The organism is Sinorhizobium sp. P24N7, from assembly GCF_042436655.1.
GTDB classification, from domain to species: domain Bacteria; phylum Pseudomonadota; class Alphaproteobacteria; order Rhizobiales; family Rhizobiaceae; genus Sinorhizobium; species Sinorhizobium meliloti_A.
The window spans coordinates 114,545-225,700 of sequence record NZ_JBHMIW010000013.1; the positions used below are offsets into that span (position 1 = coordinate 114,545).

Consider the following 111,156-nt stretch of genomic DNA (forward strand, 5'->3'; position numbering starts at 1 on the left):
CGCGACAGTAACATTCGGCGGAAAGTCCGCGGACCTGCCGGTGCGATCGGGATCAATCGGTCCGGATGTCGTGGACATCGGCTCGCTCTACAAGCAAACGACGATGTTCACCTACGATCCGGGCTTTACCTCCACGGCATCGTGTGAATCGAAGATCACCTATATCGATGGCGACGAGGGCGTCCTGCTTCACCGCGGATTTCCAATCGAGCAACTGGCAGAGCACGGCGACTTTCTCGAAGTCTGCTACCTGCTTCTCTACGGCGAACTGCCGACAAAGGCTCAGAAGGCCGATTTCGATTATCGCGTCACGCACCACACCATGGTCCATGAGCAGATGTCGCGGTTTTTCACCGGCTTCCGCCGCGATGCCCATCCGATGGCCGTCATGTGCGGCTGCGTCGGCGCCCTTTCCGCCTTCTACCACGACTCGACCGATATCACCGATCCGCATCAGCGGATGGTCGCGTCGCTGCGCATGATCGCCAAGATGCCGACGATCGCCGCGATGGCCTACAAGTACCATATCGGCCAGCCCTTCGTTTATCCGAAGAACGATCTCGACTACGCCTCGAACTTCCTGCGCATGTGTTTCGCCGTGCCTTGCGAGGAATATGTCGTGAACCCGGTTCTGGCGCGCGCCATGGACCGGATCTTCATCCTCCACGCCGACCATGAGCAGAACGCATCGACCTCGACCGTTCGCCTCGCCGGCTCGTCGGGTGCCAACCCGTTCGCCTGTATCGCTGCCGGTATCGCCTGCCTTTGGGGACCTGCCCATGGCGGCGCCAACGAGGCGGCGCTCAACATGCTCGCCGAAATCGGCACGGTCGACCGCATTCCGGAATATATCGCCAAGGCCAAGGACAAGAACGATCCGTTCCGTCTGATGGGCTTCGGCCACCGGGTCTACAAGAACTACGATCCGCGCGCGAAGATCATGCAGAAGACGACGCATGAGGTTCTCGCCGAGCTCGGCCACAAGGACGACCCGCTCCTGGAAGTCGCGATGGAGCTCGAACGCATCGCCCTGACGGACGAGTACTTCATCGAGAAGAAGCTCTACCCGAACATCGACTTCTACTCCGGCATCACGCTGAAGGCACTGGGCTTCCCCACCACGATGTTCACGGTGCTCTTCGCGCTCGCCCGCACCGTCGGCTGGATCGCTCAATGGAACGAGATGATCGAAGATCCGGAACAGCGCATCGGCCGTCCGCGCCAGCTCTATGTCGGCGCGCCGCTGCGCGACTACGTGCCGATCTCGAAGCGGTGAACGGCGGACGAACTCGGCAAAAAGCCCATTGCGCCAACCCTCATCCTCGGGCTTGTTCCCGAGGATGACAGGTGGCAGGGTTTGCAGAGACTGTGGCGAGGCTTCCGTCATCCTCGGGGCTTGGCCCGGCGACCCACATCGGTTGCAAGCACTCGCCTCCCCTCATCCCGCTCGAAGGCAAGCGAGAACGATATCCGCCGCCTTTTCACCGGGCGGACGGTTCGTTTCCATTCGCTGTTGAACGAGGGCGAAGCCGTCGAGCATCGCACGGCGTTGCGCCGTATCGCTCGAAAGCCGTTCGAACCAGCGCGTCAGAACGGCCGGGCGGATCGACTTGTTGAAATATTCGGGCACGACCGGAAAATCCGCGATGAGGTTCGGAAGCGCCGCGGTCCATATCCGAATGCGGGAATGCAGGAGGCTGACGATCCAGTCGGCAGAATAGGTAGAGACGACCGGAACTCCGGCGAGCGCCAGTTCGAGGATCACCGTACCCGAGGCGGCAATGGCCGCGTCGGCTTGGGCAAAAGCCTCCCATTTCCTGTCGGCGGTTACGCTTATCTCGGGCTGAACCCGCCAGGAGGCCGTCAACGCCCTCACACGGTCTTCCTGGCGCGGCACGGTCGGCAAGAGGAACCGAATGCCTTCGTGCCGCTCCGCGAGCTCTTCGGCCGCTTCGCGGAAGATCGGAAGCAGGCGGCTGACCTCGCTCCCGCGCGATCCGGGCAGCAGGAGGCAGGCCTTCGGCTCGCGCCGATCCTGCATCTGCCGTCTCAGTCGTTGGCGCTCCCGGACCGCGAGAACATTGCCGTCAGATGCGAGCCGATGCCCGACATAGGTCGTCGGCGGACCGCCGAGCTTCCCCATCGCTTCCGGCTCGAACGGTAAAACCGCGAGCACGTGATCCACATAAGCCCGCATGCGCGGCGCCCGCTCCGGCTTCCACGCCCAGACGCTCGGGCAGACATAGTCGATCACCGGCAAGTCGGGCAATGCGGCGCGGACGCGTTGCGCCACGCGGTGGGTGAAGTCCGGGCTGTCGATGATCAACAGAGCATCCGGACGCGCAGCGGCGATCGCGCGGGCGGTCTGCCCAATCCGCAACAGAAGCTTCGGCAGGTTCGCCAGAACCTGCGAGAAACCCATGATCGACAGTTCGGAATAGTCGAAAAGCGACCGGAGCCCTTCGGCTTCCAGCCCCTCGCCGCCAACGCCCACGAGTTCGAGCGGACCGTCTAGACGGTCACGCAATGCCCGCACCAGGTCGGCGCCGAGCAGGTCTCCGGAAACTTCTCCGGCGATAACCGCCAGCCTGTAGGGTCCGCCTGTCATCTCCGGTCCTTGCGGCAATCGCGCTCGATACCGAGAACGAACAGCCCGCTCCTGTCGGCTTCCTCCACGAGACGCGCGCGATCGAGAACCAGCGCGCGTCCTGCCTCCACGGCGATGCCCGCGAGGCCGGCAGCATGCGCTCCTGCGACCGTCGACGGACCGATCGAGGGCAGATCCGCCCGCTCGTCCTGTTGCGGCTTGCAGAGCTTGACGAGGACGCCGCGACGACGAATTGAAATCCGTCCGTCTTTCCTGAGACCGGCCACTCTCGCCAACATGGCGTCCGTCCCTTCCGCCCCCTCCAGCGCCACGACCCTGCCGCCGACCGCAACGGCGCCCTGGCCGACATCGAGCGCACCCAGCGCGTTGGCTGCGGCGATGCCGGCTTCGATGTCACGCCGATCTTCGTCCGTCGGGGCATGGGCGCCGAGCGGACCGGTATCGGCAAGAAGCCCCGGAACGACCTCGTGCGCGCCGATCACATGGGCGCCGCTCGCCTCGATCAATTCGATCACCATGCGCAGCACGGCGTCGTCCCCGCCGGATATCAAGGTGCGGAAAACCCGCGGCACCTTGGCCAGCGTCTTCAGCGTAGGACGGATATCGCGCCACTCCGGCCGCCGCCGCACCGCACCGGAAAGGACGACCCGGTCGATTCCCTCGGTCTCGAAAGTGCGGCTGATCGCGGCAAAGTCTCCGATTGCGCAAACGACATGGTCGAAGCCGGTCCAATCGGTATCCGCCTCACGCGAAAGCGCAATGATGAACGGGTCTTCGCCCTGGAAGCGCGCTGCCTCGGCCACGTGATGGGGAAGCGTTCCGGCGCCGGCGATGATGGCGAGCCTGCCTTTGGAATGCGGCAGGCGATGAATCGCCACCGCCATCAGCCCTTGGCGCCGCGATTCGGCGACGACAGCGCGCGGTCGCTCTCCGCGGCAATGAAATCCAGGATCTCGATAGCCGGCGCGCAATCGAGATATTCGTTGCGGATAGCGGCTGCGTTCGCGCGAATCGAGCCGTCTCCCTCGAATATCTGCTTGTAGCACCGCCGGACGCGATGAATCGCCGCACGCTCGATCCCCGCACGGGTCATCCCGACCACGTTAAGGCCGCTCAAAATGCCGGGGTTGCCGTTGAGCATTCCATAGGGAATGACGTCATAGCTCACCGCCGACAGGCCACCGATGAAGGCCTGACGCCCGATGCGGGTAAACTGGTGAACCGCCGAGCCACCCCCGAGTATGGCTCGATCCTCGACGGTGACGTGCCCCGCAAGCATGACATTGTTGGAAAGGATGATATTGTTGCCGAGGCGGCAGTCATGCGCCACGTGCGAATAGGCCAGGAACAGGTTGTTGTTGCCGATGATGGTCGCGCCGCCGTGCTCCACCGTACCCGTATTCATGGTCACGCCTTCGCGGATGGTACAGTTTTCGCCGATCACCAGTTTCGTATTCAAGGCGCTGTGGTGGACGCTCTGCGAGTCGCCGCCGATGACAGCACCCGGAAAGATCTTCGAGCCCTTGCCGACGCTCGTATGACCGATGACCGCGACGTGACTCAGAATTTCGACGTCATCTGCAAGAACGACATTCGGCCCGATATGGCAGAACGGGCCGATCTTCACGTTTTCGCCGATTACCGCACCGCTCTCGATGGCCGAGGACGGGTGGATCTTCGCACTTGATGCTATCATTCTCAGGCGTCTTCCTTGCTGACAATCATCGCGCCGATATCAGCTTCCGCGACGAGTTGCCCGTCAACTTTTGCATCACAGTGAAACTTCCAGATATTGCCGCGCTGCTTCTGCTTCACCACATGGAACTCCACCCGGTCGCCTGGCACGACGGGCTTGCGGAAGCGGGCATTGTCGATCGTCATGAAATACACGAGATTGCTGCCGATTCCCGTCTTGCGCGCACAGATCGCGCCGGCCGTCTGTGCCATGCCTTCGATCAGAAGAACGCCCGGCATGATCGGCTTCTCGGGAAAGTGCCCGGTGAAATGCGGCTCGTTGGCCGTCACGTTCTTGATCCCGATGGCCGAATTGTCGTCATCGATCTCGATAATGCGGTCCACGAGCAGGAAGGGATAACGATGGGGAAGAAGCCTCAGGATTTCCTGTATGTCCGCCGTGCCGAGGACCGTTGCAGCCTCATTCATCCTTGCCACCCTTCTTCTTCTGCCTCTCGCTCGACCGCAGGGCCATTTCGGCCACATCGCGCAGGAAATCCCGCATCGGTCGCGCCGGAATTCCGCCATAGCGCTCGCCGGCCGGCACATCGCTCGCCACGCCACTCATCGCAGCGATCTGCGCTCCGTCTCCAATGGTGATATGCCCGTTGACCCCGACGCCTCCGCCGATCATGACCCCGTCGCCGATCTGCGTGCTGCCGGCGATGCCGACCTGGCTGACGATGCCGCAGTAACGACCGATGCGGACGTTATGGCCGATCTGAACCAGATTGTCGATTTTCGTCCCCTCGCCGATCACGGTGTCATCCATCGTGCCGCGATCGATCGTCGTGTTCGCGCCGATCTCCACGTGATCCTGGATGATCACCCGCCCGACCTGGACGATCTTGATCATTCCGCCCTTCGGGCCCGGTGCATAGCCGAATCCGTCCTGACCGATGCGTGCGCCCGGATGAATGATGACGTTGTTGCCGACCAGCGCACAAAGGATGCTTGCACCGGCCGAAATGGTGCAATCGCGGCCGATCCGCACGCCCGGTCCGATCATTGCTCCCGCTGCGATGCGCGTTCCGCTTCCAATCTCGACGCCGGCTCCGATCACAGCCATCGGCTCGACCTCGACGCCCGCCTCGAGGCGCGCCGTCGGATCGATGAAGGCTCCCGCCGCTACGCCCCTCTCGCTCGTATTATAGGAAGGGCGCATGGCCCTTTCGTGAAGCAAGGTGCCGGCAAGGGCGAAGGCCGTGTGCGGTTTCGATGTCAGCAGCACGGGTATCGTATCGGGAACAAGCGACGAAATGGCCTTGTCGCAGATGATCGCGGCGGCACGGCAGCTCTGCAACTCTTCGCGATTCTTGCGCGACAGCATGTAACAGATGTCGCCCGGCTTGGCGCGATAGACCGGCGCGACCGAACGCACGGTGCGATCGGCGGCGGCAATATCCAGCAACTCCGCCCCAATCTGATTCGCGAGGTCGCCCAGACGAATCCCCTGATGGGGCGGAAAAAACCAATTCTGTTCCATGGACACTCCAGAACGATTCTCTGGCAGTTCTGGACTGCTCTCTATCAGAACGACGAGTTGATACCGAACTTGAAGTTCTGGACCTCGTCGAAGTCTTCCTTCGCAACCGGCACGGCATAATCCACACGCAGCGGACCGAAAGGCGAAGCCCAGATAAGGCTGACGCCGACCGACGCACGCAGCGAAGCGTCGTTGCCGCGCACCGATTCACCGGCTCCGGTCAGCTCCAACTCATTGTTGTAGAGCGTGCCCGCGTCGACGAACAATGCACCGCGGAAGCCGCTGTCACGCGGAAGGCCCGGCAGCGGGAACGTCGCTTCCGCAGACGCCGTGAAATAGGTCGTGCCGCCAAGGGCATCGCCGTTGTTTGCCCGCGGACCGATACCGTTGCGCTCGAAGCCGCGGATATCGTTGCTGGTCAGCTGGAACTGGTCGAAGACTTCAAGCGAACCGGACGTCTTGAACAGCTGGCCGGCGCTGCCGGAGATCGAGCCGATGATGTCGGCCTCGTCGTGCAGCGTATAGTACCATTTGGCCTTACCCGTCAGCTTGTAGAAGTCCGACGTACCGCCAAGACCTGCAAACTCCTGGGTGACCGAAGCGAGAATGCCCTCGTGCGGCAGTTGCGCATCGTCGAGCGTGTTGTAGGTGATCGACTGGGAGACGGAGGAACGCGTCCAGGGGCCGTCCTCGATTGCGCGAACATAAGGAGAGGAAAGCTCGTCCTCGTCGCCGAAATATTCGAGCTCCGTGTAGTTGTAGCGCAGCGTCGTCGACAGGTTTTCCGTGATCGGCGCAGTCACGCGCAGGCTGAATCCCTGATCGTTGTAGCTGTAGTTGTCGTCATCGAAGTCGTTTTCGTTCTTGAAGAGGTCGAAGCCCGCCGCGAGACGATAGCCGAGGAAATAGGGCTCGGTGAACGAAACATTGTAGGTCTGGCTGTCTTCGCCCTTACCGGCGGCAAGACGAATATACTGGCCGCGGCCAAGGAAGTTCTTTTCTTCGATCGAAGCTTCGACGAGGAAGCCGCCGCCGTCGCCGGCGGAATAGCCGGCGCCGATGCCGAACGAGCCGGTCGACTGATCCTGCACGTCGACGACGATGACCACACGGTCAGCCGCGCTGCCCGGCTGCGTCGAGATGTTGACCGACGAGAAATAGCCGAGCGCTTCCAGGCGGCGCTTGGCGCGCGCAACCATTTCCTGGTTGAAGGCATCGCCCTCGCCGACGTCGAACTCGCGACGAATTACGTAGTCACGCGTCCGGGTGTTGCCGCGAATCTCGATGCGCTCGACATAGGCCCGCTCGCCCTGGTCCACGAGATAGTCGACGGCGATCGTGTGATTGGCGAGATCGCGATTGCCGCGCGGCGTGACGCGCGCAAAGGGATAACCCTCCGACGCGACGCGCTTCGAAATCTCGCTCATCGTGTTCTGAATGTCCTTGGCCTTGTAGACCGTGCCTTCGCGGCTCTGAACGAGCCCTCTCAGTTCCTCGGCGTCGATGCCTTCGACGGTCGATTCGATGTTCACCGAACCGAAGTCGTATCGAGGACCTTCCTCAACCGTGATCGTTACCGTGTATTCGTTGGTCGCCTCATTGAGCGCCGCTTCGGACGAGACCACCTGAAAATCGGCATAGCCGCGGTTGTAGTAGAACTGCCGCAGCAATTCCTCGTCGGCCCGCAGCTTATCCGGATTGTAGACGTCCTTGCGCGTGAGGAACGAGAAGATGCCCGATTCCTTGGTCGCAATCACCGACTGCAGACGGCCGTCGCTATAGGCCTCGTTGCCTACGAAGTTGATCTGCGTGATCTTCGTGCGTTCGCCTTCATTGATGACGAAGGCCAGGTTGACACGCCCTTCGGCAATCGGAACGACCTGGGTCGTCACGGTCACGTCGCTGCGGCCGATGGCGGCATAGGCGTCCTTGATGGCCTGAATGTCGGTTTCGACGGTCGCCTCGCTATAGGGACCGAGCGGCTGGGTACGAACGACACCCTGGAGCTTGTCATCCTTGATCTTGCGGTTGCCGTTGAAGACGACTTGGTTGACGAGCTGATTCTCGCTGACGGAAACGACAAGCGATCCGCCGGAAACCGTGATGCTGACATCGGAGAAATAGCCGGTGGCATAGAGCCGCTTCACGGATGCGTCGATATCGGCATTGCTGAAGCTCTTGCCGGGAACGATCGTGATGTTGGCGCGAACGGTTTCCGCGCTGACGCGCGTTGCCCCACGCACCTCAACCCGATTGATGACCGCGGCTTGCGCGACTGAGGTACCAGCAACAAGTCCTACCCCGGTACCCGTGGCGACCATGCTTGCTGACAGAGCAAACGCCGACACCGCGTTCAAAAACCTTGAACCAGCTTTCATGTCAAAATCTTACCTTTTCCCAACGTCCCGCGGCAGTTTCGTGCCGACTCCGGTCACGGTTGCCGTTTTAACCGCTTTTCCCATACAAGCAAGTCAGCTCGTTAATTTCTGTTTACTTCAATTCCAACCGTGGCTTAACAGCCACTACGGCCTCTTATTATCGTAAACAAACCGTTATCGAGCAGCCGGCTAAACTCCCTCGCTCTCCGAATCCTTAACGATGTCCGCTCCCGCCCAAGGCTCCGCTCTATCCGAAGAGCCAGTTGATATCGTTCCAGGCCGCAAAAACCGTCAGCATGAGCACCATGGCAAAGCCGATACGGAATGCGAGATCCTGTGCGGCGGGACCGACCGGCCTGCCGCGCAGCGCTTCGACCGCATAGAACATCAGATGACCGCCATCAAGCACCGGCACGGGCATCAGGTTGAGCAATCCAATGGAAACCGAAAGGACGGCCGCGAAATTCAGCACCTCGGCAATACCGAGCTTCGCCATCTGACCGGACATCTGGGCGATGCGGATCGGTCCGCCGACCTGATCGGCGCTCATCCGGCCGACAAAGAGATTCGAAAGATAGTCGAGCGTGCCCGTTACGATCCGCCAGCTCTGCAGTGCCCCTTGCCCCACCGCTTCGAGAGGTCCGTAGGTCTCGACCCGGAAATTGCCGGCCTCCTGGTTCGTACCGATCCCGATCTTGCCCTCCTCCATCTTGTTGCCGAGCGGGTCGACGGATTCGGTGCGCTGGGGCACCATTGGCAGGTCGATCGCAGCGCCATCGCGCTCGATCCGGACGGTGATCGGAAGCTCGGGACGGACGCTGACATAGCGGCGCACGTCGTCGAAGGTGCTGATCGGCTTTCCGTCGATCGAAAGCAGCCGGTCTCCAGGCAGAACACCCGCCTTTTCCGCAGCGCTGTCCGGCGCCACGAAAGCGACGACGGGATCGGCGACGGCACGGCCGTAGATGGAGAAGAGGACGGCGAAGATCGCAATCGCCAGTAGAAAATTCGCGATGGGACCGGCCGCGACCGTCGCGGCGCGCTTCCATAGCTTTGCACCCAGGAATGTGCGGCCCCGTTCTTCGGGCGCGATCATCTCCAGCCGCCGGTAGTCGGGCGTGCTCGCCGCATCCTCGTCGCCGAAAAACTTCACGTAGCCGCCAAGCGGGATCGCGCAGAATTTCCAGCGGGTGCCGTGGCGATCGGTCCAGCCGAAGAGCTCGGGTCCGAAGCCGACGGAAAAGGCCAGGATGCGGATGCCCGACCAGCGCCCAACCAGGTAATGTCCCATCTCGTGAACGAAGACCAGCAACGTCAGGAGAAACAGGAAGGTGGGGATCGTGTACTGGAGATTGTCAAGCAGCAGGCTCATAGTCATTCCTAACGCGTCCGTTGCCACGTCCGCCAGTTCAAATTGCAAGGTCGGGGCCGTGACGCCATGGTCGGACCGCCGCAGGATAGTCCCGCTTCGAGCCCGATATAAGGACTACACCGGCAGTCTTCAAAGACCCAGCAGAATCGCGCCGAAAGAGACTTCCCGGCCGCCCGCCAGCAAGAACTGCCCAAGCACCAGAGCCAGTGCGGCAATGCAGGCGAATATCAGCCCGTCCACCCGGTCCATGACGCCGCCGTGACCCGGGATCAGCCTGCTCGAATCCTTGACGCCGAACCGGCGCTTGACGAAGGACTCGAACAGATCGCCTGTCTGGCTTGCGACGGACAGGACCAGCGCGATGACGGGAATGCGCAGGTCCTCGAGGGCAAAGTGAGCCATGAAAACGGCGACACCCGCAAGAACGCCGAAAATCGCCCCGCCGATCGCGCCCGACCAGGTCTTGCCCGGCGAGATTGCGGGCGCCAGCTTTGGCCCGCCGATCGCCCGCCCCGTGAAGTAGGCGAAAATATCCGTTGCCCATACGACGGCGAACACGAACAGCATCGCCATCAGACCGAGATAGTCCGCTCCGCGGATCGCCGCGAGCGAAATGCTCGTCAGACCCGCATAGACGATCCCGCCCGGTAGCCACCAGCTGGTTCCCTTTATCGCCACCCAAAGCGCTGCCGCGAGCACACAGAGGGCAAGCCCCGGGAGGCTGACATGCATATAACCGAGGAGGACCAGACCGGCGATCACCGCCTGCGCCAGCCAGCCGAGGGCATTGCCCTGAAAGTCCCGCTCGGGGAGCTTCGTGATGGTGGACCACTCGTAATAGACGAGCAGGCCGATCGCGACGGAGAGAAGCTGGAAGGCAAAGCCGCCGATCCAGGTTGCAGCAAGAACCACCGCAGCAAGAACCACCCCGGAGGCGATACGAAGTTTGAGTTCGGCCTGCATCAGGAGCCGACCGCCAAAGTCGGTTGGGTCAGTCCGCCGAATCGGCGCTCGCGGCAGGCATATTGTTCGATCGCCGCAAAGAATGTCTCGCGCGTGAAATCCGGCCAGAGGTCCGGAATGAACAGCAATTCGGAGTAGGCCCCCTGCCAAAGGAGAAAATTGGAGAGACGCTCCTCGCCGCTCGTCCGGATGATGAGATCGGGATCTGGAATGCCCGCCGTATCGATCGTCGAGGATATCCGTTCCGCGGTAATCTCTTCCGGCCGCAGACGACCGGCGGCCACGTCCCCCGCCAGGCGGCGCATGGCTCTCGCCAGCTCGTCTCTGGCGCCGTAATTGAACGCGATGACCACCGTGATGCCGGTGTTCGCGACCGTCGTCTCCTCCGCTTCGATGAGCAGAGGCAGGATATCGCCGCTCAGATTCGATCGGTCGCCGATGACCCGGATGCGGACGTTCTCACGGTGGAGATCGGCGAGATCCCGTCGGATGAAAGCCTTGAGCAGGCCCATGAGGTCGCTGACCTCGTTTTCCGGCCTGTTCCAGTTCTCCGACGAGAATGCGAACAGGGTCAGGTAACGGATACCGATCTCCGCCGCCGTCCTTACCGCCCCGCGGACCGCCTCAACGCCCTTGCGGTGGCCCATGGTACGGGGCAGTCCACGCGCATTCGCCCAACGACCGTTGCCGTCCATGATGATGGCGACGTGAGCCGGTACGTTTGCGGGATTGAATTCTTGCATGGGTTGTCCGGACAAAGAGACTCACCTATCCGCAGGTCAGACCTGCATGATTTCCTTTTCCTTCTCCGCGAGCAAGCGGTCGATTTCGGAAATTACGTCATCGGTCATTTTTTGGACCCGCTCGGACTGAGCACGGCTCTCGTCCTGGCCGATCTCGCCGTCCTTTTCGGCTTTTTTCAGGTCGTCCATACCGTCACGGCGAACGTGGCGGACGGCGACCTTGCTTTTTTCGGCATAGTCGTGGGCGACCTTGACCAGCGATTTGCGGCGCTCCTCGTTCAGTTCCGGGAGCGGAATGCGCAGGTTCTGCCCGTCGACGATCGGGTTGAGCCCCAGATTGGACTCCCGGATTGCCCGCTCCACGGCCCCGACCATGGACTTGTCCCACACCGAAACCGAGAGCATCCGCGACTCCGGAACCGTGATGTTTGCCACCTGGTTCAGCGGCATGCGAGAACCGTAGGCTTCGACGGTCACCGGATCGAGTACGTTCGCCGAAGCGCGACCGGTCCGCAGCGACGCGATGTCGTGCTTGAAAGCAGCGATCGCCCCGTCCATCCGACGCTTGAGTTCCTTCAGATCCACACCTTCACTCATGGTTCAAGACTCCCGTTCTTATCAGCAGCCCTTGCGGGCCCCAGCAGCTTGTCAATTATCGGTCACGATGGTGGCACGGCCGCCACCCGTCAATATCTCCGTGAAGCCGCCCTTCTCGTGGATGGAAAAGACGACGATCGGAATGGCATTCTCCCGCGCAAGCGCCACGGCGGCAACATCCATGACTGCGAGGCCTTTTTCGAGAACCTCGCTATGGGTCAGGCGGTCGAAGCGGGTGGCCGAGGGGTCCTTCTTCGGATCCGCGGAATAGATGCCGTCGACCTGTGTTCCCTTGAAGATCGCCTCGGCGCCCATCTCCGCCGCACGAAGCGCCGCAGCCGAATCCGTCGTGAAGAACGGATTGCCCGTGCCGCCGGCGAATATCACGACACGCCCGAGCGAAAGATGATAAAGCGTCGCGCGCTGCGAGAAGCTCTCGCAGATTTCCGGCATGGCGATGGCCGACAGGACGACGGTGTCGATATCGAGCTTGCGCAGCGACGTCGCCAGCGCAAGTGCGTTGATGACCGTCGCCAGCATTCCCATGTGGTCGCCGGTTACACGGTCGCCGCCCTTGGACGCGACAGCGACACCGCGGAAGATGTTGCCGCCGCCGACGACGACGCCGACTTCGACACCCATCGCTCTCGCTTCCGCGATATCGGAGGCAATCCGGTCGGCTACGGCAACATCGATGCCGAACCCCTGGCTTCCCATAAGCGCTTCACCGGAGGCTTTGAGAAGAACGCGCTTGTAGATTGGCTTGGCCGACATCGTCACTCCTGAAATAGATCGGCGCGCGTGTGCAGGCATCTGGCGCACACCGGCGTAAAGGCAAATTCCGCTGCGTGGTATCAACCGCTCCGGCGGGTCCTACGCATCGACTGGAGCCGGATACACGAAGGGCACCGCGTTGTCACGCGATGCCCCAACGTTTTCCCATTCGAGGTGAAGAAATCAACCCTTCGCGGCGGCTGCCACCTCTGCCGCGAAATCGCTCTCTTCCTTTTCGACGCCTTCGCCGAGCAGGAGACGGGCAATGCCGGCAACTTCGATCGGCGCGCCGACGGACTTTTCCGCTTCCTTGATCGCGGCTTCCACCGTCAGATCAGGGTTCATGACGAAGGCCTGCGACAGAAGGGCGACTTCCTCGAAGAACTTGCGCATGCGGCCATCGACCATCTTCTCGATGATGTTGTCCGGCTTGCCGGAAGCGCGCGATTGCTCGATGAAGACGTTGCGCTCGCGCTCGGCGACCGCCGGGTCGATTTCGCTCGAACGGACCGCGAGCGGGTTGGTCGCGGCGACGTGCATGGCAACCTGCCGGCCGATCGCGTTCAGAGCTTCCTTGTCGCCGGTCGACTTCAACGCGACGAGCACGCCGAGCTTGCCGATGCCGTCGCCTGCGGCATTGTGCACATAGGTCGCGACGACGCCATCCTCGACCTCGAGCAGTGCCGAGCGGCGCAGCGTCATGTTCTCGCCGATCGTGGCGATGGCGTCCTTGATCGTATCTTCAACGGACTTGCCCGTCGCCGGATAGGTCGCCTTGGAGACGGCTGCAACGCTGCCGTCGGTGCCGAGGGCGACATTGGCGACACCGCGAACCAGCTCCTGAAAGGCGTCGTTGCGGGCAACGAAGTCGGTCTCGGAGTTGATTTCGACGACGACGGCCTTGGTGCCGGAGCTGGCAATGCCGATGAGGCCTTCGGCAGCAGTGCGGCCGGACTTCTTGTCAGCCTTGGCGATGCCCTTGGCGCGCAGCCAGTCGATGGCGGCTTCCATGTCGCCATTGGTCTCGGCAAGCGCCTTCTTGCAGTCCATCATACCTGCGCCGGTCTTTTCGCGCAGCTCCTTCACCATTGCGGCGGTAACAGTCATCTTTGTGCCTCTTGTCTGTTTGCTGGCGCGCCGACCGGGATTGGCGCAGTGCCAGAAGGTTTGGCAGGAAATGGCCTTTCTGTGTGACATCGTGATGAAGCCACTTTAGCGATGTTCGCGGGCTCACCGCGCGCGATCGGCCGGGCCATTTCCGGCTGATAAAGAACAAGGCCGTTCAGATTCTACATCACAAACGGCCTCGTCCCGATATTTCATGCGTACGGCAGCGCTTGGTCTGCCGGTCGGGCCGATCAGGCTTCGGACGCTTCCTCGAGAGCCGGCTCGACCGGAACCTCTTCGGATGCGCCGAGATCGCGGCCAGAGGCGCCCTGCTGACGGGCGATACCGTCAATGGCGGCGCGGGCGATGAGATCGCAGTAAAGGGCGATAGCGCGCGATGCGTCGTCGTTGCCCGGGATCGCGTAGTCGATCTGGTCCGGATCGCAATTGGAGTCGATGACGGCAACGACCGGAATGCCAAGACGCTTGGCTTCGTCGATGGCGATCGATTCCTTGTTGGTGTCGATGATGAACATCAGATCCGGGGTACCGCCCATATCGCGGATACCGCCGAGTGCGCGGTTGAGCTTCTCGCGCTCGCGCTCGAGGTTCAGGCGCTCCTTCTTCGTGAAGCCGGAAGCTTCCGAAGCCAGGATTTCATCGAGCTTGCGCAGGCGCTGGATCGAGTTGGAGATCGTCTTCCAGTTCGTCATCATGCCGCCGAGCCAGCGGGCATTGACGTAGTACTGGGCGGAACGCTTCGCAGCGTCCGCGATGATCTCGGACGCCTGGCGCTTGGTGCCGACGAAAAGCACGCGGCCGCCGCTGGCGACGGTGTCGCTGACGACCTGCAGGGCGCGCGACAGCATCGGTACGGTCTGGGCGAGATCGATAATGTGAACGTTGTTACGGTCGCCGAAGATGTACGGCTTCATCTTCGGGTTCCAGCGGTGCGTCTGGTGACCGAAGTGGACGCCCGCCTCGAGAAGCTGGCGCATAGTGAAATCAGGCAATGCCATGCCTTTGTCTCCTTTTCCGGTTGAACCTCCGCAAGGCGTCGAGCGCACCGCAATGCGCCCACCGGCGGAACGATCCGGATTTCTCCCGGAAAATCCCATGCCTTACGTGTGGAATGGCCAGCCCCTTAGCGGTAACCGGCCCGGAAATCAAGCCTTGGGGACGCTTTTTGTATCGCGCCGGCTCAGGCCGCCTTCGTTCGGCACCGAGCCAGCACCTCGGCGGTGACATGTTCCGGAATGTCGCCGATTTCCGCCATGCGCGCATCGAGCTTGGCCAGCATTTCCTCGAACACAGCGGAGTAGGCCGGCTCGTTCGCCCGGTTGCGCAGCTCGAACGGGTCCTCCTCGCAATCGAACAGTTCCCATTCCGCAGCCTCGTCGCCGGAAAAGGCACCAGGCTGGCCGAGCGGATCGTTATACCAGTAGATGAGCTTGTAGCGGGCGTCGCGCACGCCGTAATGCGCGAAGGCATTGTGGAACTCGTCCTTGTGCATCCAGTACCGGTGATAGGCGAGGCCCTTATCGTCCTCGTCCGCCGTTTGCTCGATAATCGGGCGCATGCTCCTGCCCTGCATGTAATTGGGGATCGGCAGGCCCGCATAATCGAGAAAGGTCGGCGCGAAATCGACATTGGTCGCGATGTGGCCGGCTTGCGTGCCGGGCCGGATGCCCTCCGGATAGCGGATCAGGAAAGGCATCTGGAGCGATTCTTCGTACATGAAGCGCTTGTCGAACCAGCCGTGCTCGCCAAGGAAGAACCCCTGGTCGGACGTATAGATGACGATGGTGTCGTCGCGCAGGCCTTCCGCGTCGAGATAGTCGAGCAGACGGCCGACATTGTCGTCCACGGCGGCAATGGTCTGCAGGTAGCGCATCATGTAGCGCTGGTACTTGAAGAGGGCGAGTTTCCGCGGATCGGTAAAGAGATAATTCTCTCCGGTGGCTCCGTCGATCAACCGCAGTTCCTGACCTTCCTCGATGTCCGGGACCTTGCGCTGGGTCCAGCCCGGCAGAAGCAGTTCGCCGATCTCGTCGCCGCCTTCGGGCTGGACGAGGCCGAGGTCCCTGTATGTCATGTCGGAGCGAATGCGCATTTTCGCCGCTGCCGCCGCTGCTGCGCGGTTGGAATAATCGTCGGAGAAAGTTTCGGGGACCGGCAGTTTCCCGTCGGCATAGAGGTGCCTGTCGCGCGGGTGCGGCTCGAAGCTGCGATGCGGCGCCTTGTGGTGGCACATCAGGAAGAACGGCCGCTCCGGATCACGCCTGCCGAGGAAATCGATGCATTTGTCTGTGATGATGTCGGTGGCGTAGCCTCTCTCCGTCCGCGGTCCGTTGCGGTCGATCATCACCGGATCGAAATATTCGCCCTGGCCGGGCAGTACCGACCATTCGTCAAATCCCGTCGGCTCGTGCGCCTGGCCCTCGCCCAGGTGCCACTTGCCGAAGATCGCTGTCTGATAGCCGCCCGCGCGCAGATGTTTGGCCACATTGGGGAGCCGGTTGTCGATATGGGTATCGAGCGTGGTGACCATGTTCACATGGTTGTAGGTGCCCGTCAAAATGGCGGCACGGCTGGGCGTGCAAATCGAATTGGTGACGTAGCACCGATCGAACCGCATGCCTTCGTCGGCGATGCGGTCGATATTGGGCGTGCTGTTCAGGCCCGCGCCGTAGGCGGAAATCGCCCGCGCCGCATGGTCGTCCGACATGATGAACAGAATATTGGGCTGCTTTGTCATTCTAATCTCGATGGAGAGTGCCGGCGCGACGGAGCGCGCCGGCGGGTTGGCGTTCAGTCGCCTGCGTAGAGGTCGGCGAGATAGTAGTCCTTCGGGTCGAGCGGGTTCTGCATCTTGCCGAAAGCGACGAACTGGTCGTTGAGACCCTTCAGCCAGTTGGCCACCGTCCCATCCCTGCTGGCTGCAACGAGCTCGGCGGTGGTCAGGAACTTGCCGTTGCGGCTTTCGACTTCAAGCGGTTCGGCCGGCACTCCGAGGAACTTGGCGGTGATCGCGACCGAGCGCGGCACGTCGGCAACGCGATAGTCGTTGGCCTCCTTCATCGTGGCGATGAATTTCCTGACCACGTCCACGTCGCCGGCTATCACCTCATTGCGGGCGACGAAAGCCGAAGGGAATGAGTTCTCGGGATAGAAATCGTCGCTCTTGGCGACTTCGACCAGATCCGGGACGGTCTTCTTGATGATGCCCACCAGCGGATACCAGATGCCGGCGCCGTCGATCTGCTTCGATGCAAAAGCCGAAACGACCGTCGAAGGGTCCATCTTCACCACTTCTATGTCGGAGATCGTCATGCCAGCCTTGGCAAGGCCGAGACGCAACAGCATGTCGCCCGATGTGCCTTCCGGAACGCCGACCTTCTTGCCCTTGAGGTCCGCGACGGAGTTGATGCCCTTCTGCGCGATGACGCGGTCGGACAGTCCGAGCACATTGATCGCGACGAGTTTGGCCTTGCCAGTGGCCGGGAGCCAAAGGGCGCCCGGACCGACATACCCGAAATCGAGACTGCCCGCGCCCAACGCCTGGATCTGGATCGGGCCGTTGGTGAAGATCTTCAGGTCGGGTTCCAGGCCGTGTTTTGCCCACAGGTTCTGGTCGGTGGCGATCGCCGTCAGGCTCGTGCCGAAATAGTCGGCGATGTAACCGATCCGCACGGGCTTTGCCTCTGCGTAAGCGGCTCGCGTGGTGGCGCCCACTATGGGGGCCGCCAGCGCACCGGCAGCGGCAACGCGGATGAAACTGCGTCGGGTAAAAGTCACGGCATTCCTCCTCCTTGTGATGAACTCGAACTGACCTGGGGTTTCTGATGGTAAACGGCGTGCCAAACCCGATTGCGGGCCTGCGCGAATTCAGGCGATAGCCGGATCTCTTCGTTGCGCGGATAGGGCAGGTCCACGGGGATGATCTCGTGCAGGCGGCCTGGCCGCGCGGCCATCACGATGACGCGATTGGCGAGATAGACCGCCTCATCGACATCATGGGTGATGAAGATCACCGTCCGTCGCTCGCGGCTCCAGGTGTCGAGCAGCTGGTCCTGCATGTTGACGCGGGTCAATGCGTCGAGCGCGCCGAAGGGCTCGTCCATGAGGAGGATCGTCGGATTGACCGCATAGGCACGGGCGATTGCGCAGCGCTGCTTCATGCCGCCGGACAAGGTCTTGGGCAAGGCATCGGCGAAATCCTTCAGCCCGACGAGATCGATGAAGTGATCGGCGATGCGCCTGCGCTCGGCCGCCGGCATGTTTTTGATGCGCAGGCCGAATTCGACGTTCTGGCGAACCGTCAGCCACGGAAACAGCGCATATTGCTGGAAGATCACGCCGCGTTCGGGCCCCGGCCCGTCGACCGGCTTACCGTCGACCAGAACACGTCCGTCCGACACCTCCGTCAGGCCGGCCGCGATATTCATGGCCGTCGACTTGCCGCAGCCGGACGGCCCGACCACCGTGACGAATTCACCCTCGCCGATATCCAGGCTCAGCCTGTCGAGCGCGAGGACCGAGCTCTCGCCTTCGCCGAAACGGCGGGTGACGTTCTGAAATGAAATCTTCGGGTCGGAGGCGGGGTCTGGAACAGCTGTCATTGCGCGCGCTCCTGCCAGCGGGTCAGACGGCGTTCCGCCGCCTGGACGATGCGGTCCATGAGCAGGCCTAGAATGCCTATCGTGACGAGGCTGACGAAAATGGTGGGAAGATCGTAATAGAGTTGCGCCTGCTGCATTCGGAAGCCGAGGCCCGATTGCGCTGCGATGAGCTCGGCTGCGACGACCGTCGCCCAGGCCGAGCCGAGCCCGATCCGGACGCCGACCAGAATGAACGGAATGGAGGCAGGGACGATCACGCGGTAGAACAGCACGCCGTCGTTGGCCCCAAGCACGCGTGCAGCGCTGATCAACGTACGGTCGACGCCGATGACACCCTGATAGGCGGCGACGACGCAGGAAAGGAACGAGGCGAGGAAAATGACGAAGACCTTCGGCGCTTCGTCGATGCCCATGGTCACGATCGCGAGCGGTATGACCGCCAGCGGCGGAATCATGCGGAAAAACTGGATGTAGGGCTCGATCAGTGCGCGGGCGACGCGGTACCAGCCCATCAGGAAGCCGACGGGAATGGCTGCCGCCACGCCGAGCAGGAAGCCGGCCAGCACGCGGCGAAGACTGGAGACGACGTCCAGCGGCAACTGGCCGTTCGCGATCAGCTCCACTGCGCGCCGGAAAACCTCGGCCGGTCCCGGCAGGATCACCAGCCCCGCCGCCGTGACGCCCCACCATACCGTGACGGCGAACGCCAAGGCGATCAGGTTCAGGACGATGGGCGCCAGCTCCGCCGGCGAAAACCCGTTCCCTGTCGTTTCCTCGTCTTTGGACGTCAGAGTGCTCAATACCGGGCTCCCGAATAGAAAAAGTGGTCGAGCGCGACCGCCGCCCCGCCGATCGCGCCCGGTTGCGAGCCAAAACCGGTTCGTTCGAACCGAAGGATGTCGCGCATATGAGGCATGACCCGTGGCGGCAGATGTTTTCGCAGATGCGCGAACAGGCTCTCCGGCGCGTCAGCGAGGTGACCGCCGAAGACGATCAGATCGGGCGTAAGCAGACTGATTGCGATGGCGAGCGAGTCGGTCAGCCGAGCGAGTGTCGGACCCCAGACGTCCGTGTTCTCCACCTGCATCAGGAGATCGGCCGGAGCAGAGCCTTCCAGCCCCAATGCACGCATCAGGACGCGTTCGTTCACATAGCTTTCGAGACAGCCATGGTTGCCGCAACTGCACCGTGGCCCGTTCTGTGAGATCTGGATGTGACCGAGCTCGACTGCACCATGGCCGCCCGGCCGAAACGGCACGCCGTCGACCACCAGCCCTGCCCCGAGACCGGAGCGCAGATAGACGTAAAGCAATGCCGGGACCCCGCGGCCGAGACCGAAGCGCGCCTCCGCGACCGCCATTGCCGTAACGTTATGCTCCAGCACCACCGTCAGGCCCGTGCGTCGCTCCAGCATGCCCGCCAGCGGCAGGTTGCGCCAGCCGGTGTTGATCGAAGCCAGGATGGTGCGCTGGCCGGCATCGACGGGTCCCGGCACTCCTACTCCGACGCCGAGCAGATGGTCTGTGCGCGCGAGAAGCTTCAGCTTCTCTATTTCGTCGGCGATCCGCGCCGTCACGGCCTCCGGCGAGGTGTCTGGCAGCGCGAATTCGAACGAAGCGGCCGCTTTCGGCGAACCCAGGAGATCTGTGACCGTCAGTTGAACGAGGCCGGCACCGATATGCACGCCGGCAACGTGATGAGCGTTCGGCAGGAGCCGGATCGCCAGTCCCGGCCGCCCCACCCCGCTGCTTGCCGCCGGCTCCACCTCGGCGACGGAGCCGTCGGCGAGGAGCTGCGCCGTCACATGGGTAAGGGTCGTCGCGGACAGCCCGGTGCGGCGCGCAAGGATGGCGCGTGATTGGGGCCCTTCGTCGCGAAGGATGCGCAGGACCTGGCCGTGATGCACACCCACTCTTCGCCCCCCTTGGCCATTTATTTTCTCAACTTTAGAAAATAAATGGGGCCTGTCAATAGGAGCAGGTTGCGGTCACTTTCGAAAATCGCTTCTGCGGTTGTCTATTTGCACTCTTCGCTATTGAAGACCTCGAGCTTTGCGAGCTTTCCGCTCAGGACGAAGTCACCGTAGTCCATGGTGAGATCCCGCGTCACGCCGTTCTCGTAGAGCTTGAACGCCATGCGGTAGACGGGCAGCGCGTCGCCGTTGGCTTCGTCGTTGAAATAGGTGATCGTCACCGGCCAATAGTTCTCGCCCGCAAGCTTTCCGGCCTTGCCGACATCCGCATCGTCAGGAGCGGGCTTGCGCGGCTTGCCCACGAAGGTCGAGGTAATCAGCGTCTTGTCGCCCGAATCGGAACCATCGAAAATACGCGCCTCGAAAAAGGTCTCTCCTTTTTTCGCACGTTCGATCACTTCGAGCATGTGTTCTGTCGGAAACCGGCTGGCCGCAAGCGCCACCTGGCGCTTGTCGGGGGCGGTCAGCTCGACCTTGACGCCGGACTTATCGTCATGCGCGCTTCCGCGCACCTCCTTGTCCAGCTTCTCATCGGTAAAGGAGCGGGTGAGGAAACGGAAATTGCCGTTCTTCATGTCCTCATAGGTGGTGGTCTGCTGATCGGTTAGGCGAACCTCGTCACCCGTATCGACCTGGGTGACGAAGCGGAAGCTGACGGTATAGCCTTCGCAGGAGGAGCCGTTGAACTCATAGACCATGCGGCCATACATGCCGGAGATGCCGGACCGCTCGGAGGCGTCCTTCAATTCCAGATCGTAGACGGCGCGGTGGGGAACGAGAGCAGTCGCCTGTGCCGCGCCCGCCGTCATGACCACGACACAGACGCTTCCCACAGTGACGAGACCGAAGCCTTTACGAAACATCCGTTTCCTCCTGTTGGACTCGCCGCCAATGCGATAAACAAGCATTCGGCAGAAACAAGGCAGATCGGTTCTGGTCCACGCCTGTCAAGATCTGCTTTGCATGCCGGATTTTAGCACAAAAGACAACAACGGAGCCTTCCATGTCCGCAGAGATCGAAACCCGCCTCACCGAACTCGGCATCGTCCTTCCGCAGGCAGTTGCGCCGGTCGCGAACTACGTGCCTTACGTCGTCTCGGGGTCGATGCTCTACATTTCCGGACAGTTGCCGATGGAAAACGGCAAGGTCGCCGTAACCGGCCATGTCGGCAAGGATGTCGATGTCGCCGGCGCGCAAAGGGCTGCCGAACTCTGCGCGATCAACATCCTGGCCCAGGCCAAAGCGGCTCTCGGCGATCTCGGCCGTATCCGCCGCCTCGTCAAGATCAACGGCTTCGTCGCCTCCACGCCGGACTTCGTCGAACAGCACCTGGTGATCAACGGCGCCTCGAACCTGCTTGCCAATGCGCTCGGCGAAGCGGGCAAACACGCTCGTGCCGCTGTCGGCATGGCTTCCCTTCCCTTCAACGCGGCTGTCGAGATCGACGCCGTGATCGAAATCGCATGATCAGGGACTTCCAATGAAGGATCTTTCCTGGCTCAAGGCCCAGCCGATCGCCCATCGCGGCTTCCACGATATGAATCGGGAGGTTTGGGAAAACACGCTCTCCGCCTTCTCTCGCGCGGTCGAAGCCGGCTTCGCGATCGAGTGCGACCTTCAATTCGCGGCTGACAGCGTTCCCGTCGTTTTCCACGACCACGACCTGCAACGGCTCTGCGGGATCGCGGGCGACGTGCGCGCGAAGACGTCCGCCGAGCTGGGGCTTCTGTCCGTCGGCGGCACGGGCGACAAGGTGCCGACCCTGAAGCAGATGCTGCGCCTCGTTGCCGGCCGTGTCCCACTGATCATCGAGCTCAAGGGGCGACTGGGCGACGACGAAGGCTTTTGCGCGGCCGTGCTCGAGACGCTGGAAGGCTATGAGGGCCACGTGGCGCTGATGAGCTTCGACCATTGGCTGCTCAGGGACCTGAAGGAACTCGATGCGCCCTACCCCCTCGGCCTGACTGCCGAGGGTGTCAATCCGGAAACCTTCTTCGTGCACGAGGAGGCGATGCATCTCGGGCTGGATTTCATCTCCTACCATTACGGCCATCTTCCCAACGCCTTCACGGAAAAGGAGCGCGCGCTCGGCCGAACGCTCATCACCTGGACGGTACGCGACAGACAGGCTCAGGAGCACACATTCGCCAATGCCGACCAGATGACCTTCGAGGGTTTCGATCCCCGGGAGAGCATGATTTCGTAGGCGCATGACAGACGCGATCACCATCCGCATAGAACCTTCGTTCACGTCGATATCGCCGGCGAGCTGGGGCGGGCTTGCCGGCGCTTCCAAAGGGCATGCCGGCACGGCCTACAATCCCTTCGTCTCGCATGCCTATCTCTCGGCACTGGAGGAATCGGGCTCGGCGACGGCGGAGACTGGCTGGCTCGGACAGCATCTCCTGATGGAGGACGCGGACGGTTTCCTGCGGGGGGCTCTCGCCTGCTACGTCAAGAGCCACAGCCAGGGGGAATATGTTTTCGACCATGGCTGGGCGGATGCCTTCGAGCGGGCCGGCGGCCGCTATTATCCGAAACTGCAATGTTCCGTGCCGTTCACGCCGGCGACGGGGCCAAGGCTGCTGGTGGCCGGGGGAAGCGATCCACGAACCGTGCGCGACGCACTCGCTGCCGGCCTCAAGGAACTCACGCGCCGCCACCGCCTCTCCTCGGCCCATGTGACCTTCGTCCCGACGGACGAAATGCCGATCCTGGAGCAGGCGGGCTTCCTGCATCGGATGGATCAGCAGTTCCACTTCATGAATGAAGGCTATGGATCGCATGACGACTTTCTCGCTACGCTCACCTCGCGAAAGCGCAAGGCACTCAAGAAAGAACGCCGATCGGCGGTGGAAAACGGCATAACCATCGACTGGCTGACCGGCAGCGACCTGACGGAAGCTATCTGGGACCAGTTCTTTGCCTTCTACATGGATACCGGCGGACGCAAATGGGGGCGTCCCTATCTGACCCGCGCCTTCTACTCGCTGATCGGAGAGCGCATGGCCGACGACATCTTGCTGGTCATGGCCAAGCGCGGCGGGCGCTATATCGCCGGAGCGATCAATTTCATCGGCGGCGATGCGCTATATGGCCGACACTGGGGCTGCATCGAGGATCACCCCTTCCTGCATTTCGAAGTCTGTTACCATCAGGCGATCGACTACGCGATCGCGAAGGGATTGAAGCGCGTCGAAGCCGGCGCGCAAGGCGAGCACAAGCTTGCACGGGGTTATATGCCGGTGACGACTCATTCCGCACATTTCATCAGCCATCCGGGACTTGCGCGCGCCGTAGCCGATTATCTGGAACGGGAGCGCCGGGATGTGGAAGAAACCGGCGAGTTTCTTGCGGAACACGGCCCTTTCCGCAAAGGTGGACGCCAGGACGACTGAGACGCCGCGAATGCCTGCCAGGAAGAGGAAACGACATGAGTGCATACGACACCAACAATATCTTCGCCAAGATATTGCGCGGCGAGATCCCCTCGCATCGCGTCTATGAGGATGAGGCCACCGTCGCCTTCATGGACGTGATGCCTCAGGCCGAAGGCCATGTCCTGGTGTTGCCTAAGGCGCCGTCCCGCAACATTCTCGATGCGGATCCAGCCACCCTCGCCAGCCTGATCGCGACCGTTCAGAAGATTGCCCTGGCCGCGAAGGCCGCTTTCGCGGCGGACGGCGTCACCATCATGCAGTTCAACGAGGCGCCGGCCGGTCAATCCGTTTTCCATCTGCACTTCCACGTGATCCCCCGGCGGGAGGGCATTCCGCTGAAGCCGCATTCCGGCAAGATGGAAGACGGAGAGGTCCTGGCCGCAAACGCGGAGAAGATCCGCCGAGCGCTTTAGGCTACCAGGTAACCTTTGATTCAACTGCTTACGGAATTTTTCTATTATTACGCTTTAACTCATCAGAAGCCCAGCCACCAGAGGCCTGCGGCCAAAGCAGCGATCGCCGTTCCGATCCCGGCGACGGGTTTCTGGCGGGCGAGGAAAAACGCGATCGCGCCGAGGACGACGGAGCCGAGCCGAAGCCACAGAGGCGACTGGGCCAAAACGCCGGTCGGGTAAAGTACGAGTTTGGCAATGACGGCCGCCACCAGCGCCGTCGCCACCGCCCTCACCCAGTTCAGCGCCTCCGAATCGTCGCGTAGCCGATTTCCGGCGAGTACTCCGAGCCACCGCCAGATGTCGGTCGCAAGCCAGCCGGCGATCGCAATGAATGCGTAGGCCCACCATCCGTCCATCCAGCTCACGCGCTCGTTTCCTTTCGCGTGCGCCAGAAGCGCTCGCCAAGCCAGGCGAGCGTTCCTCCGCCGAGGCCGGCGAGCAGAATGTCGAACTCCGGGGCGATCCAGTAGCAGACCGGCCCCGCGGCGAGACCGATCGCGAGCGCGGCATAGACAACCGGATGACGGGCGGAATTCCAGATCGAGGCGAGGAAATAGACCGGCGTCAGAAAGAAGAGACATCCGGCGACGATCGGCGGGAAATCGGCGACGAGGCGATAAACGATCCCGACCAGCGCCATGTTCGTCGCGACCAGCGTGATGCCGAAGCCGGCAAAGAAAGTCGCGCGGTGCCGGCGCGGAACCGCATGCACGCGCTCCATCGCGAAGACCCAGGCGGTGATGGCGATGAAATGCGAAAGCAAGAGAAGCAGCCATGTCGGCGTCTTCGACGTACGGAGTTCGGGAACGAGTGCGGCGACCATCGGCATCAAGCGAACCGACGAAAGCGTGACCGCCAGGAACGCCGTCGCAAGACTGGCGCCGCTGAGGATCGAACTTACGAGAATGACCTTTGCCGGCAGGGCCCAGACGATGCCGGTCATGAACACGACTTGCGCCGGTGGGATCCCCGCCTGAACCGTCAGCGAGCAGAAGCCCACGAAGGAAAGCATGAGGATTATGGCCGGAAGGCTGAATATCCCACGCGCACCCGCCAGAAACCAGCCCAGAGGCGATCGCTCCTCTTCGATACGGTTAGTGGAATCCACCCGCTATGCTCCGCTCACAAGAAAGTGCCGGGTAACTCACCCGGCACTGTCACGTCCAGTCGCGATCGCGTTATTTCTTGCGCGGCACCTTCGGAACCGTCCGCCCCCTGAGGGGAGCCGCGCCGGAACCGCCGCTCTTGTTCGAGGACTTGGCCGCCGTCTTCTTCGACTTGGCTTTCGCGCCCTCTTCGGATGCGGCTACGCTTTCCTTTTCGGCAGCCTTCTTGGGTTTCGCGCCCTTGCCGGCGGGACGCGAGACCTCGGCCTTGGGCTTGATCGGAGCCGTTTCCGGCACGGCTTCGAGCATGAGCCCCTTCGTGCCGTCTTCCTTTGCACCGATCGTCACCTTGACGACACCGCCCTTCTTGAGCTTGCCGAAGAGGATCTCGTCCGCGAGCGGCTTCTTGATGTTTTCCTGGATGACGCGTGCCAGCGGCCGTGCACCCATCTTCTCGTCATAGCCCCTCTCCGCGAGCCAGGCGATCGCATCAGGCGCAAGGTCGAAGGTGACATTGCGCTCCGCGAGCTGCGTTTCGAGCTGCATGACGAACTTCTGCACGACCTTGTGGATGACCGGGGTCGGCAGCGAGTTGAACGGAATGACGGAGTCCAGACGGTTGCGGAACTCCGGCGTGAAGAGGCGATTCAGCGCCTCCACGTCCTCACCCGTCCGCTTGGAGGAACCGAAGCCGATCGCCGCCCGAGCCATGTCGGACGCGCCGGCATTGGTCGTCATGATCAGGATGACGTTCCGGAAATCGATCTTCTTGCCGTTATGGTCGGTCAGCGAACCGTGGTCCATGACCTGCAGGAGGATGTTGAAGAGATCCGGATGCGCCTTTTCGATTTCGTCGAGCAGCAGCACGCAATGCGGATGCTGGTCGACGCCGTCGGTCAGGAGTCCGCCCTGATCGAAGCCGACATAGCCGGGAGGCGCGCCGATCAGTCGCGAGACCGTGTGGCGTTCCATATATTCCGACATGTCGAAGCGCAGCAGCTCGACGCCGAGCGAGGTGGCGAGTTGCTTCGCCACTTCCGTCTTGCCGACGCCGGTCGGGCCGGAGAAGACGTAGCAGCCGATCGGCTTGTTGGGCTCGCGAAGGCCTGCGCGCGCCAGCTTGATCGACGAGGCGAGCGCCTCGATCGCCAGATCCTGGCCATAAACGACGGAACGCAGTTCCTGCTCGAGATTGGCGAGCACCGCCTCGTCGTCCTTGGACACGGTCTTGGGCGGGATGCGTGCCATCGTTGCGACGGTCGCTTCGATCTCCCTTTCGGTGATCAGCTTGCGGCGTTTGCTGACGGGCAAAAGCATCTGCGCGGCACCGGACTCGTCGATGACGTCGATCGCCTTGTCCGGCAGCTTCCGGTCGTTGATGTAGCGAGCCGAAAGCTCCACGGCCGCCTTGATGGCATCGTTGGTGTATTTCAGCTGGTGGTAGTCCTCGAAATACGGCTTGAGGCCCTTCATGATCTCGATCGTGTCCGCGATCGTCGGCTCGTTGACGTCGATCTTCTGGAAGCGGCGAACGAGAGCCCGGTCCTTCTCGAAGAACTGGCGATACTCCTTATAGGTGGTCGAGCCGATGCAGCGGATCGCGCCGGAAGAAAGCGCGGGCTTCAGGAGGTTCGACGCGTCCATGGCGCCGCCCGACGTGGCGCCGGCACCGATGACCGTGTGGATCTCGTCGATGAACAGCACCGCACCGGGGTAATCTTCGAGTTCCTTGACCACCTGCTTCAGGCGCTCCTCGAAGTCGCCGCGATAGCGCGTGCCGGCCAGCAGGGTTCCCATGTCGAGCGCGAAGATCGTGGCGTCCTGCAACGCCTCGGGCACCTTCTTCTCGACGATGCGCTTGGCAAGGCCCTCGGCGATCGCCGTCTTGCCCACGCCAGGATCGCCCACGTAAAGCGGGTTGTTCTTGGACCTGCGGCAAAGCACCTGAATGGTCCGGTTGACTTCGGCGTGACGCCCGATCAACGGATCGATCTTGCCGGACTTGGCCTTTTCGTTGAGGTTCACGCAATAGGCCGTGAGCGCATCCTGCTGCTTCTTCGGGCCCGCCTCCTCGCTCTCGCGCGAAGCCTTCTGTTCGGAGTCCTGGTCTTCCGCCCCGCGCACCGGCCGCGCCTCGGAGCTTCCCGGCCGCTTGCCTATACCGTGCGAAATGAAATTGACTGCGTCATACCGCGTCATCTCCTGCTCCTGCAGGAAATAGGCAGCATGGCTCTCGCGCTCGGCGAAGATCGCCACGAGCACGTTGGCGCCCGTCACCTCTTCGCGGCCCGAGGACTGCACATGGATGACGGCTCGCTGGATCACGCGCTGGAAGCCCGCCGTCGGCTTGGAGTCCTCGTCGTAACCGGTGACGAGGTTCGACAATTCGTTGTCGACGTAATCGGTCACCGTCTTGCGAAGCGTGTCGAGATTGACATTGCACGCGCCCATCACAGCCGCCGCATCGGCATCATCGATCAATGCCAGCAGCAGGTGCTCGAGCGTCGCATATTCGTGATGGCGCTCGTTGGCAAAAGTCAGTGCCTGATGCAGCGCCTTTTCGAGGCTGGGCGAAAATGTTGGCACGTTAGTTCCTCATTTCTTTTCCATGACGCATTGCAACGGATGTTGATGCTGCCTGGCGAAATCCATCACCTGCGTCACCTTGGTTTCGGCGACCTCGTAGGTGAAGACGCCGCATTCTCCAACGCCGTGGTTGTGGACATGTAGCATTATGACGGTCGCTTCTTCGCGGTTCTTCTGAAAGAAGCGCTCGAGGATGTGAATGACGAATTCCATCGGTGTGTAATCGTCATTCAAAAGCAGAACGCGGTACAAACTCGGCTTCTTGGTCTTCGGCTTGGTGCGGGTGATAACGGACGTGCCACGACTGGGGCCGCCTCCGTCTCCTTCGCTTCCCTGCTGCATCCGGACCGGCATGGCGATCATTCTTGTTCATTCCTTTACAGCCGCGGATCCATTTGCATTCGGCCACGACATGCTTGCCTTTATCTAATGGTTCGTTCTTGGATTTTAAGACCGAACCCACGCACTGCAAACATATTCGCACGGCGAAACACAAGATTGATCAAATTTCTTCGCCGGCACCTGCTGCCTTCAGGCCCGTCGGCGGTCTTGAAGACGCGCAGATTACGAACGGACGAAGGCCGGCCGCGGCATCCGCGACCGGCCTGGTCTGCAATAGCGATGAAGCTGATGGTCAGGCGGCGGCGGCCGTTTTGACCGCAGTGCCTGCCTTGGCAACCGGCGCCTCATAGGGCTTGTAGGCGTCCTTGGCGAGGTCGGCATACATCTCACCGATCTTCGTCGCCTCGGCGAAAAAGCCTTCGTAGCTTGCCTTCAGATAATTCGTCTGAAGCTCGAACGCTGCTTCGAGGCTTTTGGCACTGGTAAGCTTTTCGACATGAGCAACGCCATCCTCGAAGGATTTTTTCGAATAGTCGGCCGCTTCGGTCGCAATAGCCTGGAAACCTTTGGTCATGGCTGAGTAGCTCTTCACGGCCACGTCGAGCGCTTCCTTGCTCTTCCTGTTCGCATCGTCGAAGTTAAACATCGGGCGTCTCCTTGTAACGGCTCGGCTAGGAACGCGGCCAGTCTAGGTGCGCTGCACAAAAAGTCAAGTTCAGTGTGCATTGCAATAAAATACAGTTCTTGCAACGACTTGATGAAGACGGACGCCTCCAGTCAAATTTCTCCGAAAAGTATGATTTAACAACAGGAAACCCGGCCTGATTGCTCAGTACCGGGTCTTGCAACGCGCGATTACCACGGATCCAGGTGGATTCGTGTTGCTCTCAGAGGTCGATGTCGAGGATCGCCATCGAGAAATTATAGGAGAGCTCGCCGTCCTCTTCGTCACGGAAGACGACACCGAGAAATTCGTCACCGAGATAGACTTCAGCGGATTCGTCCTTCTTCGGGCGAGCCTTGACGACCATGGACTGGTTGAACGTGCGCTTAAGATAGGCCTCAAGCTTGCGGATTTCTTCGGGCTTCAAAACTATTCTCCGTAGCCGATTGATTTGCCGCGCTTGTTGCACGGGCCATTGCCAGGTGTAAACCCATCAGAGCGCCAAGCGTTCGCCGGGAGACGAAGAAATGCTCGCAACGCCTTGAATTGGTGCACTGATTTTTCGCAGCGTCGATGCCCGGCACAGCCGGGCTTCGGGCGCCTTGATCAGATATCGAACGACGCCAGGATCTGGTCCATCTGACGCGACGGCTCGGAACAGCCGGCCTCGCCGACGACCTTCGCCGGCACACCGGCAACCGTCGATTTGGGAGGGACCGCCTTCAGCACGACGGAACCGGCGGCCACGCGTGAGCAGTGGCCGATGTGGATATTGCCGAGAATCTTTGCGCCGGCGCCGATCAGCACGCCGTTGCCGATCTTCGGATGACGGTCGCTGCCTTCCTTGCCGGTGCCGCCAAGCGTCACGCCATGCAAGATAGATACGTTGTCGCCGATGACCGCGGTTTCGCCGACGACGAGCCCCGTTGCATGATCGAGGAAGATACCGCGCCCGATGCGGGCGGCCGGATTGATGTCGGTCTGGAAAACGCTGGAGGAGCGGCTCTGGAGATAGAGCGCAAAGTCTCTCCGGCCGCGGCTCCACAGCCAGTGAGCCAGACGGTGCGTCTGTATGGCATGGAAGCCCTTGAAATAAAGCACCGGCTCCATGAAGCGCGTGCAGGCGGGATCGCGATCGTAGACCGCCTGGATATCCACGCGCAGGACGGCGCCCCATTCGGGCCAGTCCTCGAGCATCTCGGCAAAGGTCTGGTGCAGGAGGCTCGCCTGGAGGTCGGGATGATCCAGCCTCTCGCAAATCCGGTAGATAACGCAATCTTCCAGGGAATGCTGATTGACCACCGTCGAATAGAGAAAGGCCGCCAGCATCGGGTCGCGCTCGGCCGCCAGCCGCGCCTCCTCACGCAGGCTATCCCAGATCGGATCGATCGCTTCGAGCGATTCCGTATGACGAAGTTCTGTCTTGGCGACCATGGTCGCTCTCCTTCCTGGGCGTTCCCTCGGCGGGGTCGTCTTTGGCCTGCCGTCTTAAGATGGGGTCGTGTTCGGGCATATATAGGCCAATTCCCCGCCGACATAAATGGCCTGGCCGGATTTCACCTCTCGTTGGTCGCACGGCCGAGAGCAGCTCGAGGAAAAGTGCGCAGGGTTTTCCGCCTGGATCGGCCTCACCCAACTCCGACAAGAAACTCCAGGACCGCCTTCTTGAACACACGGTCGCCGACCGCCAGCATGTGGTCGCGCCCGGGAATGTCGAGTGCCACGGCATGCTGCATCAGCGCGGCCAGCTCCTCAGCCGACCCGGCGATGTCATCCTTTGTCCCGACACCGATCAGCACCGGCACGTCTATGCGGCCTACCTCGTCGGCGGTAAGCAGGTCGCGCGATGTCGATATGCATGCGGCAAGCGCCTGACGATCGCTTTTCGTCTGGTCTGCGAAGGCGCGGAACGTCCGGCCCCGCTCGTGCGTAACGTCCTCCAAAGAAGGTGCAAGCAGCGCGTCGGCGATCGGATCCCACTCCCCCACCCCCGTGATCATGCCTATCCCGAGACCGCCGAATACCAGCGAACGGACGCGATCCGGGTGCTGCAAAGCCAGGAATGCCGAGATCCGCGCGCCCATCGAATAACCCATGACATGCGCCTCGCCGATGCCGAGATGCACCAGAAGTGCCGCCGCATCCCCCGCCATCTGCGGCGGGTGATAGAGCGAGGGATCATGGGGTTTGCTGCTTTGCCCGTGCCCGCGATTGTCGAGCGCGATGACGCGGTATCCGGCGTCGCCGAGCGTCTTCAGCCATCCGGGAAACACCCAGTTGACATTGGCGCTCGATGCAAAGCCGTGAATGAGCAGGATCGGGTCGCCCGAGGGGTCACCTTCGTCGAAATAGGCGATTTCCAGTCCGTCATGCGTGAAGCGGGAAAATGGCGGAGGGTTCAAGTCCATCTGGTTTTCCTGGTATTGTCCTGTCGGCGCGGACGTTAGTTGGTAAAGCAACCGCCGGAAACCCCAACCGCTTCAAAAACCATAAAGCGCGGCATGTTTGCCGCTACACATTTTCGCCAAAGCTCACTATGGTGCCGGCAAATTCGACACCCCAATCGACATCTAAGACTTGCATATATCGGAGTACGACATGGCCGGCCACAGCATCCCCCATTTTCAGAACGACGGCGGGCACCGGGTCATCGAGATCGGCGTCAAGGAATTCATGTGCACGGGTGCTTCCGTCCCGTTCGACCACCCTCACATCTTCGTCGACATGGGCGACGAGAACGAGAAGGTCTGTTCCTATTGCTCGACCCTCTACCGCTACAATCCTTCCCTGAAGGCGACGGAAACGATTCCTCCGGGCTGCCTTTTCACGACTAAAGCCGCCTGATCCTGCGCAGGCGACGGCGCGACATCCATGCAAAAGGCTGATCCGGTTGCGATCGTCGGTGCCGGCATCGCCGGGCTGACCGCCGCGCTCTGCCTTGCACGGCAGGGTTTCCGGACGGATATATTCGAGCAGGCCGAAGCATTGGAGGAGGCCGGTGCCGGGCTTCAGCTTTCGCCGAATGCATCGCGCATCCTCATCGACCTCGGCTTGCTGCCCGCTCTCGAACGCGTCTGGAATGAACCAGAAGCGATCTCGCTTACCGACGGCCGCTCGCTGCGGCCACTTGCCAGCGTGCCTGCCGGCGCACGCGCCCGCGAGCGCTGGGGCGCTCCCTATGGCGTCCTGCATCGTGCCAGCCTGCAAACGATCCTTCTGGATGCGGTCCGGGCGGAGCCGCTTTGCCGTCTTCACCTGGGAAATCGCGTCGGGGACGATCCGCGAGCAGTCATCACCGAAGCGAGCAAGCGATCACCGGCAGCGATCATCGGTGCGGACGGTATCTGGTCGCGGATACGCTTCTCTGTCCCCGGCGCCGGCACCGTCCGTTTTTCGGGCAATGTCGCCTGGCGCTTCACGCTGTCACGCACCCGGGCGCCCGCCTGCCTGTTGCCTGATCGCGTCACCGCCTTCCTCGCGCCGAAGGCCCATCTCGTCGCCTATCCGATCAGAAAGATCGACGGCTTCAACCTCGTCGCGATCGTTGCCGGAAAGGCGTCGGGCGAAACCTGGACGGGGCACGAAACCGGCGATCGCCGGCGCGAGTTCGAGGCGGCCTTCACGGATTGGCATCCCGACCTGCGCGCGCTTCTCGGTCACGCCGGCTCGGCGACCTACTGGCCGCTCTGCACGGTTGAAGACGGGGCCTGGCACAATGGGCGCGACACCATTCTCATCGGCGATTCTGCTCATGCCATGACGCCATTTGCAGCCCAGGGCGCGGCGATGGCCATCGAGGACGCCCGTGAACTCGCCCGCTGTATGGCCAATACTCCCGACCTTCCCTCCGCCTTCGCGCGCTATGAAGACGCACGCAGAACGCGGATCGGCCGCGTTCGCAAGCGCGCCGCATTCAACAGCTTCGCCTACCACGCAGCAGGTCCGGTGCGGATCGCGCGCGATTTCGTTCTCTCTTTCAGAAAACCCGAAGCGCTCGCAGCCGATTTCGACTGGCTTTACGGCTACGGCGCTTAGTTGGAACGCGATGAGGGAAGCCTATTCGCCTCCCTGTCGCTTCGTTCAGACCTCAGACGGCGTTTGCCGCGGCGAGGCCCGCCTCGATATCCCGGCGGATGTCCGGTACATCCTCGAGTCCGATCTGCAGCCGGATGACCGGCCCCTCGGACGGGGCCTTCGCGACCTTGCGGTCGGAGAGGTTCACGTGAACGGCGAGGCTTTCGAAGCCGCCCCAGGAGTAACCGAGCCCGAACAGCGAGAGCGCATCCAGGAAGGCATGCGCCTTTGCCTTGCCGTCTTCCGGTTCAGCCCTGAGCACGAAGGAGAATATCCCGCTCGCGCCGCCGAAGTCGCGCTTCCACAATTCGTGTCCGGGAAAGCTCGGCAGTGCCGGATGAAGCACGCGCGCCACCTCGTCACGGCCCTCGAGCCATTCAGCGATCGCCAGCGCGCTTGCCTGATGGCGCTCCAGGCGAACGCCCATCGTGCGCAGGCCGCGCAGGATTTGATAACTGTCGTCCGGCGAAACGCAGACGCCGAGCGTAACCATCGCCTCGCTGAGTGCCGGCCAATGGGCCGCATTGGCGGAAACGGTTCCGAGAAGAACGTCCGAGTGACCGGAGGGGTATTTGGTCGCCGCATGGATCGAAACGTCGACGCCGTGGTCGAGGGGCCGGAAGTAGACCGGCGTCGCCCAGGTGTTATCCATGGTCACGATACAGCCGTGCCGGTGCGCCGCGGCGGAGATTGCCGGAATATCCTGCATCTCGAACGTATTCGAGCCCGGAGCTTCCGTATGCACCAGCCGCGTGTTCGGCCTGATCAGGTTTTCGATCCCGGCGCCGATCGTCGGGTCATAATATTCGACAGTGACGCCGAGCCTGGAGAGCATCGTGTCGCAGAAATGGCGGGTGGGGAAGTAGACCGAATCGACGATGAGCACATGGTCGCCCGAAGACAGATAGGCCAGGAACGGCACCGTGACCGCGGCGAGCCCGGAAGGAACGAGGATCGTGCCCGCTGCGCCCTCCAGCTCGTTCACGGCCTCGCAAAGCGCGTCGGTCGTCGGTGTGCCGCGCGTACCGTAGGTATATTTCTGCGCCCGCGTCTCCATCGTCCTCGCATTCGGGAACAGCACGGTGGAAGCGTGAACCACCGGCGGATTGACGAAACCATGGAAGTCGGAGGGATTGTTGCCGGTATGCGCGAGGCGGGTATTGATGCCCTGCTCCGCTCGCCCGCTCGTGTTGTCTGCCATTGAAACATCCGCTGTTGATTTTCGCTGCCGACTCATCGAACGGGCTACGGGCCGGGTCAAGGAAAAATTCGAGCCGGCCGGCTGTGAATCACGAAGGAGGCGCAACTGGCGGTTTTTTATCCATGGCGGGCAAATCCGTCGCGGGACCTGCCTAAACTTCTGGCGAGCTTCACGTTTTTCACATGGAAGATCACAAAATCGGCCACGTCTCTTGACCCTTCCAGATTTTGAGCATGAGATAGTTTTTACTCAGGCCAGGAGGGTGGCTGAGGCTGCACGCGCCAAGAGCGCGCTACCGTGCAGACGCGAAAAACGACAACCGAAAAGGTTCGAAAAAATGGCAAGAAGAATTCTGACAGCTCTCGTTGGCGCTGCTGTCGTGGGGATTGGCACACATGCGGCATCCGCCGCGACGCTCGACGACGTAAAGGCCAAGGGCTTCGTCCAGTGCGGCGTGAATACCGGCCTCGCCGGTTTCGCAGCCCCTGACGCCTCGGGCAATTGGAGCGGTTTCGACGTCGACTACTGCAAGGCGATTGCGGCTGCGATCTTCGCCGACGGCAGCAAGGTCAAGTATACGCCGCTCTCCGCCAAGGAACGCTTTCCGGCGCTGCAGTCCGGCGAAGTCGACGTGCTTGCGCGCAACACGACCTGGTCGATCAACCGCGACACCGCGCTCGGCTTCAACTTCCGTCCCGTCAACTATTACGACGGCCAGGGCTTCATGGTTCGCAAGGAACTCGACGTGAAGTCCGCCCTCGAGCTTTCCGGCGCCGCCGTCTGCGTTCAGACGGGCACGACGACCGAGCTCAACCTTGCCGACTACTTCAAGGCGAACAATCTGCAGTACAATCCGGTCGTCTTCGAAAAACTCGAGGAAGTGAACGCTGCCTACGACGCCGGCCGTTGCGACGTCTATACGACCGACCAGTCCGGCCTCTATTCGCTGCGCCTCACCCTCTCGAAGCCCGATGACCACATCGTTCTGCCGGAGATCATCTCCAAAGAGCCGCTCGCACCGGCGGTCCGCCAGGGTGACGATCAGTGGTTCGACATCGTCAGCTGGGTTCATTACGCCCTGGTCCAGGCCGAAGAGTTCGGCATAACCCAGGCCAATGTCGAAGAAATGAAGAAGTCGACGAACCCCGACGTTCAACGCTTCCTGGGAGTCGAGGCCGACAGCAAGATCGGCACGGACCTCGGCCTCACCAACGAATGGGCGGTCAATATCGTCAAGGCAGTCGGAAACTACGGCGAAGTGTTCGACCGCAACATCGGCGCAGGCAGCCCGCTGAAGATCGAGCGCGGCCTCAACGCCCTCTGGAACAAGGGCGGTCTCCAGTACGCACCGCCGGTCCGCTGATCGGACGCGGATGGAGGGGGGACGGCGCGGCCGTTCCCCCGATCAACGATAAAAACCCGATAACGGGAACATCCGAAAGGATGGATTAGGGGAAAGAGGCATTGCATGGCCATCGGCGTCACCAACGCGCCTGAACGAAGCACGTCATCGGGATCGATCATCAACGATCCTCAGGTGCGCGGGATATTCTATCAGGCAATCACCATCATCATCCTCGCAGCGCTCATCTACTGGATCGTCGACAACACCGTCGAAAACCTGAGACGCGCGAACATCGCATCCGGCTACGACTTCGTTAGAAGCCGCGCCGGCTTCGATGTCGGACAGTCGCTGATTTCATTTACCAGCGATTCCACCTATGGCCGCGCCTTGCTGGTCGGCTTCGTCAACACTTTGCTCGTCGCAATTACCGGAATCATCACGGCGACGATCATCGGTTTTATCGTCGGCATCGGACGCCTTTCGCACAATTGGATCATCGCCAAGCTCTCGCTGGCCTATGTCGAGGTGTTCCGCAACATCCCGCCGCTGCTCGTCATATTCTTCTGGTACAGCGGGGTGCTGTCGATATTGCCGCAGGCACGAGATGCGCTTGCCCTGCCCTTCGATATCTTTCTGAGCAATCGCGGTGTCGCCTTTCCGAGGCCGATTGCCGAAGAGGGTGCAGGATACACGCTCCTCGCGTTTGTTATCGCCGTCGCCGCAAGTGTGTTCTTTGCCCGTTACGCGCGCCAACGGCAGTTGGCGACCGGCGAGCGCCTTCCCGTCCTGTGGACCGTGCTCGGACTGATCATCGGCCTGCCGCTGGTCACATTTCTCGTGACCGGTGCGCCGATCACCTTCGACATTCCCGTGGCGGGCAAGTTCAACCTCACGGGCGGTTCGGTCGTCGGACCGGAGTTCATGTCGCTGTTCCTCGCGCTTTCCTTCTACACGGCAGCCTTCATCGCTGAAATCGTCCGGGCCGGTATCCGCGGCGTTTCCAAGGGCCAGACGGAGGCGGCACATGCGCTCGGCATACGCCCGGCGCTGACGACGCGCCTCGTGGTCGTGCCGCAGGCGATGCGCATCATCATTCCGCCGCTGACCAGTCAATATCTCAACCTCACCAAGAACTCTTCGCTGGCGGTTGCCATCGGTTATGCCGACCTCGTCGCCGTCGGCGGCACCATCCTCAACCAGACCGGACAGTCAATCGAGATCGTAAGCATCTGGCTCATCGTCTATCTCAGCCTGAGCCTCGCGACGTCGCTGTTCATGAACTGGTACAACGCCCGAATGGCGCTGGTGGAGAGGTGAGATCATGAGCACGAATCAGGCCTCTTTCGTTCGCGCTTCGATGATCGAAGCTTCGCCTGCCCCGTCGCTGGAAAGCGGTGTCGTCTCCTGGCTGCGGAAAAATCTGTTCGCCACGCCCAAGGACACGGCCCTGACGATTATCAGCCTGCTTATCCTGGCATGGCTGGTGCCGCCCGCAATCCAGTGGCTCTTCATCGATGCCGCCTGGAGCGGCGGCGGCCGCGGCGTCTGTGCCACGCTCTCGCAAGGCGGCTCGCAGCCGGAAGGCTGGAGCGGCGCCTGCTGGGCTTTCGTCAATGCGAAATTCGCCCAGTTCCTTTTTGGCCGCTACCCGCTCGATGAGCGCTGGCGTCCGGCACTCGTCGGCATCCTTTTCGTGTTGCTGCTGGTGCCGATGCTGATACCGAGAATCCCATACAAGGGATTGAACGCACTTCTGCTGCTGGTCGCCCTGCCTATCCTTGCGGCGATCCTCCTGCCCGGCGGCTGGTTCGGCCTCACCTATGTCGAAACGCCGCTCTGGGGCGGCCTGATGGTCACCCTGGTCCTCTCCTTCGTCGGAATCGCAGTTTCGCTGCCGCTCGGCATCCTGCTGGCGCTTGGACGCCGGTCGAACATGCCGGTGATCAAGATGCTGTGCACCGTCTTCATCGAAGTCATCCGCGGCGTTCCATTGATCACGGTCCTGTTCATGGCCAGCGTCATGCTGCCGCTGTTCCTGCCGCAGGGCGTCACCTTCGACAAGTTCCTGCGCGCCCTGATCGGTGTGTCGCTCTTTGCCTCCGCCTACATGGCTGAAGTCGTTCGCGGCGGTCTGCAGGCAATTCCGAAGGGTCAGTATGAGGGCGCCGATTCGCTGGGGCTCAGCTTTTGGCAGAAAATGGGCTTCATCGTTTTGCCGCAGGCCCTGAAGCTGGTCATTCCCGGTATCGTCAACACATTCATAGGCCTGTTCAAGGACACATCGCTCGTGTCGATCATCGGCATGTTCGACCTGCTCGGCATCGTTCGCCTGAACTTCAGCGATACGAACTGGGCCAGCGCCGTCACGCCGCTGACCGGCCTTATCTTCGCGGGCTTCGTCTTTTGGCTTTTCTGCTTCGGCATGTCGCGCTATTCAGGCTTCATGGAACGCCTGCTCGACAGAAGCCAGCGGTAAAAAAAGGGGAAAAGAAAATGGCAAATACCGCCACTGCACCGAAATTGGCCGTCTCGACGACGGATGTCGCGATCGAAATCACCAACATGAACAAATGGTACGGTGATTTCCATGTGCTGCGCGACATCAATCTCAAGGTCATGCGCGGCGAGCGCATCGTCGTCGCCGGCCCGTCGGGCTCCGGCAAGTCGACGATGATTCGCTGCATCAATCGGCTCGAAGAACACCAGAAGGGCAAGATCGTCGTCGACGGCATCGAACTCACCAACGACCTGAAGAAGATCGACGAAGTGCGCCGGGAAGTCGGCATGGTCTTCCAGCACTTCAACCTCTTCCCGCATCTCACGATCCTGGAAAACTGCACGCTGGCGCCGATCTGGGTCCGCAAGATGCCGAAGAAGGAAGCCGAGCAGGTGGCGATGCACTTCCTGGAGCGCGTGAAGATTCCGGAGCAGGCGCTCAAATATCCAGGCCAGCTTTCGGGCGGTCAGCAACAGCGCGTCGCCATCGCCCGCTCGCTTTGCATGCGGCCGAAAATCCTTCTCTTCGACGAGCCTACCTCTGCACTCGACCCGGAAATGGTCAAGGAAGTGCTCGACACCATGGTGGGACTCGCCGAAGAGGGCATGACCATGATCTGCGTCACCCACGAAATGGGCTTCGCCCGACAGGTCGCCAACCGCGTGATCTTCATGGACCAGGGCCAGATCGTCGAACAGAACTCGCCGGCCGAGTTCTTCGACAATCCGCAGCACGAGCGGACCAAGCTGTTCCTCAGCCAGATCCTGCACTGATCGTCAACCGCTCGAAATGACTGCGGCCCGCTTTCACGGCGGGCCGTTACCTGGAAGTGCTCTGGTGGAGGTCGCGTTTTAAACCTGCAGCCACGGAGGCGAGTTCGTCCACTCCTCGGGTTTCCCCACGCCCGATCCCTTTCCCCGCGCGCGGGAAAGGCGATCCCCCACAAATGCTGGTGATTATTGGCAGCCGGAGCGCCCGCCACGAGTCCCTTCGCCCCGCTTGCGGGGAGAAGGTGCCGGCAGGCGGATGAGGGGCGAAATGTCTTTAGAGCACTTCAAGGAAGAGTGTGTGACGGTTTACCGTCCGGAAGTGCGTTGAATCAGATCGCTAGAGCATTTCAATGTTTCTATGAAACGTTGAAATGCTCCAGGAGGACGCTATGCCCTCGGCGGCAGGGATCAGCCGACGAACGCACGTTCGATGACGAACTCTGCCGGCTTGTTGTTGGCGCCTTCCGTCAGGCCGGCGGCTTCGAGGATTTCCTTGGTGTCCTTCAGCATGGCAGTGGAGCCGCAGATCATGCCGCGGTCGATCGCGGGATCAAGCGGCGGCAGGCCAAGGTCGGCGAAAAACTTGCCGTTGGTCATCAGGTCGGTGATCCGGCCCTTGAAAGGATATTCCTCACGCGTCACCGTCGCGTAGTGCCGGAGCTTGTCGCCGACGATCTCGTTCAGGAATTCGTGGCTGCGGATTTCCTCGACAAGGTCGAAGCCATATTTCAGCTCCGCCACGTCGCGGCACGTGTGGGTGAGGATGACCTCCTCGAACTTCTCGAAGGTTTCCGGGTCGCGGATGAGGCTCGCAAAAGGCGCGATACCCGTGCCCGTCGAAAACATATAGAGCCTGCGGCCAGGCACGAGCGCATCCAGCACCAGCGTGCCCGTGGGCTTCTTGCGCATCAGCACCTGGTCCCCGGGCTTGATCCCCTGCAGGTGCGACGTCAGCGGTCCGTCAGGCACCTTGATCGAGAAGAATTCCAGTTCCTCGTCCCAGGCCGGGCTCGCGATCGAATAGGCACGATAAACGGGCTTGTCGCCAACCATCAGGCCGATCATCGCAAATTCGCCCGAGCGGAAGCGGAACTCCTGCGGGCGCGTCATGCGGAAGCGGAAGAGCCGGTCGGTGTAGTGTTCGACGCTCGTCACCGTTTCAGCGAAGACGCCTGCCGGAGCCTGTACCGCGAAATCTTCTTTTTTTGCCGGAGCATTCATCGTGACCACAGTCCTATAAATGGTGACGCTGTTTATCAACTACAAGCGGATATTCCAACCCATGCCGAATTGAAAGGAAATCCCTTCCAAATATAGTCGCTTTCGAGGATTTCGGCTTGCTTCACACTGTCGCGGCCGCGCCGCTCACGAGACGCGGCGCCAGCTGTAGGAATTGGCGTTGACGGACGGCTTTGCCGTCGGCTGGTAGTGGTTGGAAATCCCCGGCAGGCGGCCTTCCGAAAGCCGCTTGATCGCCGTGGCGTTGGTTACGGCGAAGCTGTCGACGCCGCAACGCAGCATAAGCGGGATCGGGTCGATCAGCACGTCGCCGACGGCGCGAATTTCGCCCTGGTAGCCGAGCCGCGAACGCAGCAGCGAAGCATGGCTGAAGGACCGGCCGTCGCTGAAAGCCGGAAATGCCACCGCCACCAGCGCTATCCTTTCGAGATAGGGCTGAAGACGCATCACGTCGTCTGCGGGGTTGATCAGAACGCCAAGCTCCGAGGCATCGCTCTCCGCAACCGCAGCCAGGAAGGCGTCGATGTTCAGGATCGCCTTTTCGTTCGACCCGGCTTTGGTCTCGTCGGTTTCGATCACCCAGGGATCATCGTTCACGAAGCCCGTTTCTTTCCAGATTTTCGTCATCTTATGCTGTCCTTTGATCACGCCGCCGCCTGGGCACCGCCGCCATAGAGCGCGTCCTTGAAAGGCTGCGGCCCCACCCGGCGATAGGCTTCGAGGAAGGTCTCGGACTTGTCTCGGCGCAAGCCGAGATAGGTGTCGACGATCGTCTCCACCGCGTCGGTCACTCTTTCCGGCTCGAAGCCGCGGCCGATGATCTCGCCGATCGATGTATGTTCGTCACCGGAGCCGCCGAGCGTGATCTGATAGAGCTCCGCGCCCTTCTTCTCGACGCCCAGAAGACCGATATGGCCGACGTGATGATGCCCGCAGGCATTGATGCAGCCGGAGATCTTGATCTTGAGCTCGCCGATTTCGGCCTGCCGCTCGGGCGAGCCGAAACGGTTCGAAATCTCCTGCGCGACCGGAATCGAGCGTGCATTGGCAAGCGCACAGTAGTCGAGCCCCGGACAGGCAATGATGTCGGTGATCAGCCCCGCATTGGCGGTGGCGAGGCCGGCGGCGACCAGGGCGCGATAGACCGGCTCGAGGTCCGCCAGCGCCACATGCGGCAGGATCAGGTTCTGCTCATGGCTGACGCGTATCTCGTCGAAGGCATATTCCTCGGCGATATCGGCGACCGCATCCATCTGTTCGTGGCTCGCGTCGCCCGGAATGCCCCCGATCGGCTTCAGCGAGATCGTTACCATGCCGTAATCGGGATGCTTGTGCGGCTGAACGTTCTGGTGCACCCAGCGGGCAAATTCCGCATCGGCCTTCTTCCAGCGGGCGAGACTGCCCCAGCCCTCGGGCCGATTCGGCAGCATCGCCGGCGCAAAATAAGCAGCAATTGCCTGAATATCCGCATCCGGCAGCTTCAGTTCCGTGTCCTTCAGATTGGCGAATTCGACCTCCACCTGACGGGCCAGTTCCTCGGCACCGGTTTCATGAACCAGGATCTTGATGCGCGCCTTGTACTTGTTGTCGCGGCGACCATGAAGGTTGTAAACGCGCATGATCGCGGTCGTGTAGGAAAGCAGATCCTCTTCCGGCAGGAAGTCGCGGATTTTCTTGGCGATCAGCGGCGTGCGGCCCTGCCCGCCGCCCACATAGACGGCAAAGCCAAGCTTGCCATTCTCGTCCTTCTTCAGGTGCAGGCCGATGTCATGCACCTGAATGGCGGCGCGATCGCGCTCGGCGCCGGTCACCGCGATCTTGAACTTGCGCGGCAGGAACGAGAACTCCGGATGGACGCTCGACCATTGCCTGAGGATTTCGGCATAGGGGCGCGGATCGGCGACTTCGTCCGCCGCGGCACCGGCGAAATGGTCCGCCGTCACATTGCGAATGCAGTTGCCGGAGGTCTGCAGCGCGTGCATCTCCACGCTCGCCAGCTCCTGGAGGATATCAGGCGTGTCGGAAAGGCGCGGCCAGTTGTACTGGATGTTCTGGCGGGTGGTAAAATGTCCGTAGCCGCGGTCATATTTCCGGGCGATATGGGCGAGCATCCGCATCTGCCGGCTCGAGAGCGTACCATAGGGGATGGCGACGCGGAGCATATAGGCATGGAGCTGCAGATAGACGCCGTTCATCAGGCGCAGCGGCTTGAACGCATCCTCCGCGAGTTCACCGGACAGCCGCCGCTGGACCTGGTCGCGGAACTGCTCGACGCGTGCGGAAACGAAGGCGTGGTCGAATTCGTCGTAACGATACATGGCTTCTCAGGTCCTCAGGCAGCAACATTCTTTGGGCCCGCAAGCCCGCTATATCCGGGAGCGTAGGGGATCGACGGCCCTTCGGCGCGGATCCGCTCACGCATGCGCAACGGCCGCAGCGTACCGTCGACTTCCTCGACGTCGACAACGTTGACGTCTACCACTTTATTCTCGTCAAACGAGCGCTTTCCGGTCGCCTCCAGGGCCGCGACGGCCTCCGCATGGCGAGCGACGAAGGCATCCTGCAACGACTCCACCCAATTGCCGGAAGCGTCGAGCCAGACGGAAATGCCATCCGCCAGACGGTTTGCCGTCAGAACCTTTTCCACCATCGCGTCGTCCTCAATTCCAAATCTGTTCGGTGCGTTTCGCTGAAACTTTGCCGGCACCGCTATACTTGATGCGGCCGGCGGTAAGCGGCTCGGAGCGTGCGAAATTCGCGCCCGCGACCGCTTCGCCGATGATCACCATGACCGGCCCGTCCAGTTCCGTGCGGGCCTCGAGGTCCGGCAGATCGCGGAGCGTACCGTGCAGGAGACGGCGCTCGGCACGGCTCGCATTCTCGATGACAGCGACGGTCGTGTCCTGCGGCAGACCGGCCTGCATGAGCCGCGAGGCGACGGAAGCCGCAACGGTACGGCCCATATAGACCGCAATCGTCGCGCCGGAAACGGCCAGTCGCGCCCAATCGGGAAGAACGCTGCCTGTCAAATCGTGGCCCGTCGTGAAGACCAGCGACGACGCCACGCCGCGCAGCGTCAGCGGCAGCTCGAAATCGGCGGCCGCGGCAAAGGCCGATGTGATCCCCGGCACCACCTCGTAGCTGATGCCGGCCTCACGCAGCGCCGCCATTTCCTCGCCTGCCCGGCCGTAGACCAGAGGGTCGCCGGATTTCAGCCGGACGACGCGCTTGCCTTCGCCGGCAAGCTTCACCAGCAACTGATTGATCTCGTCCTGCGACTTGCTATGGCAGCCCTTGCGCTTGCCGACCGAAAGCCGCTCGGCGTCGCGGCGGCCCATGTCGACGATCGCTTGCGGCACCAGCGCATCATAGACGATGGCGTCCGCTTCCATCATCACGCGCTGCGCCCGGAGCGTCAGCAGGTCTTCGGCGCCCGGGCCGGCGCCGACCAGCCACACATGGCCGGCCACGCCGCCCGCGGCATCCAGAAGCTTCGAGGCCTCCCGGCGTGCGGATGCAAGATCGCCGACCGCGACGTGATCCGTCACGGGGCCTGAGAAGAAGCGCCGCCAGAAAACACGCCGCGCGACGCCGCGCGGCACGAGGTGGTCGACGGCGTCGCGATAGTTGGCTGCCAGAGAGGCAACGATACCCAGCGACGGCGACAGCAATTGATCGATCTGCGCGCGGATCATCTGAGCCAGAACCGGCCCTGCCCCTTCTGTGCCGATCGCAACTGCGACGGGCGCCCGGTTGACGAGTGCCGGCGTCAGGAAATCGCAATAGTCCGGCTGATCCACGGCATTTGCGGGGATTTTCCGCTCGCGCGCCGCAGTCACGACAACGCGGTCAAGCGCCGCATCTCCGGTCGCGGCAAAGACGAGGACGGCGCCTTCCACCTGATGAGCCCCAAAGGGTTCGCGCACGGTCTCGATATTGTTGGCATCCAGAAAAGCTTCGAATGCCGGTTCCGGCCGATCCGCATAGGCGACGATGCGCGCCTCGGTGTTCAGCAGCAACCGCACCTTGGCGAAGGCCTCATCCCCATTGCCGAACACCGCCACGCTTTTCTGCGCGACGCGAAAGAATGCCGGAAAGACGGACAATTTCTGCGACATGACGAGGGGACGGCTCCTTTTGCAGGCTGCGGCGAATATCCCCTATAGGCCGCAACAATTGAAGGAACAGAAATTTCAATGCTTTTCCGGTCACGTATTGTTTTGCTCGACAGCCGATCTTTTTGAGCAAATATCTCCGGAGCCCTGAACCACCGGTGGTTCGGCCATTGCGCCGATCGGCCGACCTCCGTTAAATGCCGGCTCAAGCAGGAGACCGAGACATGAAGCAAACCCAACTGGCAGAGCGCCTGTTGACCGTCATCGAAGAGGACATACTGCCGCTCACCGAGAAGGGCGTAGCCGACGGCAACAAGGTGTTCGGCGCCGCTATCCTGCGCAAGTCCGATCTGTCGCTGGTACTGGCCGAAACCAATAACGAGACCGAGAATCCGCTGTGGCATGGCGAGGTGCACACGCTCAAGCGCTTCTACGAGATGGCCGAGACGCCGGACACGCGCGAGCTCATCTTCCTGTCGACGCATGAGCCCTGCTCCATGTGTCTCTCGGCGATCACCTGGGCAGGTTTCGATAACTTCTACTACTTCTTCAGCCACGAGGATTCGCGCGACAGCTTCGCTATCCCGCATGACCTGAAAATCCTGAAGGAGGTCTTCCGCCTCGAACCGGGCGGCTACGCCCGGCAGAATGCATTCTGGAAATCGGCGTCCATCGCGACACTGATGCAGGAGACCGATCCCGAAACGCGGCAGCGGCTCACCGGCCAGGACGCCCGCATCCGGGCACGCTACGATCGTCTGTCCGATACCTATCAGGCGAGCAAAGACACCAACGCCATACCGCTGAACTGAGCCATGGAAGCCTCCCGCGACATTCAACGCCTGCTCGACATCATGGCCGCGCTCCGCGACCCGGAGACAGGCTGCCCTTGGGACGTCGTGCAGACGTTCGATACGATCCGACCTTACACGATCGAAGAGGCCTACGAGGTCGCAGACGCGATCGAGCGTCATGATATGGACGACCTGTGCGACGAACTCGGGGACCTTTTGCTGCAGGTGGTGTTTCACGCACGCATGGCCGAGGAAGCCGGCGCGTTTTCCTTCGGCGACGTCGTCGAAGCCATCACGCGGAAGATGATCCGCCGCCATCCGCATGTCTTCGCCCGCTCCGACGCCGACACCGCCGAGGCGGTGAAGCTGCAATGGGACGAGATCAAGCAGGCCGAGAAAGCCGACCGGCGGCAACGGCGCCTGCAGCGCGGCGCGTCGCAGGAGGAGCATGCCGGCCATCTCGGCTCGATCCAGCGCAGCTTTCCGGCGTTGGTCGAGGCGCTGAAGCTGCAGGAACGGGCGGCAAAGGTCGGCTTCGACTGGTCCGAGCCGGAGCCGATCCTCGACAAGGTCGAGGAGGAAATCGGCGAGCTGCGGCAGGCACTGAAGGACGGTGACCGGGGGAAGGTCGCGGACGAGCTCGGCGACCTGATCTTCGCGCTCGTCAATATCGGCCGCCATGTCGGCACCGATCCGGAAATGGCGCTGCGCGGCACCAATACCAAGTTCCGGCGCCGCTTCGGCCACATCGAAAAGGAACTGGAAGCCGGAGGCGAAACGCTCGATGCGGCATCGCTGGAGCGCATGGAAGAACTCTGGCAGGCGGCGAAGGCTATCGAAAGGCAGCTGACCTAGGCTTGTGCCCGCTGCGTCTATGCTGTTCCTTGTATCTGCCTGTCACAGGAATCCAGCTGGAAAGACTCTTCCGCGCCGCAGACGCGGCGCTGCTGGATCCCTGTGACGAGCACAGGCATGAGGTGGAGAGGGTGCGGTCCCTCGGCGCGCTTCATAAACCGTGAAGATAGTGAGAGATATCTTCCCATTCCGGGTTCAATTCTTCTATCAACTTAAGCTTCCACTTCCTCGGCCATTTCTTCATCGTCTTCTCCCGCATGATGGCGGAAGTCAGCAGGTCGAACTCCTCGAACCACACCAAGGTCTTCACGCCGTATCTGGACGTGAACCCAGGCGTCAGATCGTTCTGGTGCTCCAGGAGGCGGCGCGGCAGGTCCCGGGTCACGCCCGTGTACAGCGTCCCGTTTCGCTTCGATGCGAGAATGTAGACGTAACCTTTCATTGCGTGAAAGGTTGACCATTCTCTCGCATATTCGCAAGCAGAAGTTGTAACGCCCAAACCTCCCCGGCCCTCATTCCTGTGCTTGTCACAGGAATCCAGCCAGGCCAAGTCATTGGACTGGAAAGACTCTTTCGCGCCGCAGACGCGGCGCTTCCCTCATCCCTGTGACGAGCACAGGGATGAGGGAAGGCCCTCGAAACACTTCTCACAGGCCACGCAGGAAGTCAGGAGATGGCGCAACACGCCAGGATGCTACCAATCCTCTTGGACGGCCTTCGGGCCATTGCCCAGCCGCCTCTCGAGCTCGGTGGCCTCTCCCTCCGTCAGACGGAGATCCAGGCTCACGCGCCCATCTTCGAGATCTTCGCGGCCGTCGACGATCGCGTGCTGGTAAACCCAAGGCAGCAACTGTAGCTGATCGAGACCCAGAACGACGGTGCACTCGGTCATGACGCCCGAAAGACGCCGGCCTATTTCAGCGAGAAGATCGTCCACACCGTCGCCGGTCATGGCCGAGACGGCGACCGTGTTGTCGGCGCTCGCGGCCTTCTTCACCAGCGCTTCGCGCACTTCCGGCTCGACCTTGTCGATCTTGTTCCAAACCTCGACAATGCGCTCGGCCCCCTCCTTCTCGTCAATGCCGAGATCGGCCAGGATGCGCAGCACGTCGCTTGCCTGCGCCTGATTATCCGGATCGGACAGATCGCGCACATGCAGGACCAGGTCGGCCTCGAGTACCTCTTCCAGCGTCGCCCGGAAGGCGGCGACCAGATGCGTCGGCAGATCGGAAATGAAGCCGACGGTGTCGGAGAGGATGACCATACGCCCATGCGGCAGTTTCAGCCGCCTCAGCGTCGGATCCAGCGTGGCGAAGAGCATGTCCTCGGCGAGCACACCGGCCCCGGTCATCCGGTTGAAAAGCGTCGATTTGCCCGCGTTTGTATAGCCTACCAGCGCGACGATCGGATGCGGCACCTTCTTGCGCTTCGACCGATGAAGCTGGCGCGTGCGCCGCACCTGCTCCAACTCGCGCTCCAGTTTGACGATCCTGTCCTGCAGCAGCCGGCGGTCGGCCTCGATCTGCGTTTCGCCGGGCCCGCCCATGAAACCCGCGCCGCCACGCTGCCGTTCGAGGTGCGTCCAGCTGCGGACCAGGCGGCCCTTCTGATAATTGAGATGTGCGAGATCGACCTGCAGCGTGCCCTCCCTGGTGGAGGCGCGCCGGCCGAAGATCTCCAGAATGAGGCCGGTGCGGTCGATGACCTTGGCGTTCCATTCCTTCTCGAGATTGCGCTGCTGGACGGGCGTCAGCGGGTGATCGACGATCACGAGCCCCGCATCCTTCTCGCTTAGAACGTGGCCGATCTCCTCGATCTTGCCGGTGCCGAGCAGCGTGCCCGGTTTCGGCTGGGCGACGGGAACGATCATGCCGTGAACGACGTCGAGGTCGATGGCGAGCGCCAGGCCCGTCGCCTCCTCCAGCCGGCTTTCGTCCGAACGCGTGGCGGGCTGCGCAACGATGTCGGCAGACGCCTTCCCGGTTTTTTTCAGGATCGGAACGATGACGACGGCACGCGAATCATCACGGAGCGTCTCGAGCTCCGGAATGATCGACGACGATTTTGAATCACGCTTGGTAATGTTCCTCACACCCCGTCAGGAGGCAGCTTCCTCATTCTCGAACATCTGCAACGGCTGGCCCGGCATGATCGTCGAGATGGCGTGCTTGTAGACGAGCTGAGAATGACCGTCGCGGCGCAACAGCACACAGAAATTGTCAAACGATGTTACGACACCCGTCAGCTTGACGCCGTTGATGAGGAAAATGGTCAAAGAAATCTTTTGCTTGCGGACCGTGTTGAGAAAGAGATCCTGCAAGTTTTGAGAACGTTCCGCCATCGCGCCGCTTCTTTCTTATTTGCCGGCGTTCTTGCGCCGGTGCATTTTGTTAATTTTTAAGGTGTCACGTACGATCCCGGCACCTCCGCAGGGTTTGGTATCAAATCACCGTCTTTTCCGCAATGTCGAAAAAGGCCTCGCAAATATTCTGTGCTATGCTTCCCGGATGACCGTTGCCGATCGTCTTTCCGTCCACGGAAACGACGGGAAAGCAGATGCTGGTAGCAGCGGTGATGAAGACCTCCCGCGCCGCGAGCATTTCTTCCACGGAGAAGGCCTTTTCCTCGATCTTGAGGCCCAGCGGCTTGGCTACGTCCATCAGGGTGGTGCGGGTCACGCCGCGCAGAATGCCGTTCTCCGCCGGTCGGGTGCGCAACGTCCCTTCACGGTCCACGATCCATACATTCGTCGCCGCCCCCTCTTTGACCGTGCCGTCCACGTCGACGAAGATCGCCTCCTGCGCGCCGGCTTCCTTCGCCCGCTGACGGGCAAGCACATTCGGGAGAAGGCCGACGCTCTTGATGTCGACGCGGTCCCACCGGTTCTCCGGCACCGTTATCGCAGATATGCCCTCGGCATTCTTCCGGGCGATCGCCCCAGGGTCCGTGCGCTTGGCGGTGACGACGATCGACGGCGGCGTGTCCGCATCAGGGAAAACATGATCCCGACGTCCGACGCCGCGGGTCACCTGCAGATAGAAGAGCCCGTTTCGGACCCGGTTTCGGCGCAGCACCTCCCGGATGACATGGATCAGCGCCGCACGGCTCATCGGCCAGCCTATCCTGAGTTCGCCCAGGGATCGCCCAAGGCGATCGAGGTGCCGGGTCAGGTCGATGATGAAGCCGTGGCGCACCTCGCAGACCTCGTAGACGCCGTCGGCAAACTGGTAACCGCGATCCTCGACGTGAATGGCGGCTTCGGCGTGCTGGACGTAAGTGCCGTTGACATAGGCGATTCTCGGCATGGCTGAGGCCCTCAGAAATATTGAATGCTGACGCGGAAGAGCTGTTCGACGTCACGGACGGTCTCGGCGGCCGCGAGGAGGACCACGCGGTCCTTCGCCTTGATCCGCGTGTTGCCGTCCGGGCGCACATAGGCCTTGTCGCGATAGAGCGCGCCAATGCGGATACCCTCCGGCAATTCGAGCTCGCGCAGCGCCTTGCCGACCAGCGGAGAGGTTTCGAGCGCCTCGGCCTCGATCACCTCGGCCATGCCGTTCTGCACTGCATACACCGACCGGATGCGGCCTTTTCGCACGTGCTGCAGCACACGCGAGATGGTGACGGCGCGCGGATTGATATAGGCGTCGACACCGGCGGCGCCGGCGAAGTCCTGATAGGCGGGTTCGTTGATCAGCACGAGGGTCGACTTCGCTCCCAGCCTCCTGGCAAGCATGCTCCCGAGGATGTTGATCTGATCGTTATTCGTCAGCGCGACGACGAGATCCGCCTCCTGGACATCCGCTTGCGCCAGGATCCGCTGGTCCATGGCCGAGCCGTGGAGGACCACCGTGCTGTTGAGCTTGTCGGCGACGAGCACGGCGCGGTCACGGTCGTTTTCGACGAGTTTCACCCGCATTCGCGGCTGCTGTTCCTCGATCGTTCGGGCGACGAAATAGCCGATATTGCCGGCACCGAGGATGATGATCCGCCGCGCCTCCTGTTCTTCATGGCCGAAGAGCGCCAGCGTGCGGCGGGCATGGTCGCGGTCGCAGACCACATAGGCAAGATCGCCGGTCTTCAACTGGTCGGAGGAATGCGGAACTATCAGCTTGCCATCCCGGAAGATACCGGTGACGGTCGCGTGCAGATCGGGAAAGAGCTCGCTCAATTGCTGCAGCGGCGTGTCGACGACGGGGCAGTCTTCCATACATTCGATCGCAACCATCGCGATCCGATCATCCGCGAAGCGCACCACGTCGGTGGCACCGGGAAAGGAAATGCGGCGAAGCACGAGCCTCCCTACCTCGATTTCCGGAGAGATCGTCACGTCGATCGGGACGTTCTCGCGCGAAAAGAGGTCGGAATATTCGGGCGCCAGATAGCTCTGCGCGCGGATGCGGGCGACCTTGGTCGGTACGTTGAAAATCGCATGCGCTACTTCGCAGGCGACGATGTTGACCTCATCGTACAGCGTTACCGCGATGAGCATGTCGGCCTGATCAGCGCCCGCCTTCGCCAGTACATCCGGATGCGCCCCGTGGCCGACGTAACCGCGCACGTCCAGCGTCTCGGTTATGTAGGCAATCAGCGCGGCCGACGTATCGATCACCGAAACGTCGTTATTCTCGCGCGACAGCCGCTCGGCGATGCCGTAGCCGACCTGCCCTGCCCCGCATATGATCACCTTCATTGCTATTCCTTACGTCTGGGATGGATCTGCAGATGGCTCTAGAGCACTTCCAGCAAAAGTGTGTAACGGTTTTCCGGCCGGAAGTCGTTGGATCAAAGGGTTGGAGCGTTTCAGTGTCTCCATGAAACATTGAAATGCTCGAGATGGGGCGAAATACGCCCCTTCCGTTTTCAATTACACGCCCAACGACTTCAGCTTGCGATGAAGGGCGGAGCGCTCCATTCCCACGAATTCCGCAGTGCGCGAGATATTTCCGCCGAAGCGGTTGATCTGGGCGATCAGATAATCGCGTTCGAACATCTCGCGAGCCTCCCGCAGCGGCAAGGTCATGATGTGCTGATCGCTTTGCGCCGAAATCTTCGGCAGGGTGTCCCCCACCTCGTTCGGCAGCATGTCGGCGGTGATCGGCGTATCGGGACCGTCGCTGCGCGCAAGGATCATCAGGCGCTCGATGTTGTTGCGCAACTGGCGGATATTGCCGGGCCAATCATGCGCCTGCAGCACGGCCAGCGCATCCTCGCCTATCTTGCGGGGGCGGATGCCGGCCTGTTCGCTTACCTGTCGCATGAACATGTCGACCAGGAAAGGGATGTCCTCGCGCCGCTCCGCAAGAGCGGGAACGCGCACCGGAATGACGGCAAGCCGGTGATACAGGTCCTCGCGGAAAAGGCCTTCGGTGATCATGTTCTCGAGATTGTAGGCGGTCGAGGAGATGATGCGGACATCGACCTTGACGCGCTTGGAGCCGCCGACCCGCTCGAACTGCTGATCGACGAGGACGCGCAGGATCTTGTTCTGCGTTTCGCGCGGCATTTCGCCGACCTCGTCCAGGTAGAGGATGCCCCCATGGGCCTCCTCGAGCGCACCGGTTCGACGCGGCTGCCCCGCAGTTCCTTCGGTACCGAAAAGCGCGATCTCCATTCTGTCGGGCGTGATCGCAGCCGCATTGAGAGCGACGAAAGGACCGTTGGCACGCGCGGACTTACGATGGATCATCCGCGCGACCAGTTCCTTGCCGGAGCCGGACGGTCCCTGGATCATGATGCGGCTGTTGGTCGGTGCCACTTTCTCGATCATCTGGCGCAGCTGCGACACGGCAACCGAGGTTCCGATCAGCTCCACCGGATCGCCCGACTTCCTTTTCAGCTCGGAGACTTCGCGCTTGAGCTTGGAATTCTCGAGCGCCCGCTCGGCGATCAGGATCAGCCGGTCGGCCTTGAACGGCTTCTCGATGAAATCATAGGCTCCGCGCTTGATCGCGGAGACGGCGGTTTCGATGTTGCCGTGACCCGAGATCATCACCACCGGCAAGTCGGGGTGGCGGTTCTTGATCTCGTCGAGCAGTGCCAAACCGTCGAGCTTGCTTCCCTGCATCCAGATGTCCAGGAAGATCAGGCGTGGCACACGGTCGTTGATCGCCGCGAGCGCGCTCTCGCTGTCGAAAGCGGTCCGCGTTTCATGGCCCTCGTCCGACAGGATTCCCGAGACGATCTCGCGAATATCCTCCTCGTCATCCACAACCAGAATATCAGCCGCCATTGGTATTACCCTTATCCTTTAAATTATCTTCGCCCCCGGTCTCGCCGGCAGGCGGCAGAACCACCCGGATCATCGCCCCGGCGCCGCCGTCGAAGTCCGGCGGTGCGTCGTGCAGTTCCAGTTGCCCGCCGTGGTCCTCGATGATCTTCTTGACGATAGCGAGGCCGAGACCGGTGCCCTTATCCCGCATCGTCATGTACGGCTCCAGAATTCGGTGCCGGTTCTCGGTCGGAAGCCCCTTGCCGTTGTCGATGACGTCGACCACGAACCGGCCGGTGGTATCATCGCGACGGGATCGGATGAGGACCTTCGGCGCGCCTCGCGACGTTCCCGCGGGCACGGCTTCGATCGCCTCCACCGCGTTCTTCACGAGATTGCCGAACGCCTGACCCAGCATGCGGCCGTCGAACTGCCCCTCGAGCGGTTCGTCGCCGAAATCGCGGACGAAGTTGATGTGGGTGTTGCCCATCTCGCGCAGGAATACGGCGTCCTTCAGGATCGCCCGCAGGTCGGACTTCTCCTTCGTCGGCTTCGGCATGCGCGCAAAGGCGGAGAATTCGTCGACCATCCGGCCGATGTCCTCGACCTGGCGCACGATCGTTTCGGTGCATTGGTCGAAGACCGCACGATCCTCCTGGTCGATCTGCCTGCCGTAGCGGCGTTTCAGCCTCTCGGCCGAGAGCTGGATCGGCGTCAGCGGGTTCTTGATCTCGTGCGCAATGCGGCGAGCGACGTCCGCCCAGGCGGTGGAGCGCTGCGCGATTACCAGATCCGTGATGTCGTCGACGGTGATGACATAGGAGCCATGCGATTCGTCGCCCTCCTCCCGCGTCACCTGAACATTCATCGTGCGCTCGGTGCCGCCGCGCATGATGTTGATCTGCTTGCGGTAATCGTTGCGGTAGCGGCTCTCGGCCTCAACCAGAACCGCTTCGATTTCCGGGGCCACGTCGCTCAGATTCGCGCCGATGAGCTCCGGCGCCGCCTTTTTCAGCATCCCCTCCGAAGACGGATTGAAGATGGTGATCCGTCGATCCCTGCCGACGCCGATGACGGCTGCCGTCACGCCGGAGAGCACTGCCTCGATAAAGCGGCGGCGTTGGTCGACCTCGTCCTTCGCCACCAGGATCTGATCCTGCTGGGTCCGAATTTCGCTCACCATCTTATTGAACGTGCGCGACAGGTTGCCGACGTCGCCGTCGACTGCACGCACGGGAACGACGACGTCGAGATTGCCTGAAGCGACGCTGTCGGCCGCGCCGATCAGTTGCCGGATCGGCCGGACGATGCGGTCGGCGACCGCAATGGCCGTCCAGATCGCCGCCAGCAGCACGATCAGGGCAAAACCGATGTAAAGGACGCCGAAGGCGATCTGCAGGGAGGTACGCCCGGCCTCGAGCGTCTTGTATTCCGCAGTGTTCTCTTCCATCAGCCGCATCGATCGCATGACTTCCGGATCGACGTTTCTGACGGTGTAGAGATAGGTGCCCGGAATGTTTTCGAGCGGAATGACCGCCCCCACCAGGTTGGTCACGCCCGGGGGGATAAGTGTCGGCTGGCCGGCAATGGTGCTTTTCAGTGCGTCCTGCGGGATCGCCGGCAGCGGACGATCGGTCGAAATATTGGCCTGGAGTATGGCGCTGCCGTCGGCGCGCACGAGGAATGCGCCGAGCATGCCGCGCCCCCTCGCCTGCCGTGTCATCAGCTCGACGAAGCCGGTACGGTCGAGGCTATAGAGCTGGCGATTGCGCTCCAGGTCGTTGGCCATCGACACCGTCTGACCCTGAAGGTAGCTGGCATTCTCGAGGACATAGGCCTGCGCGACGTTCAGGGAGGAACGGACGATCGCCTGCGTACGCAGCGAGAACCAGCGGTCGAGGCCGACATCGAGGGTAATGCTGGCGAAGATCGCCACGAGGATCGCCGGCGTGATTGCGACGATCGAGAAGAGCGCGACGATGCGCACGTGCAGACGCGCTGCGGCCCTTCCCTTGCTGCGCGCCCTGAGCAGCCTGAAGATCTCGCGAGCGATGAGATAGATCAGGCCCACGACGAAGAGGCCGTTGATGCCGGCGCAGGCGATCACGATGTTTCTCTCGGGACGGATCGGGGTCAGGCCGAGAAGAACGAGCAGCGACAAGGTGGCGCAGATCAGGGCGCCGGTGGCGAGCATAAGCCCCGGCAAGGCGAACGAGGCTCGCCGATCCTGGGCAGCAGTGACTCCGTCCTCCGTGCCCAATGGCAAGGCCATTCCATCCACCATGAAAAGTGCTACCCCCAACCGGCGTACCGACGACACCGGCATACGCCTGCGTCCCGGACCGAGACATTGAACCTTACAGCGCCGCGTCTCCTTTCGGACACGCTAAGCCCCCGCCCGCACCGGTCTGATCAACGGGCTGCGACCGAGCGCCGGCGAATCGGCGCTTATGCGAGGTTCAAGCAACGCATTGTGGCGAAAATGCAACGGTGTTGCATCTCAGTCAAGCGCTACGCGAGCTGCGGTACACCGAGACCCCGAGTTCGCGGATCTTCTTGCGCAGCGTATTGCGGTTTAGACCCAGGAGGTCGGCCGCCTTGATCTGGTTGCCGCGGGTCGCCGTCAGAGCCGCGAGAATCAGAGGATATTCCATTTCCGCAAGGACGCGGTCGTAAAGGCCGGAGGGCGGTAAGGCATCGCCAAAGCTCGCGAAATACTGCCGCATGTTCTCCTCGACCGCCTGCGATATCGACAGCGAGCCCGAGCGCGCCGAAGCCTTCTCGATCGGGCTGTCCGGTATCTCCGAGCGCAGTTCGTTCTCGATGATTTCGCGCGTAATGACATCCTGTGGATAAAGTGCCGTCAGACGGCGAACGAGGTTCTCGAGTTCGCGCACATTGCCCGGCCAGGGATGCGCCTTCATCAGCTCCAGAGCCTCCTGATCGAAGCGCTTGACGTCGAGCCCTTCCTTTTCGGCCTGCTGGACGAAATGGCGGACAAGGTCCGGGATGTCTTCGGCTCGGTCTCTCAGGGGCGGCAGACGCAGCGGCACGACATTCAGGCGATAGTAGAGGTCCTCGCGGAAAAGGCCCTGATTGATCGATTGCTTCAGGTCCTTGTTGGTGGCGGCGACGATGCGGACATCCGAGCGGATCGGCGTGCGTCCGCCGACGGTCGTATATTCGCCCTGCTGCAGCACGCGCAGGAGACGCGTCTGCGCATCCATCGGCATGTCGCCGATTTCGTCCAGGAAGAGCGTCCCCCCCTCGGCCTGCTCGAAACGACCGGTGGAGCGCGTCTGGGCGCCGGTGAAAGCCCCCTTCTCATGACCGAACAGTTCCGACTCGATGAGGTCGCGCGGGATCGCCGCCATGTTGATGGCGACAAAGGGGCCGTTTCTCCGCTTGCCATAATCGTGCAGTGCACGGGCGACGAGTTCCTTGCCGGTGCCGGACTCGCCGGTGATCATCAGCGTGAGGTCGGTCTGCATCAGCCGGGCAAGCACACGGTAGATTTCCTGCATGGCGGCGGAACGGCCGACGAGCGGCATCCCGTCCTGCGAATCGTCCTCGAGCTTCGAGGGCCGCCGCTTGGGTTCGGCGAGCGCCCGGCCGATGATGCCGATCAGCTCCGTCAGATCGAAGGGCTTCGGCAGATAGTCGTAAGCGCCCTTCTCCGAAGCCTTGATGGCCGTCATGAAGGTATTTTGAGCGCTCATCACGAGAACCGGCAGATCCGGCCGGGCCTTCTTGATCCGCGGCAGGAGATCGAAGGCGTTTTCGTCCGGCATCACGACATCGGTCACGACCAGGTCGCCGTCGCCGGCCGCTATCCAGCGCCAGAGGGTTGCAGCATTGGAGGTGATGCGCACATCGTATCCGGCACGGCTGAGCGCCTGGTTCAGCACGGTGCGAATGGCAGCGTCGTCATCCGCGACGAGGATCGTTGCGCCCGTCATCCATCGGTTCCTTTTGTCATCGGAGTTTCGTCATCGGCCGCCAACCCCTTGGATGCCGGCATGAGAACGCGGAAGGTCGTGCGGCTATGCTGGCTGTCGCATTCGACGATGCCGCCGTGGCCGCCGATGATCTTGGCCACAAGCGCCAGGCCGAGACCGGACCCGTTCGTCTTGGTGGTGATGAACGGGTCGAAAAGATGCGGCAGCAGATCCGGGGGGACGCCTGGACCGTTGTCATGCACGCAGAATTCCAGCGGCAGCGAAATCTTTTCGCGCGTTCCGGCGACCGACAGGCGAATGCCCGGCCGATAGGCCGTCGTCAGCAGAATCTCGCCGTCCGCCCTGTCGCCGATCGCCTCGGCCGCATTCTTGATCAGATTCAGGAAGACCTGAACCAACTGGTCGCGGTTTGCGAAAACCGGGGGAAGCGACGGATCGTAATGTTCCGAGATCTTGATTCTCCGGGCAAAGCCGGCCTTGGCGATCGCCTTGACGTGGTCGAGCACCGCATGGATGTTGAGCGGCAGGCGGTCGACCGGGCGCTCGTCGGAGAAGACCTCCATCCGGTCTACGAGCGAGACGATGCGGTCCGTTTCGTCGCAGATCAGTCTCGTCAGCGCGCGATCCTCGTCATTGACGGAGGTTTCCAGGAGCTGCGCGGCGCCGCGAATGCCCGAAAGCGGATTCTTGATCTCGTGAGCGAGCATCGAAGCAAGGCCGGTGACGGACCGCGCTGCGGCACGGTGGGTGAGCTGGCGGTCGATCTTGTCCGCCATGGACCGCTCCTGGAAGACGATCACCACCGATCCGGGTTGCGACAGTACCGGGGCCACATAAAGGTCGACGAGCTTGTCGGCTCCAAGGCGGGGAGAGCTGAGGTCCACCCGGTACTCGTTGACCGCCGCCCGCCGCTCGCGAACCTGCTCGATCAGCGTCAGGAGCGGGCTGCCGAACGGAATGAAGGCGCTGATATCGTGCCGCGCAAGATGGTTGGCGCTGGCCCCGAAGAAGGATTCGGCCTCCCAGTTCGCAAAGGCGACGAAGCCATTCTCGTCCACCAGGATGACCGGATTCTGGATCGCGTTCAGCACGGCCATGGAAAGATCGTTGGCGCCTTCCACCGGTGCCGTTGCCTTCTCCGTCATGCCGCAATCTCCTCCCTCGCCGCCGCATCGCCGGAGCGAGCAATGGCGGCTACCACGCTGTCGCGTACGAAAGCCGTGTCGGTCGATGTCAGAATCGCGGCCTTCTCCGAAGCGGGAAGCTCGGGCGCGAAACGATCGAGATACCAGCCCGCGTGTTTGCGGGCGGTCCGCAGCCCGACCTCCACGCCGTAGAATTCGAGCATCATCTCGTAATGCTCCGCAAATATGCAGGCGACGCCCGACGCATCCGGGTGAGCCGCAGAGCCGGCGAGAACGCCGGCATGCCAAGGCCGCCCCTGGCACGATCGACCGACCATGACGGCGTCCGCACCCGACCGGCGCAGGATCTCGTGCGCATCGGCAACCGAACCCACATCGCCATTGGCAATCAGCGGGACGGAGACCACCTCGCGGACGGCCCGAATCGCATCCCAATCGGCCTTGCCGTTGTAGAATTGCATCCGTGTGCGTCCATGAATGGTGATCGCCTTCACGCCTGCCTCCTCGGCCCTGCGGGCAATCAGCGGCGCATTGATCGAATTCTCGTCCCAGCCGAGGCGCATCTTGAGCGTTACCGGGACCGTGGCTGCGTTGACCGTCGCTTCGATCAGCGAAAGCGCGTGATCCGGATCGCGCATCAGCGCAGATCCGGAATAGCCGCCTGTGACCTTCTTCGCAGGGCAGCCCATGTTGATGTCGATGATATCGGCGCCATTGGCCTCGACGATCCTCGCCGCCTCGGCCATCCAATGCGCCTCACGCCCGGCGAGTTGCACGATGTGGGGGTCGATGCCGGAATTCTTCAGCCGCGCCCAGGATTCGGCGGCATTACCGACCAGTTCGCGGCTCGCCACCATCTCGGTCACGACGAACCCGGCCCCGAAACGCCAGGCAAGGGTCCGAAAGGGCAGATCCGTCACGCCGGACATCGGCGCGAGCGCTACGCGATTGCGGATTTCGACATTCCCGATCAGAAGCGAGGGTGAAAAAGCCGTCGAGGGCAAATGCATATCTTTCAGGCACATGAAAATCGTGCACTATTTTTAGACATTGTTCTTCTGCTTGCCAAGCCTTTTCGACGCGCGGGACAAAATTCCTCGCATGGCTGGCCATGGCAGGACCTTCGCGGTACATCACGGCGAATATTGGCGAATGCGGGACCACATACAGAAGATGCAAGGCGAAGAACAGTTCTCCTGCGGCGTCGTGATCGTTGCGGCCGGCCGCGGCGAGCGCGCCGGCCAGTCGGCCGAGGGACCGAAGCAATACCGCACGATCGGTGATCGCCCCGTTATCGCCCATACGCTTAACATTTTCGCGACATGGCCCGGAACGGGACCTGTCGTCGTCGTGATCCACCCGGACGATGAAGAACTGTTCGCGGCGGCCCGCCGCCGGATGGCGGTAACTTCGGAGCTGACAGTGGTCCACGGCGGAGCGACACGCCAGCTTTCGGTGCTTGCCGGGCTGGAAGCGGTCGCCGCGACAGGCGTGGAATACGTGATGATCCACGACGCGGTGCGACCCTTTTTCGATCACGCACTGCTCGATCGCTGCGGTGCGGCGCTTCGTGGCGGCGCCCAGGCCCTCTTGCCGGCAATTGCAGTCGCCGACACGCTGAAGCGTACGACGCCAGACGGCCTCGTCTCCGAGACCGTTCCGCGAACCGATCTCTACGCCGCTCAGACGCCGCAGTGCTTCCGCCTCGAGCCTATCCTCTCCGCTCACCGGCAAGCGGCGGCAGGCGGCAGGTCCGACTTTACGGACGACGCCTCGATCGCCGAATGGGCCGGCATCCCCGTCCTTCTGGTGGAAGGAACCGTGGACAATTTCAAGTTGACGCTCCGGAGGGACCTGTCGATGGCAGACGAGAAACTGACCCGCATGGCCATTCCCGATGTGCGCACCGGCAACGGCTATGACGTGCATCAACTCGTGGACGGCGACGGCGTAACCCTCTGTGGTGTCTTCATCCCCCACGACCGCAAACTCTCCGGCCATTCCGACGCGGATGTAGCCCTGCATGCCTTGACGGACGCCCTGCTCGCCACTTGCGGTGCCGGCGATATCGGCGACCACTTCCCGCCATCCGACCCGCAGTGGAAGGGCGCGGCTTCGCGCATCTTTCTCGAACACGCTGCGCAGATCGTCCGCGAGCGCGGCGGCACTATTACCAATGCCGACATATCACTGATCGCCGAGGCGCCCAAGGTCGGGCCGCACCGTCAGCAGATGCGAGAAAACCTTGCAGCGATACTCGGCATTTCGCTCGACCGCTGCTCGATCAAGGCGACGACCAACGAGAAACTCGGCTTTGTCGGGCGGAATGAAGGAATTGCGGCGATCGCCACCGCGACCGTCGTCTATGCATCACGGAGCAAGCCCGATGTGGACGACCGATACTGAAGAGAAAGCGCGGGCCATAATCCGGGATCTCACTTCCCTCGGACTGAAGCTGGCGACGGCGGAGTCCTGCACCGGCGGCCTGATCGCCGGCGCCTTGACGGAGATCGCAGGCTCGTCCTCCGTCGTCGACCGCGGCTTCGTCACCTATTCCAACGAAGCCAAGGTCGAGATGCTTGGCGTTAATCCCGCAACGCTTGCCGCACATGGCGCCGTCTCGCGTGAGACGGCCATCGAAATGGCCCGCGGAGCGGTTTCGCACTCAGCCGCCGATATCGCCATAGCCGTCACGGGCATAGCCGGCCCGGGCGGCGGCTCCGCCGAGAAGCCCGTTGGCCTCGTTCATCTCGCCGCCGCCGCCCGTGACGGCGCGACGGTTCACCGGGAGATGCGTTACGGAGACATCGGCCGAGGTGCGGTGCGGCTTGCCACCGTGCATACGGCGCTCGATCTGGTCGCAGAACTGGCTCACGCCCCGTAGATCACATCCGCCCGCTTTTCGAATGCTTCGGAGAACATGCGGAAGGCGCGATCGAACATCGAGCCCATAAGCGCGCCCAGAAGGCGGCTCTTGAATTCATAGTCGATGCAGAAATGCACGATCGATTGGTTATCGTTCACGGGCTCGAAACGCCAGACATTGTCGAGGTACTTGAACGGACCCTCGATATAGTTGACGTCGATGATCCGCTCTTCCCTTTTGAGAAGCACCTGCGTCGTGAATGTTTCCCGGATCGCCTTATAGCCCACGGTCATGTCGGCAAGCAGCAGCACCTTGCCGTCGCGCTCCTTGCGTGAGCGCACGCTCAGCGCTTCGCAAAGGGGCAGGAACTCCGGATAGCGCTCGACATCGGCGACGAGAGCGAACATCTGCTCGGCCGAGTGCTTGACGACGTGGTTGGTTTCGAAATGGGGCATGGATTGTGAGTTAAGGCTGCAGCGCGAGAAGATCAAGGAGGCGGCGCATTTGTGCCCGGCTTCTCGCTGGTGCTCGCGGAGTGTTGCCACGAGGCTCCTTCGCCCCGCCTGCGGGGAGAAGGTGGCCGGCAGGCCGGATGAGGGGCGGAAGCAGGCGGACTACTCCGCCGCAGCCGCCAGCTTCTTCTCGCGTGCCGCCTTGAGCCGGGCGAAGTCGTCCCCGGCATGGTGGGACGAGCGGGTCAGCGGGCTCGAGGACACCATCAGGAAGCCCTTGGTGTAGGCCACCGTCTCGTAGGACTTGAATTCTTCCGGAGTGACGAATTTCTCGACCTTGTGATGCTTGCGGCTCGGCTGCAGATATTGGCCGATCGTCAGGAAATCGACATCGGCGGTACGCAGGTCGTCCATCAGTTGCAGCACTTCGTTGCGCTCCTCGCCGAGGCCGACCATGATGCCCGACTTGGTGAACATGGTGGGGTCGAGTTCCTTCACGCGCTGCAGAAGCCGGATCGAGTGGAAATAGCGCGCGCCCGGTCTGACCGTCAGGTAGTTGGACGGAACCGTTTCGAGGTTGTGGTTGAAAACGTCCGGCTTGGCGGCCACGACACGCTCCAGCGCGCCGGGCTTGCGCAGGAAATCGGGCGTCAGGATTTCGATCGTGGTTTCCGGCGAGGCTTCCCGGATCGCGAAGATGACCTTCTCGAAATGCTCGGCGCCGCCATCGTCGAGGTCGTCGCGATCGACGGAGGTGATGACGACATGGCTCAGGCCCATCTGCTTCACCGCCTTGGCGACATTTGCGGGCTCGTCCAGATCGAGGGCATTGGGCTTGCCCGTCGCGACATTGCAGAAGGCACAGGCACGCGTGCAGATCTCGCCCATGATCATGAACGTCGCGTGCTTCTTGTCCCAACACTCGCCGATGTTCGGGCACCCGGCTTCCTCGCAGACCGTAACGAGCTTATGGCTCTTCACGATCGAACGGGTCTCCTGATACCCCTTGGAGGTCGGTGCCTTCACACGGATCCAGTCCGGCTTGCGCAGGACCTCGGTGTCTGGCCGGTGGGCCTTTTCCGGGTGACGAACACGCTGCGCCCGATCCGAGACGGCGTCGAAAACCGTTACCATGTGTCTTCCTTCATAGTGACGGGCGAGCGGCAACAAGGCCGCCCGCACCTTGTCGCCTTATATAAACAGCCGGACATGAAAAGTCAGGCCACCATTTGCATGGCAGCCTGACGGCAAGCGATGGGTGAATGGCCCTACCCTCGGACGGCGCGGCCCGCTGCGATCAACAGGCAGGCACCGATGAATCCGATGATGAGATAGGCGATCCAGCCGCTGTAAGCCATGCCGAGCGCCGCGAGAATGAAATTCAACACCACGGCGCCGATAATGCCGAGGATGATGTTCGCGAACAGCCCCATCTGGCTGTTCATGAATTTTTCCGCCAGCCAGCCGGCAAGCCCGCCGATGATGATCGCCGCCAGGATACCTACGCCATTCAAGCTCATGAGAACCTCCCCGCATTGTAGATGTCATGCAATCAATGCGTGAAAAAGCCGAAAGTTCCGGACGGCCGCGCGTCATCAGGCGTTCAATACTCTGCCGTAGGCATCGAGCACGCTTTCCTTCATCATCTCCGAGAGGGTCGGGTGCGGGAACACCGTGTGCATCAGTTCCTCTTCGGTCGTCTCCAGGTTCATGGCGACGACGAAGCCCTGGATGAGTTCCGTCACTTCGGCGCCTACCATATGGGCGCCGATGAGTTCGCCGGTCTTCTTGTCGAAGATGGTCTTGATCAGGCCCTGGTCTTCGCCGAGCGCGATCGCCTTGCCGTTTGCGCCGAAGCTGTATCGGCCGACGCGGATGTCGCGGCCGAGTTCCTTGGCCTTCGCTTCCGTAAGGCCCACGGAGGCGACCTGCGGGTCGCAATAGGTGCAGCCCGGGATCTTGCCCTTGTCGAGTGCGTGCACGCCGGGAACCCCGGCAATCTTCTCGATGCAGATGACGCCCTCATGCTCGGCCTTGTGGGCCAGCATCGGCGGCCCGGCGACGTCGCCGATCGCATAGATGCCCGCGACATTGGTCTTGCCGTAGCCATCGGTGACGATGCAGCCGCGGTCGGTCTTCACGCCGAGAGCCTCGAGGCCGAGATTCTCGATGTTGCCCTGAACGCCGACGGCGGAGATCAGACGGTCCGCCTTGATCGGCGTGACCTTGCCGTCCTTCGTCTCCACATGCGCCGTGACGTCGTTCGCGCCCTTCTCGACCTTCGTCACCTTGGCATCGGTGATGATTTTCAGGCCGCGCTTTTCGAGCTGCTTACGGGCCAAGGCGGAAATTTCCGCATCCTCGACCGGCATGATCTGCGGCAGCAGTTCGACGACGGTCACGTCGACGCCCATCGAGCGGTAGAAGCTCGCGAATTCGATGCCGATCGCGCCGGAGCCCATGACGAGCAGCGACTTCGGGAACTCCTCCGGCTTCATCGCCTCGAAATAGGTCCAGATCAGCTTGCCGTCCGGCTCGATGCCGGGCAGCGCTCGCGGGCGCGCGCCGGTCGCGACGATGATGTGCTTGGCCGTATAGGTCCCCTCTCCCTTGACGCCCTTCGGAACCGGGTTCTGCGGCTGGACGGCCGGCTTGGACGGCGCGCCGACGACGATCTCGCCGGGTTTGGTGAGCTTCGCCTCGCCCCAGATCACGTCCACCTTGTTCTTCTTCATCAGGAAGGCGACGCCGCCGTTCAGCCGCGCAGAGACGCCGCGCGAGCGGGCGACGACATCCTTGACGTTGGCGGTCATCTTGCCTTCGAGGGTCAGCCCGTAGTTCTTGGCATGGTTGGCATGGTCGAGAATTTCGGCGGAGCGCAACAGCGCCTTGGTCGGAATGCAGCCCCAGTTGAGGCAGATCCCGCCCAAATGCTCCCGCTCGACGATCGCCGTCTTCAAGCCCAGCTGCGCCGAACGAATGGCGGTCACGTATCCGCCCGGACCCGAACCGACAACGATCACGTCGTAATTCTCAGCCATGTTTTTCCTACCTTTGGTCAAGCGGCGTTGCGGGTGAAAAGCACCCAGTGGTGTTTTCTGCTGTCTTCGAAGAGCGGCACGGCCTCGGCCCGCGCCACCTCCTCGAAGCCGTTCATCCTGTAGAGCGCCTGCGCCGTTTCATTGTGGCTTTCGGTGATCAGGCTCACCGGCCCCTGCCCAGCGCGGGAAATCTCGTTCTCGAGCAGAGCGCGGCCAATGCCTTTACCACGGTGATGGCGGTAAACGCCGAGGCTATCGACGAACCAGTGGCCGATCACCTGCTTCTGCAGGAAAAGCAAGGGCGCAAGCACGGGATGTTTCGGCTCGATCTCGAGAATCGATGCATCGATGCCGTAGGAAACCGACATGCCGACGATCTCGTCTCCGATTTCGGCCACCACCGCATCGCGCCAGGCACCCGGCCCGGTATCCCGACGCAGCACGTTGCGGCCATGCTCGAAGGCGGTTTCCGCGGATTTGCTCAGAACGCCGCCGTACCAGAGCCATGAGGCAAAGCCGTGTGAGGCGATGTCGATCAGGATCGCAAGTTCCGCTGCCTCGCTTCGCTTCGCAGGCCTGAGGGTCGCGCCAGCCGTCATCGTCAAAGCCCGAGCATCATCCGCACGACAGGCTCCAATCCTCTGCCGACCGCCCGGGTGTTCTCCGCGTCGAGGTGGACACCGTCGATCGGCGTCGTCCTGGCCACTGATCCGCCGTCGAAGAAGCCGCAGTCGAGCTCGTCGGCGAGATCGCGATAAAGCGGCGCCAGCATTGCGGATTGCTCGACCCCACCCGCAAACATGGCGGCAAAAGCGCTGTTGGCCGTTTCGCAGAGCGGCGGCGGCGAGACGATGAGGATTTCGGGCCCCTCCTCCGTTTCCGTCGGCCAGTCGTGCCTGCGCACCAGATTGACGAGGCGCTCGATACCCTTCACCGCACCGAAAGCGGTGCCGTGAATGATCGGCTTCATATCGTTCGAGCCGAGCATGAGGAGGATGAGATCGATCGGCGCGTGGGTGTGCAGGAGCGTCGGAAGGACACGCGCCCCGTTCCGGTCGCAATCGGCGAGATGGTCGTCATAGGCGGTCGTCCGCCCGTTCAGCCCTTCGGCGACGACATGCACGTTCGAACCGAGCGCCTTCTGCAGCACGCTCGGCCAGCGGTCCTCCAGCGCATGCCGGCCGGAACCGCTTGCATCGTATCCCCAGGTCAGACTGTCACCGTAGCAAAGGACTGTCTTCATCTGCCTACTCGCTTTTCATGGGGAAAGGACCGGCTGGGAAGCCGGTCCGGATCGCATCAGACGAGCATGCCCATCGGGTTTTCGATGTAGCGCTTGAAGGCGGCGAGCAGTTCGGCGCCGAGCGCTCCATCGACGCAGCGATGGTCGGTCGAAAGCGTGACGGTCATCACATTGGCGATGACCATCTCCTTGTTCTTGACCACGACACGGTCCTCGCCGGCGCCGACCGCGAGGATCGTCGCGTGCGGCGGATTGACGACGGCGGCGAAGTCCTTGACGCCCATCATGCCCATATTCGAAACGGCCGTGGTGCCGCCCTGATATTCTTCAGGCTTCAGCTTGCGCTCCTTGGCGCGCTTGCCGAGATCCTTCATCTCGTTGGAGATCGCCGAGAGGCTCTTCAACTCCGCCTGGCGGACGATCGGCGTGATCAGGCCGCCGGGAATTGAAACCGCAACTCCGACGTCCGCGTGCTTGTGCTTGATCATGTTCTGATCGGTCCAGGACACATTCGCATCCGGAACGTCGCGCAATGCCAGAGCAAGCGCCTTGATCACCATGTCATTCACGGAAAGCTTGTAGACCGGCTTACCATCCTTTTCAGGTGCTGCGGCATTCAGCTGGGCGCGCAGCGCCAAAAGCGCGTCGAGCTCGCAATCGACCGAAACATAGAAATGCGGGATCGTCTGCTTCGATTCGACGAGGCGTTTGGCGATCGTCTTGCGCATGCCGTCATGCGGCACGAGTTCGTAGGAGCCCGGCTCGAAGAGCTTGAGGATGGCATCCTCCGACATGCCCTTTGCGAGCGTCGCCGGGGCCGGAGCTGCTGCTGGCGCGGCGGCGGGCTTGGCTGCGCCGCCGGAAACGGCTGCCTCGACGTCCTTCTTGACGACGCGGCCATGCGGTCCGGAACCGGCGATCGCCGAAAGGTCGATGCCTGCCTCCTTAGCGATGCGGCGGGCCAGCGGCGACGAAAAGATGCGCTTGCCTTCGCCGTCGGCGGATGCAGGAGAAGCCGGAGCAGCAGCCTGCGGTGCCGGCGCTGCGGCCGGTGCCGTTTCGCCTGTTTCCTGCGGCTTCGGTGCCGGGGCTGCTCCCGCTGCACCGTTGCCGCCCTTGGCGGCAGTCGCGACGTCTTCGCCCTCGCCGGCGAGAACCGCGATCAGCGCATTGACCTTGACGCCTTCAGTGCCGGCGGGAACGACGATCTTGGCGACCGTGCCCTCGTCGACGGCTTCCACTTCCATCGTCGCCTTGTCGGTCTCGATCTCGGCGATCACATCGCCGGACTTAACCTTGTCGCCTTCCTTGACCAGCCATTTGGCCAGATTGCCTTCTTCCATAGTCGGAGAGAGGGCCGGCATGGTGATGTTGATTGGCATCGAACGACCCCCTTTATTTGTAGCAGACGGCTTTCACCGCATCGACGACTTCCGCGACATTCGGCAGAGCAAGCTTTTCAAGGTTGGCCGCATAAGGCATCGGCACGTCCTTGCCGGCGATCGTCAGGATCGGCGCATCGAGATAGTCGAAGGCCTGCTGCATGACGCGGGTGGCGATCTCGGTGCCGACGGAGGATTGAGGATAGCCTTCCTCGACGGTAACCAGGCGGCCGGTCTTCTTGACGGATTCGATGACGGTCGGCAGGTCCATCGGACGGATCGTGCGAAGGTCGATGATCTCGACGTCGATACCCTGCGCCTCGAGTTCCGCCGCGGCCTTGATCGCATAGGTCATGCCGATGCCGAAGGAGACGAGCGTCGCGTCCTTGCCGGCACGATGAATGCGTGCCTTACCGATCGGCAGCACGAAATCGTCGAGCTTCGGAACTTCGAATGACTGGCCGTAAAGGATCTCGTTTTCGAGGAAGATCACCGGGTTCGGATCGCGGATGGCTGCCTTGAGCAGCCCCTTCGCGTCTGCCGCCGTATAGGGCATGACGACCTTCAGGCCCGGAATGTGGCTGTACCAGGCGGCATAGCATTGGGAGTGCTGCGCCGCGACGCGGGCAGCAGCACCGCTCGGCCCGCGGAAGACGATCGGCGCGCCCATCTGGCCGCCGGACATATAGAGCGTCTTGGCGGCCGAGTTGATGATCTGATCGATCGCCTGCATGGCGAAGTTGAAGGTCATGAACTCGACGATCGGGCGCAGACCCGTCATCGCCGCGCCGACGCCGACGCCGGCAAAGCCGTGTTCGGTGATCGGCGTGTCGACCACGCGGCGCGCACCGAATTCCTGCAACAGGCCCTGCGTGACCTTGTAGGCGCCCTGGTATTCGGCGACCTCTTCGCCCATGACGAAGACGTCCTCATTGGCGCGCATCTCTTCGGCCATCGCGTCGCGAAGCGCTTCGCGGACGGTCATCGTCACCATTTCGGTTCCGGCCGGGATTGCCGGGTCGGAAGGAACCGCCTTGGGCTGCGCCGCGACGGGCGCCGCGGAAGCAGCCGGCGCTTCCGGCTCGGCCGGCTTCGGTGCTTCCGCTTTCGGGGCTTCGGCCTTCATGGAATCGATGTCGCTTGCGGCTTCGCCATCCTGCAACAGCACGGCGATCGGCGTGTTCACCTTCACACCCTCGGTGCCGGCTGCAATCAGCAGCTTGCCGATCGTGCCTTCGTCAACCGCTTCCACTTCCATCGTGGCCTTGTCGGTTTCGATTTCCGCGATGACATCGCCGGAGGACACCTTGTCCCCCTCGTTCTTCAGCCACTTGGAGAGCGTGCCTTCCTCCATGGTCGGGGAAAGGGCAGGCATAAGGATTTCTACAGGCATATTTGTCCCTCCCCGGATCAAAGCAGGATATCGGTGTAGAGCTCGGAGACATCCGGCTCCGGATCAGACTGGGCGAAATCGGCACTGTCCGCCACGATGTCGCGAACCTCCTTGTCGATCTGCTTCAGTTCGTCCTCGGTGGCCCAGCCTTTATCCGTCAGACGGGCCTTCACCTGCTCGATCGGATCATGCTCCGAACGCATCTTCTGCACTTCGTCCTTCGAGCGATACTTCGCCGGATCGGACATCGAATGGCCGCGATAGCGGTAGGTCAGCATTTCGAGGATGATCGGGCCCTTGCCGGAACGGCAATGTTCGACCGCCTCGTCGGCAGCGGCCTTGACGGCGCGGACATCCATGCCGTCGACCTGATAGCCGGGAATGCCGAAGGAAGCGCCGCGCTGGGAGAAATCGGTCTGTGCCGATGCCCGCGACACGGAGGTACCCATGGCATAACGGTTGTTCTCGACGATGTAGATCACCGGCAGCTTCCAGAGAGCGGCCATGTTGAAGCTCTCATAGACCTGACCCTGGTTCGCCGCACCGTCGCCGAAATAGGCGAGGCTCACATTGTCGTTGCCGCGATACCTGTTGGCGAAAGCGAGGCCGGTCCCCAGCGAGACCTGCGCACCGACGATGCCGTGGCCGCCATAGAAGTGCTTCTCCTTGGAGAACATGTGCATCGAGCCGCCTTTCCCCTTGGAAAGGCCCCCACGGCGACCGGTGAGCTCCGCCATCACGCCGCGCGCACTCATGCCGCAGGCGAGCATGTGGCCATGGTCGCGATAGCCGGTGATGACCTGGTCGCCCTCTTTCAGGGCCAGCTGCATCCCGACGACGACGGCTTCCTGACCGATATAGAGGTGACAGAAACCACCGATGAATCCCATGCCGTAAAGCTGGCCGGCCTTTTCCTCGAAACGCCGGATCAACAGCATTTCGCGGTAGGCCTTGAGATCGTCTTCCTTGGAGAATTCGGCCATCGTGCCGCCGGCAAAATCTTTCTTGGCCGGCTTGGCAGCGGTCTTGCGGCTGGAAACGGACGCGGATTTTCGCGGAGCCATTCGTTCCTCCCAATGGTTAGCCTTTGGCGGCTACCATAGGGAAAGAAAAGCGCGGCAGCAATGCTATATTTGCATGGCTATTATTCGCGTCAACGCATTGATATATAATATGATTTCGAGATTAACCTATTTCAGGTTAATCATCGGAATGGTGGAAAATAACGATCTCATCGCTGCGCGACATGTTGAGCGCGAGGCGAGCCTTCTCATCCAGCATGTCTCTCTCGAGCGAACCGTCGCTCATCAGCTCGACTTCCTTTTCCAGGATTTTTCGCGTCTGAGTGAGCTCGTCCAGCCGTGCCTGCCGCTCGGCAATCTGACGGTCAAACTCCTTCGTCGCCTCCAGACCATAACCGCCATGGATCGAATGATAGCCGAAATAGGAAAGGAAGGCGACCGCCAGCAACGGCACCACCAATCGCCCCAGTTTCCGCTTCTTGTGATGCCGTGTCCACATCGCTCATGCCCTGAATTGAGTTGGCGCGGGCTGCAGGAGATACTGCAAACCATTGTCCCGCGCCCGCTCCAATACGCAGTACGAAGATGAAGACTAGCGTCGATTGATTAACCGACGGTTGACCATAAACAATTTCCGAATGGAAAGAGAACTCGGAGGACGGAGCGGTCGGCAAGCGGGACGAAGGAGACTCGTGACGACGCCGCTTTTCCCTTCTCCCCGTCAAACCGTCAGGGCTGCTCCTCTGGCGGGAGCCGTTGCTACGGAGAGAAACCGGCTGGTCAGGCCGCTTGTCGTCTCCCCCACAAGGGGGGAGAACCCGTGACAGTTTTGGGCATGCGAAGGTCAAACCGTTTATCGTATGCCCCAGGGCAATCGTCCCGCGAGAGGATCAGATGCCCCCGCCTTTCAATCAACCGCGCAACACGGAGCGGCCGGCATATTGCGCCTGCGGGCCGAGCTGCTCTTCGATACGGATCAGCTGGTTGTACTTGGCGAGCCGGTCGGAACGGGCGAGCGAGCCGGTCTTGATCTGACCGCAATTGGTGGCGACCGCGAGGTCGGCAATCGTCGAATCCTCGGTCTCGCCGGAGCGGTGCGACATCACGGCGGTGTAACGCGCCTTGTGGGCGGTCTCGACCGCGTCGAGCGTTTCCGAAAGCGACCCGATCTGGTTGACCTTGACGAGGATGGAGTTCGCGACGCCCATCTTGATGCCGTCGCGCAGGCGCGCAGAATTGGTCACGAACAGGTCGTCGCCGACGAGCTGGCACTTGTTGCCGACGAGGTCGGTCAAGGATTTCCAGCCGTCCCAATCGTCTTCAGCCATGCCGTCCTCGATCGAGATGATCGGATATTTGCCGGCGAGCTCGGCGAGATACTCGGCCATGGCGCCCGGCTCCAGCGTACGGCCCTCACCCTCGAGGACGTACTTGCCGTCCTTGAAGAATTCGGTCGAAGCGCAGTCGAGAGCGACATACATGTCCTCGCCCGGTTTGTAGCCGGCCTTCTCGATCGACTTCATGATGAAGTCGAGGGCTGCCGGCGCGGAAGCGAGGCCCGGCGCGAAGCCGCCTTCGTCGCCGACATTGGTGTTGTGGCCGTCCGCGGCAAGCTGCTTCTTCAGCGTGTGGAAGACTTCCGAACCCATGCGGACGGCGTCCTTCAGGGTCTCGGCGCCGACCGGCATGATCATGAATTCCTGGAAGTCGATCGGATTGTCGGCGTGAGCGCCGCCATTGATGATGTTCATCATCGGAACGGGCAGAAGATGCGCATTCGGGCCGCCGACATAGCGGTAGAGCGGCAGGCCCGAGGCTTCCGCGGCGGCCTTGGCGACGGCGAGCGAAACGCCGAGAATGGCGTTGGCGCCGAGGCGCGACTTGTTCGGCGTGCCGTCGAGCTCGATCATGGTACGGTCGATCTGAATCTGGTTTTCAGCGTCGAGGCCGCCGATCGCTTCGAATATCTCGCCGTTCACCGCATCGACGGCGCGTTCGACGCCCTTGCCGAGGTAACGCGTGCCGCCATCGCGCAGTTCGACGGCTTCATGCGCACCGGTGGAGGCGCCCGAGGGAACCGCCGCGCGACCGAAACTGCCATCCTCGAGATGGACATCGACCTCGACGGTCGGGTTGCCGCGGCTGTCGAGTATCTCTCGGCCGATGATGTCGATGATTGCAGTCATGATCTCTTCCCTTGTGGACGATGATAATGGTCGGCCTGTCTTAATTCACGGCCCCGAAATTACAATGGCGCCGGGATCGCAAAATCCGGCCGCCGGCCCGCTTCATGAAAAATTCACGAAGCGGGACGCCGGGGCTCACGCTTTCGCAACAGCGTCGAAGGCCAGCAGCTTTTCAAGCAGCCGCGGCATGTCCTTCAGCGGCACCATGTTCGGACCGTCGGAAGGCGCGTTGTCGGGATCCTCGTGGGTCTCTACGAAGACACCGGCGACACCGACAGCGACGGCCGCGCGCGCCAATGTCTCGACGAACTCACGCTGGCCGCCCGTGGAGCCTCCCTGGCCGCCCGGCTGCTGCACGGAATGGGTCGCATCGAAGACCACCGGAGCGCCGAGTGCCGCCATGATCGGCAGCGAGCGCATGTCGGAGACCAGCGTATTATAGCCGAAGGAAGCGCCGCGCTCGCAGAGAAGCACGTTCGGGTTGCCGCTCTCGGTGAACTTGGCAAGGACGTTCTTCATGTCCCAAGGGGCGAGGAACTGGCCCTTCTTGACGTTGATCGCCCGCCCCGTTTTCGCGGCGGCGACGAGCAGATCCGTCTGCCGTGACAGAAAGGCCGGGATCTGCAGGATGTCGACGATCTCGGCCACGGCAGCGCATTGCTCTTCCGTGTGGATGTCGGTCAGGACCGGAAAGCCGAACTCCCGCTTGAGGTCGGCGAAGACCTCCATCGCCTTGTCGAGCCCGATGCCGCGCTTGCCGGCGAGCGAGGTGCGGTTCGCCTTGTCGAACGAAGATTTATAAACGAGTCCGAGCCCGAGCGATTTGCAGAGTTCGACGAGCTCCCCCGCAATCATGAAGGCGTGTTCGCGGCTCTCCATCTGGCACGGTCCGGCGATCAGTGTCAGCCGTTCCTTCTGCGAGAACACCACCTGGCCGGCACCTTCGCCGACGACGACTCTTGAATTGGTTTCCATCATCATCCTCCAAAGGCGAAGATTACACCCTGCCCCGGCGCTTCCGGAACGATGAGGCGTCCGCCCATTTCTGCGAATTCGATATCGTTCTGCGCAAACAGCGCCCGCGTGGCCTCCAGGTCGCTCACGTGGAAGACCACGGCGCGACCCCGCAAGCCGCGCTCTGCACCCTCGATTGAGCGACCGAAGAATGCCTGCACGCCGGCCGGGGTCAGGACGCTGATTTTGGCACTGCCTGACTGGATGTCCATGCCGAAGGAATGGGCCGAGACCTCGCGCTCGTCCACAGCTTCCTGCAGAAGATACTGGAAATCCGTCGGGTTCTGCTCCGAAAGCACGACCTCGGCAATGCCGAGCACGCCGTTTCCATGGCGGTGAAGCGAGCTGCTGTCGACCGGCAGCGCACGCAGGCGTTGACAGGCAAAAAGGAAAAAGTCCGGCGAACGCAGGTCCGCTGCAAAGGAAAGCCGAAACGAACCGAGCCCTTCGCGCCCGTCGGGCAGCCGCAAAGGCCGTGAGAATTCGAGCATTTCGCCGCCGGAGATGCCGCGGGAGCGGAACCGGATGTGATCTTCGGCAGCGTCCGGCGTCCCGAGCACGACGGCCGACAGACCCTCGGCCCCCTGGCGAAAGCGAAAAGCCTGGTCACGCGCCACGAAGGCGTTGCCTTCAAGCGCGGCTGCCTCGCATTCCTCCCGCGAAGCGACGGCGAGCGGCTCCAGATAGGTGTTATCCGAGAAGAAGACGCAGGCATTCGCGGTGCCGAACGGGTGGCGCGCCTCATCGGCAACCGTGAAGCCGAGCGCCGCCAGGCGCTGCCTCGTCCGCGCGAGATCGGCCACCGGCAGCACGAGATGATCGAGCGGGCGGGCGGTTCGCTTGGATTGGCTCATGGCGGATTCCCTGATGACCGGTTTGCCGCTGTTTGCAACTTTTGACCGCCGATTGCAAGCGCGGCGGCGGGCGCCCGGAACCGTGACCGGAAATGCGAACGGCCGCCTCTTGCAGGCGGCCGCAGAAGTGATTGCCCGTTCGGTGACCCGGCTATACGAGCCGGGACTGTTCGAGCGCTGCCTCGATGAAGCTCGAAAAGAGCGGGTGCGGATCGAGTGGACGCGACTTCAGTTCCGGATGGTACTGAACGCCGATGAACCAGGGATGGTCGGGATACTCGATCGTCTCCGGCAGAACGCCATCCGGGGACATGCCGGAGAAGACCAGGCCGCAGGATTCCAGGCGGCTCTTATAATCTACATTGACCTCGTAGCGGTGGCGATGACGCTCGGAAATATCGGGCGACCCATAGATCGCGGCGATCTTGGTGTCGGGCTTCAAGGCGGCGCGATAGGCGCCGAGGCGCATGGTGCCGCCGAGATCGCCCGCGGCGGACCGCGTCTCGAGTTCATTGCCCTTCACCCACTCGGTCATCAGGCCGACGACCGGCTCCTTGGTCGGGCCGAACTCCGTCGAGGACGCCTTTTCGATACCGGCGAGATTGCGCGCCGCTTCGACGACGGCCATCTGCATGCCGAAGCAGATGCCGAAATAGGGCACCTTACGCTCGCGGGCGAAGCGCGCCGCATTGATCTTGCCTTCCGAGCCGCGTTCGCCGAAGCCGCCCGGAACGAGAATGCCGTGGACCTTTTCCAGATAGGGCGCCGGGTCCTCCTTTTCGAAGACCTCGGACTCGATCCACTCGAGCTTGACCTTGACGCGATTGGCGATGCCGCCATGGTAGAGCGCCTCGATCAGCGACTTATAGGCATCCTTCAGGCCGGTATATTTTCCGACGATCGCGATCGTCACCTCGCCTTCCGGGGTGCGGATCCGGTGCGCCACGTCTTCCCAGGCTTCCATGCGCGGCTTCGGCGCCGGCTCTATGCCGAAGGCGGCAAGCACTTCGTTGTCGAGCCCTTCCTTGTGATAGGCGATCGGCACGTCATAGATCGAAGCGACGTCGAGCGCCTGGATGACCGCGGACTGGCGGACATTGCAGAAGAGCGACAGCTTGCGGCGTTCCGCTTCCGGAATTTCGCGGTCGGCGCGCACGAGCAGGATATCCGGGTGAATGCCGAGCGCCTGCAGTTCTTTCACGGAGTGCTGGGTCGGCTTCGTCTTCAGCTCGCCCGCGGCCGGAATGTAGGGCATCAGCGTCAAATGGACATAGACGGCGGTGCCGCGCGGGAGGTCGTTGCCGAGTTGGCGGATCGCCTCCATGAAAGGCATCGCCTCGATATCGCCGACGGTGCCGCCGATTTCGCAGATAACGAAATCGTAGTCCTCATTGCCTTCGGTGACGAAGTTCTTGATTTCATTTGTGACGTGCGGAATCACCTGGACCGTCGCGCCGAGATAGTCGCCACGCCGCTCCTTGTCGATAATGTTCTTGTAGATCCGCCCCGTGGTGATGTTGTCGGTCTTGCTCGCCGAGCGGCCCGTGAAACGCTCGTAGTGCCCGAGATCGAGGTCCGTCTCCGCGCCGTCGTCGGTGACGAACACCTCGCCGTGCTGGGTGGGGCTCATGGTGCCCGGATCGACGTTCAGGTAGGGATCGAGCTTGCGCAGCCTCACACGGTAGCCACGCGCCTGCAGCAACGCTCCAAGAGCGGCCGCAGCGATGCCTTTTCCGAGGGAGGAGACCACGCCGCCAGTGATGAATACATATCGCGCCATGGGAGTCACCGGATACCTTTTCACAAACGATTCCGCCACCGAAAAATTCATCTTTCAGAATTTTCCGTGCGGAAGGGCGGATTTCACACAAAACAAAACCGGCGGATGAAGCCATCCGCCGGCAGATCTTCTGATTTGCGGCCTTACTGACCGCTCGGAACTTGCGATCCCGTATTGCCGTTGGCGCCAGCAGCCGGGGCTGCGGGAGCCGGAGCGGCAGGCGCGGCACCTGCCGGGGCCTGAGGCGCGGCAGTACCACCTGCCGGTGCGGCATTGTTGGCGCCGTTGCCGTTGGCCGGAGTCTCGGTGTTTCCGCCGGCCGGTGCGGTCTGACCGCCACCGAGCGAATCGAGAACGCCGCCGCTCGAGCTCGTTCCCGGGATACGGTCGAGAATGTCGGTCGCCTGCGGCTCGTAGCGCGAAAGAATGCCCATCGCCAGCGCCAGGGCGAAGAAAAGGAAGGCCAGAATGGCGGTCGTTCGGGTCAGCGCATTGGCCGTGCCACGCGCAGACATGAAGCCCGAGCCCCCGCCGATCCCGAGACCGCCGCCTTCGGAACGCTGAATGAGAACGACGCCGATCAGGGCGACGACCACCATGAGATAGATGACGAGTAGTATGGTCTGCATCAGCTTCCAGTCCTGCCCTCTGCGGGGCATGCGAATCGAACGGCGCCGGCCTCACCGTGGGGCCGCGTCAAATTTGGCGCCTCTTTATACCAAGCCGCCAGCTATTCCAAGTCCCGCGGCAATCAGGCAGTCAATTCTTCATAGGCCCTGTAGATGGCGAGGAAATCATCCGCTTTCAAGCTCGCGCCGCCGATCAGGGCGCCGTCGACATTGGCAACGCCCATGAGTTCCTTCGCATTCGAGGGCTTGACGGAACCTCCATAGAGGATGCGCATCTTGCCGCCTTCCGCGCCGAAGCGCGAGACGAGCTCGCGGCGCATGAAGGCGTGCGCCTCCTCGACGTCGGACACGGTGGGCGTCAGGCCGGTGCCGATCGCCCACACGGGTTCGTAGGCGATCACCGTGTTTTCTGACGTCGCCTGATCCGGGAGGCTCTCGGCGAGCTGGCGCTTCAGGATGTCGAGCGTCCGGCCGGCCTTGCGCTCCTGTTCCGTCTCACCGACGCAAACGATCGCGACGATATCCGCGCCATGCGCGGCCTCGGCCTTGGCACGCACCAGTGCGTCACCTTCGCCATGATCGGTGCGCCGTTCGGAATGGCCGACGATCACATGAGTGCCGAAACAATCGGCGACCATTTCAGCCGAGACTTCGCCGGTATGGGCTCCCGACTGCTTCTGGTGGCAGTCCTGAGCCCCGATCATCAAAGGGCTGTCGTCGCAAAGCGCGGTCGCAACGTAAAGCAATGTGGCCGGCGGGCAGATCAGGGCGTCCACCCTCGCGGAAAGGTCGCCTTTGACGCCCTCGGCCATTGCCTTGATCTGATCGAGAGACGCGCGTGTTCCATTCATCTTCCAGTTGCCGGCGACGAGCGGGCGGATATCGGGCGTCATGGGGTCTCCTCCAGATCAGGTCTCTTCGTCTCGGCAAGCGGCGTAGCAAATCGCTCGCGTAAAAAAAAGGCACCAGCCGGATTATTCGGTGTCGACTCTCCGAGCACGGCGAATCCGCCCACCCCGTCCAGCGTTGCCGGCGCTCGAGCCAATGGGAAATCGTCCCGACGAAAGCGAATAAAAACGGCGCCGTGGGCGTCTAAGGCGGAGACGTTCTACCGCCACGTAGACGTACGCACCGGGCGTCGGAGTCTGCCATGCTGCGCAACAGCGACAACGGTTTCGGAACGGTGACGATCGCCCTTCACTGGACGATCGCCGTTCTGATCCTCGGGCTTATCCTCGCCGGCATCGTCATGCGGCGCTTCGAGATCGACCCGGCTTTGCAGTTCTCCCTTTACCAGTGGCACAAGTCGTTCGGCTTCACGGCCTTGGGACTGGCTGCGTTTCGGATGCTCTGGTGGCTCGTGGAAACCAGTCCGGCCGCCTCTCCGACCCTTGGCCCGATGGAGCACATGGCCGCGCGCGCCACGCATCTGTCGCTCATCGCGCTCGCACTCCTCGTGCCACTGTCCGGCTGGGCGGTCGTGTCGGTCTCCACGCTGGCGATCCCGAGCTTTTATTTCAACTTGATCGTCATTCCGCATCTGCCGCTCCCGAAATCCGAGGCTTCGGAAGCGTTCTGGGCCTTCGCCCATGCAACGCTCGCCTATGTGACGCTTGGCCTGGTCGCAATCCACGCGGCGGCAGCATTCTATCACCATCTCGGGCGGCGCGACTTGGTGCTCATCCGCATGCTTCGCTCCGGGCCGATGCCGCGCACCGGCAGCACCGTCAACACTTCTGAAAAGGACGACACCGTTGTCGAGAGGAAACGCATATGACCAGCCCAGGCAAGCAGTCCATGGCAGTGGCCCTGCCGCTTTCGCTTCTCGCCCTTGGCCTCGCAGGGACGCCGGTTGAGGGCGCAAAAGCGCCGGCACTTGCGAATGCTGCCGGGAACTACCGCATCGCGAGCTCCTCGAGTATTCAGTTCAGCGTCGGACAAGTGGGTGGCAGCGGCGGCATTGCCGGCAGCTTCACTAAATTCTCGGGCATATTCCGGATCGATGGCGATGACATCGGCCGATCCTCCGTGGAATTCACGCTTTTTCCGGAGAGCGTGAAGTCCACCGAGCGCCGGATCGAAGACTTCCTGCGCTCCAGCGCAGTGTTCGATGCGGCCAACCACAAGACCGTGACCTTCCACTCTACCGGCGTCAGCCAGACCGGCCCGGACACCGCAACGATCAAGGGCGTTCTGACCGCCCGCGGCAAGAGCCGCAAGGAGCGTTTCGACGTGAGGCTCACCGACTGGAACAGACGGTCGATTTCCTTCACGATCCGCGGCAGCATCCGCCGCTCGCCCTACGGCATGACCGTCGGGACGCCCATTTACTCCAATGTCGTGGACTTCGACATGAACATAAGGGGGCAGAAGCGCTAGGTTTGCCCAGGCGCCAAAGCCGTGCGCCGCCAGAAGTCCGAGACCATTGCCGGATCGCGCAGTGCCTCCAGTCTTTCCCAGGCGGGAAATGATGCTTCGAAAACGGCCGGGCTCATGCGGACGTCCTGGGACGGATTGACCGCACCGCCGGCCATAGCGGCAATCTCGTCGAGAGCGTCGAGCAGCTTGACCGTGGCCTCGCCTTGATTGGCAAAGTCCATGGTCAGGGTGAAGCCCGGCCTCGCAAAGGAGAGAAGCCCCGGGGAGGCTATGTCACCGAAACGCTGCAGCTTCGTCGCTACGGACGCATGACCGGCACGGCGGGCTGTTTCAAGCAACCGCGCCGTCGTCTCCGGCGCGGTCGCGACGGGATAGACGCTTTGATGCTGGCAGAGGCCACGCCGCCCGTAGAGCCTGCGCCACCCGCCGATCGCGTCGAGAGGGTGAAAGTGGGAAGTCCACGTCTCCGTCGACACGGTCTCGCCACGGTCGCGCTTGCGAAAGCGGTATTCGTTCAGCAGTCTCAGCGTCACGCTGTTGAACAGACTGAAGGGCGGAGAAAAAGGCACGGCGAGCCTCGGCCCCTTCGGGACGTCAGGATATTCGCAAGCGCCGTCGGCGTGATCCGCGGCGAACAGCACGCCCCTCCCCATGCGCCGTCCCGTCGCGAGTTGGTCGAGCCAGGCTACGAAATACTCGTGTTCCTCTTCGGCTCGTTCGGCCAGCGTGAAATACCGATCGAGGCTGTCGAAGCGATGCACGTGCCGCTGGACATGCGGCGACGGCACCTTCATCAGCCGAAGCTCGACGTCGAGGATCAGCCCGGTCAGTCCCAGGCCGCCGATCGTCGCAGCGAAGAGCTCTGCATTCTCCTCGGGCGAGCAGACCAGGCGTTCGCCCGTCGAACGCAGCAGGGTCAGGCGCCGGACGTGATTGCCGAAGGAGCCACGCGCATGGTGATTTCCGCCGTGGACGTCGTTGGCGACGGCGCCGCCGACGGTGACGAGGCCCGTCGCCGGCGTCACGGGAAGAAAAAAGCGGTGCGGGACGGCGCGCGCGAGCAGGTCGGCAAGGATAGCGCCGGCCTCACAGCGAATGGTCCCACTTCCCGGATCGAAAGACAGGATGCGGTTATGCCTCCTGCTTGCGATAAGGGTCCCAAGTTCATTGCGGCAAACGTCGCCATAGCTCAGGCCATTGCCCACGGGAAGAAACGCCATGGGGCCCACCGAGCTCATGCCGTCCTCGTAGTCATCGGGTGAAACGGTCGGTTGAGAGCGGTTTCCAAACCGCCCTGCGTTCTCGGAATCGTCCATCCTCATTGCCGCCGTCAACTCCACAACCGATCGCGTTAGTCTAGAGCGGGGTGAGGAAAAGTGTGTGCGGTTTTCCGCCCGCATCCCGCTCCAACTTCTTGGAATCGATCACGTTCATGTTTTTAGGTCGACCCGACCTAAAAACATCGTGATCTAGCGGTCGAGAATCCAGTTCAGCGCCTCTCGCCAGTCCGTCATCCTGATCGGAGTTCCATGCGAACCTGTTTCGAACAGGACGAAGCGGGCAGGATAGTCCTTCGATCTGAGGCTGCGATAGAACGCGATCTGGGACTCGGCCGGATAGACGCTGTCGCGGCTGCCGTGGCTGAAGAATATCGGCAGCCGCGCCCCGTAGGCGGCACTTTTGCGAAAGTCGGGGTCGGCTGGACCGCCCATGATCATCATGCCGCCAAGGGCCGAGACGGTCGCCTCTTGGCGGGCTATGCCCCAGCAGATGAAGCTTCCCATGGAGGCACAGGAAAGGACCACCGGCCGGCCGCCGGAGCGCTCCGCGGCGAAACGGATCAGAGCCGAAATATCCGCTACGCCCGCAGCATCGAAGGACCTGACGCTTGGAGCGTAATAGGTACCGCCATTGACGACAGTCAGATTTTTGAGGCGATTGAAATTGCCCCCGAACGAGAAATCATTGGCACCGAGACGGCGGTCTCCGCCGCGACCATGGATGAAGATCACGGTGAATGCGGCGCCGCGATCGGGGCCGACGCGAGTGACGTCAAGCCCCCGCTCTCCCAGAGCGAGCGTCTCGTTCACCTGGACGCTCTTGACACCGAGCGACACGTAAGCGCGCTTCACCCGTCGCTCGGGTATCTGGTCGCGCTCGTTGATGTCGCGGAGCTCCTGGTAATCGACAACGCGGAAGTCGCCGCCATCCGCCTCGTGAAGCAGTTTGCTATAGCGAAAAAGCGCATCCTTGTAGGGCTCAAGGGGTTCGGCCCTTGCGGAAACGGCAAGGCTCGCAAAAAGAAGTGCGCCGATCAGATGCCGTATGGAGAAAAGAATTGTGGACATGGACACCCGATCGGCTCCCTCGTTCGGCGCATGCCTTGCCACCGGCGCCTCGGCCAAGCAACACTGGCGCGGCAAATCTGGCTCATTAAAGGGTATTTCTTCCTCCGGGGCATCGAAATTCGCCTTTTGTTCGCTCTTCCGGCGAGACTCTGGCAGAATTCCGGTGATTCGCGCGACAAAGGATGGCGGCCGCGCCGCGGTCTTGCTATGGCCTAGCCGACACTTAGACAGGAACGATCTGAACGCTTCATGGACGACAGCAGCGACCTTTTTTCCGCTATGCCCCAACAGCCGAAGCCGGCGGATGCCGCGCCACGCAAGCCCGCGGCCCCCGTCGCCGGTAACGAAGCGCCGCGCCCCGCACCCAAGACGAGCGACGGCAGCGACTACGACGCTTCGGCAATCGAGGTGCTGGAAGGTCTGGAGCCGGTCCGGCGCCGTCCAGGCATGTATATCGGCGGGACGGACGAAAAGGCGCTGCATCATCTGTTCGCCGAAGTCATCGACAACTCGATGGACGAGGCGGTCGCGGGGCACGCCAACTTCATCGATGTGAGCCTGGACGCCGACGGCTACCTGACGGTGACCGACAACGGCCGCGGCATCCCGGTGGAGAACCACCCGAAATTTCCCGGCAAGTCGACGCTCGAAGTGGTGATGACGGTGCTGCATGCGGGCGGCAAGTTCGACGGCAAGGCCTATGAGACTTCCGGCGGCCTGCACGGCGTCGGCGTTTCCGTGGTCAACGCACTGTCGGACGACCTTGAAGTCGAGGTTGCACGCAACCGGCGGCTCTATCGCCAGCGCTTCTCCCGCGGCATCGCGCAGGGCGGCCTCGAAGACCTGGGTGACGTACACAACCGGCGCGGCACCAGGGTCCGCTTCCACCCCGACCCGCAGATCTTCGGACCGCATGCCCGCTTCGAGCCGGCGCGGCTTTTCCGAATGGCCCGCTCCAAGGCCTATCTCTTCGGCGGCGTCGAAATCCGCTGGTCCTGCGATCCGGCGCTCCTGCCGGAAGGTTCGGAAATCCCGGACAGGGCCGTGTTTCATTTTCCCGGCGGCCTCAAGGACTATCTGGCCGCCACGCTCGGCAAGGAATTCACCGTCACCCGCGAGATTTTTGCCGGCAAATCGGAAAAGTCCGGCGGCCACGGTTCGCTCGAATGGGCGGTCACCTGGTATGGTGGCGACCAGCAGATCCATTCCTACTGCAACACCATCCCGACACCCGAAGGGGGAACGCACGAGGCGGGCCTGCGCATTGCGCTGACGAAGGGGCTCAAGAACTACGCCGAGCTCACCCAGAACAAGCGCGCTGCGATCGTCACCACCGACGATGTCATGATCTCCGCGGCAGGCATGCTCTCGGTCTTCATTCGCGAGCCGGAATTCGTCGGTCAGACGAAGGACAAGCTGGCAACGGTGGAGGCGCAGCGGATCGTCGAAAACGCGCTTCGCGATCCTTTCGACCATTACCTCGCCGACAATCCGGCAGAGGCGGCCAAGCTTCTCGACTGGGTGGTGGAGCGCGCCGAAGAGCGCGTACGGCGGCGCAAGGAAAAGGAAGTCAGCCGCAAGACGGCGGTCCGCAAGCTGCGCCTGCCGGGCAAGCTCGCGGACTGCGCCCAGAATACGGCGGAAGGTGCCGAACTCTTCATCGTCGAAGGGGACTCGGCCGGCGGATCGGCCAAACAGGCGCGCAACCGCGCCAACCAGGCGATCCTGCCGCTGCGCGGCAAGATTCTCAACGTCGCCAGCGCCGGCCGGGAGAAGCTCGGTGCCAATCAGCAGATCGGCGATCTCGTCCAGGCGCTCGGCTGCGGCACGCGCTCGAAGTATCGCGAAGAGGACCTGCGCTACGAGCGCATCATCATCATGACCGACGCCGACGTCGACGGTGCGCACATCGCATCTCTTCTGATCACCTTCTTCTACCAGGAAATGCCGGAGCTCATCCGCGGCGGCCATCTCTATCTCGCCGTGCCGCCGCTCTATCGCCTGAGCCAGGGTTCCAAGACGCTTTATGCCCGCGACGACGCGCATCGCGAAGAGTTGATGCGGACGGAGTTCAATGGCCGTGGCAAAGTCGAACTCGGGCGATTCAAAGGCCTCGGCGAGATGCTGCCCGCGCAGCTCAAGGAAACCACGATGGACCCGGCCAAGCGGACGCTCCTCAAGGTCGAAATCGACGATGTCGACTTCGAGGGTACCCGCGATGCCGTCGACAGCCTGATGGGAACGAAAGCCGAGGCCCGCTTCCGTTTCATCCAGGAGCGCGCCGTTTTTGCGGACAACCTGGATATCTGAAACGCGTGATCGCCCTCACGGCTCCTGCCGAACCGGTTTTTCCATGAACAGGCTCAGCGGATCCGGCAGATAGGTGCCGAAGGGCGGGCGCTCCACGTAGCCGGATGCCCTGTACAGGCTGATCGCTTCCGGCTGATGGATGCCGGTCTCAAGACGGATCGCCGTCAGACCGAGCTTTGCCGCTTTGGCTTCAAGGGCCGATACGAGCAGCTTGCCAATCTTCAGCCCCCTCGCCTCCGGGTCGATGAACATCCGCTTGATCTCGGCCGTACCGTCGCCTGCTTCGACGAGGCCACAGCAGCCGACGATTTCGCCGTCACGTCGAGCGACGAAAAAGGATACGGCCGGCTGCTCCAACTGAGACAGATCGACCAGATGATTGCTTTCGGCCGGATAGAGCGATGCCGCATAGGCGTCGGACAATTCGAGCAGGCGGATGACGGCCGGCTGGCGCGGCGACTCTTCGGCGATGGTTACGGCGGTCATTTCAGTCTCTCCCCATGCACGATCGTAAGCTGGATGTGAGCTTCCAAAGGAATCCATTCGGTCCCGCGCCGGAAGCGCCCGGTTCCAACGCTCTAACGCCGAAGGACGCCGGGACCAATACGCCAAACGACGCAAGTTCGCAGCTATCACAATCAATCCGCGTGACGGTGAGAAACAATTTGTTTCGGGGCTCGCCGGCTTTGCCCTTCTTTGGAGAGAATCGGACGGCCATAAACAGGGACTCGCCATCATCTGAACGGAAAACGTGACCATGAAAGCCGCCCTGATCGTCATGACCATTCTCGGTTGCGACGACAACGTGACCCAATGCCATTACATCTCGACCGTGAACGGCGACTGGCCGTCGATCGTGCAGTGCGACGCGGAATCGCAAAAGGAACTGCCGCGGTTCTCCGACAGGAACTACCCGGTCGTGGTGGCCGTGTGCGAGAGCTCAGGGCCGGGCATGACGGCGGAAACCGAGCCGGTTCCGGAGATGAATGCAACGCTTCCGACCCAGCCGGGCGTGCAGCAAAACACACCCCCAGCGGCGGAAGGCGGAGAACCAACCTTGCCGAGGCGCGCTTTGGCATTGATCAGCGGCGCGGTACCCGACCGGGAGAAGCTGAAGGCGATCGTCAGCGCACCGGTCCACTACGTCGAAGACGGCTATTCGTGGGTGGCGCGCCGATTCGGCAATTGAGGTAATCAAGTCCTCTTACGCGGCCTGGCGGGATAGCGACGCGTAGTTGCGCGCCCTCTGCCGCTGCTCGGCAAAAGCCAGCCGCTCCGCCAGTTCGGCGACGACGTGATATGCGCCGCGGCTTCGGCGGCGAAGGCGATCCGAAAGTCTGGCGGCCACGGAGGGGGAGACTCCATCGTGATCCGCATCTGCCTCGCATTGGCAGAACAATACGGCCTCCGAAAACACTCCGCTTACTTCAGGCCCAAGACCCGCAGTTTCGAGGAGAGCCCTGATCGAGTGGAACCGCCCGCCCGAAAGGATCGATCGGACGCGCTTTTCCGGGACTCCGGACAGATCCACGATCGCCGCGGAAAAAAACTCCGTCCTGCCGCTGCAAAGCGCCGTCAACAGCAGAGCCGGCGTCAGGCGGCCGGCTTTGCGGAGACCGGCAACCATCCGCTGCAATTCCTCCCTCGCGGAGGCCGAGGAAAGCGTCAGCGCTGCCGCATCGCAAGACTCCCGCACGACACGCTGCGCCCGCCCCTCGCCCACGACGGCGCGTACCAGGTCGGAGGCCGCAAGCGCCGCGCCGACTTTTTCGGCGAGGATCTGGCGCGCGTCGCTCGGCAGATCATGACGCTCGAGCAACAGGCCGCGGGCGGCCACGCTATCGCCGAGACGGTCGGCTATTCGCCGCAACGAGCCCGGAGACAGTCCGGCCCCCGGGTTTTCCAACAGAATGAGCACCTCTTCCTCGCCGCCAATCTCGGCGATCGCAGCCGCAACCGCGCATGAGACGGCGCTGCGGGAGGCGATCATCGCCCGCATCTCCGCGCCGCCCTCCGCCGTCATGTCGACAAGATCGTCGTCGTTCAAGACGGGAGAGCGGGAAATGGTGATGTAGGCGATCTCGGGCTGATCCTGCGCAAGCACCTTGATGATCGAGCGCGGTACAATCGGGCAATCGGCCAGCGCCTCCGCGAGAGATCGACGCACCTTGGGCGAAGGATCGTCGAGGAGAAAGGTCATGGCCATTTCGGCCGCCTGCCGATCGATGCCGTTCACAGCGGCTTCAGCATAGGCGCGACCAAGCGCACTGGCAGCACTGGCACGTTCGCTGGCTTTCGCCGTTTCCACCCAGCGAAGAAATGCTTGTATGATCACCTATGCCCCACTAGTCACCCGAGCAGCCCCATGCTCGAAACCTAGCGGGCAAAGGTTTAAGATTGGTTCACCATGTCTGTTAACGGCGCGATAACCACCCTACCGCTCCTGTATCTGCCGGCCGACGAACCGCCGCCTCCGAAGCAGATCCTGACCGCCGTTCAAGCGGTCGTGGTGACCGGCGGCCAAATTGGCCGGCCACTCTCGGACCTGCCTCGGCAGGATGCAGGCTGCCTGTTGCTCGCCCGAATCGGGACGAGCGGCGATCCCGGCGAAGACGAGCTTGCCGCTTTGATCGGCAACGGCTTCGATGGCATCGTTCTGTCCGGATGCCGCGGCCCCGCAGACATTCAGCGGCTCGATGTGCTGCTCAGGGTCGCCGAGGCGGCGGCCAGCAAGGCCGAGGGCCGAACGGTGATTCTTGCCGAATACGCGACGACGCCGGAAAGCGTCCTGTCGCCGCATTCGCTGGCGGGTGCATCACCGCGCCTCTCGGCACTGATATTCGATGCCTCGGCCCTGGCGGAAGCGTGTGGTTGCAGGCGCGTCACCGAAACCGGCGATGTGCCGGCCGTCGTCCGGGCCGGCCGCGCGGCGGCGGTCCTGAGAGCTCACGAGGCCCGCATCGCGGCCTACGACATGCTGCCGGTCGACGCCGATGATGAGGCGGCCGTGCGACGCCTGTGGAAAAGCAGCATAGAGAATGGCTTTTCCAGCGTTGCCATCCGCTCGCCGCAACAGATCGGTCTTCTTGCCGCTGCAGGTGTCGCGCCCCAAGCCCAGACGGGATGAATCGATGGACGACGGTCTCAGGTCGATCACCTGAACCATCGTGATCTAGCGGACAGGCCGGATCATTTCGAAGACGTCGCCGCCATCGCAATAGTCCATGTAGCCGAGCCGGGCGAGCGGCTTCACGGTCGCCATATCGAACCGCCCGTCGCGAATGGCCTCCTCGCGGATGTGAATGCCGACCACTGCGCCGATGACGACATAGCTGTCGGAAGCCACGCCGTCGACGCCCTTGGGACGAAAGATATCCGTCATCCGGCATTCGAGCGCCGCGAACGCCTCTCCCACGAAGGGAGCCTTCACGAGCGTTCCGTCGACGGGGGTCAGCCCTGCAATCTCGAACTCGCTTTCACCATGCGGGGCAGCCACCGAGGTAAGATTGACCGCCTCGCTCAGGTTGCGGCTGGCAAAGCTCGCGGTGAAATCCCCGGTCGCCTCGATATTGCGTACCGAATCCTTGTAGCCGCTCGAGGCGAACATCACGAGCTTCGGCCGGTCGCTGATGGCGTTGAAAAAGGAATAGGGGGCGAGATTCAGCGCCCCATCGGCCGCGCGGGTGCCGATCCAGCCGATCGGTCTCGGCGACACGATCGCCTTGAAGGGATCGTGCGGCAGGCCGTGTCCGTTTCCGGCGGTATCGTAGAACATCAGTCACTCTCCCCGACCCAGGTGACGATCTCCTCGAGTTCGGGCCTGGGGCGCTCCGTCGGCGGCACCGTTGCAGTGCCGATGTGAATGAAGCCCGCAATCTTCTCGCCCGGCGCCACGCCCAGCAGCGGATAGGCCCGTTCCTCGAAGGCATACCACTCGGTCAGCCAGTTCGAGGCGTAACCGAGCGCATTTGCGGCCATCAGCAGATTGAGGCAGACGGCACCAGCCGACATCTGCTGCTCCCATTCCGGAATCTTGAAATGCGGCGCCGCCTTGCTGACCACGGCGACCACGACGGGCGCGCGCGTCAGCCGCGCCTCCTCGACCTTGATCATCTCTTCCGGCATGTCCGGCCTGGCGGCAAGCGCCATTTTCTTCAGTTCGGCGCTGATGCGCGCCCTCTCCTCGCCCCGATAGACAATGAAGCGCCACGGCGCCAATTTGCCATGATCCGGCACGCGCGAGGCGAGCTTCAGCATCTCCGCGACTTCCGCCTTGCTGGGTCCTGGCTCACCCATCTGAAAGGCCGGGATGGACCTGCGGGAGGCAAGATAGTCGACAAGCTTTATTTCGGTTTTCATATCGAGCGAATTCCACTAGTTTGCGGCCGGATCGGCAGCCACGAAAATGCCATACCGGCGTCCCAAGTGGAGTCACCCAGTCAAGAAGTCAACTGCTCTCATGCGTCTCCGTCATCGTATTTTCCTGAGAACCGTTCTGGCGATCACACTCGCCGGGACCGGTGCGGGACGCGCGCTTGCGGAGGATGCCACTGACGCCTTCAAGAGCTTTCCCTCGATCTCCGGCACGCACAAGATGCCGAAGCTTACCGGTTTCAGCCCGCTCATCACCGATCCGATGCAGGGCGGCCAACTGAAGGACGTGAAGCTCGAGGCGCTGCTGACGGATAATGGAAAGCCGGTCCAATCGGGCCTTACCTGGCGGGTCTTCAGCCCCATTCCGGGAAGCGACGGAAAGCTGCCGCTGCTCGCGACCTCCGAGGGCGGCTCCACCGCTTTCAATCTCGTGCCCGGCGAATATTTCGTCAATGTCGCCTTTGGCCGGGCGGGCGCGACCCGCAAGATTCGTGTGCCCGAAGACGGCCCGCTCGACAAACAGGTGCTCGTGCTCGACGCCGGGGGCGTCATGCTGAACGCCGTCTCCGGCAGCGATGTCCGCATCCCGCCGAACGAACTCAGCTTTTCGATCTTCTCTTCCGACGTGAGGGAGGATGGCGAGCGCGGCCTCGTGGTCGCCGACGTGAAGCCCGGTACGGTGGTTCAGCTCAATGCCGACACCTACCACGTCGTGTCGAACTACGGATCGGTGAATGCCGTCATCCGTGCCGACATCCAGATCGAAGCCGGCAAGCTGACCGAAGCGACGATCCAGCACCGCGCCGCGAAGCTGACCCTGAAACTCGTCTCGGAAGCCGGCGGCGAAGCCATTGCGGATACCGCCTGGTCGATTCTCACCTCCTCCGGCGACGTCGTCAGCGAGAGCGTCGGCGCCTTCCCGACCCTCGTCCTTGCCGAGGGCAGCTACACGGCGGTGGCGCGCAACAAGGACAAGATCTACCAGCGCGACTTCGCCGTGAAGGCCGGTGTCAACACTGATGTTGAAGTGCTGCTCAACGGCAGCGGCGAAGCCGACGAGGCCGCGGACGCGCAGGACTGAAGACGTAACCCCACCCGGCCCCTCAACCGCCTGCCGGTACCTTCACCCATCAAAATGGGAGTAGGTGGCGGCCGCCGGATGAGCGGCAGCCGCGCGACAAGAGCCTCACAACAGTGCGCACGGAATCCCACAGTTTCAGTTGCGGGCGTGCGCTCGAGCGTCTTGAAACGACGCACTTGCGCACGAAAACCGTTACACACTTCTCCTGGAATTGCTCCTGCGCTTTAGGTCCGGTGCCATGGCTTCGGCGGAAAGCGAAGCGACCGCCTCGTCCAGCGACATTGGCGTCTGCGCCTGAGAGCCCAAGCGACGGATGTTGACCGACCGCTCCTCCGCTTCGCGCTTGCCGCAGACGACGATCACCGGAACCTTCGTCACCGAATGCTCGCGGACCTTGTAGTTGATCTTCTCGTTGCGGAAATCGGTCTCGACCGTCAGCCCCGCATCACGCAAGCGTTCGGCGACTTCGCGGCCGTAATCGTCCGCTTCCGACGTGATGGTTGCGACCACCACCTGCAGCGGCGATATCCACAGCGGCATGTGGCCGGCATAGTTCTCCAGCAGAATGCCGAGAAAACGCTCCATCGAACCGCAGATGGCGCGATGGATCATCACCGGCTGGCGCTTCTCGGATTCGCTGTCGATGTAAAAGGCGCCGAAGCGCTCCGGCAGGTTGAAGTCGACCTGCGTTGTTCCGCACTGCCATTCGCGGCCAATCGCGTCCTTCAGCGTATACTCGAACTTCGGGCCGTAGAAGGCGCCCTCGCCCGGCAGGATGCCGGTCTTGATGCGGCCTTCGGACTGCGCCTCGATGGTCTGCAAGACTTCCGTCATCACGGCTTCGGCGCGATCCCAAAGCTCATCCGAGCCCACGCGCTTTTCCGGCCGCGTCGACAGCTTCACGACGATCTCCTTAAAGCCGAAGTCCTCATAGACGGAAAGGATCAGGTCGTTGATCTTCAGGCATTCGGCCGCCATCTGCTCGTCGGTGCAGAAGATGTGCGCATCGTCCTGCGTGAAGCCGCGGACGCGCATGAGACCGTGCAGCGCGCCGGAGGGTTCATAACGGTGGACTGCGCCGAATTCCGCCAGCCGAACAGGAAGTTCGCGGTAAGACTTCAGACCGTGCTTGAAGATCTGAATGTGTCCGGGGCAATTCATCGGCTTCAGCGCGAAGACGCGGTCATCGTCCGTATCGTCGCCGGCGACAGTCACCTTGAACATGTTGTCGCGATACCAGCCCCAGTGACCGGAGGTCTCCCACAGCGACTTGTCGAGAACCTGGGGAGCATTGACCTCCTGGTAATCGCCTTCGAGCCGGCGGCGCATATAGGCGACCAGACTCTGAAATATCCGCCAGCCCTTTCCATGCCAGAAGACCACGCCGGGCCCTTCCTCCTGGAAGTGGAAGAGGTCCATCTCGCGGCCGAGCCGGCGATGGTCGCGCTTCTCGGCTTCGGCCAGCACGTGCAGATACTGATCCAGCTCCTCCTGCGTGTGCCACGCAGTGCCGTAGATGCGCGTCAGCATCGGATTGTTGCTGTCGCCGCGCCAATAGGCGCCCGCCACCTTCATCAGCTTGAACGCCGTACCGATCTGGCCTGTCGAGGCCATGTGCGGCCCGCGGCAGAGATCGAACCAGTCGCCCTGGTAATAGATCTTCAGGTCCTGCCCCTCGGGAATGGCGTCGACGAGTTCCACCTTGTAATTCTCGCCCTTGGCGGCAAAGACCTCCTTGGCCTTTTCGCGCGACCAGACCTCCTTGGTGAAGGGCCTGTTGCGGGCGATGATCTCCCGCATCTTCTTCTCAATGACGGGCAGGTCGTCCGGCGTGAAGGGCTCGTTCTTGGCGAAGTCGTAATAGAAGCCGTTGTCGATGACCGGACCGATGGTCACCTGCGTTCCCGGCCACAACTCCTGCACGGCTTCCGCCATGACATGGGCCGCGTCGTGGCGGATGAGCTCGAGCGCGCGCTTGTCGTCGCGCGTGACGATCTCGATCCTACCTTCCGTCACGGCATCCGAGAGATCGCGCAGTTCGCCGCTGATGGCGATCGCGACGGCCTTCTTGGCGAGAGACTTCGAGATCGATTCCGCGACATCGCGACCGGTCGTGCCGGCGGCGAATTCTCGAACGGAGCCATCAGGAAATGTAAGGGAAACAGAATGCGACATCATGATCTCCTATCCAGTCCCGCCAACGAATGCGGGTGGTATGGTTTGCCGGCCGGGCCGGTTCGCGGGCCTGATAAAGCTTTTTCACCGTGGAGTAAAGGCGCGGCGGCCGCTCAACCGGCAACCATTCCACGCAGTCGCCTCACGGTGTTCCAGTTGCGCACCGTCCCGATGCCGAGCCGTTTGGTCGTTAGCGCCCCGAGCAACTTCGATTCGCTCGCCCTGCCGGCAAAATCGACCCAGAGATCGCCGTCGACGATGGCCACGCGCTCGCCCCTGGAACAATGGCCGAGCAGTTTTTCCCGCATGTCGGCTTCGAGAGGAGAGCGCATCACCCGCACGTGGACGCTCGCAGGATCCCTTTCGCTTTCCACGAGAAAAGGGTTGCCTGCCGCAAGTCTCGACCAGTCCTCCGCGGAACGAACGATGATATCGACGTGACGGCCGAAGGTCTTCTCGAAAGTCCTTTCGAGTTCGGCCTCCAATTCCGCGAGCGGCTTTTCTGGCGACTCGAACAGAAGATTGCCCGTGGCGACGAGCGTGCGCGGCGCCCTGTAGCCGAGCGCTTCGGCCATCGCCTTCAAGTCGGCCATAACGACGCGCCGGCCGTCGGCGAGAACGATGCTGTGCAGCAAGGCGACGTAAGCCTTCATTCGCCTCAAGCCCGCCAGAAATCGACAGCGCCCGCGGGTAGGCGCGCGAGCACGCGATCGAACAGCGTTTCGTCTACATTGCGCCGCAACGCCGCGGCTACATCTGCGATCGCCGTTTCCGGAGAGACGTTGTGATTGCCTCGGAAGGCCTGCACCTCGCGCGTCATCGCCCGGCGTTCGCAGAAGGGCACGGTCGGCTCCTCCAGGTCCCAGTCGCCGACGAAGATCGCTCGAAGGACCGGCGGTAGCGCCTTGGCGAAAAGCAGGGCGCCGGAAATATCGAGGCGACGGCGGAAAGTGTAAAGCACCGCCTGCACCATGGTATAGGCCTGATTGGTTGTCTGAAGAGCCGCGATATCGCGTGCGTCGACGATGAACCGGTCGAAATCCGCAGAGGCCTGCCGGTACTCCATCGGAATGGTCACGGCTCTCATGCGTCCTTTCGGCGTAATTGCCAGTAGCGCCATGGCGTGTACCAGCGCTGGCGCGGTGCGAGGCTTTCCGGCACCGGATCGAATCCGTGGGTTCCGCCCGGGCCGCAGCGGATGACCCGGAACAAGGTCAGCCACCCGCCGGCCCAGAGGCCGTATCGGGCGATCGCCTCGAAGCCGTACTCCGAACAGGTCGGCAAGTGCCGGCAGGAATTGCCGATGAAACTCGACAGCGTCAGTTGATAGGCGCGGATCAGGGTGACGCCGACGAGGCGCCCCGGCGTCTTGCGGAACGGCCCGGACCAATTCCGCCCTCCGGCGGCACCGGCATCGCCACGGGTGAATGCATGATCGGCATGGGGCTGAGGGCACATGGCTCAGACGGCCGAGGCGAGGCGCCTCGCCTCGATCTGACCGATGGCATCGACGACGGCATCGAAAGTCAGCATCGTCGAGGCATGACGCGCCTTGTAGTCCTTGACCGGCTTCAGAAAGCGCATGTCTTCGAAGCGATCCGATGGCCCCTCCCCATCGGCCTTCAGCATGGCCAGCATGTCCTCGCGGGCCTGCCGGATCTCGTCCGCATGGGCACCCACGACATGGCGCGCCATGATGGATGAGGACGCCTGGCCGAGCGCACAGGCCTTGACGTCATGGGCGAAGTCGATGACGACGTCGCCGTCCATCTTCAGCCAGATTCTCACCTTCGAGCCGCAAAGCTTGGAATGCGCGGCGGCTTCGGCGTCGGCGTCGGTCAACATTCCGAGGCGCGGAATATTCCCTGCGAATTCGAGAATTCTGCTGTTGTAAATGTCGTCTATCATTTAGGAATCCGGTGGATTTTTCGCGGTTTCGGGCGTTCGGCGCATGATTTTCCCCAGGCGGCGGGAAAAAAGCAAGGCGTGGCGCATTCGGGCTCTTTTATCCATGTGGCACCATACTATATGCTATGTCGTGTTGGGGTGACAGTTCCGCAAGGGGATCAAATGTCGCCTGTTGTTTGGGAAACCGTGCCGGACGGTCCAGTGCACTGCTAAGCCGAGACCCGAAAGCCCCGGAGCCCGCCAACGGAACCCAAGCCTGCAGGGTTAGGCGTATGGCCAATGGCGAGTTGTCCGAAAAGATAAAACGTCAGCAATTTCGTATTGCTTGAAGGGGCCATATGGACGCCATAGTGAAGAATTTTCCTGTGCTCGACGACACAGGTCGTCCGACGCAGAAGGAAGCCGAAGAAGCCGTTCGCGTCTTGTTGCGCTGGGCAGGTGAAGATCCGGCACGAGAAGGCCTGAAGGACACGCCTTCGCGCGTCGCCAAGGCGTATCGGGAAATTTTCGGCGGCTACGATCTCGCGGCTGAAGACGTGCTCGGGCGAACCTTCGAGGAAGTCTCCGGCTACGACGATATCGTGCTGGAAAAGGACATCCCGTTCTATTCGCATTGCGAGCACCACATGGTACCGATCATCGGCAAGGCTCATATCGCCTATCTGCCGAACGGCCGCGTGCTCGGTCTTTCCAAGATCGCCCGGGTCGTCGATATCTACGCCCGTCGTCTGCAGACACAGGAAGCGATGACGGCGCAGATCGCCAAGGCCATCGACGAGACCCTCATGCCCCGGGGCGTGGCGGTGATGATCGAGGCCGAGCATCTGTGCATGGCGATGCGCGGCATCAAGAAGCAGGGCGCGACGACGCTGACGACCACCTTCACCGGTGCGTTCAAGAGCGAGCCGGCCGAACAGGTCCGTTTCATGACGATGCTCCGGGGCTTCAAGTAAGCTCCGCCACCGCATGCTGAAAAGCATGCAGCAACCCCCAAGTGCTACAGCGACCTTGCGCGTCTGACCGAGACGCGCGGCGCTGTAGTGGAGCTCGGACTATGACGCTCACATTTGCATCCCCTCCGCAGGACAAGGCCGAACTGGAAAGCGGCCCGGCCTTCACCCCGCGTTTCGACGAGAAGGGTCTGATCACGGTCGTCGTCACCGATGCCCGCGACGGCGAATTGCTGATGGTTGCGCACATGAATGCCGAAGCGCTGTCCCTCACGCTCGAAACCGGAATCGCGCATTACTACAGCCGCTCACGCGAACGCCTGTGGAAGAAGGGCGAAAGCTCCGGCAATTTGCAGACCGTCCGGGAAATACGAACCGATTGCGACCAGGACGCCGTCTGGCTGAAAGTTTCGGTGGCTGGCCACGATGCGACCTGCCATACCGGGCGCCGCTCGTGCTTCTATCGGACGGTCGGCGTCACTGATGGCGAAGCAAAAGTGGCGATCACCGACGACAACAGGCATTTCGATCCGGCGCAGATTTACGCCGGCAACTGAGCATCTGCATTTTCCTGGTTCACCTGGGTGATATATTCATCTTTTGGCAACCAAACGGGCATCTAATCATTAATCTTGTAAGTGGTTCCCGCGGTAACGGCGGAGTACCAAAATGTGTTGCAGGCTGTATCCAATGTTTATCGGGCGGGCCGCATTTGTAGCCGGTTCAGTGCTATATCTCGATTATGGTGTCAGACTTTCAGCGACCAAACGTGAAGCCGGCACCGGCATGTTTCGATGGCCGAATCGCTTCGGTTCCAGGAATATGCGGTAGTAGGGCTGCAGGGCCGTGTCGGAAGCTAATCTATTCGGCGGTGTCGGAGGTGCCGGATGCTGAACTGGACATTCACGCGTAACAGTCAGATCGCCGATCTTTCCGGCGCGAACGGGTCATCGATCACGACCACTCCTCCAGAACCACCCATTTCCCAGTCCGTGAAACCCAGGATCGCGCTGGCGCTCGGCGGCGGTGCTGCGCGAGGTTGGGCCCATATCGGTGTCCTGAAAGCCCTCGACGAGGAGGGCATCGAAGTCGGAATGATTGCGGGCACATCGATCGGCGCGCTGGTCGGCGGCTGTTATCTCGCCGGCAAGCTCGATGAATTGGAGGCTTTCGCCCGCTCGCTTACCGTGCGCCGTATTGCCGGCTTGCTCGATTTCGCGATCGGCGGCGGTGGCCTCTTTGGCGGTCTGCGGCTCACCAAGCGGATGCAGGAACATCTGCAGAACCTCAGTATCGAGGATCTCGACCGGCCCTTCGTGGCCGTCGCCACGGAAGTCTACAGCGGCCACGAGGTCTGGATCGAGAAAGGATCCCTGATTACCGCCATTCGCGCATCCTACGCCTTGCCTGGCATCTTCGAGCCCGTCAACGCCAACGGCCGGACGCTCATCGACGGCGCGCTGGTCAACCCCGTTCCCGTTTCGGTCTGCCGCGCACATGAGCAATTGCACGTCGTCGCCGTCAACCTGAACTACGACGTCTACGGCCGCTCGGCGGTCGTCAAGCACAGCGCCGGCATGGAAACGCCCGACGCGCCGGCGACGGAGACGAACCGTTTTTCGGCACGGCTCGGCATGACCAGTGTGATGGTCCAGGCCTTCAACATCATTCAGGACCGCATTTCGCGCGCCCGGCTGGCTGGCGATCCGCCGGATCTGTCGCTCCATCCGAAGCTGAACGATATCGGACTTTCGGAATTCCACCGCGCCGGCGAAGCGATCGAGCGCGGTTATCAGGAAGCCAAGATCAAGCTTTCGGAAATCCGGCGCATGCAGGAACCGCTGCCTCGTTGAAAGGCCGGGAGAACTTGCGGATCGGCCCAAGTGTTCCAAGGCCCGTTGAGATCCGGACACCCGGCGCCGCTTGTTTGATTTCTCCATTCCTGTGCTTGTCACAGGAGTCGAGTGGCGCACGGTCAGCCGTCACAAACTCAAAATGAATCTCAACAGGCCTTAGCCGGAGATATAGGCCTTGATCTGTTCGGCCTCGTTCTCGATGGCGCGGATGTGATATTTCACCACGTCTCCAATCGAAATAATGCCGGCCAGCCGGCCTTCCCGCTCCACGGGTAGATGACGCGCGCGAAATTTACTCATCATCTCCATCAGCGCGTCGACAGACATTTCTTCGCGACAGCAATAGACGTTCTGCCACATGACGGAAGAAACCGGCTTGTCGAGGCAGGCGGCACCATATCGGGCAATCGAGGCGACGATGTCGCGCTCCGTCATGATGCCCACGATATGCTCTTCCGGATCGACGACGACAACGGCTCCGATATGATTTTCATGCAGTAAAGTCGCGACCTGCTGCACCGTCACCTGCGCCGTGACCGTGACGACGTTGCTGCCTTTTTCGTTGAGAATCGCTTTCACCGACATGCGCACATCTCCCGTTGCGACAAAACCGGGCCGACGGGAAGAGTTTCCGTCCGTGCCGGTCACTGCACTTTCCTCCGGTGGAAGGAAGTCCGCGATGACAGTGCAAATGGCCGCAGGAAACCCGTACCCATTCCGGCGCCTGCGCAGCCCCTTGGCACTCCTCGAGCACAAAGCTACGCCGGCACCCGGCCTTTTCCGCGGTCGCCTCGAGCAATTCGGCGGCCGTGATGAATGGTGCTCCAGCGACTTCAGGAAATCAAGGCTTCTGCAGAAAGCCGTCCGCCTCTGCGGCGAAATCAGTCATCACGAAAAATTCCGCGGTTGACACAATCGATCGTCGCACCCTCGCCCGAAGCCGGTGGAAGCTTCTTTCCGGCTGGCAGTGCCTCACCTTTCCTGCCTTCGGGGATCGAAGAATGCGAACAGAAGGAAGCCGAAGAGGAAACCGCCGATATGCGCCTCCCAGGCCACGCTTCCCGCCCCTCCGATCGACAGAATGCCAAAGCCCACCAGCAAATTTGTCAGGAACCATATCCCGGTGAAGACGAGCACGGACCGGTTGGTGAGCGTCTCCGCAAACGACAGCCGCCGATTGAGATGGGCAAACTGGCGGCTGATGCGACCGCTCGGGGAAAATACGAACCGGGCCGCCGCCCCCATCAAGCCTGACACGACGCCCGAAGCCCCGATCACCACCGCCATCTCGCCCCAATGGAAGATGATATGCAAGCCGACGGCGGCAGCCGCCGACAGGCACCAGAACAAGGCGAGCCTGGCCATCCCGATCCGTCTGACGACGGGTGCGCCGAACGCGACCATCCAGAAGACATTGAAGATGAGATGCTCCCAACTGCCGTGCAGGAAGGAATAGGTCACCGGCGTCCAGAGCCAGACCAGCCCCTGCTCACCGAGCGGCAGCGTGTAGCGCACCGGCAGAAAGGCAAAGTTGAGGATCAGCTCCTGGTCGATCTCGGCCGGCAGAACATAGGTCCTCAAGACATGGACCGCGATCAGGAACAAAAGGATGCCGGTCAGCCCCGGCGGAAGATTGAAGGCGGGCTCGCGACTGCGGACGCCGGTACTTTCGACATCGGTTTCCGGTGATGTTGCCGCCTGATCCCGTTCCATCGCTGCCTCTTCCCTTCGGTCGCTGCGGTTGCGCTCAGACGGCGGCGAACCGCCCACAGCAGCGCGCAAGGGATAAGCAAACAAAAAAACGCCGTCCAGTGAAAACTGAACGGCGTCACGCGCCGTTCCGCGCGTATCAGTCGACGTGCTGAAGGCAATCCTTCGTGAAGTGCTGCCGAATGAAATGGCAGCCGCCGGCGTCGAGCGCAATCGAAACCGGCCGTTAACCTTAATTTCGCGCTGGCACGAAAATCGCTCCATGCACTCAAGGAATACCCAATAGGCCGCCGGCTATCCCGATCCGGGACGGTCTGCGCCGCAACAACGACCGATCGGGCAAAAATGCGCAGCAGAACGACAATGGAACTGTTTCAATACTGGAACGAAGTTCGCGGCGACCGCGATCTCCCGCGCCGTGACGAAATCCAGCCCGCCGATATTCGTTCACTCCTGCCCAACATCTTCATCCTCCAGGCAGAGGCGGACGGCGGAATACACTTTCGTCTCGCGGGCACCCACATCTGCGGCCTGTTCGGCGACGAACTCCGCCACCGTCAATTCTCCGCCTTGTGGCTCGGCGGACAGCAGGAGGAGGCTGCCGGTATCGCCGTTGAGGTCGTGAAGCGATGCACGCCGATGCTTCTGACCGCGTCCGGCGCAACCGCAACCGGAGATCGGCTGGACGTGGAAGTTCTGCTCACCCCCCTCGCCTCTCCCGACGGTACGGGCGACCGCATACTCGGCGCGCTGTCGCCGCTGTCCCGTCCGATATGGCTGCACATGAAGCCATTGCAGCACCTTGTCCTCGACAGCCGGTGTGCCGCATTCCCCGCGTCTGAATGCTCCACTGCCGGTCTGACCGCCAGCCGCATCGATGCCTGCGATCGCCCCTTCCGCGTGACGCAGCACCTGCGGGTCTTCGAGGGTGGAAGACGAAACTGAGCGAACCTTCTGTTAATCGGTGCGGTCTATACTTTCGGCTGCAAACTATATCCATCATAGAGTGATCATGTTCTCCTTCCAGCATGCGCAGAACAGCGCCCCGAAACCACATCAGGAAAGTGCGTTTCAGCGCGTTTCCGTTAATCTTTCGGGACGACTGATGCTTGCCAGTCACGAGGAGTATGACTGTACCGCCTTGGAGATGTCGCCGGGCGATGTTCTCTTAACCTCCCCCGCGCGTCCGCGCGGCGGGGAGCGTATCATTGCCTATGTCGACCATGTAGGTCGCCTCGAAGGTACCGTGTCACGCGTCGCGGACGATACGTTCGTGATTCAGCTCAACGCCACGGAGCGCAAGCGCGAGAAGCTTGCGGCACAGCTGACCTGGATCGCCAACAAACACGAACTCGGTCTGCCGGAAGACCGGCGCCATGACCGGCTTGCGCCCCGCAAGACATTGACGGAACTCACCGTCGATACCGGCGAGAGATACAGCTGTCGGATCATCGACCTCTCGCTTTCCGGCGCGGCGGTCGACATCGACACACGGCCCGCCGTAGGATCGCCGGTCAGGCTGGGCAATATGAAGGGCAGGATCGTCCGTCATTTCCAGGAAGGCGTCGCCATCGAATTCTCCGGGATACAGTCCCGCGAGGCACTGACCGAGTTTCTGTAAGCGCACCCGACGTAGCCTGGAGTAACGTCCACAGAGGCGGCGCTTGCTCGGCGGACCGCCTGGACCAGGCCTCTGCTCTCGCCAGTGCAAAACGACTCTTCCGCGGCGGCCGGCAACAAAAATAGCTTCTGGTAAACCGGCCGTTACTCTTCCCAGCGATCTGGCACTACTTCCTGATGGCTCCGATGGGTCATACCGTCACCGGCTGCATGGCTGGCGGGACGAGCAATCGCGGCCCTGCCACATGCGCCGCGACTATGTTTTTTCATAATATTCAACGTCTTACGCGGACTTTCACCGTAGTCGCTCCCGGTGGGCGCCGACAAGCCGCATAAAAATCGATAAAATTTGAATCGAATTTTATTACATTTCTCCTCAATTTTTATTCTTATGTTATTCGAGTTTGTTCTTGTTTTTACTTCCGATCTTCGCCGCCAGTAAAAAACTCTGTGCCAATGTCGAACCACAACGGGGAGACAATCATGCGCACAATCATCACCATGGCGATCGCTGCCGCAGCCCTTGCCACCGGCCTCATCACTGGGGCGGCTTACGCGGCGCCGGCGAACATGACGGTCGGCGGCGCGACCAACCCGCCGATCGGGCATTACGAGTTCTGCAAGGCCAATCCCTCCGAATGCCAGGCCATCGGCAAGGATCCTGGCCCGGCGGAGCTGACGCGCGAAAGCTGGAAGAAGATCCTCGAAATCAACTACGAGGTGAATCAGGCGATCGCTCCGATGACCGACATGGAGATCCATGGTGTCGAGGAAAACTGGTCCTACCCGGACGCCGTCGGGGACTGCGAGGATTACGTGCTGCTGAAGCGCCGCAAGCTGATCGAAAGCGGCTTCTCCCCCGCCGATCTCCTGATCACCGTCGTCTTGCAGCCGAATGGCGACGGTCATGCCGTCCTGACGGTGCGCACCGATCGCGGCGACTTCGTTCTCGACAACATGCGCAGCAAGGTGCTGCTCTGGTCGGACACGGAATATACCTACCTGAAGCGGCAGTCCTCGGACCATGCAGGCCGCTGGGTGAAACTGCAGGATGGTCGCGCTCTCGCCGTCGGCAGCGTCAGCGCGCAGTAAGGACATGAGCAGGCGCAGGCCATGGCCTGCGCCTCCGATCGGCCCCCGTCGGCACCCCGCCCGCGCCCGGGCGGATTTTCCCGGGCGGCCGCCACGCTTCACCCAAAATTAACCAAGTTGGACGAGCCTTGGCCGCGAGCGAGTTCCGCGCGGCGAGGTCCATTGGCCTTCGAGCGGATAGAACGCGCGCCTGATCAGGTATCCTACGGCGCAGCCATGAACCCGCCCCACATTCCCGAACCGGAACTCCTGCCGCTCCTTTCATCCCGCTCCGTATACACAGTTGCCGCAGCCGTCGTGATCCTCCTTGCGCTGACGATCGCCCTCTCCTTTTCCGGGCGCTGGTTCGGTCGACATCTCGCCCAGGCCGGCCACACTGCGAGCTGCGAAACCTACGACATCTTTATCGGCCAGGACCATTTGCGCCTGCCCGCGAATGCCATTCGCTTCGAAACCAACGCAACACGAGCATCGTCGAGCGCGTGGATCTCTATCTCACCTGGCCGGGGCTCGAAGGCTACAGCGAGAAGACGCGGCCATTGTTCGACGATGTCAGCCGGCCGGAAAATCTGATCTTCCTGCAGGTCGCGCAAAGTACGATGTCTCGCGACATGTCGGGGCGTCTCGCCCCCGTCTACCGCCATGTCCTGCAGCACGCGCCGCAGGCCGGCCCCGAGGGCCTCACTAGGTACGACGCAAAGCCGGATTCCAGCTATGCCGGCGAAGTCTTCTTCACCGCCGAGAGGGACGGACGCCCTGCCTATGTGCTGCGCTGCGTGCTTCCCGAGAACCCCGCGGCATCGACCAGCGCCGATTGCCAGCGCGACGTTCACATGGGCAAGGACCTCATCGTTCTTTACCGTTTCTCCAGCAGGTTGCTGCCGCAGTGGCGTACCATCGAAGATTCGATAGAAACTTACATCAGCACACATCTCGTGCCGTGATTTTGACGAAGAGTCGTGATGCAGCCAATGCGCCGGCTAGAACGGGATGGGGGAGTACGCACGGGGTTTCCGGCCGAGCCTACCAAGACATCATGATCTAGTGCGGGCTGAAGGTGTCGATCCTGAACAAAACGACCGGTGGCGGGCAACCAATCGTTCATCATAAACCGATTGGTAACGCTATCCCGATACTGTCTCGGGAAAGGTCGTATCCGGAGACGGCGTCCGGACGGCACCCCTGATATGTGAATGAAGAGCAATACAGTGTCTCAATCCGTTTTTTTTGATCTCGCGAAACGCCCGTTCGGCGTCTTTTCAGAAGTTGTGGGGCGGATTTTTCTTGCCGGCCTGATCGCCGTGCTGACCTTTTCGGCGCCCGCCTTCGCGAATTCCAAGTATGCCGGCATCGTCGTAGACGCGAAAACCGGCAAGGTTCTTTACGGCGAAGACGCTGATCAGTTACGCTACCCGGCTTCGCTGACGAAGATGATGACGCTGTATCTGACGTTCGAGGCGCTTGAAGCCGGACGGATCAGCAAAAGCACCCCTGTTCCCTTTTCCAAAAAGGCGTCGGCAGAGCCGCCGTCGAAGCTCGGTGTGCGCGCCGGCCGATCGATCACCGTCGAGCAGGCGATCCTGTCGCTGGTGACGCGCTCCGCCAATGATGCGGCAACGGCGCTTGGCGAGCTCCTGGGCGGTTCGGAGCAGCGCTTCGCCCGGATGATGACCAACAAGGCCCGCGCGCTCGGCATGACGCGCACCACCTATCGCAACGCCCATGGCCTGCCCAATTCCGAACAACGGACGACCGCCCGCGACCAGGCCCGCCTCGGTATCGCGCTCCGGCAGCATTTTCCGCAATATTACGACTATTTCTCCACGCGCAGCTTCCGTTTCGGGAAGCAGACGATCGGCAACCACAACCGGTTGCTCGGCAACGTCCGCGGAGTAGACGGTATCAAGACCGGCTATACACGCGCATCCGGTTTCAATCTCGTGACCTCGGCCCAGCTCGACGGGCGCAGCATCGTGGCGGTCGTCATGGGCGGCACATCCGGTGGCGCCCGCGATGCGCAGATGCGCAAGCTCGTCGCGAAATACATGCCTTCCGCATCGCGCCGCGGCAGCGGCAATCTGATCGCCGAGGTTCCGGCCGAACCCGTGACGACGGTAGCCGAAGCCGAAGTTCGGCCGGCAACCGCCGCGGCTGTCGCGTCGGCAGCGATGGACCTGCCGAATACCGGCCCGGTCCCGGATTTCCGCTACACAGGCGAAAGCGCCGGCAGCGTCGCAATGGCCTATGCATCGACGAAAGCGGCTTCGGACAACCCCGTGCTTGCAGCCAAGATTGCGCCGAACACGCTCGATTCACAGAGCGCCAGACTTGCCCAGGAGCCGGAAGCCGCTGGCGACGTCGATACGCAGATCACCAATTCGGTCGCCACCGCTGAAACCGCACCTGCCGCGGCCGAAGCGCGCACCGAAGCGAATGTCGGCATGCAGGGCTGGGTCATCCAGATCGGCGCCACGCCCGACAAGACGCAGGCCATGACCCTGCTCGACAATGCCAAGGAAAAGGGCGGCAAGGCACTGCGTAACGCCACCCCCTTCACGGTCGCCTTCAGCAATGGCGGAGCTCAGCTCTACCGCGCACGCTTCGGCGGCTTCGACGACCAGGACAAGGCCGTCAACGCATGCAGGGCATTGAAGAAGAAGGGCTTCGCTTGCTGGGCGAGCCAGCAGTAAGAGACGCCATCTACTGCATGTTTCCTTTGATCCAATCCGATCCAAGGACAAAGCATGCGGCAACCAAAGTGCTACAGCGACCTTTGCGCGGCTGAGACGCGCGGCGCTGCAGCGGCAGCCGGACGTTTTCCGGCTGTCCTCCTCGGATTAGTACAGCGTAACGAGGTCAGCATGGCAATGAACGAGAACGTCCCCGGCGACAGCCTGATTTCCGACCGGAAAGCAAGGTCTTCGCGCATCCGGCTGCATCCATTGCATGAGGCGGCCATGCGCATCGCCGACATCGGTCTGAACCGGTCCAAGGCAAAGACGCGCGACCTGGTGGGTATGCTCCTTACACACGGCGCGCGCGCTTGGCGTTCGACCCAGCCTCGGGCCGACATCCATCTGCATGTCGCGGCACCGGGTCGTAGTCACCCTCTCAGAATGCGCCTGCAATAAACAACGAAGGCCTGCTTCCCCCTCGTCTCTGTGCGTGTCACAGTGATGAGAGCAGCGCCGCGTCTGCGGCGCGAGAGGCGTTCTTTCAGCCCAAGGACTTGGTCGGCTGGATCCCTGTGACGAGCACAGGGATGGGTTCAAGCAAGCGGCGGGTATCCTATCCCGAATCTCCACGCGCCTTAAAGCACGCCAGGAGAAGCGCGAGCGGTTAGCAAGCGCCTCTTCCCGCCCGCCGGCTATAACAGCCCGAGTTCGGCAAGTTCACGCCGCAATTCGAGCGGCATCTCACCGCCATCGGCGAGCGAGGCAAGATCGCGCGGGGCTTCCTTCTCCTCGAGGTAGCGCCAGCCCTGAAAAGCCCGACGCGGCTGTGTTTCCGTCTCCATGACTTCCGGGCCGAGCAGGAGATTGCAGCGGCCGATGCCCTCGCCGTCGGTGAAGGTCTCGATGCCGATCAGCGGCTGTCGCGCCTGAACGTATCCCTTGATCACCCAATAGAGCGAACCGCCGGCGAGAAGCTCTTCCGCCCGCTTCGGGACCATCCGGGTCGTGTGGAAGGAGTGCGGCTGCTGCCCGGCTGCGATCGCCGCCAGGGCCCTGCGCGCTACCCATTCGCGCAGGTCCTCGATCGATTCGGCACCGACACAGAGTTTGATGAGATGCAAAGCCATGGCAAATCTTGAACACCCGGCCGACGGCTGCGGTCAAGCCGTCCGGGCATATTCGTCCACAGCCCCATCGGCTTCAGACTTACCGCTCAGCACTCGACCACGTTGACGGCGAGACCCCCGGTCGACGTTTCCTTATACTTCTCGTTCATGTCCGCGCCGGTCTGGCGCATCGTCTCGATACAGGCGTCGAGCGGCACGAAATGCTTGCCGTCACCCTTGAGTGCGAGCGAGGCGGCCGTAACCGCCTTGACGGCACCGAGGGCATTGCGTTCGATGCACGGCACCTGAACGAGACCTGCGACAGGATCGCAGGTCATGCCGAGATGGTGTTCGAGCGCGATCTCGGCCGCATTCTCGATCTGCTCGGGCGTTCCGCCCATGACGGCAGCAAGACCCGCCGCGGCCATCGCCGACGCCGATCCGACTTCGCCCTGACAGCCCACCTCCGCGCCGGAAATCGAGGCGTTGTGCTTGATGATACCGCCGATCGCCGCTGCGGTCAGCAGGTAATCCCGGATGCCTTCCTGATCGGCATCGTCGTGGAAATGCAGATAGTAGCGGATCGTCGCCGGAACGACGCCGGCCGCGCCGTTGGTCGGCGAAGTCACCACCCGGCCGCCAGCAGCATTCTCCTCATTGATCGCCATCGCATAGACGCTCAACCAATCATTTGCGAGGAGAGGATTGGTCTTGTTGGAGCGCCATTCCTCCTGCAGCTTGTCGTGGATCGCCCGGGCGCGCCGGCGCACCTTCAGACCGCCCGGCATGATGCCGTCCTGGCTGAGGCCGCGGTCGATGCAACTGCTCATCGCCGTCCAGATGCGGTCGAGCCCGGCGTCGAGCTCGTCCCTCGACATGCTGCATTCCTCGTTCGCGCGCTTCATCTGGGCGATCGTCAGCCCGGAGCGCGCGGCCATGTCGAGCATCTGCTGAGCCGTGGCAAAGGGATAGGGCACCTTTACGCCGGCGGGCTTGTTCTTCTGGGCCCTCATCGCGTCCAGTTCCGTATCGGTCACCACGAAGCCGCCGCCGATCGAATAGTAGATGCGTTTCAGAAGCAGCCGCCCGTCCCGGTCGAAGGCGGAGAAGGACATGCCGTTGGCATGGCCCGGCAGCGGCGTCTTCTTGTCGAAGACCAGATCGGTTTTCGGCTGGAATATATAGCCCGGATGGCCCGGCGGGGTGATGCGGCCCGTACGCTCCACCTGCTCGATGATCCCGTCCATCCTGTCCGGCTCGACGAGATCCGGCCGCTCGCCGATCAGGCCGAGAATGACCGCCCTGCCCGTTCCATGTCCGATGCCTGTATGCGCCAGCGATCCATGGAGGCTTACCTTGATGGCGCCGACAGCCGCGTGAGACGGTCGCGGCCATTCATCCGACAGGATGAGATCGAGAAACCTGTTGGCGGCCGACATCGGCCCCATCGTGTGTGAGCTCGATGGACCGATACCGATCTTAAAAACGTCGAAGACGGAAAGAAACATGAATTGCCTGCCCAGAGCCTGACGCAACGTTGCAGCCGATGAGCTCCACATTTGCGTCGATGATAGGACCGAAGCCGACCGTTTTCCTGCTCGGGCGGTGTCGATCGTTCCTAATATAGGATCGAACCCTAAGCGATCCTATGCCGACCCGTCAGGCGACCGACCGACATCGGATTCTGTTGGTGCGACATGCTACTGAAGAACAGCGCATGTGATCGGCGATCGAGAGCGGTCAAAAAAAAGCGTTGCAGCCCGTGAACTGCAACGCCTGACATTTCAATCTGTCTTCAGAAGCCGCCGAAGAGATAGGCGAGAACGAGAACGCCCCCGAAACCCGCCACGGCGCGAACCGTCACGCCCCAGCACGACTTCTCTACTGTTTTGTCCATGATGTCTCCGAATACCGAAGCTCGGTAACCATTAAGTCGTGTGGCCGTCCAATAGCGAAGAATCTGTTAACGCGCAATGGTGAAATATGGCGAAATAGTGTCAAACCGATGCGGGACGCCTTGGACGCGGACACAAAGCCGTGTGCAAGCGGTGGAATCCCCGGAGCGCCCGCTCGGTGCTGTCGCCTCGATTTCGCCGTGAATCTTAAGACAGGCCGACATGCGTCCATCTTGCATTTTCGGATGGCCGTGCCAAAACACCGCTATGACCTCTGAAGATTACCTCGCGCTCGTCATCTTCGTGCTCCTCTGGGCCGGCTTCAGCTGGGCTTCCGACGGGGGGCGCGGCTTCGACCGCGTCAGCCTGACGCGTTTGATGAACGAGCACAGGGCGCGCTGGATCCGCAATTCGCTCAATCGCGATCTCAAGATGATCGACACGCAGATCATCGCCGGGCTGCAGGCCGGTACCGCTTTCTTCGCCTCGACGACGATCTTCGCGCTCGGCGGTTGTTTCGCATTGCTCGGCGCGACAGACCAAGTGCAGATGATCTTCAGCGACCTTCCGCAGATATTCCGAAGCGGGCGGACCGCCTTCGAACTGAAAGTCGGCGGACTGACCTGCCTCTTCGGCTATTCCTTCTTCAAGTTCGGTTGGTCATACCGGCTGTTCAACTATTGCTCGATCCTGATGGGCGGCATACCGATGACGGCGGACATGCAACGCGACCAGAAGGCGGCCGAGCGCGCCGCGGAGCGTGCGATCCGCATGAACATACTTGCGGCCAAGCACTTCAATGCGGGGCTCCGGGCGATCTTCCTGTCGATCGGCTATCTCGGCTGGTTCATCAGCCCCTATGTGTTCATGGTGCTTACCGCCCTCGTCATCTTCGTCCTCGCGCGCCGGCAGTTCTTCTCCGAAGCGCGCGCCGCGCTGATCGAGAATGCGCCATAGGCTGCAGCGATTGCACCCGGTCGGCGGTTTGCGGTAAGCAATCGAATGACTGGCGGCCCTCCTTTCAACATATTCGCGACGCGACTGAAATGAGACGCCCTCGTAGACCTCCAGCAGCAGAGCGACTCTTCGATGTCCGAACACAGCGCGACGACGACCCCTGAAGTGCAAATGCGCACGGAGGTGACCGGAACCCACCGGATGGTCCTCCTGGATGCGCTGCGCGGCCTGGCCCTCGTCGCCATGGCCCTCTATCACTTTGTGTGGGACCTCGAATTCTTCGGCTATGTCGCGGCCGGCACCGCCGGGACGGGCGGCTGGCGGATGTTTGCACGCTTGATTGCCAGCAGCTTCCTGTTTCTTGCCGGTTACAGCCTCGTGCTCGGCCAGTTCCCGAAACTCCGTCCGCGCGCTTTCGCCATACGTTTCGCGAAGATCGCCGGCGCAGCCGCGCTGATCAGCATCGGGACCTGGTTCGCCTTCCCCCAGTCGTTCATCTTCTTCGGGATTCTTCACGCCATTGCCGCGGCAAGCCTCGTCGGCCTCCTTTTTCTGAAATTGCCGGCCGCCGTTTCCTTTCTTGCAGCCGCCGCGGCCTTCGCGGCTCCCCTCTATCTGCGCTCGTCGTTTTTCGACATGCCGGCGCTCTGGTGGGTCGGCCTCTCGGAAGCGATCCCGCGCTCGAATGACTACGTTCCTCTGCTTCCGTGGGTTGCCCCTTTCCTGCTCGGCCTCGGCACCGCGAAGCTGCTCCACCCGCTATTTTCCGCCCGGCGCAGCCGAAGCGCCGGGGCCCGTAAGCTCCAGTGGATGACGCCTCTCGCCTTTGGCGGCCGTCACAGCCTTCTGATATATCTCATCCACCAGCCGCTGCTCATCGCGGCAGTCTATCTCTTCTCTCTCGCCGTTCCCGCCCCGACGCCGGATCCGGCACAGGTCTATCTGCTGAATTGCGAACGGGCATGCAGCAATGAAAATTCCGCGATCTCCTGCAGCGCCTTTTGCGGTTGCACACTCGCCGGCTTGAAGGAACAGAACCTGTTCGACGATCTGAACCTGGGCAAGATCGACGTGAGCACGGACGAACGCATTGCGCGAATCGCGGGTCAGTGCACAATGGATGCACAATCAGGAGAGGCACAGTCGGGGGACTAGGACATGAATGCCTTTCGTGCCAAGCCGCTGAAGTTTCCATGGCCGCCTCTGCTCTATGGCGCGGCCGTTCTCACCGCGCTGGCCCTGGGCCACCTTTTCCCGATCCCGGTGGCGCACGAGCACAGCTGGATCCTCTCGCTGGTGGGCTACGGCCTTGCCGTGCTGGCGATCACCATCGATCTCTGGGCCGTCAAAACCCTCCTTGACCGCCACACAGCCGTACTTCCGAACCGGTGCGCCACCTGCCTCGTTACCTGCGGCCCATTTCGTTTCACCCGCAACCCGATCTATTTCAGCTACACGCTGGCGATGACCGGCCTCGGATTGGCGACGATCAACCCCTGGTTCTTCATCATGGCAATCGCGGCGGTCGGATTGACCACGCTTTTCGCGATCCGCAAGGAGGAGCGGCACCTGCTGTCGCGCTTCGGTTTCGAGTTCGAGCGATATTGCCGGCACACGAGCCGTTGGATTTGAGCGGAGATGGAAGAGTCTGCCCAGGGCTTTGGGCTGGCTGGACTCCTGTGACGCACACAGGAATGAGGGAGTTTTTTGGGTGCCCTACGCCAGCGCTCGCGTATGCGAGCCGCCTTTCACTGGCTGCATCGGCGTACGAAACGAATACGCAGAAAATCAGGGATCGTCAGGTGCCGACGCCGATTTCGGCAAGGCGCGTGAGGCAGGCCTCTTCGACATTGTCGAGTTCGCTAAGTGTGTCTTCGATGTCCTTGCGCTTCTGCCGCAAGTCCTCGCGCTTCTCCTCGACGCGCTTGATCAAGAGCTGCAGCTGGCCCATCTCACCCGGCGGATCCTTGTAGACCTGAATGATTTCGCGAATTTCGGCAATGGTAAAGCCAATGCGCCGGCCACGCAGGATCTCCTTTATGAGGTGCCTGTCGGCGGGGCGGAACAGACGCGTGCGGCCACGACGCTCCGGATGAATCAGACCTTCATCCTCATAGAAGCGCAGTGTCCGGGTCGAGATGCCGAATTCCCGGGTCAGCTCGGTAATGCTATAGTATTTGTTCACGCAGCCATTCCATCAAAGACGCGCCTCAACTATTGTTGACTTTGACGTAAAAGTCAAACACGGCGCCCCCGCGTGCGTCTCACCTCAACTGATGCTGAACCACCATGTCGCAATGCCGAGAAAGCTGAAGAAGCCGGTTATGTCGGTGACGGTCGTCACGAAGACGGCGGAAGAGACCGCCGGGTCGGCACCGTATCTTTCGAGCAGAATCGGGATCAGGATGCCGGCGAGCGCGGCGGCCATCATGTTGACCAGCATCGCGGTCGCGATGATGCCGCCGAGGTCGGGATTCTGGAACCAAAGTCCCGCAACAAGCCCGATGAACGAACCGAAGATCACGCCGTTCAAAAGTCCGACGCCCGCCTCGCGGCGGATGATTCTCGGCGCGTTGTGAATATCGAGCCCCCGGGTTGCGAGCGCACGCACCGTCACGGTCATGGTTTGCGATCCGGCATTGCCGCCCATGCCTGCGACGATCGGCATCAGGACCGCAAGTGCGACGATCTGCTGGATCGTCGCATCGAACAGGCCGATGACCGAGGCAGAAACGCAAGCCGTCATCGAGTTGATGAAAAGCCAGGGAACGCGTGAGCGCGCGGCTTCCGCGACCGAGTCCGACAGTTCTTCGTCGCCGACGCCGCTCAGGCGCAGGAAATCCTCTTCCGCCTCTTCCTGGATCACGTCGACCACGTCGTCGATCGTCAGCACGCCGACGAGCCGGCCGTTTTCATCGACGACGGCGGCCGAGAGGAGGTCATACTGTTCAAAGAGTTGCGCCGCCTCCTCCTGGTCCATTTCCGCCGGCACGGAATGGCTTGTGTCACGCATGATCGCATCGATCTTTACCGAGCGCTTAGCGCGCAGCACCCGGTCCAGATCGACTGCCCCCAGCAGCTTGAAAGTCGGATCGATGACGAAGATCTGCGTGAAACTTTCGGGAAGGTCGTCGTCCTCGCGCATGTAATCGATCGTCTGGCCGACGGTCCAGAAAGGCGGCACCGCGACGAACTCGGTCTGCATGCGCCGCCCGGCGGTGCTCTCCGGATAATCGAGCGAGCGGCGCAGGCGGACGCGCTCGGTAAAGGGAAGCTTGGCGAGGATCTCGTCCTGATCCTCCTCGTCGAGATCCTCGAGAATGTAGACCGCGTCATCGGAATCCATCTCGCCGATCGCCTCGGCAATCTGCTCGTTCGGCAGATGTTCGACAATGTCGAGACGGATTCCTTCATCGACCTCGGTCAGCGCAGCCAGGTCGAAATCCTTGCCAAGCAGCAGAACCAGTGCGATACGCTGCTCCGGCTGAATCGCCTCGATCAGGTCGCCCAGTTCCGACGCATGGAGGCCGGCGACATGCTGGCGAAGGTAAATGATGTCGCGATCCGCGATTGCGGCGCCGACATGCATCAGGAAATCGGAGCGTACCGAGCCGTCTTCAGCGTAGATGTCCGAGTCGCCGTGGACAGCGATTTCGTCGGAACCGCGGTCGTCGTCGCCGGTGCTGCTCATGGCCCCCTCCAGAGATTACCGCCGACCGAGCCCGCGCCGGAACGGCTCCTCTGCCCTGCTAGCGCAAAGCTCCGCCTCAGTCCACAGTCGAGACGAGATCGGCGATCCGCCTCGGAACATTTATCCAAGCTGTTGCAAAAACATAGGAAATGATGAAACGAATGTGACGATCCCACCGGGCGCCGGCCCGACCACTCACCCGAGCAGAGACATTTCTCATGGCTGTCCGACCGATCATACGCTTTCCAAGTGCGCTGCTGACGACGTCAGCCGAGCAGATCAGCCGGTTCGATGGCGCTCTCCGCCAGCTATCAGACGATCTCGTCGACACCATGCGCGCAGCCCCCGGCATAGGCATCACCGCGCCCCACATCGGCATTCTGCAGCGGCTGACCGCCATCGAAGTCGACCCGCAGATAGGACCGCGCAGCTTCGTCAACCCGGAAATCGTCTGGCAGTCGAGCGAGACGGTGCGCCACAGCGAAGGCAGTGTCTCGATGCCGGGTGTCACGGAAGAAGTGGAGCGGCCGGCGCGCGTGCGCGTCAGCTTTCAAACGCTGGACGGCGAGACCCGCGAGGAAGAAGCCGAGGGATTGATGGCGGTCTGCCTGCAGCATGAGATCGACCAGCTCAACGGTATCTTCTGGATTCGACGGCTTTCCAGACTGAAGCGCGAACGCGCCGTCAAGCGGTTCGAAAAATTTAACCGAGCCGAAGCTTTTCCCGGCACGCAATGATTGCGGCACCCCTTCGATCTGCCGTAAACCGTCTTCCGGTCGGCCATCGGCTCCAAACAGCAAGGCGAAGGACAATTGATGAACAAAATAGCCCTCATGCTTCTCTGCGTGGTTGCGCTTGCAGCCTGTACCGCAACCCCTCCCGACCTGGAGCCGCTTCCGGGAAGCCTCACCTATGGAGAAACTGCCTCCTCTCGGAAGACCCGTGCGGCCCCTGGGACCATGATCCAGAACCGGTTCCTTCATAAGGGCACCATGGTCTTCGAGACCTATGAGGTTCAACCCGACCATACATATAAGCTCGTTCGCCGTAGCGTCGCCGACTCCTGGCCGCCCGGCGACTGATCACGGAACATTGTCGGCCTCCGCTCCGTTCCCTACTGCATGTATCCTCGGATCCTAGCCGGTCCAAGGACGAAAAATGCAGCAATTCAAGGTGCTACACCGACCTTTCGCCTCTCTTGAGGCGCGGCGCTGTAGATAGCCAGTGGAGTCAAAGCGATGGCCAAATATCTTGACGAACGCGGCGATCCGGCCTCGGCAACGCACGGAGCGGATCGAGAGAATTTCACCGGCGAGGAAGCCAAGCAGGGTCGCACGGGCGTTCCGGTGCTTGGGGTCCTCGTCGGCGGACTGTTCCTCGCCCTCCTCGCCTGGGGCGCCGTCGAAATCTGGGGTGAAAGCACCGACAACGACCGCCTGACCGAAACCGAACAGGTCCAACCGGCGCCCTCGCCGGAGCAGACAGGCAGCGTCGGCACCGGACAGCCCGTCCCGACCGACCGGGATCCCACGGCACAGACCGGCACCGGCGGCCAGTCGCAGCAGGTTTCCCCGGACGGGACTGAGAAATAATCGCCGAGTCGACGGCCGGGCCAGTGCAGGCGCATCAGATCACTATGAGAGGCGGTATGCCGGCCGAACACCGCTCACACTCGGCCCGTCTCTCCTTTCCCGTATCTCTGTGCTGCTTCTTTGGTTTTCCTCATTCCTGTGCTCGTCACAGGAATCCAGCCAGACCAAGTCCTTGGGCTGAAAGAACGCTTCCCGCGCCGCAGACGCGGCGCTGCTCTCATCCCTGTGACGAGCACTGTTGGGGTGGACGGCTCCCAACGGCATCGCAATGTGCCAGAGTGAGTCGTTAAGATATCAATCGAGGGAGACCGTCCGTGGAGCAGATTATCCGAATTGGCATGGATACGTCAAAGAGCGTTTTCCAGTTGCATGGAGTGAACGCCGCCGAGCAACCGATCCTGCGCCGGAAGCTGACGCGCA

At 62.0% G+C, this 111,156-nt stretch carries 111 protein-coding genes and 2 pseudogenes (1 of these 113 running past the window's edge); 37 read left to right on the plus strand and 76 right to left on the minus strand.

From position 1 onward, the window contains the following. Window positions 1-1,276 carry the 3' portion of a citrate synthase gene (gltA, locus tag ACFHWW_RS22445; RefSeq protein ID WP_003537363.1) on the plus strand. It extends 14 nt beyond the left edge of the window, so only the last 1,276 of its 1,290 coding nucleotides appear in the window; its start codon lies beyond the left edge, outside the window; it ends in the stop codon at window positions 1,274-1,276. A 162-nt stretch (window positions 1,277-1,438) separates the two neighbouring features. On the opposite strand, the gene lpxB is transcribed toward gltA, so the two are convergent. The 19 genes from lpxB to ACFHWW_RS22540 all read right to left on the minus strand — a co-directional run bounded on the left by lpxB (window position 1,439) and on the right by ACFHWW_RS22540 (window position 21,219). After that, entirely contained in the window at window positions 1,439-2,608 is a 1,170-nt protein-coding gene (gene lpxB / locus ACFHWW_RS22450) for a lipid-A-disaccharide synthase (RefSeq protein WP_275598011.1), read from the minus strand. Then, entirely contained in the window at window positions 2,605-3,492 is an 888-nt protein-coding gene (locus tag ACFHWW_RS22455; protein WP_275598012.1) for an LpxI family protein, read from the minus strand. Before ACFHWW_RS22455 ends, lpxB begins: the two co-directional genes overlap by 4 nt. Next, a complete protein-coding gene (lpxA, locus tag ACFHWW_RS22460; RefSeq protein WP_275600056.1) occupies window positions 3,492-4,310 on the minus strand; it encodes an acyl-ACP--UDP-N-acetylglucosamine O-acyltransferase in 819 nt (272 codons plus the stop codon). Before lpxA ends, ACFHWW_RS22455 begins: the two co-directional genes overlap by 1 nt. Beyond that, the gene (gene fabZ, locus ACFHWW_RS22465) at window positions 4,307-4,771 is read right to left on the minus strand and encodes a 3-hydroxyacyl-ACP dehydratase FabZ (protein WP_010969260.1); all 465 of its coding nucleotides are present in this window, start codon (window positions 4,769-4,771) and stop codon (window positions 4,307-4,309) included. Before fabZ ends, lpxA begins: the two co-directional genes overlap by 4 nt. Next, the gene (gene lpxD / locus ACFHWW_RS22470) at window positions 4,764-5,828 is read right to left on the minus strand and encodes a UDP-3-O-(3-hydroxymyristoyl)glucosamine N-acyltransferase (RefSeq protein ID WP_018097754.1); all 1,065 of its coding nucleotides are present in this window, start codon (window positions 5,826-5,828) and stop codon (window positions 4,764-4,766) included. Before lpxD ends, fabZ begins: the two co-directional genes overlap by 8 nt. Window positions 5,829-5,872: 44 nt before the next feature. After that, window positions 5,873-8,206, minus strand: a complete 2,334-nt coding sequence (gene bamA / locus ACFHWW_RS22475; protein WP_018097755.1) for an outer membrane protein assembly factor BamA — start codon at window positions 8,204-8,206, stop codon at window positions 5,873-5,875. Window positions 8,207-8,453: 247 nt separating this feature from the next. Next, a complete protein-coding gene (rseP, locus tag ACFHWW_RS22480; RefSeq protein WP_100673903.1) occupies window positions 8,454-9,578 on the minus strand; it encodes an RIP metalloprotease RseP in 1,125 nt (374 codons plus the stop codon). Window positions 9,579-9,707: 129 nt separating this feature from the next. Further along, window positions 9,708-10,541: a phosphatidate cytidylyltransferase gene (locus ACFHWW_RS22485; RefSeq protein ID WP_100673904.1), complete on the minus strand. Its 834-nt coding sequence runs from the start codon at window positions 10,539-10,541 to the stop codon at window positions 9,708-9,710. Next, on the minus strand, window positions 10,541-11,284 hold the full coding sequence (locus ACFHWW_RS22490) for an isoprenyl transferase (RefSeq protein ID WP_100673905.1): 744 nt from the start codon (window positions 11,282-11,284) through the stop codon (window positions 10,541-10,543). The genes ACFHWW_RS22485 and ACFHWW_RS22490 overlap by 1 nt, the downstream gene beginning before the upstream one ends. 36 nt (window positions 11,285-11,320) lie before the next feature. Continuing rightward, window positions 11,321-11,881: a ribosome recycling factor gene (frr, locus tag ACFHWW_RS22495; RefSeq protein ID WP_003534987.1), complete on the minus strand. Its 561-nt coding sequence runs from the start codon at window positions 11,879-11,881 to the stop codon at window positions 11,321-11,323. Between the two features lie 51 nt (window positions 11,882-11,932). Further along, window positions 11,933-12,655 (minus strand): UMP kinase, encoded by a 723-nt coding sequence (pyrH, locus tag ACFHWW_RS22500; RefSeq protein WP_018097759.1) that lies wholly within the window; start codon window positions 12,653-12,655, stop codon window positions 11,933-11,935. Between the two features lie 183 nt (window positions 12,656-12,838). Next, window positions 12,839-13,762 carry a translation elongation factor Ts gene (gene tsf / locus ACFHWW_RS22505; RefSeq protein ID WP_275598015.1) on the minus strand — a complete coding sequence of 308 codons (924 nt, stop codon included), beginning with the start codon at window positions 13,760-13,762 and terminating at the stop codon, window positions 12,839-12,841. 251 nt (window positions 13,763-14,013) lie between these two features. Then, a complete protein-coding gene (gene rpsB, locus ACFHWW_RS22510; protein WP_003534993.1) occupies window positions 14,014-14,781 on the minus strand; it encodes a 30S ribosomal protein S2 in 768 nt (255 codons plus the stop codon). Window positions 14,782-14,963: 182 nt separating this feature from the next. Then, entirely contained in the window at window positions 14,964-16,520 is a 1,557-nt protein-coding gene (locus tag ACFHWW_RS22515; RefSeq protein WP_379940900.1) for a sulfatase, read from the minus strand. A gap of 53 nt (window positions 16,521-16,573) precedes the next feature. Continuing rightward, window positions 16,574-17,512 (minus strand): aliphatic sulfonate ABC transporter substrate-binding protein, encoded by a 939-nt coding sequence (locus ACFHWW_RS22520; protein ID WP_164866969.1) that lies wholly within the window; start codon window positions 17,510-17,512, stop codon window positions 16,574-16,576. Between the two features lie 44 nt (window positions 17,513-17,556). Next, window positions 17,557-18,384, minus strand: coding sequence for an ABC transporter ATP-binding protein (locus tag ACFHWW_RS22525; RefSeq protein WP_379940902.1), 828 nt, complete (start codon window positions 18,382-18,384; stop codon window positions 17,557-17,559). Continuing rightward, complete coding sequence (locus tag ACFHWW_RS22530; protein WP_198516851.1) at window positions 18,381-19,124, minus strand: ABC transporter permease; 744 nt, start codon at window positions 19,122-19,124, stop codon at window positions 18,381-18,383. The genes ACFHWW_RS22525 and ACFHWW_RS22530 overlap by 4 nt, the downstream gene beginning before the upstream one ends. Window positions 19,125-19,180: 56 nt before the next feature. Further along, window positions 19,181-20,296, minus strand: coding sequence for an ROK family protein (locus tag ACFHWW_RS22535; protein WP_379940904.1), 1,116 nt, complete (start codon window positions 20,294-20,296; stop codon window positions 19,181-19,183). Between the two features lie 104 nt (window positions 20,297-20,400). Then, window positions 20,401-21,219: a cell envelope integrity EipB family protein gene (locus tag ACFHWW_RS22540; RefSeq protein ID WP_379940906.1), complete on the minus strand. Its 819-nt coding sequence runs from the start codon at window positions 21,217-21,219 to the stop codon at window positions 20,401-20,403. A 140-nt stretch (window positions 21,220-21,359) separates the two neighbouring features. Here ACFHWW_RS22540 and ACFHWW_RS22545 point away from each other — a divergent pair, with 140 nt between their 5' ends. The 4 genes from ACFHWW_RS22545 to ACFHWW_RS22560 are packed head-to-tail and all read left to right on the plus strand — an operon-like array spanning window position 21,360 to window position 24,210. Beyond that, window positions 21,360-21,824 (plus strand): RidA family protein, encoded by a 465-nt coding sequence (locus tag ACFHWW_RS22545; RefSeq protein WP_127710803.1) that lies wholly within the window; start codon window positions 21,360-21,362, stop codon window positions 21,822-21,824. 13 nt (window positions 21,825-21,837) lie between these two features. Further along, window positions 21,838-22,563, plus strand: a complete 726-nt coding sequence (locus ACFHWW_RS22550; protein WP_100673913.1) for a glycerophosphodiester phosphodiesterase — start codon at window positions 21,838-21,840, stop codon at window positions 22,561-22,563. Window positions 22,564-22,567: 4 nt separating this feature from the next. Beyond that, complete coding sequence (locus ACFHWW_RS22555; RefSeq protein WP_275598019.1) at window positions 22,568-23,755, plus strand: GNAT family N-acetyltransferase; 1,188 nt, start codon at window positions 22,568-22,570, stop codon at window positions 23,753-23,755. Between the two features lie 35 nt (window positions 23,756-23,790). Next, a complete protein-coding gene (locus tag ACFHWW_RS22560; protein WP_018097770.1) occupies window positions 23,791-24,210 on the plus strand; it encodes an HIT family protein in 420 nt (139 codons plus the stop codon). Between the two features lie 62 nt (window positions 24,211-24,272). On the opposite strand, the gene ACFHWW_RS22565 is transcribed toward ACFHWW_RS22560, so the two are convergent. From ACFHWW_RS22565 to ACFHWW_RS22600, 8 genes are all read right to left on the minus strand, one after another. Continuing rightward, window positions 24,273-24,608 (minus strand): AzlD domain-containing protein, encoded by a 336-nt coding sequence (locus ACFHWW_RS22565; protein WP_080636661.1) that lies wholly within the window; start codon window positions 24,606-24,608, stop codon window positions 24,273-24,275. A gap of 5 nt (window positions 24,609-24,613) precedes the next feature. Then, window positions 24,614-25,360 (minus strand): AzlC family ABC transporter permease, encoded by a 747-nt coding sequence (locus ACFHWW_RS22570; RefSeq protein ID WP_379940909.1) that lies wholly within the window; start codon window positions 25,358-25,360, stop codon window positions 24,614-24,616. Window positions 25,361-25,430: 70 nt separating this feature from the next. Further along, a complete protein-coding gene (gene clpA, locus ACFHWW_RS22575) occupies window positions 25,431-27,944 on the minus strand; it encodes an ATP-dependent Clp protease ATP-binding subunit ClpA (protein ID WP_018097773.1) in 2,514 nt (837 codons plus the stop codon). A 9-nt stretch (window positions 27,945-27,953) separates the two neighbouring features. Next, window positions 27,954-28,307 (minus strand): ATP-dependent Clp protease adapter ClpS, encoded by a 354-nt coding sequence (gene clpS / locus ACFHWW_RS22580; RefSeq protein WP_003535011.1) that lies wholly within the window; start codon window positions 28,305-28,307, stop codon window positions 27,954-27,956. Window positions 28,308-28,578: 271 nt separating this feature from the next. Beyond that, on the minus strand, window positions 28,579-28,932 hold the full coding sequence (gene phaP2 / locus ACFHWW_RS22585; protein ID WP_100673917.1) for a phasin PhaP2: 354 nt from the start codon (window positions 28,930-28,932) through the stop codon (window positions 28,579-28,581). Window positions 28,933-29,173: 241 nt separating this feature from the next. Further along, window positions 29,174-29,377 carry a DUF3126 family protein gene (locus tag ACFHWW_RS22590; protein WP_003535016.1) on the minus strand — a complete coding sequence of 68 codons (204 nt, stop codon included), beginning with the start codon at window positions 29,375-29,377 and terminating at the stop codon, window positions 29,174-29,176. Between the two features lie 179 nt (window positions 29,378-29,556). Continuing rightward, a complete protein-coding gene (cysE, locus tag ACFHWW_RS22595; RefSeq protein WP_100673918.1) occupies window positions 29,557-30,384 on the minus strand; it encodes a serine O-acetyltransferase in 828 nt (275 codons plus the stop codon). Between the two features lie 194 nt (window positions 30,385-30,578). Beyond that, a complete protein-coding gene (locus ACFHWW_RS22600) occupies window positions 30,579-31,358 on the minus strand; it encodes an alpha/beta fold hydrolase (RefSeq protein ID WP_379940913.1) in 780 nt (259 codons plus the stop codon). A 190-nt stretch (window positions 31,359-31,548) separates the two neighbouring features. Between ACFHWW_RS22600 and ACFHWW_RS22605 the strand changes: the two genes are divergently transcribed. Both ACFHWW_RS22605 and ACFHWW_RS22610 read left to right on the plus strand, forming a co-directional pair. Continuing rightward, window positions 31,549-31,794, plus strand: coding sequence for a zinc-finger domain-containing protein (locus ACFHWW_RS22605; RefSeq protein ID WP_003535025.1), 246 nt, complete (start codon window positions 31,549-31,551; stop codon window positions 31,792-31,794). A 27-nt stretch (window positions 31,795-31,821) separates the two neighbouring features. After that, on the plus strand, window positions 31,822-32,985 hold the full coding sequence (locus tag ACFHWW_RS22610) for an FAD-dependent oxidoreductase (protein ID WP_379940915.1): 1,164 nt from the start codon (window positions 31,822-31,824) through the stop codon (window positions 32,983-32,985). Between the two features lie 52 nt (window positions 32,986-33,037). On the opposite strand, the gene ACFHWW_RS22615 is transcribed toward ACFHWW_RS22610, so the two are convergent. Next, on the minus strand, window positions 33,038-34,225 hold the full coding sequence (locus ACFHWW_RS22615) for a cystathionine beta-lyase (RefSeq protein WP_100673921.1): 1,188 nt from the start codon (window positions 34,223-34,225) through the stop codon (window positions 33,038-33,040). Between the two features lie 337 nt (window positions 34,226-34,562). Here ACFHWW_RS22615 and ACFHWW_RS22620 point away from each other — a divergent pair, with 337 nt between their 5' ends. From ACFHWW_RS22620 to ACFHWW_RS22635, 4 genes are all read left to right on the plus strand, one after another. Then, window positions 34,563-35,588 (plus strand): amino acid ABC transporter substrate-binding protein, encoded by a 1,026-nt coding sequence (locus ACFHWW_RS22620; RefSeq protein WP_100673922.1) that lies wholly within the window; start codon window positions 34,563-34,565, stop codon window positions 35,586-35,588. Between the two features lie 105 nt (window positions 35,589-35,693). Further along, window positions 35,694-36,887 (plus strand): amino acid ABC transporter permease, encoded by a 1,194-nt coding sequence (locus tag ACFHWW_RS22625; RefSeq protein WP_275598023.1) that lies wholly within the window; start codon window positions 35,694-35,696, stop codon window positions 36,885-36,887. A gap of 4 nt (window positions 36,888-36,891) precedes the next feature. After that, window positions 36,892-38,046: an amino acid ABC transporter permease gene (locus tag ACFHWW_RS22630; protein ID WP_100673923.1), complete on the plus strand. Its 1,155-nt coding sequence runs from the start codon at window positions 36,892-36,894 to the stop codon at window positions 38,044-38,046. A gap of 17 nt (window positions 38,047-38,063) precedes the next feature. Then, window positions 38,064-38,840, plus strand: coding sequence for an amino acid ABC transporter ATP-binding protein (locus ACFHWW_RS22635; protein ID WP_100673924.1), 777 nt, complete (start codon window positions 38,064-38,066; stop codon window positions 38,838-38,840). Window positions 38,841-39,245: 405 nt separating this feature from the next. Here the strand turns inward: ACFHWW_RS22635 and ACFHWW_RS22640 are convergent, their stop codons facing one another. The 5 genes from ACFHWW_RS22640 to cysG all read right to left on the minus strand — a co-directional run bounded on the left by ACFHWW_RS22640 (window position 39,246) and on the right by cysG (window position 44,194). Continuing rightward, window positions 39,246-40,058, minus strand: a complete 813-nt coding sequence (locus tag ACFHWW_RS22640) for a ferredoxin--NADP reductase (RefSeq protein ID WP_379940919.1) — start codon at window positions 40,056-40,058, stop codon at window positions 39,246-39,248. Window positions 40,059-40,202: 144 nt separating this feature from the next. Beyond that, the gene (locus tag ACFHWW_RS22645) at window positions 40,203-40,703 is read right to left on the minus strand and encodes a DUF934 domain-containing protein (protein WP_018097786.1); all 501 of its coding nucleotides are present in this window, start codon (window positions 40,701-40,703) and stop codon (window positions 40,203-40,205) included. Between the two features lie 17 nt (window positions 40,704-40,720). After that, window positions 40,721-42,394 carry a nitrite/sulfite reductase gene (locus tag ACFHWW_RS22650; protein ID WP_379940921.1) on the minus strand — a complete coding sequence of 558 codons (1,674 nt, stop codon included), beginning with the start codon at window positions 42,392-42,394 and terminating at the stop codon, window positions 40,721-40,723. Between the two features lie 14 nt (window positions 42,395-42,408). Beyond that, the gene (locus ACFHWW_RS22655) at window positions 42,409-42,726 is read right to left on the minus strand and encodes a DUF2849 domain-containing protein (protein WP_018097788.1); all 318 of its coding nucleotides are present in this window, start codon (window positions 42,724-42,726) and stop codon (window positions 42,409-42,411) included. Window positions 42,727-42,736: 10 nt separating this feature from the next. Beyond that, the gene (gene cysG, locus ACFHWW_RS22660) at window positions 42,737-44,194 is read right to left on the minus strand and encodes a siroheme synthase CysG (protein WP_379940923.1); all 1,458 of its coding nucleotides are present in this window, start codon (window positions 44,192-44,194) and stop codon (window positions 42,737-42,739) included. Window positions 44,195-44,415: 221 nt separating this feature from the next. Between cysG and ACFHWW_RS22665 the strand changes: the two genes are divergently transcribed. Beyond that, complete coding sequence (locus ACFHWW_RS22665; RefSeq protein WP_275598026.1) at window positions 44,416-45,003, plus strand: deaminase; 588 nt, start codon at window positions 44,416-44,418, stop codon at window positions 45,001-45,003. 3 nt (window positions 45,004-45,006) lie between these two features. Then, entirely contained in the window at window positions 45,007-45,840 is an 834-nt protein-coding gene (gene mazG, locus ACFHWW_RS22670) for a nucleoside triphosphate pyrophosphohydrolase (RefSeq protein ID WP_018097791.1), read from the plus strand. A gap of 151 nt (window positions 45,841-45,991) precedes the next feature. Here mazG and ACFHWW_RS22675 read toward each other — a convergent pair whose 3' ends face one another. From ACFHWW_RS22675 to dusB, 10 genes are all read right to left on the minus strand, one after another. Further along, complete coding sequence (locus tag ACFHWW_RS22675; protein WP_100673929.1) at window positions 45,992-46,282, minus strand: GIY-YIG nuclease family protein; 291 nt, start codon at window positions 46,280-46,282, stop codon at window positions 45,992-45,994. Between the two features lie 252 nt (window positions 46,283-46,534). Beyond that, a complete protein-coding gene (gene hflX, locus ACFHWW_RS22680) occupies window positions 46,535-47,932 on the minus strand; it encodes a GTPase HflX (protein ID WP_275598029.1) in 1,398 nt (465 codons plus the stop codon). A gap of 6 nt (window positions 47,933-47,938) precedes the next feature. Continuing rightward, entirely contained in the window at window positions 47,939-48,181 is a 243-nt protein-coding gene (hfq, locus tag ACFHWW_RS22685; RefSeq protein WP_003535434.1) for an RNA chaperone Hfq, read from the minus strand. 100 nt (window positions 48,182-48,281) lie between these two features. Further along, the gene (locus ACFHWW_RS22690) at window positions 48,282-49,145 is read right to left on the minus strand and encodes a D-amino-acid transaminase (RefSeq protein WP_379940927.1); all 864 of its coding nucleotides are present in this window, start codon (window positions 49,143-49,145) and stop codon (window positions 48,282-48,284) included. Window positions 49,146-49,156: 11 nt separating this feature from the next. Continuing rightward, entirely contained in the window at window positions 49,157-50,533 is a 1,377-nt protein-coding gene (trkA, locus tag ACFHWW_RS22695) for a Trk system potassium transporter TrkA (protein ID WP_003535437.1), read from the minus strand. A gap of 174 nt (window positions 50,534-50,707) precedes the next feature. Beyond that, window positions 50,708-52,072, minus strand: a complete 1,365-nt coding sequence (gene ntrX / locus ACFHWW_RS22700; protein WP_018097797.1) for a two-component system response regulator NtrX — start codon at window positions 52,070-52,072, stop codon at window positions 50,708-50,710. Beyond that, window positions 52,062-54,377, minus strand: a complete 2,316-nt coding sequence (gene ntrY / locus ACFHWW_RS22705; protein WP_018097798.1) for a two-component system sensor histidine kinase NtrY — start codon at window positions 54,375-54,377, stop codon at window positions 52,062-52,064. The genes ntrX and ntrY overlap by 11 nt, the downstream gene beginning before the upstream one ends. A 178-nt stretch (window positions 54,378-54,555) precedes the next feature. After that, entirely contained in the window at window positions 54,556-56,010 is a 1,455-nt protein-coding gene (gene ntrC / locus ACFHWW_RS22710) for a nitrogen regulation protein NR(I) (RefSeq protein ID WP_018097799.1), read from the minus strand. After that, window positions 56,007-57,155, minus strand: coding sequence for a nitrogen regulation protein NR(II) (locus ACFHWW_RS22715; RefSeq protein ID WP_127710774.1), 1,149 nt, complete (start codon window positions 57,153-57,155; stop codon window positions 56,007-56,009). Before ACFHWW_RS22715 ends, ntrC begins: the two co-directional genes overlap by 4 nt. Beyond that, entirely contained in the window at window positions 57,152-58,180 is a 1,029-nt protein-coding gene (gene dusB / locus ACFHWW_RS22720; protein WP_379940930.1) for a tRNA dihydrouridine synthase DusB, read from the minus strand. The genes ACFHWW_RS22715 and dusB overlap by 4 nt, the downstream gene beginning before the upstream one ends. Before the next feature lie 148 nt (window positions 58,181-58,328). On the opposite strand from dusB, the gene ACFHWW_RS22725 reads away from it, so the two are divergent. Then, window positions 58,329-59,561: a bifunctional 2-C-methyl-D-erythritol 4-phosphate cytidylyltransferase/2-C-methyl-D-erythritol 2,4-cyclodiphosphate synthase gene (locus ACFHWW_RS22725; RefSeq protein WP_379940995.1), complete on the plus strand. Its 1,233-nt coding sequence runs from the start codon at window positions 58,329-58,331 to the stop codon at window positions 59,559-59,561. Then, window positions 59,542-60,039, plus strand: a complete 498-nt coding sequence (locus tag ACFHWW_RS22730) for a CinA family protein (protein ID WP_100673934.1) — start codon at window positions 59,542-59,544, stop codon at window positions 60,037-60,039. The genes ACFHWW_RS22725 and ACFHWW_RS22730 overlap by 20 nt, the downstream gene beginning before the upstream one ends. On the opposite strand, the gene ACFHWW_RS22735 is transcribed toward ACFHWW_RS22730, so the two are convergent. The 16 genes from ACFHWW_RS22735 to tpiA all read right to left on the minus strand — a co-directional run bounded on the left by ACFHWW_RS22735 (window position 60,027) and on the right by tpiA (window position 75,910). Then, window positions 60,027-60,476, minus strand: coding sequence for a type II toxin-antitoxin system RatA family toxin (locus ACFHWW_RS22735; protein WP_018097804.1), 450 nt, complete (start codon window positions 60,474-60,476; stop codon window positions 60,027-60,029). The genes ACFHWW_RS22730 and ACFHWW_RS22735 overlap by 13 nt on opposite strands. 159 nt (window positions 60,477-60,635) lie before the next feature. Then, window positions 60,636-61,607: a lipoyl synthase gene (gene lipA, locus ACFHWW_RS22740; protein ID WP_018097805.1), complete on the minus strand. Its 972-nt coding sequence runs from the start codon at window positions 61,605-61,607 to the stop codon at window positions 60,636-60,638. 134 nt (window positions 61,608-61,741) lie between these two features. Then, window positions 61,742-61,993, minus strand: a complete 252-nt coding sequence (locus tag ACFHWW_RS22745) for a GlsB/YeaQ/YmgE family stress response membrane protein (protein WP_018097806.1) — start codon at window positions 61,991-61,993, stop codon at window positions 61,742-61,744. 75 nt (window positions 61,994-62,068) lie between these two features. Continuing rightward, entirely contained in the window at window positions 62,069-63,514 is a 1,446-nt protein-coding gene (gene lpdA / locus ACFHWW_RS22750) for a dihydrolipoyl dehydrogenase (protein WP_379940933.1), read from the minus strand. Between the two features lie 17 nt (window positions 63,515-63,531). Next, entirely contained in the window at window positions 63,532-64,113 is a 582-nt protein-coding gene (locus tag ACFHWW_RS22755) for a GNAT family N-acetyltransferase (RefSeq protein ID WP_379940935.1), read from the minus strand. 2 nt (window positions 64,114-64,115) lie between these two features. Further along, window positions 64,116-64,757 carry an SGNH/GDSL hydrolase family protein gene (locus ACFHWW_RS22760; RefSeq protein WP_100673938.1) on the minus strand — a complete coding sequence of 214 codons (642 nt, stop codon included), beginning with the start codon at window positions 64,755-64,757 and terminating at the stop codon, window positions 64,116-64,118. Window positions 64,758-64,813: 56 nt separating this feature from the next. Further along, a complete protein-coding gene (locus tag ACFHWW_RS22765; protein WP_379940937.1) occupies window positions 64,814-66,139 on the minus strand; it encodes a pyruvate dehydrogenase complex dihydrolipoamide acetyltransferase in 1,326 nt (441 codons plus the stop codon). A gap of 13 nt (window positions 66,140-66,152) precedes the next feature. Continuing rightward, complete coding sequence (locus ACFHWW_RS22770) at window positions 66,153-67,532, minus strand: pyruvate dehydrogenase complex E1 component subunit beta (protein WP_324763300.1); 1,380 nt, start codon at window positions 67,530-67,532, stop codon at window positions 66,153-66,155. Between the two features lie 17 nt (window positions 67,533-67,549). Continuing rightward, window positions 67,550-68,596 carry a pyruvate dehydrogenase (acetyl-transferring) E1 component subunit alpha gene (pdhA, locus tag ACFHWW_RS22775; protein WP_379940939.1) on the minus strand — a complete coding sequence of 349 codons (1,047 nt, stop codon included), beginning with the start codon at window positions 68,594-68,596 and terminating at the stop codon, window positions 67,550-67,552. Between the two features lie 136 nt (window positions 68,597-68,732). Continuing rightward, the gene (locus ACFHWW_RS22780; RefSeq protein WP_100673941.1) at window positions 68,733-69,053 is read right to left on the minus strand and encodes a septum formation initiator family protein; all 321 of its coding nucleotides are present in this window, start codon (window positions 69,051-69,053) and stop codon (window positions 68,733-68,735) included. 412 nt (window positions 69,054-69,465) lie between these two features. Beyond that, window positions 69,466-70,740 (minus strand): phosphopyruvate hydratase, encoded by a 1,275-nt coding sequence (eno, locus tag ACFHWW_RS22785; protein ID WP_010969226.1) that lies wholly within the window; start codon window positions 70,738-70,740, stop codon window positions 69,466-69,468. Between the two features lie 135 nt (window positions 70,741-70,875). Beyond that, window positions 70,876-71,718, minus strand: coding sequence for a 3-deoxy-8-phosphooctulonate synthase (gene kdsA / locus ACFHWW_RS22790; protein WP_198516847.1), 843 nt, complete (start codon window positions 71,716-71,718; stop codon window positions 70,876-70,878). Then, a complete protein-coding gene (locus ACFHWW_RS22795) occupies window positions 71,718-72,608 on the minus strand; it encodes a VOC family protein (protein WP_379940942.1) in 891 nt (296 codons plus the stop codon). The genes kdsA and ACFHWW_RS22795 overlap by 1 nt, the downstream gene beginning before the upstream one ends. Before the next feature lie 151 nt (window positions 72,609-72,759). Further along, a complete protein-coding gene (locus ACFHWW_RS22800) occupies window positions 72,760-74,397 on the minus strand; it encodes a CTP synthase (RefSeq protein WP_379940997.1) in 1,638 nt (545 codons plus the stop codon). A gap of 134 nt (window positions 74,398-74,531) precedes the next feature. Then, window positions 74,532-75,017 carry a preprotein translocase subunit SecG gene (secG, locus tag ACFHWW_RS22805; RefSeq protein WP_379940944.1) on the minus strand — a complete coding sequence of 162 codons (486 nt, stop codon included), beginning with the start codon at window positions 75,015-75,017 and terminating at the stop codon, window positions 74,532-74,534. A gap of 122 nt (window positions 75,018-75,139) precedes the next feature. Then, window positions 75,140-75,910, minus strand: coding sequence for a triose-phosphate isomerase (gene tpiA, locus ACFHWW_RS22810; protein ID WP_018097818.1), 771 nt, complete (start codon window positions 75,908-75,910; stop codon window positions 75,140-75,142). A gap of 257 nt (window positions 75,911-76,167) precedes the next feature. Between tpiA and ACFHWW_RS22815 the strand changes: the two genes are divergently transcribed. Both ACFHWW_RS22815 and ACFHWW_RS22820 read left to right on the plus strand, forming a co-directional pair. Then, window positions 76,168-76,794 (plus strand): cytochrome b, encoded by a 627-nt coding sequence (locus ACFHWW_RS22815; protein WP_379940946.1) that lies wholly within the window; start codon window positions 76,168-76,170, stop codon window positions 76,792-76,794. Then, on the plus strand, window positions 76,791-77,396 hold the full coding sequence (locus ACFHWW_RS22820) for a YceI family protein (RefSeq protein WP_379940948.1): 606 nt from the start codon (window positions 76,791-76,793) through the stop codon (window positions 77,394-77,396). The genes ACFHWW_RS22815 and ACFHWW_RS22820 overlap by 4 nt, the downstream gene beginning before the upstream one ends. Here the strand turns inward: ACFHWW_RS22820 and ACFHWW_RS22825 are convergent. Both ACFHWW_RS22825 and ACFHWW_RS22830 read right to left on the minus strand, forming a co-directional pair. Then, window positions 77,393-78,718 (minus strand): FAD-dependent oxidoreductase, encoded by a 1,326-nt coding sequence (locus ACFHWW_RS22825; RefSeq protein ID WP_379940950.1) that lies wholly within the window; start codon window positions 78,716-78,718, stop codon window positions 77,393-77,395. The genes ACFHWW_RS22820 and ACFHWW_RS22825 overlap by 4 nt on opposite strands. 147 nt (window positions 78,719-78,865) lie before the next feature. Then, the gene (locus tag ACFHWW_RS22830; protein WP_379940952.1) at window positions 78,866-79,801 is read right to left on the minus strand and encodes an alpha/beta hydrolase; all 936 of its coding nucleotides are present in this window, start codon (window positions 79,799-79,801) and stop codon (window positions 78,866-78,868) included. 192 nt (window positions 79,802-79,993) lie between these two features. Between ACFHWW_RS22830 and parE the strand changes: the two genes are divergently transcribed. After that, window positions 79,994-82,054 (plus strand): DNA topoisomerase IV subunit B, encoded by a 2,061-nt coding sequence (parE, locus tag ACFHWW_RS22835; protein WP_018097823.1) that lies wholly within the window; start codon window positions 79,994-79,996, stop codon window positions 82,052-82,054. A 15-nt stretch (window positions 82,055-82,069) separates the two neighbouring features. Here parE and ACFHWW_RS22840 read toward each other — a convergent pair whose 3' ends face one another. Beyond that, window positions 82,070-82,540 carry a GNAT family N-acetyltransferase gene (locus ACFHWW_RS22840; RefSeq protein WP_379940954.1) on the minus strand — a complete coding sequence of 157 codons (471 nt, stop codon included), beginning with the start codon at window positions 82,538-82,540 and terminating at the stop codon, window positions 82,070-82,072. 271 nt (window positions 82,541-82,811) lie between these two features. On the opposite strand from ACFHWW_RS22840, the gene ACFHWW_RS22845 reads away from it, so the two are divergent. Beyond that, entirely contained in the window at window positions 82,812-83,243 is a 432-nt protein-coding gene (locus tag ACFHWW_RS22845; RefSeq protein WP_379940956.1) for a hypothetical protein, read from the plus strand. A gap of 15 nt (window positions 83,244-83,258) precedes the next feature. Here ACFHWW_RS22845 and ACFHWW_RS22850 read toward each other — a convergent pair whose 3' ends face one another. Then, complete coding sequence (locus ACFHWW_RS22850) at window positions 83,259-84,389, minus strand: DUF2336 domain-containing protein (protein ID WP_379940958.1); 1,131 nt, start codon at window positions 84,387-84,389, stop codon at window positions 83,259-83,261. 72 nt (window positions 84,390-84,461) lie between these two features. Here ACFHWW_RS22850 and ACFHWW_RS22855 point away from each other — a divergent pair, with 72 nt between their 5' ends. Then, on the plus strand, window positions 84,462-85,181 hold the full coding sequence (locus ACFHWW_RS22855; RefSeq protein ID WP_379940960.1) for an aldolase/citrate lyase family protein: 720 nt from the start codon (window positions 84,462-84,464) through the stop codon (window positions 85,179-85,181). Between the two features lie 45 nt (window positions 85,182-85,226). Here ACFHWW_RS22855 and ACFHWW_RS22860 read toward each other — a convergent pair whose 3' ends face one another. Together ACFHWW_RS22860 and ACFHWW_RS22865 are read right to left on the minus strand one after the other, a co-directional pair. Beyond that, the gene (locus ACFHWW_RS22860) at window positions 85,227-85,829 is read right to left on the minus strand and encodes a flavin reductase family protein (RefSeq protein WP_275598046.1); all 603 of its coding nucleotides are present in this window, start codon (window positions 85,827-85,829) and stop codon (window positions 85,227-85,229) included. After that, window positions 85,829-86,413, minus strand: a complete 585-nt coding sequence (locus ACFHWW_RS22865; RefSeq protein ID WP_379940962.1) for a nitroreductase — start codon at window positions 86,411-86,413, stop codon at window positions 85,829-85,831. Before ACFHWW_RS22865 ends, ACFHWW_RS22860 begins: the two co-directional genes overlap by 1 nt. Window positions 86,414-86,513: 100 nt before the next feature. Between ACFHWW_RS22865 and ACFHWW_RS22870 the strand changes: the two genes are divergently transcribed. Then, window positions 86,514-87,509, plus strand: coding sequence for a hypothetical protein (locus ACFHWW_RS22870; protein WP_379940964.1), 996 nt, complete (start codon window positions 86,514-86,516; stop codon window positions 87,507-87,509). A gap of 192 nt (window positions 87,510-87,701) precedes the next feature. Here the strand turns inward: ACFHWW_RS22870 and thrS are convergent, their stop codons facing one another. The 5 genes from thrS to ACFHWW_RS22895 form a co-directional block, all read right to left on the minus strand. Further along, a complete protein-coding gene (thrS, locus tag ACFHWW_RS22875) occupies window positions 87,702-89,684 on the minus strand; it encodes a threonine--tRNA ligase (RefSeq protein ID WP_324763288.1) in 1,983 nt (660 codons plus the stop codon). Between the two features lie 113 nt (window positions 89,685-89,797). Further along, on the minus strand, window positions 89,798-90,337 hold the full coding sequence (locus ACFHWW_RS22880; protein ID WP_379940967.1) for a DUF1697 domain-containing protein: 540 nt from the start codon (window positions 90,335-90,337) through the stop codon (window positions 89,798-89,800). 5 nt (window positions 90,338-90,342) lie between these two features. Then, window positions 90,343-90,771, minus strand: a complete 429-nt coding sequence (locus ACFHWW_RS22885; RefSeq protein WP_379940969.1) for a DUF2267 domain-containing protein — start codon at window positions 90,769-90,771, stop codon at window positions 90,343-90,345. Continuing rightward, window positions 90,768-91,142: a membrane protein insertion efficiency factor YidD gene (yidD, locus tag ACFHWW_RS22890; RefSeq protein ID WP_018097834.1), complete on the minus strand. Its 375-nt coding sequence runs from the start codon at window positions 91,140-91,142 to the stop codon at window positions 90,768-90,770. Before yidD ends, ACFHWW_RS22885 begins: the two co-directional genes overlap by 4 nt. A 3-nt stretch (window positions 91,143-91,145) precedes the next feature. Then, window positions 91,146-91,592 (minus strand): iron-sulfur cluster assembly scaffold protein, encoded by a 447-nt coding sequence (locus ACFHWW_RS22895; protein ID WP_379940971.1) that lies wholly within the window; start codon window positions 91,590-91,592, stop codon window positions 91,146-91,148. Window positions 91,593-91,930: 338 nt separating this feature from the next. Here ACFHWW_RS22895 and folE point away from each other — a divergent pair, with 338 nt between their 5' ends. The 3 genes from folE (at window position 91,931) to ACFHWW_RS22910 (ending at window position 94,395) form a co-directional block, all read left to right on the plus strand. After that, window positions 91,931-92,545, plus strand: a complete 615-nt coding sequence (gene folE / locus ACFHWW_RS22900; protein ID WP_379940973.1) for a GTP cyclohydrolase I FolE — start codon at window positions 91,931-91,933, stop codon at window positions 92,543-92,545. Window positions 92,546-92,646: 101 nt separating this feature from the next. Next, window positions 92,647-93,099, plus strand: coding sequence for a phosphoribosyl-AMP cyclohydrolase (hisI, locus tag ACFHWW_RS22905; protein WP_379940975.1), 453 nt, complete (start codon window positions 92,647-92,649; stop codon window positions 93,097-93,099). Between the two features lie 330 nt (window positions 93,100-93,429). After that, complete coding sequence (locus ACFHWW_RS22910) at window positions 93,430-94,395, plus strand: patatin-like phospholipase family protein (RefSeq protein WP_018097837.1); 966 nt, start codon at window positions 93,430-93,432, stop codon at window positions 94,393-94,395. Between the two features lie 159 nt (window positions 94,396-94,554). On the opposite strand, the gene ACFHWW_RS22915 is transcribed toward ACFHWW_RS22910, so the two are convergent. Together ACFHWW_RS22915 and ACFHWW_RS22920 are read right to left on the minus strand one after the other, a co-directional pair. Then, complete coding sequence (locus ACFHWW_RS22915; protein WP_018097838.1) at window positions 94,555-94,983, minus strand: CBS domain-containing protein; 429 nt, start codon at window positions 94,981-94,983, stop codon at window positions 94,555-94,557. 387 nt (window positions 94,984-95,370) lie between these two features. Then, a complete protein-coding gene (locus ACFHWW_RS22920; protein WP_324763283.1) occupies window positions 95,371-96,111 on the minus strand; it encodes a rhomboid family intramembrane serine protease in 741 nt (246 codons plus the stop codon). A 360-nt stretch (window positions 96,112-96,471) separates the two neighbouring features. Here ACFHWW_RS22920 and ACFHWW_RS22925 point away from each other — a divergent pair, with 360 nt between their 5' ends. From ACFHWW_RS22925 to ACFHWW_RS22950, 6 genes and pseudogenes are all read left to right on the plus strand, one after another. Next, the gene (locus ACFHWW_RS22925) at window positions 96,472-97,053 is read left to right on the plus strand and encodes a PAS domain-containing protein (RefSeq protein WP_379940978.1); all 582 of its coding nucleotides are present in this window, start codon (window positions 96,472-96,474) and stop codon (window positions 97,051-97,053) included. 67 nt (window positions 97,054-97,120) lie between these two features. Then, on the plus strand, window positions 97,121-97,729 hold the full coding sequence (locus ACFHWW_RS22930) for a PilZ domain-containing protein (RefSeq protein WP_018097840.1): 609 nt from the start codon (window positions 97,121-97,123) through the stop codon (window positions 97,727-97,729). A 482-nt stretch (window positions 97,730-98,211) separates the two neighbouring features. After that, the gene (locus ACFHWW_RS22935; protein ID WP_275598055.1) at window positions 98,212-98,820 is read left to right on the plus strand and encodes a transglutaminase-like cysteine peptidase; all 609 of its coding nucleotides are present in this window, start codon (window positions 98,212-98,214) and stop codon (window positions 98,818-98,820) included. 216 nt (window positions 98,821-99,036) lie between these two features. Then, window positions 99,037-99,764: pseudogene (locus ACFHWW_RS22940) on the plus strand (hypothetical protein). Between the two features lie 249 nt (window positions 99,765-100,013). Continuing rightward, window positions 100,014-101,510, plus strand: coding sequence for a D-alanyl-D-alanine carboxypeptidase (locus ACFHWW_RS22945; protein ID WP_275598057.1), 1,497 nt, complete (start codon window positions 100,014-100,016; stop codon window positions 101,508-101,510). A gap of 171 nt (window positions 101,511-101,681) precedes the next feature. Continuing rightward, entirely contained in the window at window positions 101,682-101,951 is a 270-nt protein-coding gene (locus ACFHWW_RS22950) for a hypothetical protein (RefSeq protein WP_100673964.1), read from the plus strand. Between the two features lie 236 nt (window positions 101,952-102,187). On the opposite strand, the gene ACFHWW_RS22955 is transcribed toward ACFHWW_RS22950, so the two are convergent. Both ACFHWW_RS22955 and ACFHWW_RS22960 read right to left on the minus strand, forming a co-directional pair. Continuing rightward, entirely contained in the window at window positions 102,188-102,622 is a 435-nt protein-coding gene (locus ACFHWW_RS22955) for a DUF1489 family protein (RefSeq protein ID WP_324763281.1), read from the minus strand. Between the two features lie 86 nt (window positions 102,623-102,708). Then, on the minus strand, window positions 102,709-104,109 hold the full coding sequence (locus ACFHWW_RS22960) for an L-serine ammonia-lyase (RefSeq protein WP_379940981.1): 1,401 nt from the start codon (window positions 104,107-104,109) through the stop codon (window positions 102,709-102,711). A 609-nt stretch (window positions 104,110-104,718) separates the two neighbouring features. Here ACFHWW_RS22960 and ACFHWW_RS22965 point away from each other — a divergent pair. From ACFHWW_RS22965 to ACFHWW_RS22975, 3 genes are all read left to right on the plus strand, one after another. Continuing rightward, on the plus strand, window positions 104,719-105,453 hold the full coding sequence (locus ACFHWW_RS22965) for a DUF599 domain-containing protein (RefSeq protein WP_198516849.1): 735 nt from the start codon (window positions 104,719-104,721) through the stop codon (window positions 105,451-105,453). Window positions 105,454-105,585: 132 nt separating this feature from the next. Then, window positions 105,586-106,608, plus strand: coding sequence for a heparan-alpha-glucosaminide N-acetyltransferase (locus ACFHWW_RS22970; protein WP_379940983.1), 1,023 nt, complete (start codon window positions 105,586-105,588; stop codon window positions 106,606-106,608). 3 nt (window positions 106,609-106,611) lie between these two features. After that, window positions 106,612-107,085 carry a methyltransferase family protein gene (locus tag ACFHWW_RS22975; protein ID WP_379940985.1) on the plus strand — a complete coding sequence of 158 codons (474 nt, stop codon included), beginning with the start codon at window positions 106,612-106,614 and terminating at the stop codon, window positions 107,083-107,085. 166 nt (window positions 107,086-107,251) lie between these two features. On the opposite strand, the gene ACFHWW_RS22980 is transcribed toward ACFHWW_RS22975, so the two are convergent. Together ACFHWW_RS22980 and mgtE are read right to left on the minus strand one after the other, a co-directional pair. Beyond that, window positions 107,252-107,638 carry a MerR family DNA-binding transcriptional regulator gene (locus tag ACFHWW_RS22980; protein ID WP_003536722.1) on the minus strand — a complete coding sequence of 129 codons (387 nt, stop codon included), beginning with the start codon at window positions 107,636-107,638 and terminating at the stop codon, window positions 107,252-107,254. 84 nt (window positions 107,639-107,722) lie between these two features. Next, the gene (mgtE, locus tag ACFHWW_RS22985) at window positions 107,723-109,144 is read right to left on the minus strand and encodes a magnesium transporter (protein WP_100673970.1); all 1,422 of its coding nucleotides are present in this window, start codon (window positions 109,142-109,144) and stop codon (window positions 107,723-107,725) included. Between the two features lie 218 nt (window positions 109,145-109,362). Between mgtE and ACFHWW_RS22990 the strand changes: the two genes are divergently transcribed. From ACFHWW_RS22990 to ACFHWW_RS23005, 4 genes and pseudogenes are all read left to right on the plus strand, one after another. Beyond that, window positions 109,363-109,881 carry a peptide deformylase gene (locus ACFHWW_RS22990; protein WP_100673971.1) on the plus strand — a complete coding sequence of 173 codons (519 nt, stop codon included), beginning with the start codon at window positions 109,363-109,365 and terminating at the stop codon, window positions 109,879-109,881. Window positions 109,882-109,959: 78 nt separating this feature from the next. Beyond that, window positions 109,960-110,226: a hypothetical protein gene (locus ACFHWW_RS22995; RefSeq protein WP_275600019.1), complete on the plus strand. Its 267-nt coding sequence runs from the start codon at window positions 109,960-109,962 to the stop codon at window positions 110,224-110,226. 156 nt (window positions 110,227-110,382) lie between these two features. Then, window positions 110,383-110,736, plus strand: coding sequence for a hypothetical protein (locus tag ACFHWW_RS23000; protein WP_324763276.1), 354 nt, complete (start codon window positions 110,383-110,385; stop codon window positions 110,734-110,736). A gap of 314 nt (window positions 110,737-111,050) precedes the next feature. Then, a pseudogene (locus tag ACFHWW_RS23005) lies at window positions 111,051-111,156 on the plus strand (IS110 family transposase); the annotation flags it as partial.

Bases quoted from the DNA above. Each gene is read 5' to 3' on its own strand.
- lpxB (WP_275598011.1), bottom strand. From the start codon at position 2,608: ATGACAGGCGGACCCTACAGGCTGGCGGTTATCGCCGGAGAAGTTTCC.
- ACFHWW_RS22455 (WP_275598012.1), bottom strand. From the start codon at position 3,492: ATGGCGGTGGCGATTCATCGCCTGCCGCATTCCAAAGGCAGGCTCGCC.
- fabZ (WP_010969260.1), bottom strand. From the start codon at position 4,771: ATGAATGAGGCTGCAACGGTCCTCGGCACGGCGGACATACAGGAAATC.
- lpxD (WP_018097754.1), bottom strand. From the start codon at position 5,828: ATGGAACAGAATTGGTTTTTTCCGCCCCATCAGGGGATTCGTCTGGGC.
- bamA (WP_018097755.1), bottom strand. From the start codon at position 8,206: ATGAAAGCTGGTTCAAGGTTTTTGAACGCGGTGTCGGCGTTTGCTCTG.
- rseP (WP_100673903.1), bottom strand. From the start codon at position 9,578: ATGAGCCTGCTGCTTGACAATCTCCAGTACACGATCCCCACCTTCCTG.
- ACFHWW_RS22485 (WP_100673904.1), bottom strand. From the start codon at position 10,541: ATGCAGGCCGAACTCAAACTTCGTATCGCCTCCGGGGTGGTTCTTGCT.
- ACFHWW_RS22490 (WP_100673905.1), bottom strand. From the start codon at position 11,284: ATGCAAGAATTCAATCCCGCAAACGTACCGGCTCACGTCGCCATCATC.
- frr (WP_003534987.1), bottom strand. From the start codon at position 11,881: ATGAGTGAAGGTGTGGATCTGAAGGAACTCAAGCGTCGGATGGACGGG.
- pyrH (WP_018097759.1), bottom strand. From the start codon at position 12,655: ATGTCGGCCAAGCCAATCTACAAGCGCGTTCTTCTCAAAGCCTCCGGT.
- tsf (WP_275598015.1), bottom strand. From the start codon at position 13,762: ATGACTGTTACCGCCGCAATGGTGAAGGAGCTGCGCGAAAAGACCGGC.
- rpsB (WP_003534993.1), bottom strand. From the start codon at position 14,781: ATGGCATTGCCTGATTTCACTATGCGCCAGCTTCTCGAGGCGGGCGTC.
- ACFHWW_RS22515 (WP_379940900.1), bottom strand. From the start codon at position 16,520: ATGACAAAGCAGCCCAATATTCTGTTCATCATGTCGGACGACCATGCG.
- ACFHWW_RS22525 (WP_379940902.1), bottom strand. From the start codon at position 18,384: ATGACAGCTGTTCCAGACCCCGCCTCCGACCCGAAGATTTCATTTCAG.
- ACFHWW_RS22540 (WP_379940906.1), bottom strand. From the start codon at position 21,219: ATGTTTCGTAAAGGCTTCGGTCTCGTCACTGTGGGAAGCGTCTGTGTC.
- ACFHWW_RS22545 (WP_127710803.1), top strand. From the start codon at position 21,360: ATGTCCGCAGAGATCGAAACCCGCCTCACCGAACTCGGCATCGTCCTT.
- ACFHWW_RS22550 (WP_100673913.1), top strand. From the start codon at position 21,838: ATGAAGGATCTTTCCTGGCTCAAGGCCCAGCCGATCGCCCATCGCGGC.
- ACFHWW_RS22555 (WP_275598019.1), top strand. From the start codon at position 22,568: ATGACAGACGCGATCACCATCCGCATAGAACCTTCGTTCACGTCGATA.
- ACFHWW_RS22560 (WP_018097770.1), top strand. From the start codon at position 23,791: ATGAGTGCATACGACACCAACAATATCTTCGCCAAGATATTGCGCGGC.
- ACFHWW_RS22565 (WP_080636661.1), bottom strand. From the start codon at position 24,608: ATGGACGGATGGTGGGCCTACGCATTCATTGCGATCGCCGGCTGGCTT.
- clpS (WP_003535011.1), bottom strand. From the start codon at position 28,307: ATGATCGCCATGCCGGTCCGGATGCAGCAGGGAAGCGAAGGAGACGGA.
- phaP2 (WP_100673917.1), bottom strand. From the start codon at position 28,932: ATGTTTAACTTCGACGATGCGAACAGGAAGAGCAAGGAAGCGCTCGAC.
- cysE (WP_100673918.1), bottom strand. From the start codon at position 30,384: ATGGTCGCCAAGACAGAACTTCGTCATACGGAATCGCTCGAAGCGATC.
- ACFHWW_RS22600 (WP_379940913.1), bottom strand. From the start codon at position 31,358: ATGGACTTGAACCCTCCGCCATTTTCCCGCTTCACGCATGACGGACTG.
- ACFHWW_RS22605 (WP_003535025.1), top strand. From the start codon at position 31,549: ATGGCCGGCCACAGCATCCCCCATTTTCAGAACGACGGCGGGCACCGG.
- ACFHWW_RS22610 (WP_379940915.1), top strand. From the start codon at position 31,822: ATGCAAAAGGCTGATCCGGTTGCGATCGTCGGTGCCGGCATCGCCGGG.
- ACFHWW_RS22615 (WP_100673921.1), bottom strand. From the start codon at position 34,225: ATGGCAGACAACACGAGCGGGCGAGCGGAGCAGGGCATCAATACCCGC.
- ACFHWW_RS22620 (WP_100673922.1), top strand. From the start codon at position 34,563: ATGGCAAGAAGAATTCTGACAGCTCTCGTTGGCGCTGCTGTCGTGGGG.
- ACFHWW_RS22625 (WP_275598023.1), top strand. From the start codon at position 35,694: ATGGCCATCGGCGTCACCAACGCGCCTGAACGAAGCACGTCATCGGGA.
- ACFHWW_RS22630 (WP_100673923.1), top strand. From the start codon at position 36,892: ATGAGCACGAATCAGGCCTCTTTCGTTCGCGCTTCGATGATCGAAGCT.
- ACFHWW_RS22635 (WP_100673924.1), top strand. From the start codon at position 38,064: ATGGCAAATACCGCCACTGCACCGAAATTGGCCGTCTCGACGACGGAT.
- ACFHWW_RS22640 (WP_379940919.1), bottom strand. From the start codon at position 40,058: ATGAATGCTCCGGCAAAAAAAGAAGATTTCGCGGTACAGGCTCCGGCA.
- ACFHWW_RS22645 (WP_018097786.1), bottom strand. From the start codon at position 40,703: ATGACGAAAATCTGGAAAGAAACGGGCTTCGTGAACGATGATCCCTGG.
- ACFHWW_RS22650 (WP_379940921.1), bottom strand. From the start codon at position 42,394: ATGTATCGTTACGACGAATTCGACCACGCCTTCGTTTCCGCACGCGTC.
- ACFHWW_RS22655 (WP_018097788.1), bottom strand. From the start codon at position 42,726: ATGGTGGAAAAGGTTCTGACGGCAAACCGTCTGGCGGATGGCATTTCC.
- cysG (WP_379940923.1), bottom strand. From the start codon at position 44,194: ATGTCGCAGAAATTGTCCGTCTTTCCGGCATTCTTTCGCGTCGCGCAG.
- ACFHWW_RS22665 (WP_275598026.1), top strand. From the start codon at position 44,416: ATGAAGCAAACCCAACTGGCAGAGCGCCTGTTGACCGTCATCGAAGAG.
- mazG (WP_018097791.1), top strand. From the start codon at position 45,007: ATGGAAGCCTCCCGCGACATTCAACGCCTGCTCGACATCATGGCCGCG.
- ACFHWW_RS22675 (WP_100673929.1), bottom strand. From the start codon at position 46,282: ATGAAAGGTTACGTCTACATTCTCGCATCGAAGCGAAACGGGACGCTG.
- hfq (WP_003535434.1), bottom strand. From the start codon at position 48,181: ATGGCGGAACGTTCTCAAAACTTGCAGGATCTCTTTCTCAACACGGTC.
- ACFHWW_RS22690 (WP_379940927.1), bottom strand. From the start codon at position 49,145: ATGCCGAGAATCGCCTATGTCAACGGCACTTACGTCCAGCACGCCGAA.
- trkA (WP_003535437.1), bottom strand. From the start codon at position 50,533: ATGAAGGTGATCATATGCGGGGCAGGGCAGGTCGGCTACGGCATCGCC.
- ntrX (WP_018097797.1), bottom strand. From the start codon at position 52,072: ATGGCGGCTGATATTCTGGTTGTGGATGACGAGGAGGATATTCGCGAG.
- ntrY (WP_018097798.1), bottom strand. From the start codon at position 54,377: ATGCCGGTGTCGTCGGTACGCCGGTTGGGGGTAGCACTTTTCATGGTG.
- ntrC (WP_018097799.1), bottom strand. From the start codon at position 56,010: ATGACGGGCGCAACGATCCTCGTCGCGGATGACGACGCTGCCATTCGC.
- ACFHWW_RS22715 (WP_127710774.1), bottom strand. From the start codon at position 57,155: ATGACGGAGAAGGCAACGGCACCGGTGGAAGGCGCCAACGATCTTTCC.
- dusB (WP_379940930.1), bottom strand. From the start codon at position 58,180: ATGTGCCTGAAAGATATGCATTTGCCCTCGACGGCTTTTTCACCCTCG.
- ACFHWW_RS22725 (WP_379940995.1), top strand. From the start codon at position 58,329: ATGCAAGGCGAAGAACAGTTCTCCTGCGGCGTCGTGATCGTTGCGGCC.
- ACFHWW_RS22730 (WP_100673934.1), top strand. From the start codon at position 59,542: ATGTGGACGACCGATACTGAAGAGAAAGCGCGGGCCATAATCCGGGAT.
- ACFHWW_RS22735 (WP_018097804.1), bottom strand. From the start codon at position 60,476: ATGCCCCATTTCGAAACCAACCACGTCGTCAAGCACTCGGCCGAGCAG.
- lipA (WP_018097805.1), bottom strand. From the start codon at position 61,607: ATGGTAACGGTTTTCGACGCCGTCTCGGATCGGGCGCAGCGTGTTCGT.
- ACFHWW_RS22745 (WP_018097806.1), bottom strand. From the start codon at position 61,993: ATGAGCTTGAATGGCGTAGGTATCCTGGCGGCGATCATCATCGGCGGG.
- lpdA (WP_379940933.1), bottom strand. From the start codon at position 63,514: ATGGCTGAGAATTACGACGTGATCGTTGTCGGTTCGGGTCCGGGCGGA.
- ACFHWW_RS22755 (WP_379940935.1), bottom strand. From the start codon at position 64,113: ATGACGGCTGGCGCGACCCTCAGGCCTGCGAAGCGAAGCGAGGCAGCG.
- ACFHWW_RS22760 (WP_100673938.1), bottom strand. From the start codon at position 64,757: ATGAAGACAGTCCTTTGCTACGGTGACAGTCTGACCTGGGGATACGAT.
- ACFHWW_RS22765 (WP_379940937.1), bottom strand. From the start codon at position 66,139: ATGCCAATCAACATCACCATGCCGGCCCTCTCTCCGACTATGGAAGAA.
- ACFHWW_RS22770 (WP_324763300.1), bottom strand. From the start codon at position 67,532: ATGCCTGTAGAAATCCTTATGCCTGCCCTTTCCCCGACCATGGAGGAA.
- pdhA (WP_379940939.1), bottom strand. From the start codon at position 68,596: ATGGCTCCGCGAAAATCCGCGTCCGTTTCCAGCCGCAAGACCGCTGCC.
- ACFHWW_RS22780 (WP_100673941.1), bottom strand. From the start codon at position 69,053: ATGTGGACACGGCATCACAAGAAGCGGAAACTGGGGCGATTGGTGGTG.
- eno (WP_010969226.1), bottom strand. From the start codon at position 70,740: ATGACTGCAATCATCGACATCATCGGCCGAGAGATACTCGACAGCCGC.
- kdsA (WP_198516847.1), bottom strand. From the start codon at position 71,718: ATGATGGAAACCAATTCAAGAGTCGTCGTCGGCGAAGGTGCCGGCCAG.
- ACFHWW_RS22795 (WP_379940942.1), bottom strand. From the start codon at position 72,608: ATGAGCCAATCCAAGCGAACCGCCCGCCCGCTCGATCATCTCGTGCTG.
- secG (WP_379940944.1), bottom strand. From the start codon at position 75,017: ATGCAGACCATACTACTCGTCATCTATCTCATGGTGGTCGTCGCCCTG.
- tpiA (WP_018097818.1), bottom strand. From the start codon at position 75,910: ATGACGCCCGATATCCGCCCGCTCGTCGCCGGCAACTGGAAGATGAAT.
- ACFHWW_RS22815 (WP_379940946.1), top strand. From the start codon at position 76,168: ATGCTGCGCAACAGCGACAACGGTTTCGGAACGGTGACGATCGCCCTT.
- ACFHWW_RS22820 (WP_379940948.1), top strand. From the start codon at position 76,791: ATGACCAGCCCAGGCAAGCAGTCCATGGCAGTGGCCCTGCCGCTTTCG.
- ACFHWW_RS22825 (WP_379940950.1), bottom strand. From the start codon at position 78,718: ATGAGGATGGACGATTCCGAGAACGCAGGGCGGTTTGGAAACCGCTCT.
- parE (WP_018097823.1), top strand. From the start codon at position 79,994: ATGGACGACAGCAGCGACCTTTTTTCCGCTATGCCCCAACAGCCGAAG.
- ACFHWW_RS22840 (WP_379940954.1), bottom strand. From the start codon at position 82,540: ATGACCGCCGTAACCATCGCCGAAGAGTCGCCGCGCCAGCCGGCCGTC.
- ACFHWW_RS22845 (WP_379940956.1), top strand. From the start codon at position 82,812: ATGAAAGCCGCCCTGATCGTCATGACCATTCTCGGTTGCGACGACAAC.
- ACFHWW_RS22855 (WP_379940960.1), top strand. From the start codon at position 84,462: ATGTCTGTTAACGGCGCGATAACCACCCTACCGCTCCTGTATCTGCCG.
- ACFHWW_RS22860 (WP_275598046.1), bottom strand. From the start codon at position 85,829: ATGTTCTACGATACCGCCGGAAACGGACACGGCCTGCCGCACGATCCC.
- ACFHWW_RS22865 (WP_379940962.1), bottom strand. From the start codon at position 86,413: ATGAAAACCGAAATAAAGCTTGTCGACTATCTTGCCTCCCGCAGGTCC.
- ACFHWW_RS22870 (WP_379940964.1), top strand. From the start codon at position 86,514: ATGCGTCTCCGTCATCGTATTTTCCTGAGAACCGTTCTGGCGATCACA.
- thrS (WP_324763288.1), bottom strand. From the start codon at position 89,684: ATGTCGCATTCTGTTTCCCTTACATTTCCTGATGGCTCCGTTCGAGAA.
- ACFHWW_RS22880 (WP_379940967.1), bottom strand. From the start codon at position 90,337: ATGAAGGCTTACGTCGCCTTGCTGCACAGCATCGTTCTCGCCGACGGC.
- ACFHWW_RS22885 (WP_379940969.1), bottom strand. From the start codon at position 90,771: ATGAGAGCCGTGACCATTCCGATGGAGTACCGGCAGGCCTCTGCGGAT.
- yidD (WP_018097834.1), bottom strand. From the start codon at position 91,142: ATGTGCCCTCAGCCCCATGCCGATCATGCATTCACCCGTGGCGATGCC.
- ACFHWW_RS22895 (WP_379940971.1), bottom strand. From the start codon at position 91,592: ATGATAGACGACATTTACAACAGCAGAATTCTCGAATTCGCAGGGAAT.
- folE (WP_379940973.1), top strand. From the start codon at position 91,931: ATGGACGCCATAGTGAAGAATTTTCCTGTGCTCGACGACACAGGTCGT.
- hisI (WP_379940975.1), top strand. From the start codon at position 92,647: ATGACGCTCACATTTGCATCCCCTCCGCAGGACAAGGCCGAACTGGAA.
- ACFHWW_RS22910 (WP_018097837.1), top strand. From the start codon at position 93,430: ATGCTGAACTGGACATTCACGCGTAACAGTCAGATCGCCGATCTTTCC.
- ACFHWW_RS22915 (WP_018097838.1), bottom strand. From the start codon at position 94,983: ATGTCGGTGAAAGCGATTCTCAACGAAAAAGGCAGCAACGTCGTCACG.
- ACFHWW_RS22920 (WP_324763283.1), bottom strand. From the start codon at position 96,111: ATGGAACGGGATCAGGCGGCAACATCACCGGAAACCGATGTCGAAAGT.
- ACFHWW_RS22925 (WP_379940978.1), top strand. From the start codon at position 96,472: ATGGAACTGTTTCAATACTGGAACGAAGTTCGCGGCGACCGCGATCTC.
- ACFHWW_RS22930 (WP_018097840.1), top strand. From the start codon at position 97,121: ATGTTCTCCTTCCAGCATGCGCAGAACAGCGCCCCGAAACCACATCAG.
- ACFHWW_RS22935 (WP_275598055.1), top strand. From the start codon at position 98,212: ATGCGCACAATCATCACCATGGCGATCGCTGCCGCAGCCCTTGCCACC.
- ACFHWW_RS22945 (WP_275598057.1), top strand. From the start codon at position 100,014: ATGAAGAGCAATACAGTGTCTCAATCCGTTTTTTTTGATCTCGCGAAA.
- ACFHWW_RS22950 (WP_100673964.1), top strand. From the start codon at position 101,682: ATGGCAATGAACGAGAACGTCCCCGGCGACAGCCTGATTTCCGACCGG.
- ACFHWW_RS22955 (WP_324763281.1), bottom strand. From the start codon at position 102,622: ATGGCTTTGCATCTCATCAAACTCTGTGTCGGTGCCGAATCGATCGAG.
- ACFHWW_RS22960 (WP_379940981.1), bottom strand. From the start codon at position 104,109: ATGTTTCTTTCCGTCTTCGACGTTTTTAAGATCGGTATCGGTCCATCG.
- ACFHWW_RS22965 (WP_198516849.1), top strand. From the start codon at position 104,719: ATGCGTCCATCTTGCATTTTCGGATGGCCGTGCCAAAACACCGCTATG.
- ACFHWW_RS22970 (WP_379940983.1), top strand. From the start codon at position 105,586: ATGTCCGAACACAGCGCGACGACGACCCCTGAAGTGCAAATGCGCACG.
- ACFHWW_RS22975 (WP_379940985.1), top strand. From the start codon at position 106,612: ATGAATGCCTTTCGTGCCAAGCCGCTGAAGTTTCCATGGCCGCCTCTG.
- mgtE (WP_100673970.1), bottom strand. From the start codon at position 109,144: ATGAGCAGCACCGGCGACGACGACCGCGGTTCCGACGAAATCGCTGTC.
- ACFHWW_RS22990 (WP_100673971.1), top strand. From the start codon at position 109,363: ATGGCTGTCCGACCGATCATACGCTTTCCAAGTGCGCTGCTGACGACG.
- ACFHWW_RS22995 (WP_275600019.1), top strand. From the start codon at position 109,960: ATGAACAAAATAGCCCTCATGCTTCTCTGCGTGGTTGCGCTTGCAGCC.
- ACFHWW_RS23000 (WP_324763276.1), top strand. From the start codon at position 110,383: ATGGCCAAATATCTTGACGAACGCGGCGATCCGGCCTCGGCAACGCAC.